The organism is Patulibacter ginsengiterrae, from assembly GCF_056269115.1.
This window is the reverse complement of the sequence record NZ_JBWDOG010000018.1, coordinates 1-91,914: the sequence shown is the minus strand read 5'-3', so window position 1 is coordinate 91,914 and position 91,914 is coordinate 1. Positions and strand designations below refer to the sequence as shown.

Here is a 91,914-nt window from a genome sequence, read left to right as displayed (position 1 = left end):
GCGGTGACCGACGTACTCATCGAACTCGGCCGTGGGTCATGGCAGCGGTTACCGCTCGGTGGAAGATAAACAGGGACATGCGGGGGGACACTACCATGGGGTCGGAGGTGCAGCAAGCGACTGTTCCCCGACCTTACACATCCCTTAGGCGCCTGCGGATCGCGCGGCCCAATTCGTTTTGGTCCTTTGACACCGAAGCATCGAGGACGGCGTAAAACCCCCGTATCCAACCCGGGTTTACACCGATCGTCCGCCTGACACCCGGTCAGGCGTTCCCAAACGGGCGCCTTGCCGCTCGTCGGGAGCGATACACGTACGCGCCGATACCAGACGCACCAGCGTTCTGGCGGTGGCGCCCCGCGATGCCTACGGCGTCAAGCGGCTGCGTACGGGAGCATCGACCCCGCCCACAGGGCGCCGGGGGACGCGATCCGCGCCCACCGACCGCCCATCAAGCTGGCGTGTTGCCGCTCAGCGCGGATCGCGCTCGACGAGCAGCGTGATCGGCCCGTCGTTGACCGAGGCGACGGCCATGTCGGCGCCGAAGACGCCCTTGGCCGCGCCGAGCCGGGCGCAGAAGCGGTCGTAGAGCGGCTCCGCCTGGTCGCCCGGGGCCGCCCGTGACCACGACGGCCGCGTGCCCTTGCGGGTGTCCCCGTAGAGCGTGAACTGGCTGATGCAGAGGATCCCCCGCTCGCCGACCGGCTCGTCGATCCGCCCGTCCGGGCCGGCGAACAGCCGCAGCGCGGCGACCTTGTCGGCGACCCAGTCGCAGGTCGCCTCGTCGTCGCCACGGGCGACCCCGAGCAGGATCAGCAGTCCGGGGCCGATCGCCGCGACCTCCTGGCCGTCGACCTCGACCGCCGCCCGCGTGACCCGCTGCACCAGCGCGCGCACGCTCAGCCGACCGCCGTCACGATCACGACCCCGAGCGTCATCAGCCCCGTCGTCCAGACGATCGACGCGGCGATCGGGCGCAGGTCGAGGCCGAACCGATGCGCGACCAGCATCCCGTTGAGACCCGTCGGCGCGGCGGCCTGGAGCAGCATCCCCGACGGCAGGCCGAGGAAGGCCAGCGAGACGCCGACCACGATCAGCGGCGCGACGATCAGCCGCAGCCCGAGCACGAGCAGCAGCTCGGGGCCGAAGATCCGCCCGTCGGGCCCGCGCAGGACCGATTCCCCGTGCTCGCTCTCCGCCGCGAGCTGGACCCCGACCACCAGGAACCCGAGCGGCAGCAGCGCGACGACCACGTCCTGCGCGATCGCCGCCGCCCAGTCCGGGGCGTCCCACGGAACCGCCAGCCCCAGCACCGCCGCCCACAGCAGCGGGTTGCGCAGGAACGCGATCAGCCGACTCTCGCCCTCGTGCTCGCCCGCGCCGGGACCGCCTCCCGGGCCGAACGCCGCCCCGATCGCGAACGCGACCACGAAGAACATCGGCCCGGAGATCAGGCTGTCCCAGGCGACCGCTCCACCGAGCTCCTCCGGCCCGAGCACCGTGCGGGTCAGGGGCAGCCCGAAGTAGCCGGTGTTGGCCAGGACCACGGCGAGGATCAGCGCCCCGACCGTCGCCCGCGGCAGCCGCAGGACGCGGGTCGCGACCAGCCAGGCGAGGGTGCCGACGATCGCCAGCGCGAGATAGCCGGTGAGCAGCCCGCCGAGCAGCGTCGCGTCGACGTGCAGCCGCGAGACGAGGACCAGGTAGACCGGCGGCAGGACCCACAGCAACATCGCCTGCATCGCCGAGCGCGAGGCCCGCTCGGCCCGCTCGTGCCAGCGGCGTTCGGCGGCGATCCCGGCGGCCGCCGCCGCGACCATCACGGCGACGAGCAGCGGCAGGCTCACGCGGTCGGACGCCGGCGGCGCGGAGGCAGCGGCGGCACGACCTCCCGGACCATCCACACGTGCGGGATCCCGGCCTCTTCGAACGGCTCGCCGACCTGGCGGTAGCCGGCCTTCTCGTACAGCGCGACGGCGGCCTGCTGGGCGGCGAGCCGCAGCTCGCCGGCGCGCTGGTCCTGGGCGTACTCGTGGGCGCGCTCGAGCAGCCGCGAGGCGATCCCGCGGCCGCGCCACTCGGCGTCGATCGCGACCCGGCCGACCCGGACGACGTCGTCCCGGGTGACCAAGCGCATCGTCCCGATCACGGTCCCGTCGGCGGTCACGGCGACCGCGTGGCGAGCGATGTCGTCGAGATCGTCGACCTCGAGCTCACGGGGGACGCCCTGCTCGTCGCAGAAGACGCGGATCCGGAGCGCGATCGCGGCGCGCAGGGCGGCGGCGTCGCGGACCCACTGCAGGCTGACCGCCTCGGGATCGGCGGGGACGTCGGGATCGGCTGGCGTGCTCATCGTGCGGACCTGGGCTCGGTGGTCGGGTCGACGTCGGGTCTCGTGCCCTCGGAGGGCACCGGCCGGGCGGCGACCCCGGCGTAGCGGCGCAGGTCCTGCTCGAGCCGGGCGCGACTCGGATAGGCACCGACGAACACGTTCACGATGTCGCCCTTGCGGTCGAGGAAGATCGTCGACGGGAACGAGACGCCGGCCTGCATCGCGCGGGCGATCTGCTCGTTCGGGTCGCGCACGTGGGGATAGACGGTCGGCTGCTTCCGCAGGAAGGCGGTCGCCGGGGCCTGCTTGTCGCCCGCGTTGAGGCCGAGGAACGCCACCCGCGTGCCGTACTTGGCGGCGGCCTGGCGCAGGATCGGGAACTCGGCCCGGCAGGGGCCGCACCACGAGGCCCACTTGTTGATCACGACCGGGTAGCCACGCAGGCGCTCGACGGAGGCCACGAACTCGTCGCCGCTCTGCTGCAGCAACTGGTTGTCCATCGCGTAGAGCCGCCGCAGGGCGGGCGGCGCGGCCGCCACGTCGCGACGGGCCTGCTCGGCGGACGGGACCTTCGCCCGCTCCACCTCCGCGCCGCTCCCGCTCTGGAGCAGCCCGATGGCCAGCGCGGCCACGATCGCCAGGCCGACGACGATCGCCGCCACGCGGCGTCGGTGGAGCCAGAGCATGGACATCTGGACTAGGGTCGCACAGCTGCCGCGAGGGGCGGCGATCGGATCGCCGACACGTCCGGTAACCTAGGCCCAGCCTGCACGGACGAGACCAGTCGTCTCCTCCTTCTTTGTCCCCAGGTTCTCCTCGCTGTGGAACGGTCGCCCAACGCGACCGGCTCGACACGAGACCCTGCCGTTCCCACCATCCTGCCTGGTATGGCGCAACGACCGTCTGTCGTGGCCGCAGAGGCCACCTCTGTCCCCGAGCCCTCCGCGATCGCTCGGGTCGCGACCTTTGCCCGCGAACCGTTCGTCGGGGCGGACGAGGACGCCGCCGAGGTCCTCGCCCCAGGCTCGGTCCGGCGCCACGCCTTCGAGGCCGCCTGCGCCGAGCTCGACGCCGGAGCCACCGCGCCGTCCCAGAAGTGGCGTCGCCGCTGGTCGCTGCTGCTCGGGCTCGACCGCGCGCTCCACGCCGAGACCCCGGTCCTCGCCGACGGCACGACGCTCAACCCGCACCAGGTCGACGCGCTCTCCGGGACCTACGCCGCGCTGTTGGCCGACGCCCAGCGACGCGCCCGCGGCGGCAGCGGGAGCGACGGCGACGCGCTGCTGCTCTCGTTCGAGGACGACGAGCCGACCGAGGTCGAGGAGCCGCCGCCGGCCCCGAGCACGCCCGACCCCGTCGACGACGAGCCGGAGCCGCTCGACGACGAGGAGGATCCGGCCGAGGCCGAGTCGTTCGACGCCGACCCCGAGCTCGAGGGCGTCACCCCGCCCTCGCCCGAGGAGGACGAGGACGACGACGACCAGGTCGACACCACCGTCGAGCTGGAGGAGCTGCCCGAGCCCGGGGCGGGCGGGAGCGATTCGGACGGAGTCGACTTCGGATCGCTCTACGACGACGAGGCCGAGGAGGACGTCGACGAGGACGTCGACGTCGCCGCGCTCGACGATCCGAACGCCCACAAGCGGTTCTGGTTCGAGCACGCGACCGGCGCGGGCAAGACCGTCGCCGCGATGGGCTTCGTGGAGGCCTGCCGGACCGGCGGCGTCCTGATCCTCACCCACCGCCGCAACCTCGTCGACCAGTTCATCGCCGAGCTGGAGACGCGCGGCTACGGCGAGCGGCTCTCGAAGCCGCTGCTCGGGGACGCCGACGACCCCAACGGCCCGGTCACGATCGAGACGTACCAGTGGTTCGTCCGCAACGCCGGCCAGATCTCGGGCGCCTACACCGTCGTCATCTGCGACGAGGCCCACACCGCGCTCGGCGAGAAGACCTCGGCGACGATCCGCGCCTGGACCGGCCCGATCTTCATCGGCATGACGGCGACCGGCGCGCTGATCGCCCGCCACGTCACCGACCTCTTCCCGACCCAGACCTCGCGCTTCGACCTCGCGCAGGCCGCCCGCCGTGGCGTGATCGCTCCGCTCCGCTCGCTGCGGATCCCGCCGGGACCGGGCGTGCGCACGATCGCCAAGGTGCCGCTGCGCAAGGGCGAGGTCGACATGGAGTTCGACCAGGACGAGCTGGCCAAGCTGCTCGACCAGGCGCCCTTCAACCTGGCGATCGCCGACCTCTACAAGACCCGCTTCCGCAACACCCCGGGCGTCGTCTACACGGCCGGCGTCAAGCACGCCTACAACGTCGCCGAGAGCTTCCGCGCGCTCGACATGAAGGCCGAGGCCGTCAGCGGCGAGACGCCCAAGCGCGAGCTGGCGAAGATCCTCGCCGACTACGAGGCGGGCGAGATCGACGTGCTCGTCAACGCCCAGCTGCTGGCCGAGGGCTGGAACTCCCCGCGCGCGACGATCTGCATGCACCTGGCGCCGACGGCGTCGAAGCGGATCTACCAGCAGCGCGTCGGGCGGGTGACGCGCCGCCACCCGGGCAAGGAGGCGGGCGTCGTCATCGACTTCGTCCACCCGGCGACGACCAACGACGACCCGGTCGTCACCCTCCACTCGCTGCTCGATCGCGACGTCTACCGCGGCGGCGCGATCGTCGTCGGCCCCGTCCGCCGGGGTCGCGGTCGCCGGGTCAAGGTCGAGCGCCGGGTGCTCCCGGTCACCCCGGACATCGAGCGCCGCCGGCTGGTCTTCGAGCGCGAGCTGTGGCGGATCGCCGTCGAGCAGCTGGACTGGGGCGAGCAGCGCGTCTGGGCCGCTCTGGCCGGCGCGAAGGCGTCCCCCACCAACTGGCGTCGCGGTCGCGCGATGCTCAACTTCGACCGTTCGGGCGAGCTCCGGCGGCAGTTCCTGGTCACCGCCCTGGAGCGCAACCGCAACCCGCAGCTGCGGATGCGGGCGATCCAGGAGATCTCGCTGCTGCGCGAGGCCGAGCCGTTCGACACCGCGATCGACTTCATCGGCCAGTGGCCGCGCGACGAGCGCCGCGAGGCCTCGCGCGTGATGCTGCAGGCGATGGCCGACCGCCGGATGGGTCGGCGCGACCAGGCGACCGCCTGGATCTGGCGCCTGGCCGGCTACACCCGCGACGTCCACGAGGAGTACGCGGCCCAGCGCTGGCCGGCCACGAAGCACCTGCTCGGCCTGCTCGTCAACTCGTCGGGCGCGGCCCACGCCCGCAACGCCCGGCGGCTCGTCCACGCCGCCCGTCAGCACGACCGCCGGCTCCAGGCTGCGCTGCTGGCCGCCGCCGTCGCCCACTCGCCGGAGGCCGAGGAGGTCCTGCGCGAGGCGCGCACCCGCCTGGCCCGCAAGCCCGGGGCGCTCAGCCGCGACCTGCTGAAGGACTTCCCCAACGGCAAGCGCCGCAAGAAGCGCACGCGCAACAAGAAGAAGGCCGGCGGCGACGCCAACGCCCGCCCCGAGAACGCCGAGACGACCGGCGGCAGCGGCGAGGGCGTCGAGCCGAACGAGGGCGGCAACGGCCAGGGCAACGGCCAGAGCGGCCAGAACGGCAACGGCCAGGGTGGCAACGGCGGCCGGAGCCGGTCCCGGCGCAGCCGTTCGCGTGGCGGCCGTCGCCGCGGCTCGGGCAACGGCGGCCAGCAGGCCGATCCCAACGCCCCGCAGGCCACCGCCGAGCAGTCCGAGACGGGCAGCGCTGCCGTCACGCCCTCCCCCGACGGGACCGGCAGCGAGGACGGCACCCCGCCCCGCCGTCGGCGGATCCGCGGCGGCAAGGCCGCGGCCGAGGCGTCCGCCTCCGGCAACGACGAGCGCCCGGCTGCCGACGTCCCCTCCGGCGATGCCGGCAGCGACGACGCTCCGGCCCCCGCCCGCCGGCGGACGCGTCGTCGTTCGTCGGCGAACGTCGACGCGGGCGCTTCGTCGGGCGAGACCCGCCCGGCGCCGTCCGACGCGACCACCGATCCCACCGACCGACCGACCGTCGCCCCCCAACGTCCGGCCCGCAGCCGGCCCGTGGCCGCCGAGCGTCCGGCCGAGCCCGGCGCCGCACCGGACGCCGGTCCGGCCGCCTCGGTCCCCGCCGCCGACGCGGCCCCGAAGCGAGCTCCGCGACGGCGCACCCCTGCCGCCGCCGACACGGCCGGCGATGCGGCCCTGTCGAACGCCGCCGGCGCGCCCACCGCCCCGGCCGAGCCCGCGCCGAAGCCCGCTCCGCGACGCCGCACCACCAAGGCCACCGAGACCGCCGCCGAGACGACGCCCGCCGCCGCCAAGGCCCCCGCGACCCGCCGCCGTGCCGCCGCGGCTCCGGCCGGCACCGACGACGCCCCCGCGAAGGCGCCCGCCAAGCGCCGGGCTCCCGCGCGAGCGGCGGCCACCGCCGACGCGACCACGGCCGCACCGAAGACGCCCACCCGCACCCGGACCGCGGCGACCAAGACCGCGGCGACCACCGAGACCGGCACCGCCGCCGCCAAGAAGGCGGCCGCCGCGACCAAGACAGCCGCCCCGAAGGCCCCTGCCGCCAAGAAGGCCGCCGCCCCCAAGACGGCGGTCCCCAAGACGGCGACCCCCAAGACCACGACCGCGAAGGCGACGACCACCGCCGCCGCGAAGAAGGCCGCCGCCGCCAAGACCGCGGCGAGCACGTCCGCCGCGGCGACCAAGACGACGGCGACGAAGACCGCGGCCACCAAGACCGCACCGAAGCGCGCTGCCGCGACCAAGGCCCCGGCGACGAAGACCACGGCGGCGAAGACCACGGCGGCGAAAGCGGCCGCGACCAAGACCGCCACGGCGAAGGCGGCCCCGAAGGCCGCAGCCCCCAAGGCCGCGACCGCGAAGACGGCCGCTGCCAAGGCCGCCCCGAAGACCGCAGCGGCCAAGACCGCGACCGCGAAGACGACCGCGACCAAGACCGCGGCGGCCAAGACGACCGCCGCCGCGAAGGCCGCCGCGACCGGCACCGCCGCCAAGGCCACCGCCGCCAAGAAGACGACCGCGACCAAGACCGCCGCGGCGAAGGCCCCCGCCCGCAAGCCCGCCGCCAAGGCGACCACCACGACGGCGAAGGCGACCACGACGACGGCGAAGGCGACCACGACGGCCGCGGCCAAGAAGCCGGCGACCCGGCGCGCGTCGACCACGGCCAAGGCCGCCGCCGCACCCGCCGCGAAGAAGCCCGCCGTCCGGAGGGCCGCCACCAAGAAGGACGACGCGTGAGCCACAGCGCCCGGGAGATCCACCTCGTCGACCGCCCGGTCGGCTCCGCGACCACCGAGACCTTCCGGCTGATCGAGACCGATCTGCCCGACCCCGCGCCGGGGCAGATCCTCGTCCGCAACCACTGGATGAGCGTCGACCCCGCGATGCGCGGCCGGATGAGCGACGCCAAGTCCTACATCGCGCCGTTCGTGGTCGGTGCCCCGCTCGACGGCGGCGCCGTCGGCGAGGTGCTTGCGTCGGCCGACGACCGCTTCGCCGTCGGCGACACGGTCCTCCACGGTCTCGGCTGGCGCGACCTGGCCCTGCTCGAGGCCAAGCGCGCCGCGCCCGTCGACCCCCGGATCGCCCCCGAGCAGGCGTTCCTCGGGATCCTCGGGATGCCCGGCCTGACCGCCTACGCCGGCCTCGTCCGGCTCGCGCAGGTCAAGCCCGGCGACGTCGTCTTCGTCTCGGCCGCAGCCGGCGCCGTCGGCAGCGCGGTCGGCCAGATCGCCCGCCAGCTCGGCGCGTCACGCGTGATCGGGAGCGCCGGGGGGCCCGACAAGGTCCGCCACGTCGTCGAGGACCTCGGCTTCGACGCCGCGATCGACTACCGCGACGGCCGGGTCCGCAAGCAGCTCAAGCAGCTGGCGCCGGACGGGATCGACGTCTACTTCGACAACGTCGGCGGCGAGCACCTCGAGGTCGCGATCGGCGCGCTGCGCAACCACGGCCGGATCGTGATCTGCGGGATGATCTCGCAGTACGACGCGACCGAGCCGCCCGCCGGCCCGCGCAACCTGGTGCGGCTGATCCAGACCCGTGGCTCGATCCACGGCCTGCTGGTCCTCGACCACGCCGACCTCCGCGAGCAGTTCGTCCGCGACGTCGGCGGCTGGATCGCCGACGGCAGCCTCCGCTACCGCGAGACGGTCGTCGACGGCCTCGAGAACGCTCCGCAGGCGTTCCTCGACCTGATGGCCGGCAGGAACACGGGCAAGATGCTCGTGCGGGTCTGAGACAGGTTCCGCGCCACTCCCGAGGTCTTCGGCCCGGCCCTCAGGCCGCCGCTCCCGCGCCGATCGTCCCGCAGAGGGCGAACTCGACGCAGAGGTCGGCCAGCTGCTCGCGCTTGACCGGTCCGTTCGGGCGGTACCAACGGACGATCCCGGTCAGGACCGCGGAGACGGTGTCGGCCAGCACCTGCGCCTCGAAGTGCTCGGGCACCTCGCCGCGCCGCTGAGCCTCGGCGATCATGTCGACGACACGCTGCTCGCGTGCCCGCCGCCGCTGACGCAACGCCTTGCGCGGCCCCGGGCTCAGCTGGTTCGCGTCGCGGTCGTAGACCGTCACCCGAGCGACGTTGCGCGCGACGTAGAGCGCCTGCTCACGCACGTAGCGGGCGAGCTGGTCGAGCGGGGCCAGCGGATCGAGCTGCCCCTCGTCGCAGATGTCGTCGAGGATCTGGTCGAGATCCTCCTGGACGTCCTCCAACAGCCAGACGAGGAGGTCCTCCTTCGTCTTGATGTAGTGGTAGAGGCTGCCCTTCAGGATCCCGAGCTCGTCGGCGACGTCCTGGACCGACGAGTCGGCGTAGCTCCGCTCGTGAAACACCTTTGTCGCCGCCGCCAGAACCTCGGCGTCACGGCGGCGCGGACGGGCGCCGTCGCGCTCCGCTGGCCGCTCGGCCACGCGGACTCCTGAGGCCCCCCGGGTGGTGCCACGGGTGGGAACCTCGCGGGCTGATCGACGTGTCGGGACGGTACGCATACCGTGATTCTGTCACTGACGGCGTACGCATTGGATGTTCATACGTCCAGTCTGATTCAGACGAACGTTCGATCGACGCCGAACAAGGCTCCAAATCCCCCACGGAGACTGGAAACGACGCCTCCCGGAGATAGAGATACCGGCTGGTCGGTACCGCTCGGATTGGTCGTTTTCGTGCCCCACCAAGGCCCCCGAACCCCCACCAAACGGCCACGACCGGCGCGCCCGACCGACGGCGGGGACCACAAGGCGGCCGCTCCCGGCCGGTCCCGCGGGTCGTCCGACTCGCGGCGTCGCCGCCCGCCCGCTCAGGCGTCGCCGAAGCCGAGCGCGCGCCGGATCAGGGCGACCTCCCCGAACCCGTCCTCGGGCACCACGTAGCCCTCGCGATCGACGATCTCGTCGAGGTGCTCGCCGATCGCCTCGGGGGTCGTGACCGCCGGCCCCGAGTACCACCCCGGAGTCACGCCGACGAAGATCCGGGCGACGCGGCCACCGCCCGCCGACAGGATCGTGTGGGTCAACTCGCAGCGTTCGGCGGCCAGGTAGGCGACGACCGCCGCGACGTGGGCCGGATCGAAGTGGTCGGCGAGGTCGCCGAGCAAGCCCTCGGTCATCTGCGTCAACGCGGTCGGCGCGACCGCGTTGACCCGGATCCCGTGCCGCGCGCCCTCGACCGCGAGCACGTTCATCAGGCCGACGAGACCGGCCTTCGCCGCACCGTAGTTGGCCTGGCCGAAGGTCCCGAACAGCCCCGAGGCCGAGGTCGTCAACACGATCCGCCCGTAGCCGGCCTGCTGCATCACCCGGTACGCGGGGCCGACGACGTGGAACGCCCCGTCGAGGTGGACCGCCATCACGTCCTCGACCTCGTCGGCCGTGAGCCTGGCGAACGAGCGGTCGCGGAGGATCCCCGCGTTGTGGACGACGACGTCGAGCCGGCCGTAGGCCGCGAGCGCCGCATCGATGATCGCCTGGCCGCCGGCGGCGGTGACGATCGAGTCGGTCGAGGCGATCGCCCGGCCCCCGGCCGTCTCGATCTCGGACACGACCTCGGCCGCCGTGCTCCGGGACGTGCCGTCGTCGCCGACCCGCTGACCGACGTCGTTCACGACCACCGCCGCCCCGCGGGCCGCGAGCAGCAGCGCGTGCGCGCGACCGATCCCGCCGCCCGCGCCGGTGACGAGCGCCACCCGGTCGCGGAAGTCGACCGGCTGCTTGGCCCCGCTCATGCCGCCCGCCCCGTCTGCGGCTCGCCGGCATCGGCTCGGCGCGGTCCGTCGTACTCGGTGCCGACCACCGCGACGAACGCGACGCACGCGCCCGGCTGACCGCCGAGGTTCTGGGCCACGGCCAGCTTCGGGTCCTCCACCTGCCGCTCGCCGGCGACGCCCCGGAGCTGCTGGACGCACTCGAACAGCATCCGCAGGCCGGTCGCCCCGACCGGGTGGCCGAACGACTTGAGCCCGCCGTCGGGGTTGATCGCGACCTCGCCCTCGAGGTCGAAGGTCCCCGCGAGCACGTCGCGCCACGCCTCTCCGCGCGGGGAGAACCCGAGATCCTCCATCAGCACCAGCTCGGTCGGCGTGAAGCAGTCGTGGACCTCGGCCAGGGCGATCTCCCGCCGCGGGTCGGTCACGCCGGCCTGACGGTAGGCCTCCTCGGCGGCCGCGACGACCTCCGGGAACGAGGTGAAGTCGTAGCCCTCGGTCGCGATCCCCGACCCGGAGCCCGAGACCATCCCCATGCCCTTGAGGAAGATCGGCTGGTCACTGTAGCGGTGGGCGTCCTCGGCGCGCACGATCAGGACCGCGGCGGCCCCGTCGGCGACGCCCGAGCAGTCCATCACGCCGAGCGGTCCGGCCACCCGCATCGAGCCGCTGATCGCCTTCTTGGCGATCTCCTTGCGGAACTGCGCCCGCTCGTTGCGCGCCCCGTTGCGGTGGTTCTTCCAGGCGATGTGGGTCATCGTCTCGCGCAGCTCGTGCTCGGAGACGCCGTAGCGGGCGGCGTAGGCCGGGGCCAGCAGCGAGAAGGCGCCCGGGGCGGTCCACTCGACGTCGGTCCCGTCGGACGGCGGCCAGGTCGCGGTCAACCCGGAGTACGGCGAGTCCTTCAGCTTCTCGACGCCGGTCGCCATCACCACGTCGTAGGCCCCCGAGGCGACGGCGTAGCAAGCGTTGCGGAACGCCTCCGATCCGGTCGCGCAGAAGTTCTCGACCCGGGTCACGGGCTTGCCCTCGAGCCGCAGCGGCTTGGAGAGCGTCATCCCCGACATCCCCGAGCCCTGGGTCCCGACCCAGTAGGCGTCGATGTCGTCGAGGCCGACACCGGGCACGCCGGCGAGGCACTCGCCGACGGCGTCGACGAGCAGGTCGTCGGCCGACTTGTCCCAGTGGTCGCGGAACGGCGTGCAGCCGATCCCGATGATCGCGACGCGGTCGCGGAGTCCGTTGCTCGCCATGTCAAGCCGCCTCCGGGCGGACCTTCCAGAAGTAGTTGTGGATGCCGTCGGTCGACGACAGCCGCCGGAACGTCGGCCGCAGCACGTCGCCGACGGCGATCCCCTCGGCCGGGGCGTCGGTGACCTGGACGCTCCGGCGCCCGCCGCCCTCGATGTCGACGATCGCCACGATCAGCGGCGGGGCCGGGGTCGGGGTCAGGTGGTCGACGGTGAAGCTGACGACCCGGCACGGCTGCTCGCGCAGCGAGACCGGCTCCTGGCCGTCGGTCGCGCCGCAAGCAGCGCAGACGCGGCCGGGCGGTGTGGTGACCTGGCCGCAGGCTCCGCAGCGCCCCGCCACCAACCCGAACTTCCAGGCCCCGGTCCGGAGCATCGGCGGCGCCGCGGGCGCGGCCGGATCGGGACGGTGGGCCCCGCTGATCCGCAGCAGTCCGCGCCAGCGCAGGAAGCGGTCGTAGGGCACGAACGCCTGTCGTTCGAGCTGCGTCCGGATCGGCCGTCCGCGGTTGGCGTCGGCGATCCCGGCCTCGACCCGCAGCACCAGCGCGTCGGCGCCGTCGGCACCGGAGACCGCGAGGATCGTCTGCCCGGCCTGGGCCCGGTCGAGCGCGTCGGCCAGCAGCAGGCCGAGGTGGGCGGCGCCGGTGTGGCCGACGAACGCCTCCAGCGTCGCGTCCTCGCCGCTGCTGCCGAGCCGCTTGCGGACCGGGGCCGCAGCCCGCGGGTTGGCGCAGCTGACGACCACGTGGTCGGGGCGCTCGACCCCGGCCGCGGCCAGCGCCTCGCCCGCCGCGGTCAGCATCAGCTCGGCCAGGGGCCCGGCGGTGAACCGCTCGTCCCAGACCGTCGGGTGGGGCGCGCCGGGGGCCCGCCAGCGGTCGAGCAGCTCGGTCGTCGCCGACGCCTCGCCAAGCAGGGTCGCCGCGGGCGGCGCATCGCCGGCTCCGGTCGAGAACGCGACCGCCGCGTCGCCGTGGGCCAGCTCGTCGGCCGAGCCGGGAGCCGGAGTCCGCAGGTCGGCGGCGACGATCGTGCCGCCGGTCCGGAGCGCCAGCAGCAGGCCCGTCGCGCCCGAGCGCAGGCCGACGAGGTCGACCGCCGCGCTCGCCGCGCCCCTCCCGAGCGCGGCGTGCACGGTCGCCGCCGAGCCCTTGTCGAGGTACGGCGGCTCGCTCGTCGCCAGCAGCAGCGGACCGCCGGCGACCGGCAGCGGGCGACCAGCCTCGACCGCGAGCGTGACCGCGTCCTCGTCGTGGGCGGCGACCGCCCGGCTCCGACGGGCTCCGGCACCGTCAGCGCCGAAGCTGGTCGTCCCGAGCCGGTAGGACGGCAGGTACGCGGCGTAGGCGCCGATCGTGGCGGGCTGTTCGGGCATCGATGGGGCTCCCCCGGCCATCCCGCGGGACGGTCCAGTCGTCGGGTCGGTCATGCGTGGTCGGTGGCCGCGGCGGCCGCCGGGGTCTCGAGCGGGTGCAGGCAGCGGTGGCCGCCGTCCGCGTCGCGCGGGACGAAGGCGACGTCGCCTTCCCGGCACTCCGGCGTGACCCGCGCGCAGCGGTCGGCGAAGCGGCAGCCGACGACGTCGACCGTCACCCGCGGTGCCGAGCCCTCGATCCCCTGGATCGGTCCGTCCGCGCTCCAGCTCGGGACCGCCGCCAGCAGGCCGGCGGTGTAGGGGTGGCGCGGCTCGAGCAGGACCCGGCGGGTCGGCCCGATCTCGGCCGCCTGGCCGCCGTACATCACGACGATCCGGTCGCAGAGGTCGGCGGCCAGCAGCAGGTCGTGGGTGACGAAGATCAGGGCCACGCCGAGCTCGCCGACCAGTTCGCGGAAGAGCGCGACGACCTCGGCCTGGGTGGTCACGTCGAGCGCGGTCGTGCACTCGTCGGCGAGCACGATCTGGGGCTCGGTGACCACCGCCAGCGCGATCGCCACCCGCTGCCGGAGACCGCCGGAGAGCTGGTGCGGGTAGCTCTGGAGGACCCGCTCGGGATCCTCGATCCGCATCCGCCGGAGGACGGTCGCCATCTGCTCCTCGACCTCCGCCTTCGACAGCTCGGGGCGGTGGGTGCGGAGCACCTCGCGGAGCTGGGTGCGGACCCGGTAGAGCGGGTTCAGCGAGCGCGAGGCGTCCTGGAAGACCGTCCCGATCCGGCTGCCGCGGGCGGCGGCGGTCGTGTCGTGACCGGGCGCGACGACCAGCTCGTCGCCGATCCGGACCTCGCCGCCGACGATCTCGACGTTGCGATCGAGCAGGCCGATCAGCGTCTTCACGAGCGTGGTCTTGCCGCTCCCGGACTCGCCGACGACGCCGAGGATCTCGCCCCGGCGGAGCTCGACGTCGAGTCCGTTGACGAGCACCAGGTCGTCACCGGAGAGCCGCGCCTCGATCCGCAGGTCGCGGATGCTGAGGGCCGTCGCGTCGCTCATGAGTACCGCCGCTTCTTGGGGTCGTAGTGGCTGAGCAGCGCGTCGCCGAGCAGGTTGACCAGCAGCACGACGAGGGTGATCGCGATGCCCGCAAAGGCCGAGATCCACCAGGCCTGGGTCAGGACCTCCTTGCCGGAGGCGAGGATCGCGCCCCAGCTGATGCTCGGCGGCTGGATGCCGAGGTTGAGGAAGCTCAATCCGCTCTCGACGAGGATCGCGGTGCCGATCTCCAGGGTGGCGAGCACGAGGATCGTGCTGGTCAGATTCGGAAGGATGTGTCGCAGGACGATCCGTGGTCCGGAGGCGCCGGCCGCTCGCAGCCCGAGCACGAAGGGCCGCTCGCGCAGCGCCATCGTCTCCGCCCGCACCACGCGGGCACAGGGGGCCCAGCCGGTCAGCGCCAGCACCACCAGCAGGACGCCGAGCGAGGTGCCGCGGTTGGCGATGATCGCCAACGCGATCAGGACGAACGGCAGCGCCAGCTGAGCGTCGATCAGGCGCGAGATGACCATGTCGGTCGCACCGCGCCGGTAGCCCGCGAGCAGCCCGACCAACGTCCCGGGGATGATCGCCACGAGCATCCCGAGGATCCCGATCAGCAACGTCAGGCGACCGCCGTGCAGCAGCCGCGAGAGCATGTCGCGGCCGAGCTTGTCGGTGCCCAGCGGATGCGCCCAGTCACCGCCGGAGAGGAAGACCGGCGGACGCATCGTGGTGTCGAGGTGCTGCTTCTGCGGGTCCGGCAGGCCGAGCCAGGGAGCAACCACGACCAGCAGCGCGATCAGCAACAGCGGGATCGCCAGGGTCAGGATCGAGCGCGGCGGCAGCGAGAGCCGCCGCGCCGTACGCGCGGGGGCCGGAGCGACGGCGGGGCCGCCGGCCGGCTGCGGGATCGAGCCCATGACTACCTCAACCTCGGATCGACGGCGACGTACAACAGGTCGACGAGCAGGTTCAGCACGACGAACGCGACCGCACCGACGACCACGACCGACTGGGCGAGCGTGAAGTCGCGGAACTGGACGGCGTCCAGGGCGAGCGTGCCCAGGCCCGGCCAGGCGTACACGTACTCGATCGCGACCGCCCCCGAGAGCAGCGCGCCGGTCTGGAGCGCCGTGACCGTCATCACCGGCAGTGCCGCGTTGCGCAGCGCGTGGACGCCGATCACCCGCGCCCGCCCGAGTCCACGGGCACGCGCGGCGTCGATGTACGGCTCGTGCAGCACCTCGGTCATCGCTGCCCGGGTCAGGCGGGCGATGATCGCCAGCGGCAGCAGCGCCAGGGTCACCGCCGGAAGGATCAGGTGGTCGATCCCACCGGCCTGGCCGGACGGCAGCAGGCCGAGCTGGACCGCGAAGATCAGGATCAGCATCATCCCCAGCCAGAAGACGGGGACGGACTGGCCGAGCAGCGCCACCGTCGATGCCGCGCGGTCCCACAGGGTGCCCTCGCGGACCGCGGCGAGCACGCCGAGCGGCACCCCGATCAGCAGCGCGAGGAACATCGCCGCCGCCAGCAGCTCGATCGAACGCGGAAGCCGCGACGTGATCAGCTCGACGTTCGGCTTGTAGTACTGCAGCGAGTCGCCCAGGTCGCCCCGGAGCGTGTCGCCCATGTACGACAGGTACTGCGTGGGCAACGGCCGGTCGAGCCCGAGGTCGGCGCGCATCGCGTCGATCTGCTCGCGCTGGGCGGTCGGCCCGAGGATGTTCGCCACCGGGTCGCCCGACGCGTGCCCGAGCAGGAACGCGGCCGACAGCGCCAGCAGCAGGGTCACCAGCGCGGCGCCGATCTTGCGGCTCACGAACGTGGTCATGCGGCCACCTCTGCGGTCCGGAGGGTTCGACCCGGAACGGCCGCGATCAGCCGCCGGGTGTAGTCGTGTTGCGGCGCGTCGAGGACGGCCGCGGTGGCGCCTTCCTCGACGACCTTGCCGTGCAGCATCACGTAGACGCGGTCGGAGATCCGGCGGACGACGCTGAGGTCGTGACTGATGAAGAGGATCGCGACGCCGGTCTCCTCACGCAGCTCCAACAGGAGCCGCAGGACCTCGGCCTGCACGGAGACGTCGAGCCCCGAGGTCGGTTCGTCGGCGACGATCAGCCGCGGGCGCATGAGCAGCGCGCGCGCGATGCAGACGCGCTGCGCCTGGCCGCCGGAGAGCTGGTGCGGGTACCGATCCAGCAGGTCGGGCGAGAGCCGCACCTGCTGGAGCAGCCCGGCGTCGTCGGTCCAGGAGGTCCGTTCCGGCTGCAGCCGGCGCAGCTCACGGAAGCCCGCCCGCACGCTCTGGCGCGGGTCGAGCGACCCGTGCGGATCCTGGAAGACGACCTGGACCTCCGGCCTCAACGCGCGCAGCCGGCGCGCGCTGAGGGTCGAGAGGTCGGTGCCGAGCAGCGAGACGCGGCCCGACGTGTGGGCCCCGAGCGCGGTCAACGCCATCGCCAGGGTCGTCTTGCCGGAGCCCGATTCGCCGACGACGCTCACGATCTCGCCGGCATCGAGATGCACCGACACCCCGTCGACGGCCGTCAGTCGCTCGCCGCGCTTGCCGCCGCGCATCTGGTGCACGACGGTCAGGTCACGGACGTCGACGATCCGCTCCGTCATGCGGAGACGGCGGCGGCGCCGCTGGGGTCGAGGTTGAGAGCGTCGTCGACGAGCATGCTCAGCCGATCGACGCCTTGTTGAACAGCGCGACGTTCAGCGGCGTGTACTTCACGCCCGCGACCTTCTTCGAGGCCGCGATGTTGTAGGTCTGGCGGTAGACCGGGACGAAGCAGGCGAGCTTGACCACGGCGAGCGTGTTCAGCTCGTCGTAGATCTTGGCCGCCGACGCGTCGTCGGGCTGCGCCAGCGCCTTCGCGGTGAGGTCGTCGAGCCTCGGATCCGGGCAGTTGGCCGAGATCGAGTCCTTGGTCAGAAAGCCCCGGGCGAAGAAGTCCGGGTGCGCGACGTTCGGCACGGCCTCCATCAGGTAGATGCCCGACATGTTCCGCTTGACGATCTGCGTGACGAAGCTGCCGTAGTCCAGGGACTTCAGCTTGACCTTGAAGCCGATCTCCTCGAGCATTCCGGCGGTGGCCTCGGCGACGTCCGCGATGCTGACCTGGCTGGCCGCGTAGGTCAGCTGGATCGTCGGGGTCTTCCCCGCCAGCAGCTGCTTTGCCTCCTCGGCGTTCGGGGTGATCGACGCCTTCGGCTCCTCACCCGGGAGCAGGTTCAGGAGGCCGGTGTCCGCGGTCGCCTGACCCTGGAAGACGCTCTCCACGATCTGGTCGCGGTTGATCGCCTTCGCGACCGCCATCCGCGTGTCGACGTCGGTGAACGGCGCCTTGTCGGCCTGGACGAACACCTGGGTCTTGACCGCGGTCGGCGTCGAGTCGACCGCCAGGCCCGCGCTCTTCGCCGCGTCGGACTGCATCGGCGGCAGGTCGAACGCCACGTCGGCGGCCTTGCTCTGGACCAGCGACAGGCGCTGCTGCGGGTCGGTGGCCCAGGTGAACGTCACCCCGGCGAGCTTCGGCTTGTCGCCCCAGTAGTCGGGGTTCGCCGCGACCTCGATGCTGCGTCCGGAGATCTCCTTCTTCCAGACGAACGGGCCGCTGCCGATCGGGGCCTTGGTGAAGCCCTTGGTGCCCTGCTGCTCGTAGTACTTCGGCGGCAGCGCGAAGACGGTCGTGAGCAGGTTGACGAAGTTGACCTGCGGGGTGGCCGTCGTCACGACGACGGTGTCGGTCCCCTTGGCCGTGACCTTCTTGACGTTGGCGAAGTAGGACTTGAGGATGCCGCCGGGGTTCTTGACGTTCTCCTCGATCGAGAACGCGACCGCGGCGGCGTCGAGCGGCTCACCGTTGGTGAACTCGAGGCCCTCGCGGACCTTCAGCTCCCAGGTCGTCTTCGACGGCCGCGACCAGTCGGTGACGAGGCCGGTCTTGGTCGGCTGCTCGCGCTCGTCGACGTTGACCAGCGGCTCGAGCATGGTGCCCCAGACGTACTGCCCATCGCGGGCGGTGACGATCGGGTCGAGCCCCGACGGCGCCGCCGGTAGGACGACACGGAGGTTGCCGCTCGGGCCACCGCTGGCGGCCGACGTTCCGCTGTCGTCGTTGGCACCGGACTCGGAGTCGCTGCTGCCGCAGGCCGTGACCCCGAAGGCCAGGACGATGCCGGCCGCGGCGGCCAGAGCCCTACGGGACGAGAGGCCCCTTGTTGCTGTGTGACGCTGCATCTCTTCTCCCCTCAGAGGGCCGAAAGGCGGCCCGATCCATGCGCTTCCCCGGGTCCCTGATCCTCCGGAGAGGCCGACCATACCAACCAGACGGTATTTAGGGAGATCTCTTTCCCTGACCCCCATTCGCCGGCCCGATCGCCCTGCCAGAGGGCGAGCTGACGGCCAGCTTTCGCGCCGTTGCATAACGACTAGTTGGTATGTATGGTCCGATCATGGATATCGAAGTCAACGGCGATCGCATCCACTACACGACGATCGGCAGCGGCGATCCGCTGCTGATCGTGCACGGCGGCATGGGCCACGGGCACCGGTACCTGCGCCCGTGGTTGGACCCACTGGGCGCCTACCGCCAGCTGATCTTCGTCGACATCCCCGGCGACGGACAGAGCGAAGCCCCCGAAGGCCACGGCGAGTGGACCGACGCCGGGCCGATCGTCGCCGCCCTCCACGGCCTGCGCAAGGCGCTCGGCTTCGAGCGCTGGACCGTGCTCGGCCACTCGTTCGGCGGCTTCGTCGTCCAGACCTACGCGCTGACGCACCCCGAGGACTTCGACGGGCTGATCGTCTGCTGCTCCAGCCCCGTCGTGGATCACCTCGACGAGTCGTTCGCCGCCGCCGCGAAGTACGCCGACCCCGTCCAGTTCAAAGCGGTGACCGAGCGGCTGTTCCACCCGATGGCCGACGACGCCGAGTTCGACGCGGTCTGGAGCGACGTCGCTCCCGTCTACTTCGCCCACCCCGAGCGCTACGACGTCGCGCACATGGACGAGAAGGGCAACGCGGCCGCCTTCAACGCCTCGCTGCGGATCCTCCCGAACATCGACGTGCTCGAGCGGCTGCCGGAGCTGAAGATGCCGACGCTCGTGATCGGGGCGACCAAGGATTGGACCTTCCCTCCGCCCGTCGCCGCCCACCGCATCCGTGACCGGATCGCCGGCGCCGACTACATCGAGTTCGCCGACTCCGGGCACTACCCGTTCATCGAGGAGCCCGAGGCCTTCGAGGCCGAGGTCGGCGGCTGGCTCGCTGCCCAGACCGCCTGAGCGATCCCGCAGACGCAACGCTTGGCTCCCCACCGGGCGTTCTTGCGGCATCGCCCCCGCGGGTGGGAACGACGAACGGCGGGGGCCCGCCGGACGAACGCCCGCCGAGCCCCGCCGACCGCTCTACGGCTGGGGCTCGCCCTTCGGCTTCGAGGCGTAGGCCACGAACAGGTTCCCGTCGGGATCGGTGAAGCCGACGCGCAGCTCGTGCTCGGTCTCCTCGACCTCGCCCGTCAGCGCCACGCCTGCCCCCCGCAGCCGCTCCGCTGTCGCGCGCACGTCATCGACCTTGAGGCCGATCGCCGTCTTGCCGACCACCGGCTGCTCCTCCGGAGCGGCCAGCGCGATCGTCGTCCCGCCGCCGTCGAGCGCGGCGTAGCGGTCGCCGTCGCGGAAGCGCAACGGCAGGCCGAGGACCTCGCCGTAGAAGCGCAGTGCCGCGTCGAGGTCGTCGGTCGGCAGCAGCACGTGCCCGACCCGCCCCAGCGCGCTCACGCCAGCACCCCGTCGAACCGCGGCATGACCTCGCGCGAGAACCGCTCGATCGTCTGCCGCGCGATCTCGGGCGGCGCCCCCAGCCACTGGGTCCGGAAGACGAAGTGGTTGAAGCCACCGGCGGCGAAGTCCTCGATCCGCCCCGCGACCTCGTCCGGCGTGCCGAAGAAGAACGCCTTCTCCTTGATCTCGTCCCACATCGTCTCGAAGTAGTCCATCCCGTACTGGACGTACTCGCCGTAGGAGGCCTTGGCGTACTGCTCGGCCATCGCGAAGGCCTCCTCACGCGAGTCGGCGATGCAGAGGTCGCGGTGGATCGGGTACGTCCTCCCGGCGGGATCGATGCCGTTCGCCCGCAGCTCCTCGCGGTACAGGTCGAGGTTGCCGATCGCCCAGTTCCGCTTGACGTTGCCCGGCGCCAGCCAGGGGTGCCCCATCCGGGCCGCCCGCTTGATGCCGCCCGGCGAGTTCGCCCCGATCCAGACCGGCGGATGCGGCTGCTGGACCGGCAGCACGCTGCAGGTCTCGCCGTCGATCCGGAAGTGCTGGCCCTCGTAGCTGACCGACTCGCCGGTCCACAGCGCCTGCATCACCTCCAGCGACTCGGTCATCCGGCTCGTCCGCTTCTTGAGGTCGAGCCCGAAGGCCTGGAACTCGTTCTCGCGGTAGCCGGACCCGACCCCGAGCACGAACCGACCGCCCGAGAGCTGGTCGATCGTGGCGATCTCCTCCGCCCAGTGGACGGGGTGGCCGAGCGGCAGGATCAGGATCCCGGTGCCGATCTGCATGTCGCCGGTGTGGTCGATCAGCCGCGCCATCAGCGACAGCGGCTGCAGCGTCCGCAGGTTCGAGAGGTAGTGGTGGATCCCGTAGACCGAGTCGTAGCCCAGGTCACGAGCGGCCTGGACCAGATCGATCAGCTCGGCGATCCGCGACGGGACGTCGTCGTCCATCGCGTACTGCGGGTCGAGCAGGAGCCCGAACCGCAGCCGGTCGTCGTTCGTCGTCGCGTCGCGCACGCCGACCCGCTCAGTCCGCGGCGGCCGCGTCGCCGCGGCTGCGCTCGTTGCTCAGCCGGAAGAACGGCGCGACCATGTTGTCGCGGTCCTCCAGCGCCTGCCGGATCCCCTTCTCGCGCCGCTCGCGGAGGAAGTTCCAGTCGCCCTCCTCGAAGCTGACGTTGGTCGCCCAGCCGTGGCCGACCCAACTCGTCATCGCGCCGAGGCCCTTGCCCCGCGCCTCCATCACGATCTGCATCATCGACTTGCCCATCATCAACGAGTCGAGCGGCATCACGGCGATCGCGTCGACGTAGTCGTCGACCCACTGCTCCAGCTCCTCCGGCTCGACCACCTTGGTGACCAGACCGGCCTCCTCGCCCTCGGCTGCGCCGAGCGGGCGCATGGTGAGCATCAGGTCCTTCATCTTGGTCAGACCGAGCTTCTCGATCCAGTGGTACATGTCCTGCGGCGCCGGGCCGAGGTACCGGAAGGCCGGGTGGGTGAAGCGCGCGTCGGGCGTCGCGATCACGATGTCGGCCGAGAGCGCGATCTGGAAGTGGCCGCCGTAGCAGTAGCCCTGCACCTGGCAGACCGTCGCCTTCAGCGACTCGACGATCGGCCGGGTGAAGCCGGACGAGAGCACGTTGCGGTCGGGCAGGATCCGCTGCCGCTGGGCGGGGCGGCGACGCGAGGCCTTGTCGGTCCCGCTCTTGTAGCCGATGTAGTGGCCCAGCTCGGCGGCGTCGGCGCCGGTCCCGAAGTGCTCGCCCTCGCCCTTGAAGAGGATCACCTTGACGCGGTCGTCGGCCTCGGCCTCGCGAACGAGGTCCCCGACCCGCTCGAACGCGGCGACCGGAATCGCGTTCAGACGATCGGCCCGGTCGAAGGTGATCGTCGCGACCGCACGCTCGGCGTCGACGTCGTAGCGCACGTAGCGGGCCAGGACCTCGGGGTCGAGCTCCATGTTCTCGCTGTCCCACTGCTCGACGAGCAGGTCTGCTTCGGACTTCTTCACGCGTGTCTCCCTCGAACGATCCGGTCAAGCCATTCCATACCGGCTAGTCGGTACGTATACTTGCCTGCACCCATGACTGTCAAGCCCGAGCCGTCCGAGAGCATCCGCTACGAGCAGCGCGACGGGGTCGCGCGGATCACCATCGACCGGCCCGCGCGCCGCAACGCGTTCGACGATCCGACCGCCGCCGCGCTCCACGCCGCGCTCCGCCGCGCGGGCGACGACGGCGGCTGCCGGGTCATCGTGCTCGCCGCCAGCGGCCCGGTCTTCTGCGCCGGCTGGGACCTGCACGAGCTGGCCCGGATGCGCCAGCAGGCCGACCCCACCGCGACCCGGGCGAGCTTCGTCGCCAACCGCGAGCTGCTGGCCGACCTCGCGGCGCTGCCGCAGCCGACGATCGCCTGCGTCCAGGGGCCGGCGATGGGCTTCGGCCTCGGCCTGATCGCCCGCTGCGACCTGGCGATCGCCGGCCGCGGGGTCCCGTTCGCGCTGCCCGAGATCGTCCACGGCGTGGTCCCCGGGATCGTGATGCTCGACCTACTGCGGACGCTGCCGGCCAAGACCGCGCTCGACTGGCTCCTGAGCGGCGCGACGCAGACCGCCGAGGACGCACTCGCGGCCGGGCTCCTCAGCCGGGTCGTCGCCGACGACCGACTGACCGCGACCGTCGACGAGCTGGCGACGACGATCGCCGGCCACGGTCCCGAGACCGTCCGCGAGACCAAGCGCCTCTACCGGCAGCTGCGGGCCAACAGCGACGAGCACGCCGAGGCGACGACGATCGACGCGGCGGTTGCGGCACTGCTGGGCTGAGCGGCCTCGCCGGAGGCGAAGGTGGCGACGGCCCCCACGTGACCCGCCGCCGGTTGCGCTTTAGTTGCGATTGCGATTTGGTTGCGCTAGCCTCGGCGGATGCTCTCCGGGGTAGACGAGCAGTTCCTCTCGGTCCTCCAGGCCGGCGACGTACCCGCGGCCAAGCGCGCCTTGCGGAGCGCTCCGGCGGCGCTCGACGCCGGGACGGAGGTCGCGCGCGCGCTCGAGGATGCCCTCGCCGGACGGGCCGGCGGGGCTCGGCAGTACCTGGACGCGTGGAGCCATCTGACCGCGCACTTCGTGAGCGTCTGGGAGCAGGCCCCCCACCCCCCGCAGGCGACGGCACCCACCTCCCATCCGGAGGTGCGTCGCGGAGGCGCCGAACAGCTCTTCGCGGATCTGCTCAGGGAGGCCGCGCTGTTCGCGCCGTTCTCCGTCACGCTCGAGGAGCTCGGGCCCCGTGCCGGCCTCGTGCTCGCCGCCGCGAGTGCGGTCCGGGGCGGGATGGCCCGCCCCTGGCCCACCGTCTCCGGAAGCGGGATCGAGGTCCCCCCGGACGAGCCTGCGGTGCGTGCCGCCCGCCGGTTCCTCTTCCGGGTGCGACGGGAGCTGCTCAACGACCAGGACCCGCTCGAACGGATGGCCGAGGCCCTGACACTCTCGTCGACCGATCTCGGCCGGCTGTTCGGCGTCACCCGGCAGGCCGTCTCGCGTTGGCGCGACGGCGAGGTTCCAGCCGCACACCGGGCCAAGCTCGCGACCTTGGACGCCTTGATCGACCTGCTCGAACGCCACCTCAAGCCGGGACGCCTCTCCGGCGTCGCGCGCAAGCCCGCCGGGGCCTACGGCGGACGGACGATGCTCGAGATGATCGCCGACGGCGACGAAGCCGAACTGCTCCGCCTCGTTCGCGCCTCATTCGACCCGAGCACCACCGCGTGACCGCCGCGACGCGGCGAACGGTCCGCCGCTCCGGCCGGCACTACCGGGTCGCCGCCCCGCAGTGGATCAACCCGCTCGACGGCTCCCATGCAGGCCGCCGCGGCGGCCGCTGGAACGCCCCGGACGAGCGGGACGTCGTCTACCTCAACGCCGACGTCGAGACCGCCCGTCTCAACGTCCGGCGTCAGCTCGCCGGGCATCCCTACGGCCCCGAGGACCTCGACGACAGCGTCTTCTGCCTGGTCACGACCGACGTCCCCGGCGGGGACTACCTCGACCTCACCACGCCGCCCGCCTGCCAGGACGCCGGGCTTCCGCTCGAGTATCCGCGGGATGGCGCGGGCGAGACCGTGCCCCACGCAGCGTGCCAGGCCGTCGGCCGGAACGCCGAGCGCGATGGCCTGCAGGGCATCCTCTGCCCCTCCGCGGCCAACGGGGCGGCGTCCTCCAACCTCGAGCTCGCACACTTCTCACGGGACGCGCCCCTGACGCCGATCGACGTGCTGCCGCTCAGTCAGTGGTACTGATCTAGGCCTGGAAGCAGCCTCAGACCGCCCGGCGGTAGCCGCCGCCGAAGAAGACCAGCGGCTCCGGGTCGTCGGCGACCCCGCCGTGGAGCACCCGCCCGACGACCAGCACGTGGTCGCAGAGCGCTCGCTCCTCCATCAGGTCGCAGACGACGGTCGCGACGCAGCCCTCGATCACGGGGATCCCATGGCTGATCCGGTGGGGGACCTGGGCGAACCGGTCGGCCGGCGACAGCGAGGCGTCCGCGAACAGCGACGAGACGTGCTGCTGGTCGGCGGCCAGGACGTTGACGCAGAAGCGCCGGGTCTGCCGCAGCGCCGCCAGCGTCCGCGTCTCCTCGCCGAGGCAGACGACCAGCGACGGCGGGTCGAGCGAGAGCGACGTCAGCGCGTTGAGGGTGCAGCCGTAGGGCGCGCCGTCGGCGATCGTGGTGACCAGGCTGACCCCGGTCGTCCACGCCGCCATCAGCCGCCGGTGGCCGGCCCCGTCGACCGGGGCCATCGTCGTGGTCATGCGCCCGCCTCCGTCTCCGCCCGCAGTACGGGCATCACCTCTTCCGCGAACAGCCGCACCGACGCCCGCGCCATCTCCGGCGGCATCCCGAGCCACGACGGCCGGAAGATCAGGTGGTCGAACCCGTGGGCCCGGAAGCCCCGGATCCGCTCGATCAGCTCCTCCGGCGAGCCCAGCAGCAGCGTGTTGCTGACCAGCTCGTCGAAGCGATCGCGCTGCCAGCGCAGAGCCGGGTACTCGGCGTACGTGTGGTACTCCTGCCGCGCGTAGGGCAGGCCGTCGGCGACGGCCTGCTCGGTGGTCGGCGCGCAGTACAGCTCGACGCCGATCGGCCGATCGACGACCGCGTCGGTCCGCCCGTACTCGGCCAGCGCCTCGTCGTAGATCGCGACGTGCCGCTCGAGGTAGCTGCGGCTGGGGGCGTTGCCCGGGGCGTACCACGCGTCGCCGAGCCGGGCCGCGCGGCGGACCGCGTGGCGGCCTCCGGCCCCGACGTAGATCGGCGGCCCTCCGGGCTGCAGCGGCGGGACCCCGATCCGCTGGTCCTGGAGGCCGTAGAACTCGCCCTCGAAGTCGACGCGCTCACCACTCCAGAGCGCGCGGATCAGGCGGATCCCCTCGTCGAGCCGACGGAAGCGGGTGTCCATGTCGATCCCGAAGGCGTCGAACTCGTGCTCGCGGTAGCCGGCGGCGACGCCGAGCGCGACCCGTCCGCCCGAGAGCTGGTCGAGGGTCGCGAACTCCTCGGCGACGTGGACCGGGTGGAAGAACGGCAGCAGCAGGATCCCGGTCCCGAGCTGGATCCGCTCGGTCCGTTCGATCAACGTCGCCAGCATCGAGATCGGCTGCGGGGTGGCCAGGTTCGAGGCGAAGTGGTTGATCACCCAGGCCGAGTCGTAGCCCAGCTGCTCGCAGAGCTGGACGAGCTCAGCCAGCTCGGCGATCCGCTGCCGCAGGTCGTCGCCGAACGACCACTGGTGCGACGCGATGATCCCGAACCTCACGCCGCTGCCCCCGCGTCCCGGGCCCCGGCTGCCGCCAGCGCGTCGCGGCGGACCTTGCCGGCGGCGCTGCGGGGCAGCTCGTCGAGGAAGGCGACCAGCCGCGGCGCCTTGAAGTGCGCCAGCCGCCCACGGACGTGGGCGATCAGCACCGCCGCCAGCTCGTCGTCGGTCTCGTCTCCCGGCTCGCGGACGACGACCGCCTTGGGGATCTCGCCGAGCCGGTCGTCGGGCACGCCGACGACGCGCGCGTCGCGGACCAGCGGGTGCGCGCGCAGCTCCTCCTCGATCTCCTCGGGCCAGACCTGGAAGCCACCGCACTTGATCATGTCGCGCTTGCGGCCGACGAGGAAGAGCACGCCGTCGGGATCGACGTAGCCGATGTCGCCGGAGTGGACCCAGCCGTCGCGGACCAGCTCGGCGGTCGCATCGGGGTCGTCGACGTAGCCCTTCGGCATCGACGAGCGGACGCAGACCTCGCCCGACTCGCCCTGCGCGAGCGCCGCTCCGTCGTCGTCGCGGATCTCCAGCTCGACGCCCTCGTAGACCTTCCCGGCCGAGCCGGCCTTCCAGCGTCCCTCGCGCATGTCGCGCGCCGTCCAGCCGGCGATGTGGCCGGTCTCGGTCGAGCCGTAGTTCATGACGATCGGGACCCCGAAGCGCTCCTCGAACTGGCGCCGCAGGTGGATGCTGAGGGCCTGGCCGGCGATCAGCACCGAGCGGACCGAGGAGAGGTCGGGCGCGTCCTCCGCGTGGACGACGTCGTAGAGCATCGTCGGCAGCAGGAAGAGGTTGTCGAAGCGGTGCTCGGCGAGCATCGCCTCGAGCGTGGCGACCCGGAAGCGCCCCCAGAGCGCCGCGGCCCGACCGACGTGGAAGGCGAACAGCAGCGTGTGCTGGCCGCCGCTGTGGAAGAGCGGCAGCGCGATCAGGTTCGGCGGGACGCCGTCGGCGACCGCGCCGTAGGGGCCGGGCCGCCCGAGCGAGACCTGCGCCAGCCGCGCGAGCGAGGCCGAGACGCCGCCGTGGGTGACGCTGACCGCCTTCGGCCGGCCGGTGGTGCCGCCGGTGAAGAGGATCGCCGCCTCGTCGTCGGCGTCGCAGGCGACCGAGGCCAGCCGCTCACCGTCGGCCACCGCGAGCGCCGGGACGCCCGCGACCGGGGCCGCGCCGACGGTCAGCGCCGCGACGCCGGTCGCGGCCACCCCGGCCGCGAGCGCGGTCGGGTCGTGGGCGTCGGCCAGCAGCAGCGTCGGGCTCGTCTTCTCCAGCGACTCGGTCAGCTCGGCGCCGTTGTAGAGGCTGCTGATCGTGACCGGGACGGCCCCCAGCTTCCAGGCGCCGAAGAGCGCGAAGACCAGCTCCGGGCCGTTCTCGAGGTACATCGCGACCCGGTCGCCGTGGCCGATCCCCGCGGCGCGGAGGGCGTGGCCGACGGCGGAGGCGCGCCCGTCGAGCTCGGCGTAGGTCCAGCGACGGCCGTCGTCGAAGAACAGGCCGGGACGGTCCGGCAGCTCGGTGGCACGGCGCTCGAGGTCGGTGGCGAGGTTCACAGGGTGGCTCCGTCGGAGGCCGGCAACTTCATACCGGCTGGTCGGTACTAACTAGCGGGACAGTAGCGCGGGTGGCACCGCCACGTCAAGCGGGCGGCCACCGCCGGGCCCCACGCGCGGCGGGTCGGGGCCGCGCCCGGCCGCGCCAACGGCCACGCCGCCGGTCAGGCGGAGGCCGGCACGCGGACGACGAGGCCACCGAGGGCGAGGGCGGCCAGCTGGTCGGCGACCTGGTCGGCGGTGATCGAGCCCTCGTCGCGGAACCACTGGTGGACCCAGGCCGACATCCCGACCACGCCGAAGACCGCGATCCGCGGCACGATCGCCGGGTCGAAGAGGCCCCGCGCGACGCCGTCCTCGACGATCGCGCCGAGCATCCGGTCGAGGTCGTCGCGCTTGCGCTTGACCTCCTCGGCCCGCTCTCCCGTCAGGTAGCGGCGCTCCTGGAAGAAGACCGCCACCTGGAGGCGGTAGCGAGCGACGCTCAGGACCGACTCGCGGATGACCTCGCGGAGCTGATCGACCGGCGACTCGAACTCCTCGAGGATCCGCTCGGTCGACTGGCGCTGATCGTCGAGGAACTCGTCGTGGATCAGCCCGAGGATGTCCTCCTTGCTCTCGAAGTGGTGGTAGAACGCCCCCTTCGTGAGCTCCGCCCGCTCGACGATCTCCTGGACCGACGTCCCGTGGAAGCCCTGCTCCCCGAACAGCTCCAGCGCGCTGTCGAGCAGGAGCCGGCGCGTCTGCTCCGGGTCGTAGCTCCCCCGCTGACCCTTTGCGCCACCACGCGTGGTGGCGGTGCGAGCACGCCGTTTCTGGTCGACCATGCACGCAGCATGCCGTACAGACCGGGCGGAATGTAATCCGCCCCTCGCCGTACGGGTCAGCGCGCCAGCCGCGGCAGCACGTCCTCGCCGAAGCGGCGGATCTGATCGAGCGCCTGCTCGTGCGGCATTCCCATGAACTGCAGCCGCAGCGAGAGGTCGGTCACGCCGTGCTCGCGCTCGAGGTGCTGGATCCGCGCCACGACCGTGTCGGGGTCCCCGACCACGCAGGCGTCGCTGAGGTACGAGTCGACCTCGACCTGCTGGGCGGCATCCCACGACTTGTAGGCCGCGTACTGCTTCTCCAGGTGGGGCCGGATCAGCGCTCGCGCCTGCTCGGTCGTGTCGAACACGCATGCCTCGCGGCTCATCGGATAGTCGCGGTCGAGCGTGTGTCCGCGCTCGGTCAGGGTCGCGCGGTAGAGCGCCATCCGCTCCGCGATCGCCGGGTCGTCGCCCTCCGGGCTCATCAGCCACGAGCAGTCGAGTGCCGCCGCCCGCCGGATCGCGGGATCGGCGAACGCCCCGATCCAGATCGGCGGACCGCCCTCCTGCACGCAGCGCAGCGGCAGCCGCGCGTCACGCACGCTGCCCCAGCTGCCGGACGCGGTGACGGTCTCGCCGGCCCACAGCGCCCGCAGCAGCGGCACGTACTCGCGCAGGCGGACCAGCCGGTCCGGCCAGTCGACCCCGAACGCCTCGCACTCGCGCTTGCGGTAGCCCGCGCCGAGGCCGACGATCAGCCGACCGTTGCTGAGCACGTCGAGCGTGGCCAGCTCCTCCGCCAACGCCAGCGGGTTGAAGAGCGGCGCGAGCAGGATCCCGAAGCCGATCCGCACCCGCTCGGTCGCGTGGGCCAGGTGCGCCGCCAGGGTCAGGGGCTGGAGGAAGGCCGAGTGCGCGAGGTAGTGGTGCCCGAGGAACACGGCGTCGAACCCGAGCCGATCCGCGAGCTGGGCCTGGGAGACGATCGCCTCCAGGCCGACCCGCGGATCCTCGGCGGGATCGAACTGCGCGCTCAGGAAGACGCCGACGCGCATCAGGTCGCCGGGGCCGCCACCGCGGCCTTCTCGCTCGCCGCCGGGGTCGTGCGGAACTGCGGGATCACCTCGGTGGCGAACTGCTCCATCGAGCGCAGCGCCTCCTTGCGCGACATCGACGGGATCCGCAGCCAGCCGATGTAGTGGTTGATCCCGAGCTGCTCCTGGAGCTGGTGGATCGTGTCGGCGACGCGCGACGGATCGCCGAAGTTGCCGCCGTGGGTCAGCGTCTGCTCCAGCGTCAGCAGCCGGATGTTGTCGGCGACGCGCTCGTAGTACTCGCGCTCGGCCCCGATCGCCTCCTCGGAGCCGGGGATCACCTTGCCGACCGACTGGTAGTACTCGAGGGCGGCCTGGGCCGCGCCCTGCAGCCCGGCCTCGGTGTCGCCGCACCAGACCTGCTGCATGTACGGCAGCTCCTGGGCGTCCGGGTCGAACCCGTTCTCGTGCATCGACTCACGGTAGAGGTCGAAGTTGCGCTTCATCAGCCCGAGCGGGGTGAAGTTCGGCGAGGTGATGATCGGCTCGCCGAGCCGGCCGCGGTCGCGGAAGTTGTCCGGCGACACGGTCCCCTGGAGGATCGTCGGCCCGCCCGGCGTCAACGGACGCGGGTAGGTCGTCATGTCCTCGTACTGGAAGATCTCGCCGTCGTACGACCAGCTCTCCTCGCTGAGGGCCAGGCGCAGGACCTCGAGCGTCTCCTTGTAGCGCTGGCGCGACGTGTCGAGCGGGACCCGGAAGCCCTGGAACTCCTTCGGCTGGTACCCGCGACCGACGCCGATCTTGAGCCGGCCGCCGGAGAGCACGTCGAGGGTCGCGATGTCCTCGGCCAGCCGTACGGGGTCGTAGAACGGCAGCACCAGAACGGCGGTGCCGATCGTGATCCGCTTCGTCCGCTCGGCGATCGCCATCCCGAAGTTGATCGGGCTGCCGAGGACGCCATAGCGCGAGAAGTGATGCTCGGCCAGCCAGACGGAATCGAAGCCCAGCTCATCGGCCAGGGCGATCTCCTCCAGCGTCTCGTGCAAGACCTGCTGATCCGAGGCGCCGTCGCCCCCCGGGAACAGATTCATGATTCCGAACTTCACAGTTTCCTCCGGTGCTCCGAACAAGATTCCGACTAGCCGGTATGTTAGGTTCCGGCTCCACAGAAGTCAAACCGAACGGTATGAATATGTCTCCCGCCGTCGTCCTGGAACACCGCGGCCCGGCCCTCTGGGCCCGGCTCTCCCGCCCCGAGCAGGGCAACGCCTGCGGCCCCGAGACGATCGCCGGGCTGCACGCCTGGCTCGCGGCCGGGGCCGCCGATCCGGCCGTCCGCGTGCTCGTCCTGACCGGCTCCGGGAGCTCGTTCTGCGCCGGCGCCGACATGCGCGCCGGCGCGCCGCTGCTCGACGACCGCGCGGCGCTGCTCCGCCAGCTCCGGCATGGCCGCGACCTGGTCGACGCGATCGCCGCCGCCCCGCGGCCGGTGGTCGCCGCGGTCAACGGGGTCGCGGCCGCCGGCGGCTTCGAGCTGACGCTCGCCGCCGACCTCGAGCGCGAGTGGCAGGCGCTCAGCGCCCACGTCCAGGCCCCGGGCTTCGCCGACGCCGTCCGCCGCTTCCTCGGCGACTGACGTCGGCGTCAGCCGCGTCCGGGGCCGTCCAGCCGCAGCCGGCCGAGCCGCCGCCGGTGCCAGCGCGACGAGCCCAGCCAGGGGTCGGTCGCCAGCACTCGACGCACGTACAGGTGCGGGTCCGCCTCCATCGTGATCCCCATCCCACCGTGGACCTGGACCGTGCGCTCGGCGGCGAACAGCGCCGCCTCGCCGGCCCGGGCCTTCGCCGCGTGCACGCAGGCCGCGGCGTCCGGCTCGCCCTCCTCGACCGCCCAGGCGGCGTAGAGGGTCAGGTCCCAGGCCGCCTTGAGTCCGACGAAGGCGTCGGCGAGCTGGAAGGCCACGCCCTGGAAGGCGCCGATCGGGGTCCCGAACTGCTCGCGCTCGCGGGCGTAGTCGGCGCCGAGCCGGACCGCGCCGTTGCCGGCCCCGCAGAGGTCGGCGGCGGCGACCACCGTCGCCGCCAGCAGCCCGGACCCGACGGGCCCGCTCGCCTGCGGGGTGCGTCCGTCGAGGTCGACGTCCCAGACCGGCCGGCTCGGATCGAGCGAGGCGCGGGCCCGGAGGCCGTCCGCCGGCAGCAGCGCGACGGTCCCGCCGAGCACCGCGACCAGCGCGTCGGCACCCTCGGCGTGGGCGACGAGCGTCTTGCCGCCGCGGGTCACGGCGCCGTCGAGCCGGGCCGCGCCCTCCCAGCCGTCGCCGACCGCCTCGTCGGCGGCGATCGCCCAGCGCTGGCCGCCGTCGACGGCCGGCGTCACGTCGATCCCCGCCGCTGCCGCCAGCTGGACGGCCGCCGCGTGGGCCGGCAGCCGGCTCGGGGCGAGGGTCCGGCCGAGCGTCTCGACGGCGACGGCCAGGTCGACCAAGCTGCTGCCGAAGCCGCCGGCCGCCTCGGGCACGCCGAGCGCCCCGTAGTCGGCCAGCAGTGCGGCGTCGAAGTCGGGCGCGGCGTAGCCGTCCTCGAGACAGGCGCGGGCGGCGGGCAGGCCGTCGGCCGAGAGACCGGCGACCGCGCGCTCGATCTCGTGCTGCTCCGGAGTGAACGTTGCTCGCATGGGTCCTTCGGGGTCGGGGTCAGCGGGACCGGGGCAGCGCGAGGACGCGCTCGGACAGGATCGACTTCTGGACCTCGTCGGTCCCACCCTCGATCGTGTGACCACGGGCGCGCAGGTAGTGGTGGAGCAGCGCGATCGCCTGGGGCTCGTCGACCAGCGGCGCGACCGGGCCCTGCAGCCGCAGGCCGAGCCGGGTGCTGTCCTGGACGACCGCCGCCCAGAGCAGCTTCACGGCCGAGGTCTCCGGACCAGGGCGTCCGCCGCCGGCGGTCTCGGCCATCGTCCGCAGCGAGCCGATCCGGACGGCCTCGGCGTCGGCGTCGAGCGCCCCGATCGCGTCGGCGACCGCGTCGTCGTCGGCCAGGCCACGCGCACGGGCGACCTCGACCACCGCGTCGACCGCCTGCCGCGCCCAGACCCAGAGCGACAGCGCCATCCCGCCGCGCTCGTAGGCGAGCGTGGTCAGCGTCGCGGTCCAGCCGCTGCCGACCTCGCCGAGCACGTCCTCGTCGGCGACGAAGACGTCGTCGAGGAACATCTGGTTGAACTCGGAGTCGCCGTTGACCATCACCAGCGGGCGGACCTCGATCTCGGCCATGTCGGCGAGGAAGTAGCTGATCCCACGGTGCTTCGACGCCTCCGGATCGGTCCGCGCCAGCAGCAGGCAGCGGGTCGCGTTGTGGGCGTTCGAGGTCCAGACCTTCTCGCCGCTGATCCGCCAGCCGCCCTCGACCTTGCGCGCCCGCGTCTGGAGCCCCGCCAGGTCGGAGCCGGCGCCGGGCTCGCTGAAGCCCTGGCACCAGTACTCCTCGCTGCGCAGGATCGGCCCCAGGTAGCGCTGCTGCTGAGCCTCGTTGCCGTGGGCCATGATCGTCGGCCCCGCCAGCATGATCCCGACCCCGTTGAGGGCGTAGGGGGCGCCGCGACGCGCGCCCTCCTCGTTGAAGATCGCCTGCAGGACGACGTCCTGCTCCTGCCCACCGAAGGCCGCCGGCCAGGTCAGTCCGGTCCAGCCGCCGTCGGACAGCCGCTGCTGCCAGATCCGCGACCACGACTCGCGCTCGTCCTGGGGCAGGCCCTCCTGCTCGGGCACGTCGGCCAGCTGCTCGTCGAGCCAGGCAGCGGCACGGGCGCGGAAGGCCGCCTCTTCGGGGGTGTCACGAAAGTCCATCGGTGGCTTCCTCGGATCGGGAGGACAGGGATGCGACAAGCGGCTCGGCGATCATCTTCGCCTTGTAGAGCTTGCCGTTGGGGTCGCGCGGGAGCCGCTCGCGCAGGTGCACCCGACGCGGCAGCTTGTGGCGGGCGAGCCGCTGCTCGCAGTGGGCGGCGATGCTGCTGCGGAGCTCGTCCCCGGACGGCGCGTCGGCGGTCGCCTGGACGTAGGCCTCGGGCACCGCGCCCAGGTCCTCGTGCTCGACCCCGACGACGCCTGCGTCGGCGACCCACGGGTGGCCGAGCAGGACCGCCTCGATCTCCGCCGGGTAGGTGTTGACCCCGCCGACGTTGATCATCTCGCTCTCGCGACCGGTCAGGTACAGGAACCCGTCGGGATCGACGTAGCCGCGGTCGCCGACGGTCAGCAGCCGCCCGCGGCGGACGCCGGCGGTCTTCTCGGGATCGTTGTGGTACTCCATCACGTCGTCGCCCTGACGCATGTAGACGATCCCCTCGCTCCCGACCGGCAGCTCCTCGCCGTCGGCGTCGAGGATCTTCAGCTCCGAGATCGCCGAGGGACGGCCGACCGTGCCGGGGTGGGCGAGCCACTCGTCGGGGCGGGCGATCGTCGTCCCGACCTCGGTCGAGCCGTAGTACTCGTAGATCACCGGGCCGAGCCAGTCGAGCATCCGCTGCTTGACCGACAGCGGGCAGGGCGCCGCGCCGTGGAGCACGAACCGCAACGTCGCCAGGTCGAACCCGGCCCGGGTCTCCTCAGGCAGGCCGAGCAGGCGGTGGAACTGGGTCGGGACCATGTGGGTCCCGGTGACGCCGTGGGCCTCGACCGTGCGCAGGAACAGCTCCGGCGACCAGCCGTCCATCAGCACCAGGCTGCCGCCCATGTGCAGCGCGCCGGAGGCGGGCGTGATGTTGGCCGAGTGGTACATCGGCGAGGTCACGGCCCAGGCGGCGAAGGCGTCGCCCATCCCGTACTCGTCGAACAGCCACTCGTAGACCTTCGCGCCCTCGTCGGCCGTGCGGCCGGAGAGCGGGCGCTTGACGCCCTTGGGACGCCCGGTCGTGCCCGACGTGTACTGCATCAGGGAGCCGGCGGGACGGTCCTCGGGCAGCGTCTCCGGCTGGCCCTCGGTGAGCTCGGCGAGCGGACGCAGACCCGCCGCGGGGCCGTCGCCGAAGACCGCGGAGCGTGCCAGGCCGGCGACGTCCGCGGCCTCGCCCGCGACGTCGGCGACGCGCGCGGAGCAGACCAGCGCCTTGGCCCCGGAGTCCTCCAGCAGGTACCGGACCTCGGCCGCGGTCAGGTGGTAGTTGATCGTCACCAGGTAGAGGCCGCTCTGCATCGCGGCCAGGTACAGCCGCAGCATCGGGACGCCGTTGGCCATCAGGCAGGCGACCGTGTCCCCCGCCCGCAGACCGGCGACGTCCCGCAGACCGTGGGTCAGGCGATTGACGTCGGCCTGCAGCTCACCGTAGGTCCACGTCCGCCCGTCCGCGTCGACGACGGCGCGCCGCTCCGGCTCCGCCTCCGCCCACAACCGAAACCCCACGCGCCGCTCGCTCACCCTGCGCTCCATCCCGTCGCTGTCCGTCGTTCCCACTACGTTCCGACCATTCGGTATGTTCTCAACGTAGCCGCCTCCCGACCCGCCGTCAAGGCGGGTTCGGCGCGGCCCGCCACGGCCATGCCACGTTCGCCCTCCGTCTACCGCGACGCCTTCCACCGCCGCGAGGTGCCCGCCCCCGAGCCGGTCGCCGACGGCGTCTGGGCGCTCCCGCTGCCGCTCGTCGGCAGCCCCGTGCTCTCGGTGATGTCGTACGCCTTCGCCCACCGCGACGGGCTGATCGTGGTCGACTGCGGCTACGACGAGGACCACTGCTGGGCGACGATGGAACGGGGCCTGACCGCGATCGGCTACGCCCCCGGCGACGTGACCGGGATCGTCCTGACCCACAACCACCCCGACCACGTCGGCCTGACCGAGCGGCTGCGGGCGGCGTCCGGTGCGTGGGTGGCGATCCACCCGCGGGACGAGCTGGAGCGCCAGCTGCCGCTGCGGGGCACGTTCCTCGAGCAGCTCGACGACGACCTGCGCCTGGCCGGCGTGCCCGACCACGAGCGCGCCGAGATGATCGAGGCCTCGCGGCGGCTGGCCCGCCAGAGCGACGACCTGCGCGTCGACCGGCTGCTGGACGAGCACGAGCCGATCGTCGCCGACGGGCTCGAGCTGCACGTGCTGGAGACCCCCGGCCACACCCGCGGCCACGTCAGCCTCCACGACCGTCGACGGCGACTGCTGGTCGGCGGCGACCTGCTGCTGCCCGAGGGCGACGTCCAGCTCGGCCTGGTCTGCGACGAGCACGAGGACCCGGTCGCCGACCTCCAGCGCTCGCTCGCGCGGGTCGCCCGGCTCGATGCCGCCGAGGTCCTGCCCGGCCACCAGTACCGCTTCGCCGACCTGCCCGCCCACGCCGCACGGGCCTGGCGGGAACAGCGCGAGCGACTCGACGCCGTCGCGGTCGCCCGCCGGGAGCACCCGGGCGCCAGCCCCTGGGAGCTGACGCCGCGGCTGGAGTGGGGCCGCCCGTGGGCGACGATGGGCACCACCGCCCGCCGCTTCGCGGTGATGCAGGCCGCCGCCCGGGTCCGCTACCTGGAGCGGACGGGCGGCTGACCGCGTCGCCCGTCCCGTCGCTCAGGCGACGGGCGCGCCACCCCGGACATCTCCGGCTGCGGCCGTCCAGACCGGCTGCAGCCCGTCGACCTGCTCGCGCAGCTCGCGCTTGAGGACCTTGCCCGACGGGTTCCGGGGGAGCGACTCGACGACGTAGACAGCAGTCGGAACCTTGAACCGCCCCAACCGCGACCGGCAGTGCTCGATCAGCGCTTCCGGGTGCAGTGCCTCCGTCGCGGCGACGATCGCCACCGGGACCTCGACCCACTTGGGGTGCGGAACGCCGATCACCGCGGCCTCGAGCACGGCCGGGTCGGCATCGACGACGGCCTCGATCTCCGACGTGGCGATGTTCTCGCCGCCGCTGCGGATCATGTCCTTCAGCCGATCGAGGATGTACAGGTAGCCGTCCTCGTCGTAGCGGCCGACGTCACCGGTGTGGAACCAGCCGCCACGCCAGGCCTTCTCGGTCGCGACCGGGTCGTCGAGGTAGCCGTCGCAGACCTTCGGTCCACGCACGACGATCTCGCCCGACACGCCCGCCGGGACCGGCTCGTCCTGCTCGTCGACGACCCGCACGTCGACCCCATGGACCGGCCGACCGACCGAGCCCTGCTTGCTCAGCATGTGGTCGTCGTCGAGGTACGCCACCCCGCTGCAGGTCTCCGTCAGCCCGTAGCCCTCCATCAGCTGCGCGTTGGGGAAGACCTCGATCGTCTGATGGAAGAGGGTCGGCGTCGCCTGGCTGAAGATCATCCAGCGGACCGACGAGGTGTCCCACCGCTGGCGCTCGGGCAGGCGCCGGATCATCGTCAGCATCGTCGCGACCATCACCGTCCCGGTGATCCGCTCGCGCTCGACGATCTCGAGGATCGACGCGGCGTCGAACCGCCGCATCAGCACCATCGTCGCCCCGGCGTACCAGGTGGCGTAGCCCGGGATGTCGAGCCCGCCGACGTGGTAGAGCGGGGCGAACACGAGGATCCGATCGGCCTTCGTGAGCCCCAGCTCCGCCAGGTGCATGTGGATGTTGGCGTTGACGTTGCCGTGGGTCAGGCGCGCGCCCTTCGGCCGACTCGTCGTCCCCGACGTGTAGAGGACCCGCTGGAGGTCGCCGTCATCGACCTCCGCATCGGGCACCCGCGCCCCCGCGTGCTCCACGATCAACCCGGGGATCGACGTCCAGTCCGGGCCGAGGTCGCCCTCGAGCGCCAGCCGCACCCGCACCCGCGGCAGCCGTGCGGCCAGCGCGCGGGCGGTCTCGCCGTACTCCGGCTCCGAGGCGAGCGCCTCGACCTTGGCGTGATCGAGCAGGTAGTGCAGCTCCTCCTCGTGCAGCCGGTAGTTGAGCGGCACCAGGACCGCACCGACCTTGGCCAGCGCGAGGTTCAGCAGCAGCGACTCGGGCAGGTTCATCGCCAGCGTGCCGACCCGCACCCCGGGGCCGATCCCGGCCGCGAGCAGCCCCGCGGCCAGTGCGTTGACGTCGTGGTCGAGCTGGCTGTAGCTCCAGCGGCGGCCCTCGAAGACCAGCGCGTCACGGTTGCCGTGGCGGAGCCGGGCCCAGTCGAGCAGCCGGCTCAGGTTGGCGGTCGGCATCTCAGGCTCCGCCCCAGGTGTCCCACGAGACGGCCTCCGCGGCGGGCCGTCGCGGCGCCCGGCGGAAGTCGAGCCCGAGCGTGTAGGCGACCGGCAGCAGCGCGACCTGGACGAACGCGTCCGGCAGCTCCAGCGCTTCCGCGACCTCGTCGGCGTGGTGCAGGTGGATGCAGGTGATCGACGAGCCGAGCCCGCGCGAGCGCAACGCCAGCTGGAGCGACCAGACCGCCGGGTAGACCGAGCCGTAGAAGGCGCTCGCGTGGGCCCCCACGGGCTCCGGCGGGATCCGATCGACGGTCCCCGCCAGGACCAGCGCCGGGACCTCGTGGAGGTGGTCGACGAGGTGCTTCGCGCTCGACATCACGCGCTGGGTCCGCGCGTCGGGCGTCCGCGACGACTTGCCGGCTGCAGCCCGCCTCGCCGCACTCGCCCGCAGCGGGGCCATCACGAACTCCTCGATCGAGCGGCGGTAGGCGCCAGCCACGATCGCCCGCAGGTCGGGGCGCTGGACGACGACGAACCGCGCGACCTCCTGGTTCTCGGCGATCGGGGCCTGGCGAGCCAACTCGATGCAGTGCTCGAGCGTCGCACGCTCGACCGGCCGCTCGAGGTCGAGCCGACGGCGGACGGCGCGGGTCGTGGTCAGGACCTCGTCGACGTCGCGGATCACCGCGGCGGTGGCCGGGTCCGGATGCTCGCCGCGGTCGGTCTGCGTGCCGCTCATGCGACCACCTCCGTGCGCGTCGTGCCTTCGTACTCCGCGTCGCGCAGCATCCGCTTGAGGACCTTCCCGGAGTCATTGCGGGGCAGCCCGGGCACGAAGGCCACGTGCTTGGGCCGCTTGAAGCGGGCGAGCTGCGCCTCGCAGTGGGCGACGATCTCCTGCTCGTCGCAGACGGCGCCTTCGCGGAGGACGATGAACGCCTTCGGCGCCTCGTCCCAACGGGGATCGGGGACCGCCACGACCGCCACCTCGGCGACCGCCGGATGGTCCGCGATCGCCCGCTCGATCTCGGCACTGGCCACGTTCTCGCCGCCGGTCTTGATCATGTCGCCCTTGCGGTCGACGAACCAGAGGAAGCCGTCCTCATCGATCGAGCCGGCGTCACCGCTGCGGAACCAGCCGTCGCGCCAGGCCTTCGCGGTCGTCTCCGGATCACGCCAGTAGCCGGGCGAGACCTTCGGACCGCGAACCACGATCTCCCCGACCTCGCCGGCGGGCAACGGCTCGCCCTCGGGCCCGACCACCCGCACGTCCACCAGCGGGAACGCCGTCCCCTGCGACCCGAGCTTGCTGCGCGAATGCGCCTCGTCGAGATAGCAGGCGCCGTTGGTCAGCTCGGTCATCCCGAAGGTGTCGATCGAGCGGACACGGGGGAAGGCGTCCTGGAAGCGTCGCCGGACCGCCGGCGGAACGCCGCCGAAGATCGCGAACCGCAGCGGCGAGAGGTCGTGCTCGGCGAGGTCCGGCATCGCCAGGATGTCGTGCAGGATCTGGGCGGCGAGGACGACGCCGGTAACGCGCTCGGCGGCCGCCAGGCGCACGATCTCCGGGCCGGCGTAGGTCCGCGTGATCACCATCGTGCCGCCGGCGGCGAGCACCGTCAGGCCCGGTGCCTCGAGTCCGCTGACGTGGAACAGCGGCGCCGAGAGCATCGTCCGGTCGGCGGCCGACAGCTCCAGCTCCAGCAGCTGCCCGAGCAGGTTGTGGACGACGTTGCCGTGGGTCTGCACGACCCCCTTCGGCCGCGAGGTCGTACCCGAGGTGTAGAGGATCCGCTGGACGTCGTCGAGGCCGACCTCCGCGTCGGGGACCGGCGGACGGCCGACGGTGCCCGCCAGCAGCTCCGCGAGCCGCAGCGGCTCGTCGGGCGCGGGCGCGTCGGCCGTCGACGCGGGCTCCCCGCCGGCGCCCGGCAGGCCGCTCTCGTCGCCGACCGGGCCGTGGACGATCGTCCGCCGGAGGGCGGGGACCGCGGCCGCGACGGCGGTGGCCTTGGCCGCGAACTCGTCGTCGACGAGCAGGGTCGAGAGTCCCGAGTGCGCGACGATGTAGCCGAGCTCGCGCTCGTGCAGCCGCCAGTTGAGCGGCAGCAGGATCGCGCCGACCCGGGCGATCGCGTAGACCTCGATCAGGTAGGTGGCGTGGTTGCGGCCGAGGATCCCGACGATCTCCCCCGGGCGCACGCCGGCCTCGAGCAGGGCCTGGGCGTGATGGTCGACGGCGGCGTCCAGCGCGCGGTACGTCCAGCGGCGGTCGCCGTCGACGAGCGCCTCCTTGGCCGCCCGCCGGACGGCGTTGCGACGCAGCAGCCGGCTGAGGTTCGCGGTCGCCATCAGTCGCCCGCCCCCGCCGCCAGCTGCTCGCGGTAGGCCCGGATCTCCTCGCGCGTGGGCAGCGAGACGAACTCCAGCAGGTTGCCGTCGGGGTCGCGCGCGGCGAACGCGTGGATGTGGCCGTAGTTCTCGAGCAGGACCCGCTCCGGTCGACCGATGCAGTCGCCGCCGAGCCGGGCGAGCCGGTCGTGCAGCTCGTCGAGCTCGTCGACCGGGACCTGGAAGCTGAGCAGGAAGGTGCCGAGCTCGCGGTGGCCGGAGCGCGCCTGCGCCCCGGGATCGCCGGCCCACTCGATCAGCTCGAGCTGGCCGATCTGGGATGGGCCCTGGAGGTACTGGATCCGCCCGTGGGTGCCCTCCGGCAAGCCGAGCGAGCGGGACATCTCCGGCCCGCCGACCGCCGCTGAGAGCGTCTTGCGGTAGCCGAGACCCTCGGCGTAGAACGCCGTCGCGCGCTCCAGATCGGCAACGGTGACGGCGACATGATGGACTTCGCTCACGGGCACTGCGGCTCTCCCTCGGTACAACACCGACCAGTCGGTATGAAACCCTATCCGCGGGGCCACTCCGGCGTCAAGGCACACACGGAGCGGATTCCCCCGATCGACGGCGCCGACGCTCAGGATCGCCCGTCCACCACGGCCGCGACGCCCGCGCACGACGGCCCGGGCGGATGCTCAGGCGAGAGGGTAGAGCCGCCCCAGCGACTCCGCCACGCAGACCGGCTTCTCCGCCCCCTCGACCTCGAAGGTCTGGGTCATCGTCATCTGCACCCCGCCCGTGACGTCCTCGAGCGCGGAGAGCGTCGCCCGCATCCGGAGCCGTGACCCGACCGGCAGCGGCGCCGGGAAGCGGACCTTGCCGTAGCCGTAGTTGACCCCGAAGCCGATCCCCTCGATCACCAGGATCTGCCCGGTCAGCTGCGGGCCGAGGCTGAGCGTGAAGAGACCGTGGGCGATCGTCCCGCCGAACGCCGTACCCGCCGCCCGAGCCGGATCGACGTGGATCCACTGGTGATCCCCCGTCACGTCGGCGAACGCGTCGACCTGCTCCTGGGTCACGGTCAGCCAGGGACTGACGCCGACCTCGGTCCCGACGCACGACCGGAGCTCCGCGATGCTGTGGAATCTGCGCATGGCGAGACAGTACCGTCTGGTCGGAATGGCCATCGACTCCGGGCCCGCACGCAACGCGCCCGGGAACACCCCCGCCCTCCCGAGCCGATCACCGTACGCACGCCGGCACGGACACCGGTACACGAACAAACACATTATCCCGCGGCTCGAATAGGGTCCACACGTGTCCCGCCCCACCGAGCCCAGCACGACCACGCCCCTGCGCGACGCCCAACGCTCCCTGACCCGCGACCGTCTGATCGAGGCGGCGATCCGCGTCTTCGAGCGACGCGGCTTCGGCGACGCCACGATCGAGGAGATCGCGCGCCTCGCCGGCGCCAATCGGACCACCTTCTACCTGCACTTCACGAGCAAGGTCGAGATCGCCCAGCAGATCGGCGCGCTCGCCGTCCCCGACCTGCTCGACGCCTACGCCCCGTTGCTGGCGCTCGACCCGATCGACACCGCGACCGTGCTCCCCGAGATCCACCGGATCGCCGCGGTCTGGGAGCGCCACCGGGTCCACGCCGGCGTCGCGATCCAGGCCGACGCCGTCGACTTCGGCGTCAGTCAGGCGCTCAACGACACGATCCGGTCGCTGGCGGTCGCCGTCCTGGAGCGGGCCGGACTGCCGCCGGCCCCCCGCGCCGTCAGCCGCGTGGTGCTGCTGGCGATGCTGCTCGAGCGGTACATGTTCACCACGGTCGTCCAGGGGATCGAGCTGCCCGAGCCCGACGGCCGCGAGGTCCTGGCCGAGGAGATCTCCTCGCTCCTCCACCGCGTGCTCGCGGACACCCGCGGCTGAAGGCCGGCCCCCGGCGCGGCGACGACCGAACGGTCGGCGCCGCTCAGAGCACCAGGTGGACTTCGCCGGCCGCCAGCGAGACGATCTCGCCCGCCACCCGCACCCGCAGGTTTCCGCTGTCGTCTACGCCATCGACGACCCCGGTCGTCGGCGTCTCCGACGCAGCACCCGGCGTGGTCCAGCCGATAGTACGGCCGCGCAGCACGTCCCGCGCACGCCAGCGATCGAGCAGCTCCCAGGCCGGACGCGCGAGCGCCGCGGCCAACCGCTCCAGCAGCTCCTCGAGCACGCTCTCCAGCTCGTCGGGTCGGCAGCCCATGCTCGCGGCGCGGGCGCCGATCTCCTCCGGCAGCGCGTCGACGTCGACCGCGACGTTGAGGCCGATGCCGGCGACCGCCCAGCCCTCGCCCGGCCGCGCCTCGCAGAGGATCCCGGCGACCTTGCGCAGACGACCGTCGCGCTGGTCGACGAAGACGACGTCGTTCGGCCACTTGATCCGGGCCGTCGCTCCCGCCGTCTCCGCGACCGCGACCGCGACCGCGAGCGGCAGCAACGACAGCTGCGGCAGGTCCCGCAGCACGACCGAGACGGTCAGCGCCTGACCCTCCGGAGCGACCCACGTCCGCCCCTGCCGACCACGACCGGCCGTCTGGCGGCCCGCGGTCACCGTCGTGCCGTGCGGGGCGCCGTCACCGGCGAGTCGGCGGGCGACGTCGTTGGTCGAGCCCACCTCGTCGAGGTGGTGGCGGGGCTCGCCGAGCGGTCGCGCACCCCGCACGTCGTCCGCGTGGCCCCGACCGGGGGCCGGGCCGGGACTGCCGTCCGCCGCCATCATGCGCGGCGGATCCGGACGCGGTCGTCGCGGGCCAGCTCGAGGACCTCGCGGGCCGACGAGCGGTTGACCGCGACCGCCATCGCCCGGTTCGCGTCCTGGTAGAGCAGCAGCGTGCCCGCCTCGACGTCGGCGAAGGTCGACGCGTAGACGCCCGGGGTGCCGTTGATGTCGACCGGCTCGCCGAGCCGCAGCCCGAAGCCCGCCGTCAGCTCCTCGTGCTCGAGGTCCAGCATCACGTTGCCGAAGCCGTCGAACGCGACGACGTGGGCGACGAGGTCGTCCCCCTCCAGCTCGGCCATCGGCATCGGCATCGGCTGGACGGCGTCGGGATCGAACGGCTCGCCGACGTCGTGGAGGTCGAGGCCGGCGGCCAGGCGCGCGGCGATCGGCGCGAAGATGTCGCGGCCGTGGAAGGTCGCGGAGACCGGCTCGAGCCGGTACGGCGAGCGGGTCAGGTCGGCCGCCTGGACGATCCCGCCGAAGCGCTGCGCCGCGAGCCACAGCAGCCCGTTGTCCGGCCCGACCAGGATCCGGTCGTCCTCGGCGACCTGGATCGCGATCGGCCGGCGGCGACCGCCGACCTCCGGATCGACGACCGCGAGGTGGACGCCGGGAGCGGTGTAGGGCAACGACCGCTGGAGCGTGATCGCGCCCAGCCGGACGTCGTACGACGGGACGCCGTGGGTCAGGTCGATGACCCGTGCCCCGGGGGCGATCCGGGCGATGACGGCATGGCAGACCCCGACGAACTCGTCGTCGAGCCCGTAGTCCGAGAGGAAGGTGACGGTCGTGCGCTCGATCGGAAGATCCTAGACGGGGATCCTGCCGGAAGGGGATCCGACGCCGCTCAGCCGGCCGGGGAGCGCGGCACCACCCGTGCGCCGCTCCGTCGGCTCAGCCACCAGTAGAGCACCGCCGCCAGCGCCAGCACCGCGAAGGTGAAGGCCAGCATCATCGCCGCGACCGCGTAGACCGTCGGCGCGGTGCCGTAGTGGATCGTCCCGAAGAGGTAGACCGGCAGCGTGTTGACGGTCGGCGTGGTCAGGAACTGCGAGATCACGACGTTGTCGAACGAGAACGTGAAGGCGAGCACCGCGCTGGCCACGATCGCCGGTCGCAGCTGCGGCAGCAGCACGTCGCGGACGACCTGCCAGCCGCGGGCGCCGAGGTCGGTGGCCGACTCCTCGACGGTCCGGTCCAGGGCCACCGCCCGCGAGCGGACGACCAGCGCGACCACCGCGATCGTCGACGGCGTGTGGGCCGCGATCAGCGTGCCCGTCCCGAGCGTGCCGTGGAGCTTGGTGTAGAAGAGCAGCAGCGAGACGCCGAGCACGACCTCGGGCACGATCAGCAGCAGGTAGACCAGCGCCTGCAGCAGCGCCCGCACGCCGCGACGGTGGTGGCGGGCCATCGCCAGTCCCGTCGCCGTGCCGAGGATCGTCGCCACCACCATCACGCCGAGCGAGACCCGCACGCTGGCCGCCACCGCGCTGCGCAGCGTCTCGTCGCCCCAGGCGTCCGAGAACCACCGGGTGGTGAAGGCGGTGAAGTCGGCCGACTGCTTGTCGGCGACCCCCTCGTTGAAGGCGTAGACGACGGCGATCACGACCGGCGCGAACAGGAAGACCAACGCGATCAGGGTCCAGGCCCCGAGCGCGACGTCGGGCCCGCGACCGCGCAGCCGGCTCAACGGGGCACCTCGTCGAAGCTGCGCGTCAGCCGGGCGAGGATCGCCACGGCGATCGCGAGCACGAGCAGCACCAGCACCGCCATCGCCGAGCCGAGCGCGTAGTTCTGCGAGTTGAGGTACTGGCGGCTGATCAGCCCGCCCAGCAGCATCCCCTTGCCGCCGCCGAGCAGGTCGGGGACGATCACCTCGCCCGACATCGGCACGAAGACCAGCAGGATCGCGGTCGCCAGACCGGGCCGGGCGAGGGGCAAGCTGACGCTCCAGAAGGTGCGGAGCCGGCCCGCCCCGAGGTCCTTGCTCGCCTCCAGCGTGGTCGCCGGGATCCGCAGGAAGGCGACGTAGAGCGGCACCACCATCAGCGGCAGATAGGCGTAGACGATCCCGATGAAGACCGCCGTCTGGGTGTAGAGCACGTCGAGCTGGCCGTGGTGGAGGCCGACGGCGTTCAGCACCGCCTCGACCTGCCCTCCGGGCGAGAGCAGGATCTTCCAAGAGAGGATCCGGAGCAGGAAGCTGGTCAGGTACGGCACCAGCACGAGCAGCAGCAGCGGGGTCCGGAAGCGCCCGGCCTTGCGGGCGATGAAGTAGGCCACGGGGACCGCGGCGACCAGGCAGAGCGCGGTCCCGAGCGCGGCGAACCGCAGCGAGCGGAGGAAGACGTCGAGGTAGAAGCCCGAGAGCGCGGACCGGAAGTTGTCGAGCGTGAAGCCGACCTCGACCGCCCCGAAGACCGAGTGCCCGAAGGCGTAGATGACGGTGAACCCGAGCGGCACGACGAACAGCGCCAGCAGCCAGGCCAGCGGCAGTGCCGCGGTGAGGTTCGCTCCCCACCGCGGCCCGGTCGTGCTTCCCCCACGCCGCATCGCTCAGGCGGCGGCGGCCTGGATCTCGTTCTGGAGGTCCGCGTAGAGCTGCGCCGTCTTCGGGTTGACGACGTAGGTCTCGAGCACGTCGAGGTTCGCGTCCTTGCCCCCGAAGATCAGCTCGCGCTCCTTCGTGTCCTTCGGCAGCAGCTGCTCGAGGCCCTTGAGCGCCGCCGGGTAGCCGATGTACTTGGTGTCGATCACCTGACGCTTCGGCTCCAGCAGGAAGTTGAGGAACGAGTAGGCCTGGTCGACGTTCGGCGCGCCGGCCGGGATCGCGTAGGCGTCGACCCACAGCTCGCTGCTCGGCCCCGGGATCACGAACTGCAGCTTCGCGTTCTGGAGGATCGCGTTGCGGGCCTGGGCCTGGTTGCACTGGCTGAGCACGATCGTGCCCTGGACGAGCGCGTCGGCGTCGTAGGCCTCGAACGTCTTGACGTGCTTGGCGAAGCCCTTGAGCACGTCCGCGCCCTGCCGGATCACGTTCTCGTCGGTGGTGTTGATCTTCTGGCCGGCGGCCCAGATCGCCATCCCGATGCTCTCCCAGCCGGAGTCCGAGAGCCGGACCTTGCCGCTGACGCCCGGCTTCGCCCCGGCGTCGAGCACGTCCTGCCAGGTCTTGATCGTCCCGCCGACCGCGGCCGGGTCGTAGACCACGCCGAGCACGCCCCAGTCCTTGGGGATCGAGAACCGGTTGCCCGGGTCGTACTCCTTGTCGAGCAGCGACGGATCGAGCGTGTCGAACGGGATCCGCTCGTGGTCGAGCTCCTGCAGCTTGCCGCGCTCGGCAAGCTGCTGCACGTAGCCGGAGCTGGGGATCACGATGTCGTAGCCCGAGCCGTTGGCCGCGTTGAGCTTCGCGAACAGCGTGTCGTTGTCGGAGTAGGTCGAGATCCGCAGGTCGGTGCCGGTCGCCTTGCGGTACGCGGCCAGGTTCTGCTTGGAGAAGTAGTCCGGCCAGGTGTAGACGTTGAGCTCGCCGCCCTTGACCAGGCCCGTCCCGCCGCTGGTCGCCGTGGTCGACGCCGTGCTGCCGCTCTTCGTGTCCGAGCCGCAGGCCGCGAGGAAGGCGGCGGCGCCGGCGACGCCGGTCGCGGCAAGGAAGCTGCGACGGGTACCGGTCCGACCGAAGACCGGGTCCTGTGAACGCTCACGCGTCATGCTGGTGCTCCTGTTGCGTTATGGAAGATCGTCCCGGGCCGGGCGCCGCGGGGTAGGCGTGGGTGGCGGCGGGGTCCCACGAGAGCCAGACGTCCTGGCCGGTCGTCAGTGACGGCAGGCCACCGTCGTCGCGGGCCAGCCGTGCGGTCAGCCGCAGGCCGCCGGGCGTCGTCGCGACGAGCTTCAGCTGCGCGCCGACGGTCAGCAGCTCCTCGACCCGCGCCCGGACCCGGTTGGCGGCGTCCGGCGTGCCGTCGTCGGCGGGCGAGACCCGCACCCGCTCGGGACGGACGACCGCGACGGCACGCTCGCCCGCGGCCAACGGCCCGTGCACCTGGCCGACCCGCAGGCGGGCCACGTCGCTCTCGATCGCGACCCGCTCGCCGGCCACCGCGACCACGCCCGGGAGCTGGTTGCTCGATCCGACGAAGTCCGCCACCCACAGCGAGGCCGGGGCGTCGTAGACGTCGGCCGGGACCCCGACCTGCTCGATCCGCCCGTCCCGCATGACGACCAAACGGTCGGCCATCGCGAGCGCCTCCTCCTGGTCATGCGTGACGTGGACGAAGGTGATGCCGACGGCGTCCTGGATCTGCCGCAGCTCGATCTGCATCTCCTCGCGGAGCTTGCGGTCGAGGGCGCCGAGCGGCTCGTCGAGCAGCAGCACCCGCGGACGGTTGACGAGCGCGCGGGCGAGCGCGACCCGCTGCTGCATCCCGCCGGAGAGCGCCGCCGGACGACTGCGGGCGACCCCCTCGAGCCGGACCAGCGCCAGCGCCTCCGCGGCCTGGCGACGCCGGTCCTGCTTGCCGACGCCCTTCATCCGCAGCCCGTAGGCGACGTTGTCGCGCACGTCGAGGTGCGGGAACAGGCCGTAGTTCTGGAAGACGGTGTTGACGTCGCGGCGGTGGGCCGGCTGTGCGGTCACGTCGACCCCGTCGAGTGCGACCGTGCCGACGTCGGGCCGGTCGAAGCCGCCGATCATCCGCATCGTCGTCGTCTTGCCGCTCCCGCTCGGGCCGAGGATCGCCAGGAACTCGCCGGCCTCGACCTCCAGCGTGACGTCGTCGACGGCGACCAGCGCCCCGAACCGCTTGGTCACGTGGTCGAGGCGAACCGCGCCGCCGTTGGGACCGCCGCTCATGCTCGTCCCCCAACCGCTGCCGCGACCCGCGGGTGGCTGACGACCGGCGTTCCGGCCCGGAAGACGCCCGTCACGGCGCCCCGTTCGAGGAACAGCGAGAGGTCGCCCGGGTCGCGGTCGAGCAGCAGTGCGTCGAAGGCCTGGCCGGGGGCGATCCGGCCGTGGTGGTCGGCGACCCCGCAGAGCTCGGCGCCACGGACGGTCGCCGCCAGCAGCGCGTCCTCGACCGAGAGACCGGCGCGGTGGAGCAGCGTGATCTCCTCGAGGTTGCGGCCGTGGTCGGCCGCGGTCGCGAAGTCGCTCCCGAGCGCGATCGGGACCCCGTGCGCGTGGGCCAGCCGGACCGCCTCGCCGAGCCGCGGCTGGAGCGCGCCGGCGCTCGCGACCACGTGCGACGGGAACGCCTCGGGCGCCTCGCGGACGCGGCGGGCGACGTCCTCGTAGATCACCAGCGTCGGGACCAGGAACGTCCCGGTCGCGGCCATCCGGGCGGCCTGCCGCTCGTCGAGGAAGATCCCGTGCTCGATCGAGCGGACGCCGGCGTCGAGCGCCAGCTCGATCCCGCCCGCGCCGACCGCGTGGGCCATCACGTGCTTGCCGCGACGCGCCGCCTCGGCGACGGCGACCTCGACCTCGGCGACCGACAGCTCGGGGGCCTGCGCCGCCTCGATCCCGCCGAAGACCCCGCCGCTGACGCAGACCTTGATCCAGTCCGCTCCCGCCCGCAGCACCTGGCGGACCGTCCGCCGCATCCCGTCGACCCCGTCGACCAGGAACGGCGGCCGGTCGGGGCTGTCGGGCATGAAGTACTCGGTCGACAGCTCCAGCCCGGGGCCGCAGAGGTAGCCGTCGGCGTGGCCGCCGGTCTCGCTCAGCAGCACGATCGAGACCTGGAGTCCGGGCCCGCTGATCACGCCCCGCTCGATCGCGGTCCGGACCCCGGCGTCGACCCCGCCCGCGTCGCGGGTGAAGGTCACGCCCGCCTCCAGCGTCCGCCGCAGGTTGCGGGCGGTCTCGAGCGTCCGCAACGAGAACGGCGTCTGGAGGTTCTCCAACGTGTCGACCGAGGACATCCCGGCGTGGGTGTGGCAGTCGAAGACCCCGGGCATCAGCCAGAGCCCGGCCGCGTCGACCTCGAGCGCGTCGCGGCCGACGCGGGCGTTCGCCGCGACCGACCGGATCACGCCGTGCTCGACGACGACGTCGACGGGGTCGCTGAAGCCCCCGCGCTCGTCGAGCGCCCGGACCTGCCGCAGGACCAGCTCGCCCGGGCCGGCCCGCCGGGTGCTCGCCGCAGCGGTCATGCCGCCCCGAGGAAGCGGTTGGCGGTCCCGCCGAGGAACGCCTCGAGCTCGCGTCCGGCGAGGAACGGCGCGTGCTTGCGGAAGCAGTCGATGCTCTGCTTGTAGGTCATCTCGTGCTCGAACCAGGGCCAGTCGGTCGCCCACATCAGGCGGTCCGCGCCGACCCGCTCGTGGAGCCGGCGGACGCGGGCGAGCAGGTTCGCGAACGGGTACTCGCAGCCGTCGTCCCAGATCGCCCCCGGCATCGCGTTGGAGAGCACGACGTTGGGGTGGCGCTCCAGCAGCCGCACGACCCGGTCGGCGTCGGGCACCAGCGGGTCGATGCAGCCGGCGTGCAGCAGCGCGACCGGCAGGTTCGGGACCCGCACCAGCGCCTCGTCGAGCTCGTCGAGGAAGTCGACGACGGTCCGCCGCTCCCCCGGCAGCAGGTACTCGTACGAGAGCAGCAGCCGCGAGCCGCGAGCCTCCAGCTCCGCCAGCACGCTCGCCCACGGCTCGGCCCGCAGATCGGCCCCGAGGAACGGCGGGAACATCTTGAAGCCGACGGCGCCCTCGCCGATCTCCATCCGCACGCGGGCGAGCGGGTCGTAGAGCGGCGGGCCCTTGACGACCGAGAACCAGAGCAGGCGGTCGGGGTGCTTGCGGATCTGGCGCAGCGCGTGCTTCTTGCCGCCGGCGAAGTCCTCCATCCCGAAGCCGACCGACTCGGCCGCGACGCGGGTGTCCTCGCCGTCGTAGCTGATCAGGAAGGTCTTGTCGACGCCGGCGTGGTCCATCTCCGCGACGAGCAGATCGCCGTCGTGCTCGTGCCAGGTGTAGTGCTTGCGGAGCGTCTCCCGCTCGGGGTTGTCGCGCGCGCTGCGGGCGAAGTAGAAGACGTGGGTCTCGGTGTCGATGATCATGCGCGGAGCGGTTGGGGGGATGGGGATCCGGCCACCCGGCCACTGGGTCGCCGGGGTCTTCCGGGGTCGCCCGGGCGGGCGTCGGCGTGGACGGCGGGGGGAACCGGTTCGGGGCCGGACCGCTTCCCAGAGGATCGCGGGCCGGGCGAGCGAGGTCCACGGTGGCGGGCGTCGCGGGGGCCGTTCGGGGGTCCCGCGCCTGGTCACGGCCCGCCGTCGGGACTCGTCTTCAATATAGCCTAAAGCTGATCCGATTAGTCTAATCAAGACGACGCAGGTCGCCCCGATCGGACGGGCAGCGCGATCGGACAGCCACGCCGACGACGACGCCCGACCGGGCGGTCAGACGGCCACCCCGACCAGGCGGCCGAGCCCCTCGACGGTCGCGGCGACCCCCGCCCCGACGTCGGCCGTGCCGCCGAGGTCGCGGATCGCCCCGCCGAGCGCGGCGACCCCGGCGACCGCCACGGCCGGCGCCGCCCCCTGGCCCATGTGGTCGACCCGGACGACGCGGCCCCCGAGCGCCGCGGCACCGACCAGCAGCCGCACCCCGTAGGCCCGCTCCGCGTGCGCGACCAGCTCCCGCGGCTCGATCGGCGCCGGCACGCGGACCGTCGTCGACAGCGTGCTGGCGTCGCCGTCGTCCTCGACCCAGAGCGCGACGCCGAGCGCCCGGATCCCGGCCCGGACCGCCATCGCCACGCCGCGGTGGCGCTCGATCGCGGCCGGCACGCCCTCGGCCAGGACCCGCGCGCACGCCGCCTCGAGCCCGAGCATCTCGAGCACCGACGGCGTCCCCGGGATCGCCGTTCGCCCGGCGTCGACCCAGCGCTCCTTCCAGTCCAGCAGCGAGAAGGCCGAGCCACGCAGCAGGTGGGCCTCGTCGGCGTCGGCGTTCGTGGCGATCGTCGCCCACGCCCGCTCGCTGAGCGTGACGGCGGAGACGCCAGCCGGGCCGCCGAGGCCCTTCTGCGGCCCGATCACGCAGACGTCGAGGTCGAGCTCGTCGATCGGCAGCGGGTGACCCCCGACCGAGGCGACGGCGTCGACGATCGTCAGGACGTCGTGCTCGCGGGCGACCGCGGCGATCTCGGCCAGCGGGTTCGCGGTCCCCGTCGCGACCTCGGCGTGGACGATCGAGAGCACCGAGATCTCCGGCCGGGCGGCGAGCACGTCGCCGATCTCGGCCGCGGTCGCGGGCCGCTCGAAGGGGATCTCGAGGTCGACCACCGTCGCCCCGGCCGCCGCCAGCCACGCGCCGAAGTGCGCGCCGTAGGGGCCGGTGATCACGTTCAGGCAGGTGACGCCGGGCCGCGCCACGCCCCGCGCGACCGCCTCCAGGGTCAGGATCGCCTCGGCCTGGACGACGACCAGATCGCGCTCGCTGCCGAGCACCGCGGCGACCGACCGTTCGATCGCCGCGAAGCGCTCGGCGGTCAACGGGGCCGGATCGAGGATCGCCGTGTTCCAGGTCGCCATCCGGTGATGTTGGCAGCCCGGCGGCGGGGTCGGCTGGTGGCGGGACGAGGGGTGGGGCGGGCGGCGGGCGCGCGGGGTCGGGATCGCGGCGAGCGGCGGGATCGCAGCGAGCGGCGGGCGGCGGGCGGCGGGCGGCGGGCGGCGGGACCGAACTGATGCGGATTGTCCGCCATATAGGCCCTAGATCCGCATCAGTCGCATCCGTTGTTCGTTTTTCCGTACGAACGTACGTGATACCGTTCGTGCGGTGGACGTCTCGATCGAATCCCGGTACTGGCGGCGGAACCTCGTCGTCTGCCTCGCGGGGTCGTTCACGACGATCGTCGCGATGACGATGCTGCTGCCCTACCTGCCGCTCTACGTCGAGCAGCTGGGAGTCGAGGGCCACGCCTCGATCGTGCGGTGGTCCGGGGTCGCCTACGGTGCGGCCTTCCTGACCGCCGCGCTGACCGCCCCGCTCTGGGGGCGGCTGGGCGACCGCTACGGCCGCAAGTCGATGCTGATCCGGGCCAGCCTGGGGATGGCGATCTCGATGTCGTTGATCGGGCTGGCCCAGAACGTCGAGCAGCTCGTCGCGCTGCGGCTGCTGACCGGTCTGCTGGGCGGCTACGCCTCCGGCTCGGTGATCCTGGTCGCCGCGCAGACCCCGAAGCAACACAGCGCCTGGGCGCTCGGCGTGCTCTCGACCGGCGTGATGGCCGGGAGCGTGGTCGGCCCGCTGATCGGCGGCGTCGCCCCCGAGCTGGTCGGCGTGCGGACCTCGTTCCTCGTCTCCGGGGCGGTGATCTTCGTCGCCTTCCTGGCCACGAGCTTCGGGCTGCGGGAGGAACGTCCGGCCGCCGCCCGCGCCAGCGGCGATCGCTCCGGCCCCGGACGGCCCACGGGAGACCGGCCCGCGTCCTCCTGGAGGACCCTGCCCAGCGGCCCCCGGGTGATGATCCTGCTGGCGACCGCCAGCCTGCTGATGCTGGCGACGATGTCGCTCGAGCCGATCGTGACCGTCTTCGTCGGCGAGCTCGCACCCGGCGCCGCCCACCCCGCGACGCTCTCGGGGATCGTGATGGCCGTCGGTGCGCTGGGCGGGATCCTCTCCGCTCCGCGGCTCGGTCGCCTGGCCGACCGGGTCGGCTACGCGCGGGTGATCACCGGGTCGCTGCTGGCGGCGGCGGCACTGCTCGCGCTCCAGGGCCTGGCCCAGGGAGTCTGGGAGCTGACGCTGCTGCGGTTTGCGATGGGCCTCTGCCTCGGTGGGCTGCTGCCGGCGATCACCGCCTCGATCCGCCACGTCGTGCCCGACGCGGTCGTCGGCCGGGTGCTCGGGCTCTCGGTCTCCGCCCAGTACGTCGGCCAGGTCCTGGGACCGGTGCTCGGCGGCATCGTCGCCGGGGCGTTCGGGATGCGCGCGGTCTTCTTCGCGACCGGCGCGGTGCTGCTCGGCGGCGCGCTGCTGTCGCGGATCGGGCGAGCGCCCGAGGACCGGGCGAGCGCCGTCGAGCTCACCGGTTGAGCGGCTGGCGGTCAGGCAGACGCCGGGTGGCGATCATGCGCGACGTGCTCGAAGGCGAGAGCGGACAGGTCGGGGATCGACGTCCCCCGCTCCTCGGCCTCGCATTCGATCGCGAACCGCCCGGCGGACTCGGCCCGGCGCTGGGCGGCCGGGTAGCTCACGTCACCGCCGACGAGCCCCGGCAGGTCGGGACTCGTGAACGTCCAGCCGTAGCCGGGATCGTGCGTGTGGATGATCCGGATCGAACGCATCGAGCTCTTCCGTCAGAGTAGCCGCAGGGCATCGTCGATGTCCAAGCCGACCTGCTTGCAGAGCACGTCATGCACCACCCCCGGCGAGATCGTCTGGCGATCGTGGAACGCCCAGGTGATCGGTGGCCGTCCGGGGGCCTTCAGACGCTGGTGCGAGCCTCGCCCCTTGCGTACCCGCACGTATCCGAGGTCCCGGACGAGCACCCGGTGCAGCGCACGCGCCTTGAGCGCCGGGAACCGGGGGTCAACCACGACGACCGTGCCCGGTCCCCGTCGCGTTCTCCCCCGCCGAAGCCGTCATTCGCCGCGACGCTAGCCCCTCTCAGCGCCTCCCGGACGACCGTCACGCGATTGGCACGCTTCTGGGCGAGTACGACACGAACCGCGGCACGGGCACGGCTCCGCCGACCTCGTCGTCGTAGTCGTCGTCCCTTCCCTCAGCTGCCCGGCGACCTCAGCGGCCGGCGGCGTCCGCGAGCAGCGCGGTGACGAGGCCGTCGATCGTGGCCTCGTCGGCCTCGACCGCCGGGGTCGCGCCCAGCTCGGCGAGCGCCGCGGTGGTGACCGGGCCGATCGAGACGGCGCGCGTCGTCGGGCCGACCGGCAGACGGCCGTGGGGGGCGGCGCTCTCGGTCACGCCGCCGGCCGCGGCCAGGAAGCCCGCCGTCGACGCCGAGGTGAAGGTCACGTAGTCCGCGTCGCGCAGACGCGCCAGCGCCTCGTCGGGCAGCGGCTCGGCGACGGTCTCGTAGAGGGCGACGTCGTCGACCTCGATCCCGGCCGCCCGCAACCCCTCCGGCAGCGCCGACCCGGCCGTGGCCGCGCGGGCGAGCAGCACCCGCCGGATCGGACGCGCGCGGTCGGGCGCCGCAGCGGCCGCCTCGATCGCGGCCGCCAGCGCCTCGCCGGTGAAGGTCTCCGGCACCACGTCGGCGAGCAGGCCGTGCTCGCGCAGGACGCGGGCGGTGCCCGGGCCGACGGCGGCGACCAGGATCCCGTCGAGGTCGCGGAGGTCGCGGCCCGACCGCAGCAGCGCCGCGACCAGCTCCCGGACCCCGTTCGGCGACGTCACCGCGAGCACGTCGACCCCATCCAACGACGGCAGCTCCGCCTCGAGCGAGCGGGTCCGGATCGTCGGGGTCTCGACGACCTCCGCGCCGAGCCCCCGCAGCCGCCGGGCGAGCCCCGACGCCTGCGCCCGGGCGCGCGTGACCGCGACGGTCCGCCCGAACAGCGGCCGGTCCTCGAACCAGCGCAGCTCCTCGCGCAGCCCGGCGACGGCACCGACGATCGTGACCGCGGGCGCCTGGATCCCGGCCTCGGCGGCGATCGCGGCGATCGTCTCGAGGGTCCCGGTGACCGCGCGCTGGGCGCCGACGGTGCCCGACTGGACGACGGCGACCGGCTCGTCGGCGGCCCGACCGGCAGCGATCAGGGAGGCGGTGATCGCCGGCAGCCGGCGCACGCCCATGTAGAAGACCAGCGTGCCGGGGAAGGCCGCGAGCGCGTCCCAGTTGATCGTCGACTCGGGCTTGGACGGATCCTCGTGCCCGGTCACGAAGGCCACGCCCGGGGCGTGGTCGCGGTGGGTGACGGGGATCCCGGCGTAGGCGGGGCCGGCGATGCCCGCCGTCACGCCGGGGACGACCTCGAACGGGATCCCGTTGGCCCGCAGCCGCTGGGCCTCCTCCCCGCCGCGGCCGAAGACGAACGGATCGCCGCCCTTGACCCGGGCGACCGAGCGCCCGGCGAGCGCGTGGCGGAGCAGCAGCGCCTCGGTCGTCTCCTGCGGGACCTGCTCGCCGCCGCCGCGCTTGCCGACGTCGACCAGCTCGGCGTCCGGGCGGGCCCCGTCGAGCGCGGTGTCGGGGATCAGCTTGTCGTAGAGGACGACGTCGACCGCGGCGATCACCTCGAGCGAGCGCGCCGTCATCAGGCCCGGATCGCCGGGGCCGGCGCCGACGAGGTAGACCGTGCCGGGCGTGGCCGCGAGCGGCGTGGCGTCGGAATCGGACGCGGCGGACGCGGCGGGGGCCGGGGTCGTGCTCACGACGGGCGCTCCTGGGATCGGGAATCGGACGCGGAGTCCACGGGACCGGCGGGCTCGATCGGCTCGCCGCTGGTCACGGCCGTGCGGGCGGCGGCCAGCAGCTCGTCGGCGCCGGCCCGGCGGAGTCGCTCGGCGACGAGCGCGCCGAGTGCCTCGGGGTCGTCGCCGGTCCGCTCGTCGAGCGCCCAGCCGCTGCCGTCCGGCGTCCCGACGAAGCCGCGCAACGTCAGCGGGCCGTCGGCCGTGTCCGCCCGGCAGTAGGCGCCGAGGGCGCTGGTGCAGTCGGCGTCCAGCGTGACCGCGAGCGCTCGCTCGGCCCGCAGGCAGCGGCCGTTGCGCGGGTCGTGGAAGTCGGCGATCGCGGCCCGGATCGCGGCGTCGTCGGCGCGGGCCTCGATCGTGATCGTGCCCTGGCCCGGGGCAGGGACGAACGTCGGCCCGACCAGCGGCGAGAGCAGCTCAGGCTCGCGGCCGAGCCGGTGGAGGCCGGCCGCGGCGAGCACGATCGCGTCGATCGGATCGGCGTGGCCGCGGTCGAGCCGCGCCAGCCGGGTGTCGACGTTGCCGCGGACCTCGACGATCCGCAGGTCGGCGCGCGCGGCCCGCAGCTGGGCGGCCCGACGCAGGCTCGAGGTGCCGACCCGCGCCCCCTCGGGCAGCGCGTCGAGCGAGGCGGCACCGATCAGCACGTCCCGCGGGTCCTCCCGAACCGAGGCGGCGATCAGCGCCAGGCCCTCGGGCAGCTCGCCGGGAACGTCCTTCGCCGAGTGGACGGCGAGGTCGATCTCGCCCGCGACCAGTCCCCGCTCCAGCTCACTGACCCACTTCGTCTTGTCGGGCAGCGCCCGGTTGCGGTCGCCGGTGGTGACGACCTCGACGATCTCGACCTCGTGGCCCGCCCGTTCCAGCGCGGAGGCGACCTCGTGCGCCTGGGCCAGCGCCAACGGACTCCGGCGGCTGCCGAGCCGGATCACGAGTGCTGGGCGCGACGAGCGGCGAGCGGCCGCACGTTGTCCGGCACGCCGTCGGCTGCCGCGGCGGCGGGCGCTGCGTGGGCACGCACGGCGGCGGTGCCGTCGGCCGCGACCTCGGCGTCGTCAAGCCCGAACAGCTCCCGCAGGACCTCGATCTGGCCGTGCGCGTCGTCGCGGTCGCGGGCCGCCTTCAGCCGCACCGTCGGCTCGTGCAGCAGCCGCTGGACGACCGTCCGCGCCGCCCGCTCGATCCGCGCCAGATCGTCGGGGCTGACCGACTCCCAACGGCCGTCGTTCTCGGCCAGGACCATGTCGACGATCTCGCCCGCCCGGGTCCGCAGGTCGACGATCGTCGGGGTCACCTCGAGCTGGCCCATCCAGCGAGCGAAGCGGTGGATCTCCTGCTCGACGATCTGCTCCGCGACCTCGGTCTCGCCCTCGCGGCCGGCGAGGTTGCGGGCGACGACGGCCTGGAGGTCGTCGATGTCGAACAGCGTCACGCCCGCGACGCCGGCGCACTCGGGGTCGACGTCGCGGGGCACGGCGATGTCGATCAGGACCAGCGGCCGCTCATCGCCCCGCTCACGGCGCGCGTCCATCACCGCGCCGAGCGCCTCAGCGCCGAGCACGGGGTGCGGGGAGCCGGTCGAGGAGACGACGACGTCGGCCTCCTCCAGCTGCTCGGGAAGCTCGCTGAGGCTGCCGACCCGTCCGCCGAAGCGCTCGGCCAGCGAGCGCGCGCGGTCGGCGTGGCGGTTGGAGACGAACAGCGTCCGGACGCCCTGGGCCGCGAACGCCTGGGCGGTCAGCTCGGCCATGTCGCCCGCGCCGATCACCATCACGTTGCGGTCCTCGAGGTGCCCGACCTTCTGCGCCGCGAGGTCGACGGCGACCGAGGCGACGCTCGTCCGGCGCTCGGAGAGGCCGGTCTCGGTCCGGACCCGCTTGCCGGTCCGCAGCGCGGCCTTGAAGAGCCGGTTCAGCAGCGGCCCGGTGGTGCCGGCACGGAGCGCGATCTCGTAGGCCCGCTTGACCTGACCCTGGACCTCGTACTCGCCGAGCACCATCGAGTCGAGTCCGCTCGCCACGCGGTACAGGTGGCGGGCCGCCTCGCAGTTGCGCGGGGCGTAGACCAGCCCGGCCAGCTCGGTCGGGCGCATCCGCGAGGCGCGGGCGATCTGGCCGAGCAGCTCGGCCTCGGCCTGGACCGGGTCGCCCGCGACGACGTAGACCTCGGTGCGGTTGCAGGTCGAGAGCATCGCCGCCTCGTGGACCTGCTCCGACGCGCTCATCTCGGCGAGCATCCGCTCGAGCTGCCGGTCGCCGACCGACAGCCGCTCGCGCACGGCGACCGGGGCCGTCTTGTGCGAGATCCCGAGGACGAGCAGCTCGTTCATCCGCGGACCTCGACCGGCCCGGGGCGGGCACCGTTCGGGTCGGCGACCTCGCCGCCCGCGGGCGCCTTCGCCGCGTCCAGTCGCTGCTCGAGGACCTCGAGCCGGCGGGCCGCGTCCCGCACCCGGATCGCGACGATCAGCAGGTAGACGAGCAGCAGCGCGGCCGAGACGATCACGGCGGCGACGACGTAGCCGGGGCCGCCGGTGTCGACCTGGGCGAGGAGCGGGAGAGCGGTGGAGGGCACGTGCGGGACCGGGTCGTCGGGGACAGCGGGGCTACAGGACGACGGGCGACGAGGCGCGCGTCACGACCGGCACCGCGTCCTCGCCCTCGACGGCGCGCTGGAGCTGCCGAAGGCGGATGCGGGTGGTCTTGTGCAGCACCTCGAGGTGCCACAGCGTCACGAAGATCGCGCCGATCGCGAGGATCGACAGCAGGAAGGCGAGGCCGGCGCTCCCGGGCAGGTTCGCGCCCGGGTCGTTGAGCGGCTGGGGGTGCAGCAGGTTGGTGGTCATCCGCACGACCCCGAAGCAGACCGGGGCGAAGATCCCGGCGGAGACCGCGAAGACCGAGGCGGTACGCGCCTGGCGCTCCGGATCCTCGATCGCGAACCGCATCGGCTGGTAGGTCGCGAACAGCAGGAAGATGATCAGGAAGGTCACGAGCACGGGCTCGTTCCAGTCCCACCAGACGCCCCAGGCGACCTTGCCCCAGATCGAGCCGGTGATCAGCGAGATCACGCAGAAGATCTGGCCGAGGTGGATCGACACGTAGGCGCGCAGATCGTCCAGCGGACGGTCGTGCTTGAGGTGCTTCCAGCCGAAGAACGCGCCGGCCACGAACGCGACCAGGGTCAGGATCGCGAACGCCGGGTGCAGGTAGGTCAGGCGCTGGCGGACCCCCTCGGTCGCATCGGTCGGAGCGACCGCAACGGCCACGACGACCCAGGCCACGACCAGTACGGCGGTGACGAGCGTCAGGGGAAGAAGGCGACGGGCGTAGGGCATCGTCGGAGTCCGGTCAGTCCTCGACGATTCCGTCGGAGACCGCCCAGCAGACCAGCAGGAACACCCCATCGTACAGAGCGAGGGCCAGCCACCACCGGCCCTCCACCTGGGCGACCGGCGATTCGAGCAGCGGGGAGAGCGCCTGCGAGGCGAGCCCGATCAGCGGAATCAGCAGCGGGACGGCCAACAGCGGGACCAGCAGCTCGCGCGAACGGGCGGCCGCGGCGATCGCGCCGACCAGGGCTCCGGCGACCGCGATCCCGAGGTCGGCGAGCAGCAGCGTCGCCGCCAGCCGGGGCAGCGCCGAGCCCGAGAGGCCATCACCGAGCAGCAGGAACGCGAAGGCCGGAACGGCGATCAGGTGGAGCGCGACCAGGAAGGTCCAGAGCGCCAGGGCCTTGGCGGCGACCAGCGCCGAGGCCGAGGCCGGCGTCATCCGGAAGCCGTCGAGGCCGCCCTCGTCCTCCTCCGCCGCCCACAGCCGACCGATCCCCAGCAGCGCCGCGAGCAGGGTCGTGACGAGCAGGATCCCCGCCGCCATCGTCCCCTCGACCTGGCCGTCCTGGAGCCCGAAGCGGAACAGCACGAAGGTCCCGACGCTGAACAGCAGCATCGTCGGCAGCACCTGGGGCGCGCGGCGCTCGCGGCGCCACTCGAGCGCCAGCAGCGCGCGGACGTCGGCGATCCAGGCGCTCATCGGTACAGCTCCCCGATCTCGGCGTCGGTGATCCGGTCCGGCGGCCCGAGCAGGACCGGGCGGCCGTCGCGCAGGCCGAGCACGAGGTCGGCCTCGGCCAGCGCCGCGTCCGGGTCGTGCCCGGCGATCACGCGGGTCCGCCGGCGCGCCGGGTCGGCCGGATCGACAGCCGCGCCGGGATCGGCCGGCGGCCGCGTCGGCCCGAACAGCTCGTGCAAGCGGACCGAGGCCGTCGGATCGAGGTTGGCCAGCGCCTCGTCGAGCAGCAGCAGCTCCGGATCGCCGAGCAGGACCGACGCCGCGCTCGCGCGCTGGGTCAGCCCGCGGGAGAGCGCGCGGACGGGGAACGCGGCGCGCTTGCGGAGGTCGGTCGCGTCGAGCAGCTCGTCGACCCGGGCGAGCGGCACCCGCAGCAGCCGGGCGCGGTGAACGAGGTTCTCGCGCACGCTGAGGTCGCGGTAGAGCATCGGCTCGTGGGCGAGGTAGCCGACCCGCCCGCGCAGTTGGCGGCGCTCGCCGGGCAGCGCGACGCCGAGCACCCGGCAGGTCCCGCGCGAGGGCCGCATCAGGCCGGCGAGGACCCGCAGCAGCGTCGACTTGCCGGCCCCGTTGGGGCCGAGCAGGGCCAGGGTTCCCCCCACCGGCAGCGCCAGGTCGAGGTCGCGGAGGACGAGCCGCTCACCCCGACGGCGGACGAGCGCTTCCAGTTCGATCGCCAGCGGTGAGACCACGTCGGACATCGGCCGGCAAGCCTACGGGGCCGAAGACCTCGTACCCTGCGCGGTCTATGGCCCGTGACGATCGCCCCTCCGACGACGAGCCCCGCCGGCCGGGTCGCCTGTTCTGGATCTGCGCGCTGGTGCTGATCATGGCCGTGGTCTGGACCGCGCTCTCGGCCCTGCTCGACTCGGAGGGCATCAGGACGCTGATCGCGATCGTCGTCGGCGCCGGCTTCGTCTACCTCTGGCGCGACCGGATCTGGGGCGCGGACTGGCGCGATCGGGTCGCCGCCGAGCGCGAGCGCGCCAAGAAGCGCCGCTGAGCGGGACGCGCGCCGCTGAGGGACGCGCCCCCCGCGGAGGCTGAGCGGGCGCGCCCCCAGCAGCCCGGCGGCTACCCCCCGACCGCGATCGGGTGGTTGGCCTGGAACAGGCAGCCCGGATCGACGGCGGCCTTGATCGCCCGCAGGCGCGCGTACGTCTCCGGATCGAACGCCGCGGCGCTGTCGCTCGGCCGCTCCGCGAAGTTGGGGTAGGTGGTGTCGCTCGACCACGGCGCCACCGCTTCGACGACCAGGTCGAGCCGCTCCTGCACGGCGCGGGCGCTGTCCGGTCCCATCGGGATCCCGACGCCGTAGAGCAGGTACTCGCCGTCGATCGCGGCGAGCGCTCCGTGGCCGGGCGAACGACGACCGAGCGCCCCGCCGAGGTGCCGCAGCTCGACCCCGAGCAGCGGGCTCCCCGACGCCGCCCCCGCGACCTCGACCAGCGTCTCCACCCCCTCGGCGGTCAGCTCGCGCAGGACCGCGTGGTGCCCGAGCCCCGGGACGGGGTGCTCGGGGTCGCCGTGGAGCTTCGTCAGCAGCGGCGCCGGGATCATGCCGAGCGTGTCGATCATCGGCGTCGCCGCCTCCCGCAGCGGGCGCACCAGCTCGTCGCCCTCCGCCGCGTCGCCGACGAAGGCCAGGCCGACGTCGATCACGGGCACCCCGCGGAGCGGTTCGGGCACCTCCGGCAGCGGTGGGAGGCAGAGCAGACGGATCGTCGAGGTCAGCTCGTCCGGCACGGTCGAGGCCCACGCGCGGTAGGCGTGCAGGACCTCGGCCGCGGCCGCCCCCGGCCAGAACAGCGAGCCGGCGTAGACCTCGGCCAGCGGGAAGAGCTCGAACTCGAGCGCGGTCACGACCCCGAAGCCGTCGCCACCGCCCCGCAGCGCCCAGAACAGATCGTCGTCGCCGTCGACCCGGCGCTGCTCGCCGTCGGCCGTGACCAGCTCGATCGCGGTCACGTTGTTGGCCGCGAAGCCGTGCTGGCGGGCGAGCCAGCTGATCCCGCCGCCGAGCGTGTAGCCCGTGACCCCGACGTCGGCGGACGAGCCGTGGAGGGCCACCAGCCCGTGGGTTCCGGCCTGCTCCGCGACCGCGCCCCAGAGGGCGCCGGCTCCAACCCGCGCGCGGCGGGCCGACGGATCGATCGTGATCTCGTCGATCAGGCCGGTCTTCAGCAGCAGCGCCCCGGCCAGGTCGCCGAGTGGCCCCGCCCCGTGGCCGGTGCCCTGCGGGGCGACGCGCAGGCCGCAGCCGCGGGCGAAGGCGATCGCGGCAACGACGTCGGCCGCCCCGGTCGCCTGGGCGACGACCTCCGGTCGCTGGTCGGCAGCCAGGTTCCAGGCCTGCCGGGCCGCGTCCCAGTCGGCGTCGCCGGGGGCGGCGATCGGCCCCTCGAAGGTCGAACGCAGCGGGCGCAGGTCGTACGGGGTCGTCGACGTCATGTCGTGGGCTCCTCAGGAGGGCGTCCGGCCGCCGGGTCACGGCGGCCGCTCGGGGAGAAGCGTACAGCGTCTCCTCCCCTGCATCGCCCAGCTTCCACGCCGACCCAAACGTCACCTACGCCGGGTAGGAACTTGCCCAGGACCAACCGCGAGCTAGCCGGAGCTGGTCGTCCGGAACCGCCGCAGGGCCAACGGCACGCAGACGGCGATGATCAGCACGCACCAGAAGACCATCCCGATGATCGGGTGCTCCAGGGGCCACGAGCCGTGCGCCTCGACGCCCTGGGTGACGTAGCGGATCGCCGCGACGAAGGTCGAGATCGGATTCCACTCGCCGATCGCCCGCGGCACGTCGGCCATGCCCTCGATCGGCACGAACGTCCCGGCGAGGAAGGCGAGCGGGAAGACGACCGCGAAGCCGACGCCCTGCATCGCGTCGGAGCTGCGGACGATCATCCCCAGCAGGACCCCGAACCAGGTGAAGGCGAACAGCCCGAGCAGGACCAGGCCGATCAGCGCGAGCACCTCGAGCGCGTTCATGTGCGGCTCCCAGCCGAGCAGCAGGCCGAGCCCGATCACGATCGCCATCCCGAGGATCTGCTCGATCATCTGCCCGAGCACCTGGGCGGTGATCACCGACAGGCGGGTCACCGGCAGCGACCGGAAGCGGTCGATCACCCCGCTGCTGAAGTCGTTGGCCGTCGCGACGCCGGCGCCGATCACGCCGAACGCGAGGCTCTGCCCGATCAGGCCAGGCAGCAGGTAGTCCTGGTAGCGGACGCCGGGGATGTGGATCGCCGAGCCGAAGACGTAGAGGAACAGCAGCGTGAAGACGATCGGCTGGATCGTCACGTCGCTGAGCCGCTCGGGAACGGCGGGGATCGTGCGGAGCGCGCGGCCGACGAGCAGCCGGGTCTCACGGAGGTACCGCACGACCGGGGAGGGCCGGGACGGGAGCGGGATCGCCGGGCGTCCGGCGCTCGGGTTGCGGGGGTCGCTGGTCTCGATGGTGCTCATGCGGCGACCTCCTCGGCCACGTCGTCGTCGGTGGTACTGGGGTCGCCGGCCGGCGCGTGGCCGGTCAGGCTCAGGAAGGCGTCGTCGAGGGTCGGGCGCCGGAGGGCGATCTCGTCGATCGGCACCGCCGCGTCGCGGATCACCTCCGAGATCAGCGACAGCTCGACCGTCTCCCCCGGCGCCGGGACCGAGACGGTCCGCTTGCCGCGGTTGACGGAGATGTCGAAGCGCCCGTCGAGGGCCACGACGATCTGGTCGAGGCCGGCGCGGTCGACGGCGACCACGTCGACGCGCTGCTCCCCGATCCGGGCCTTCAACTCGGTCGGGGTCCCGGCGGCGGCCTCGCGGCCGTGGTCGATCAGCACGATCCGGTCGGCGAGGGCGTCGGCCTCCTCGAGGTACTGGGTGGTCAGGAGCAGGGTGACGCCCTCGGCGACGAGGTCGCGGACCGTCTCCCAGACGACCTGGCGGCTGCGGGGATCGAGGCCGGTGGTCGGCTCGTCGAGCACCAGCAGCTCGGGCTGGACGACGAGGCTGGCGGCGAGGTCGACCCGCCGGCGCTGGCCGCCGGAGAGGCCCTTGATCAGCTTGTCGCGGAACTCACCGATGTCGAAGCGGTCGATCAGGCTGTCGGCGATCTTGGCCGCGTGGCGGGTGGGGTAGCCGCGCAGCTGCGCCATCAGGAGCAGGTTGCGGTAGGCGGTGAGGTTGTCCTCGAGCGCCGCGAACTGGCCGGTCAGCGAGATCCGGCTGCGGACCGCGTCGCCCTCGCGGACGACGTCGTGACCGCAGACGGTCGCGGTCCCCGAGGTCGGGGCGACGAGCGTCGCGAGCATCTGGACGGTCGTCGTCTTGCCGGCCCCGTTGGGTCCGAGCAGCGCGACGACGCTGCCGGCGTCGACGCGCAGGTCGAGCGTGTCGACGGCGGTGAAGTCGCCGAAGCGCTTGGTGAGGCCGTCGGTCTCGACGGCGGGTGAAGGAGAGGTCATGCGATTCCTGGGATGGAAGGCGGGTCTGGCGAAGGCCGTCGCCCAGCGCCGCGAAGGAACATACAGTGACTAAAAGATTTCTGCAACTGGAGAATTGCTAGAGTGTGGTGGTGAGCGACTCGACCGTGCCCCTCCCGAGCGACGAGAGCCCCGACGCCGAGAGCGCCGCCGGGTCGGCGGGCGCCGAGCGCCGGGAGCTCGCGGGTTGGACGCGTGAGGACCTGACCGAGGCGATGCGGCAGCTGCGCCAGGCGTACGAGGCCGAGGTCCGCCCCGACGAGGGCCTGCGCGAGCGCAAGAAGCGGCTGATGCGCCAGCAGATCTCGGACACCGCGACCTGGATGTTCTGCGAGCGCGGCTTCGACGCCGTCCGGATCGCCGAGATCGCCGACGAGGTCGGCGTCTCCGAGAAGACCGTCTACAACTACTTCCCGACCAAGGAATCGCTGGTCTTCGACCGCGAGGACGAGCAGATCGAGCTGCTTCGGACCTGTCTGGCCGAGCGGGGGCCCGACGTCTCCCCGACCGAGGCCGTGCTCAGGATGATCGAGGACGAGATCTCGCGCTTCAGCGGCCTCGACCCGCGGATGATCCCGATGATGCTCGAGTTCAGCCGCTTGATCCGGGAGACGCCGGCGCTCCAGACCGCGATGCGCGAGATGACCGCGCGCCTGATCGACGTCGCGACCGAGGCGCTCGCCGACGGCGCCGAGGTCGACCCGCGCGACCCCGAGCCCCAGATCGCCGCCCACGCGCTCGTCGGCCTCTGGGACGTCCACGTCTCGTCGCGCCGACGGCACATCCTCGACGGCACCCCCCCGGACCGGATCCAGGAGCTGGTGATGTCCGACACCCGCCGCGCGGCCCGCCTGCTGGAGACCGGCCTCTGGTCGTTCAACTCGGTCGTCCAGGGAGCGAAGACCCGCAACCAGCTGGCCGACGCCGCCCGCACCGCGAACGAGGCCCGCAAGCAGGTGATCGAGGCGCTGCGCCAGGCCCGCGGCGCCTGGACCGACGTCCGCCGGGCCCACGACGAGGCCCACGCCGCCGCCGAGGGCGGCTGGCTCGAGCGCCACGCCGCCGGTGAGGCGGCCGAGCGCGAGCGCCGCAAGACGCTCAAGGCCGAGCGGCAGGCCCGGGCCGCGACCGCCAAGGTCGAGGCCAAGGCCCGCGCCAAGGCCAAGCAGGCCAGCGCCGACGCCCAGCGCGAGGCACAGCGGCTACGGGCCGAGGCTCAGGAGGTCCGCGCCGCGGCCCAGCGCGAGCGACAGGAGGCGCGGGCGGAGGCCCAACAGGCCCGAGCCGAGGCCCAGGAGGCGCGAGCCGCGGCCCAGCAGGCCCAGGAGCAGGCCCGCGCCGAGCAGCAGCGCGCACGGGCCGCCGCCGACGTACCGGCCGAGGACTAGCGCCCAGCGATCCGCCCGGGGGCCACCGCGCGCCCTGCGAGGCACAGCGAACCACTCACCGACGAACCCGTCGGGATCGGCCGAAGCGACCGGCGATGAACCCGGCCTAGACGAATCTTCGACCAGAACGGAACAGATCGACCCGATCTGTCCAGGCGCTCTAAGCTGCCCCGACGTTACCGCTGATCACCGCTCGTCTCGGAGTTCCTGTGCCCCATCCCCCCTTGCGCCGACTGATGACCGTCGCCGGCGCCACCGCCGTGCTCGCCGCCACCAGCGGCTTCTCCTTCATCGTCCCCGTGAACGACCCGTCGGCGACGCAGCAGACGCCGCTCTCGCCGATCCGCTTCGCGCAGCTCGGCTGCGTGCCCGGGGCCAAGTCGTTCACCGGCGAGCCCATCACCACGCCGTGCGGCCCGTTCTCCGCCTTCTTCGTCTCCGGGCCCGGAGCGACGGTGCAGTTCACCACCGCCGGCAAGTACCGGTTGCTGGTCGCCTACGCGCTCCCGGTCGGGTTCACGCCGCCGCCGATCCGAATGCAGGGCCACCCCGAGGTCAGCTTCGAGGTCGACCCCGACGTCGTCGACGACCAGCGGCTCGCCCCGCTCGGCGGCGTCGGCCAGTGGGTCGGCTACCGCTCCAGCGTGATCACGATGCCGGTGGGTGCCGAGAACGCCGGCGGCCTCTTCTACGCCGACGTGCCCGTCCCGCAGGTCGACGGGGCGCCCAGCGCGATGATGCGCGGCACCGCGGTCGCGATCGGCGCGCAGGTGGTCGCCGACGGCACCGGCGCCGACACCGACTATGCCGCCGACCGCGCCGTCGACTGCGATGAAGACCTCGGCGACGCCCCGTACTTCGAGTCGACCCACTGCCCCGAGGGCAGCGGCCAGTGGACCGAGACCGTCCCGACCGACGCCGACGTCGTCGCGCCGGAGACGACCGCCACGGTCGACGCCGGCGCCAGCACCACGCTGCGGTTCGACGTCCGCCAGGCCGGGGCGGTCGGGTACGGCGACGACGCCTCGCCGATCGCGCTCGACGCCACCGCCTCGATCGCCGGCGCCAGCGCCACGCCCGCGCGCGCCACGCTGGCCTGGGACCTCGCCCCGCAGCCGCCACGGCCGTCCGCGGGCGCGCAGCGCTCGTCCAGCGAGCGACGCCCGGACCCGGTCGCGCGCACCACCGAGGTGCCCGTCACCGTCAGCGTGCCCGCCACGACCGCGACCGGCGACTACGACGTCACCCTCCGCGGCTCCGACGCCGGCGGCGAGCGCACGGCGACCGCCCGGATCCACGTCGTCGGCGCACCTGTCGTCCCGGCGGAGCGGCCGGCCCCGGCCCCGGCCCCGGCCCCGCCGATCGTCGCCGCGCCGACCGGCCGGACGCCCGCGCCCACGGGCCGGGCCGCGCGAGTCCAGCTCCTGCACCGGATCACGGTCGGCTCGAGCCGGCTGCTCCACGCCGGTCGCGTCAGCTGCCGCACGAGCGGGCCGTGCCGCGTCGCGTCGATCGTCGAGATCGGCGGCCGCCGTGTGACCACCGGCTCGGTGACCGTCGCTCCCGGCGCGACCGGGCGCGTGCGGCTGCGCCTCTCCTCCTCCGCCTACCGCCAGTTGCGGCAGCGGGCCGGCACGATCCGGGTCACGGCCACCTCACCGAACGCCCCGACGGTGACCCGCACGCTGCGGTTCCGGGCGCGCTGAGCCAGCACGCCGCGGGGCCGACTCGCCCGCGGCCCCGGCCGCTCAGGCCGAGGCGAGCCCCGCCTCGGCGTGCTGCTGCGCCGCGGCGATGATCTCCAGCACCTGCGGCTCGTCGCCGTCGCGCAGCAGCTGGAGCGGATCCGGATCGTGGCCGACGATCCCCTCGAAGAACGCCTTGCGGTCCTGGTAGGTCGGCAGCGTGCCCTTCGCCCAACCCCGGACGTCGTTGAGCAGCACCGCCATCCGGGCGTACTCGGGGCCGAACAGCGAGGAGACCTCGTCCTTCATCCGCTTGGCCAGCGCCGGCGAGGCACCGGCGGTCGAGATCGCGATCGCGAGCGGGCCGGTCCGGACGATCGCCGGCAGGATGAAGTTGCACAGCGGCGGCACGTCGACGATGTTCGCGAGCATCGCCCGCTCCTCGGCGTCGTTGTAGATGCCGATGTTGGTGTCGGTGTCGTCGGTGCAGGCGATCACGAGGAACTTGCCCTCGAGGTCGCCCTTGCGGTAGTCCCGCTGCTCCCAGACGATCGACCCCTCGGCGGCGAGCGCCTCGACCTCGGGCTTGACCTCCGGCGAGATCACCACGACCTCGCCGTCGCACGCGAGCAGGCCCTCGGTCTTCTCCAGCCCGAGCTCGCCACCCCCGACGACCAGGCACTTGCGCCCTCGCAGGCGCAGGCAGGCGATGTAGAAGGGCGTGTCGAGCATGTCCCGGACGCAGGTCTGATCACAGATCCCGCGCTTGAACTGGCAGACGCACTCCTTACCGGCGTAGGCGGCAGCAGGCATTCCTACAGCCTAGCCATCGGTCCTGTCCGGCCGAGTGCCCCGCCAGCCGGGTGGCTCCGCCACCGCCGGGGCGTACCCCGTCCCACCCCGCAGCGCTACCGTAGGCGACGTGAGCACCGTCGCAGCCCAGACGGTCGGCGCCAACGTACGCCGGCTCCGGCGCACCCGTGGGCTCTCGCTCGTCGACCTCGGCCACCACGCGGGACTCGCCAAGGGCACCCTGACCCAACTCGAGGCGGGCCGCGGCAACCCCACGATCGACACCCTCCACGCGCTCAGCCGGGCGCTCGGCGTGACGCTCGGCGACCTCGTCGCCGAGCCGCCGGAGACGGCTCCGCGGGTCGTCCGCGCCGACGACGGCCCGCTCGTGCCGGACTGGGAGCTGGAGGCCCGCCTGATCCAGCGGACCCACATCGGCAGCGCGATCCTCGAGCTGTACGGCATGCGCCTCCAGGCCGACGGCGCCCAGCACTCGCCCGGCCACGCCCCGGGCGTGCTCGAGCAGCTCTACATCCTCGACGGGACCCTCGAGGCGGGCCCGGAGGACGCCGCCGTGACCCTCCGGCCGAACGACTTCGCCCGCTACGCCGCCGACGAGCCGCACCGCTACGTCGCCGTCGACGGCCCGGTCCGGGCGCTGCTGCTGATGGTCTTCCCCGCCCTTCCCGCGGGTAGTCCGCTGCCCGCCGCGGCCGCCCCCGCGCGGCGGCTCGTCAAGCCGGCGACGCCCCGCCCCGCGGCCCCGCGGCCGACGCTGCCGCAGGTCCCCGCCCGCGGCGTCCGGCCGGCGAGCCGGAAGCCGCCCGGCGGCCGCCGGCCGCCGGGGTCCGGGTCGGGGTCGGGGTCGGGGTCGGGGTCGGGGTCGGGGTCGGGGTCGGGGTCCTAGCCGTCACGGCCGGCCGCCGCCCGCCCTGGTCTAGGGCGTTCGGCCGCGCGCGACCCGGGCCGCGGCGAGCCGGTCCCGGAGCACCTGCTCGTGGGGCGCCGGTTGCAGGAACCGGCGGTCCTCCAGGCCCTCCGGCAGCAGCTCCTGGGGACTGACGCCCCCGGGACGGTCGTGCGGGTAGTCGTAGACCCCGGGGACGAAGCCCTCGCTGATCTTGCCGCGCAGGTACGGCGGCGGGGCGCTGACGCCGTGCTCCTCGATCTCGGCCAGGGCGTCGTTGATCGCGCGGTAGGCGGCGCTGCTCTTGCCGGCGAGCGCAAGCCGGATCGTCACGTGCGAGAGCGCGATCCGGCACTCAGGCATCCCGATCCGGTCGACGACCGCCGCTGCGGCGATCGCCAGCGGCAGCGCCTGTGGGTCGGCCAGGCCGATGTCCTCGCTGGCGGAGACGACCAGCCGCCGGGCGATCGTCCGCGGATCCTCGCCGGCCGCCAGCATCCCCGCGAGGTAGTAGACGGCCGCGTCGGGGTCGCTGCCGCGGATGCTCTTTATGTAGGCCGATAGAAGGTCGTGCGGCTGGTCGGGACCCGCCGTGATGACCGCGCGGTCGAGCGCCGCGCCGGCCTGACGGCTGGTCACCCGGACGCTCTGCGTCCCCCCCTCGGCGAGCCCGTCGGTCATCGTCGCGGCCGCCGCGCGGGCCAGCGCGGTGGCCGCCTCGAGCGCGCCGAGCGCCGTGCGCGCGTCGCCGGCGCTGCGCCCCGCCAGCAGCTCGAGCGCGTCGTCGTCGGCCCGGACCGTCACCGCCGGCGCGCCGTTCTCGCCCGCCGGACGGTCGAGGACCCCACGCTCGAACACGCGGCGCAGCAGCACCAGCACGTCGTCGACCTCGAGCGCCCGCAGCCGGTAGACCCGCAGCCGTGAGCGCAGCGCTGGGCTGACCGCCGCCCAGGCCGGCTCGGTGGTCGCCGCGATCAGGGTCACGAGCCCTTCCTCGACGGCCGGCAGCAGCGCGTCCTGCTGGGTCCGGTTGAAGCGGTGGATCTCGTCGATGAAGAGGACCGTCGGCCGGCCCGCGGCGTCGCGTCGCTCCTGGGCCCGGGCAAGCGCCGCGCGGACCTCGGCCTTGCCCGAGTCGACGGCCTGGAGCTGCTCGACGGCCGCGCCCGCCGCGCCCGCGATGATCCGCGAGAGCGTCGTCTTGCCCGAGCCGGGCGGCCCGTGCAGCAGCATCGCGTGCGGCATCTGGGCGTCGATCGCGGCCCGCAGTGGCCGCCCCTCGCCCAGCAGCTCGTCCTGGCCGACGACGTCCTCGACCGTCTGCGGACGCATCCGCGCCGCGAGCGGCGCGTCGGCCGCGACCGGGTCGGCACGCACGGAGCCGTCGTCCGGGTCGGGGGTGAAGAGCCGATCCACCGTTCGAGGATGGCACGGCGACCGGCCACGAGCGCCCCGGGGCCGTCCCGCTGGCCGTTCGGTCGGGCCGGCTTGGCGAGGCGGCTACGATCGATGGAGCGCGTCCGCTTCCCGAGACGGCCGCCACGAGGTCCACCCGTGACCAGCGACCACTCCACCGCCACTGCCGTTCCCCCGTCACCCCGCCTGGTGATGGAGCGGCCGCACGCCAGCGGCGACGGCCTCTTCGACGATCACTCGATGATCCGCCGGGTCCACCGGGAGCGCGCGGTGATGCTGCACGGCCCCCGCTCGCTGCTGTTGCAGGCCTCGCATCCGCTGGCCTTCCGCGGCTTCTGGGGTGCGACCGCCGCCCAGGAGCCGGAGAAGGCGTATCCGCGCCTCCAGCGGACCGCCGAGGCGATGGCGACCGCCGTCTTCGGACCGGCCGACGCCGCCGAGGCGATGGGCGAGCGGGTCCGGGCGATCCACGGCGCTGTCTCCGGCCGCCTCGACCGCGACGCCGGATCCTGGCCGGCCGGGACCCGCTGGCGGGCCGACGATCCCGAGCTGCTGCTGTGGATCCTGGCCTCGCTCGTCGACTCGGCCATGGTCGTCCACTCGCGCTTCGTGCGGCCGCTGCGGCCGGAGGAACGGAACGCGTTCTGGCGCGACTACCGCGTCGTCGGCGAGCTCTTCGGGCTGCGCCAGGAGGACATGCCCCAGACGATCACCGGCTTCGACGCGTACGTCGCCGAGACCCTCGCGTCGGACCGCACGATGGTGATCGACGACGCGCGCGAGGCCGCCCGCCGGATCGTGCTCAACCCGCCGGCGCCGCTCCCGTTGCGTCCGCTGCTGCGGATGGTCAACGAGGTCACCGCCTCGCTGCTGCCGGCCAAGATCCGCCGCGGCTTCGGGCTGCGCTGGGACCCGTTGCGGGACATCGGCGTCAACGCCGTCGGCAGCTGGACCCGCCACGTCCTGCAGCCGGTCCTGCCGCCGACGCTCGCGTGGACCCCGCACGGGCGTCCGGCCCCGCTCGACTGATCCCGCCGGGACCCGCCGCAGAGCCCGGCGTTCCGTGGGCGCTTGCGGTCCGTGCCCGTCTATAGTCGAGCGATGGCGTTCGAAGCCGTAGAGCGCCGGCCCGTCTACGAGCAGGTCGCCGAGCAGCTGCGCGAGGCGATCCTCCGGGGCGAGCTCTCCGGGGGCGAGGCCCTTCCCGCGGAGCGCGAGCTCTGCGATCGGTTCGGCGTCGGCCGGACCACCGTCCGCGAGGCGCTGCGGGTGCTCCAGGCCCAGGGCCTCGTCGTCAGCGACGGAGCGACCGCCCCGCTGCGGGTCGTGCGGCCGGAGGCGCTCTCGGTCGGCCCCGCCCGCGACGCGTTCGTGCACCTGATGCGGCTCGGGCACGTGCCGCTCTCGGATCTGGTCGAGCTGCGGCGGGTGCTGGAGGGCTCGGCCGTCGCCTCCGTCGCCCGCCGTCGCCCCGCCGAGGAGCTGCGCGAGATCGGCCACTGGGTCGAGGTCATGCGCCGGTCGGAAGAGGACGTCGAGGCGTTCGAGGAGGCCGACGTGCGCTTCCACCTCGCGCTCGCGGCCGCCTCCGGCAACGAGGCGGTCCACCTGGTGATGCTGGCCGTCCGTGACTCGATCGGCGTCCACCTGCTCGACGCGCTGCGCTCGGAGCCCCAGCCGCGCGACACCCTGCGGCTGCTGCTGGCCGAGCACGAGCAGATCTTCGCCGCGATCGAGCAGGGCGATGCCGACCGCGCCCGCGAGCTGGTCGAGGCCCACGTCGTGGGCTTCTACGAACGGGTGCTGGGCCCCTCCTAGCCACCCCAGCCGCCCACGCTCGCCGTGGGCGCCCACGCCCACGGTAGGGTCGGGCGGCGACCAACGGATGCCAATGGTCTCGGAGCGGGTCGCGCAGGAGCAGGACGACGCCGGGATCCCACAGGGACAGGCGTTGGTCCGGCGACGGCAACCCGCACCTCTCCGCACGCACCGGAGGACCGCAGATGTCACGCTCACCCCAGAGGCTCGGCCGCGGAGGCAGATCCCACCTCCTGCGGCTGGCCGTCGGGAGTCCGGTACTCGCCCTGACGATCGCCGCGGGGGCGTCCGCAGCGACCGTCGTGAAGTCGACCCCGACCCCATGGATCGAGCCGCAGGACCAGGCGATCTACGACCTCGCCTACAGCAACGACTCCGAGGCCCCCGTCGCGGCGCTCGACCTGATCGACGTGCTGCCGCGCGCCGGCGACGTACGCGGCGCAGGCTCGGCGTTCCACGGCACCGCCACGCTGCGGTCGGTCGTCCCAGCCGCGCCGGCCGACGTCGTGTCCTACACCTCGACCCCGCCGGCCGACGTGAGCAGCAACCCGGGAGACCCCAGCAACGTGGCCGGGACGGGCAGCACCATCTGGTGCACCAGCGTCGAGCTGGGCACCGCGGGCTGCCCGGCGGACGTCGCCGCCGCGACCGCGGTCCGGATCGTCCGCGCCGGTCCGGTCGCCAGCGGCGAGGGCGGCACCGCCCGGATCGTGCTCGACACGGCCGGGAACCAGTCCGGCGACCGCTACGTCAACGACGCCGGCCTCTGCGCCTTCCCGGGCGGCGGAGGCGGGAACAACCGCGTCGCCACGCGGGATGCCGACGGCGGCGTCTGCGGAGGCAGCCAGATCCCCGCCGTCTACGCCGATCCGGTCACCGTCCAGGTCGTCGCCTCGAACCTGGGCGACTTCGTCTGGAGCGACAGCAACCGCAACGGCATCCAGGACGCTGGCGAACCCGGGATCCCTGACGTGCTGGTCCGGTTGACGGGCACCGACAAGGACGGGAACGCCGTCGACCGGACCGTCACGACCGACGCCAACGGGCGGTACACGTTCGCCGCAGCGGACGGGCACTTCACGCTGCGCTCGGGCAGCTACCAGCTGACCTTCTCCGCCAAGCCCGGCTACGACTTCACCGTGCAGGGGGCAGGGAGCGACCGCGGGCTCGACTCCGACGCCGACCCGCTCACCGGCCGGACCCAGACGATCACGATCCCGTCGCCGATCGCGAACGGGGTCGACGGCGAGGACCTGACCTGGGACGCGGGCCTCGTGCTGCCGCTGGCCGCCGTCGTGCCGGCTCCCGTGCCGGCGGCCCCCACCCAGCACGCGCTGTCGATCCGCAAGCGCGCCAGCCGCACGACGGTCCGCGCCGGCCACCGAGTGGCCTACACCCTGACCGTCCGCGCCAGCCGCCGGGGCACCGAAGACGCCGTCGGCGAACGGGTCTGCGACTCGCTGCCGAAGCACCTCAGCCTGGTCTCCAAGGGCGGGGGCAGCCTCCGCAACGGCCGGCTCTGCTGGAGGATCGCGCGCCTGGCTCCGGGCCGGACGGTCGTCCACCGGTTCGTCGCTCGGGTCGACCGCGACACCCGGGCCGGCCGGATCACCAACACCGCGACGGTCACCGACCAGGGGCGGTCCCGTACCGCCCGGCGCAGCATCCGCGTGCTCCCCGCCAGGCCCCGGCAGGCGGCCGCCGGTGCGGTGACCGGCTAGACGGCACGGTCGTCGGCCCTCGCTCGGGACCGACGACCGCCCGCCTGCCTCGGCGCCTGCGCCGGGCGCTAGCCGGCGCTCGGGCTGGCCGCGCTCGAATCCCGCTCCTTCGTCTCCTCCATCAGGACCCGGCCGATCCGGTCGTAGTCGCTGGGCCGGGCCGAGCGGAGGTAGAGCGCGAACGCCAGCCCGGCCGCGAAGACCCCGAAGACGATGAACGGGATCGCCTGGAACAGGAAGCTGCCCGAGGCCGCACCACCGACCGCGTCGCGGTTGCTGAGCAGCAGGTAGATCACGCAGACCTGGGCGATCCCGCCGATCAGCGGAGCGAGGAAGGTCCGGAACGGATGGGCCGTCTCCGGGTGCTTCTTCTGCACGTGGAAGTAGCCGATCACCGCGAACGAGGTCAGCGCCTGGACGACCAGGATCGCGAGCGTCCCGAGCACCGCCAGCAGCACGTACTGCTGGAGGTACGGGAAGTCGTTGGTCCCCTGGTCGACGCCGCTGTTGGCGAGCCAGAAGCCGAGCGTGATCAGCAGCGTGATCACGCTCTGCGTGCACGAGGCGACGTGCGGCGAGCCGTGGCGCTTGTGGGTCCGGCCGAGCCGCGGGCTGAGGAAGCCCTCGCGACCGAGCGCGTACATGTAGCGCGACGCGCACTGGTGGAACGCCATCCCGCAGGCCAGCGAGCCGGTCACCAGCAGCAGCTTGAAGACGTCGACCGCCCAGTCCCCGAGCCCCGACTGCAGCGAGGCGGTGAAGAGCGAGATCCCGTCGAGGCTGACGCCGGTCTCGAGCGCCCCCTGCTTGCCGACCTGGACGACCGCCATCCACGAGACGAAGACGTAGAAGAGCCCGATCCCGAGCACCGCGACCAGCGTCGCGCGGGGGATGATCTTGCGCGGGTTGCGCGACTCCTCGCCGTACATCGCCGTCGACTCGAAGCCGACCCACGACCAGAAGGCGAAGAACAGCGCGAAGCCGATGTTGCCGCCGACCGAGGCCGTCGCGTCGCCGGCCGAGACCGACGTGCTGGAGCTGAAGAGGCCGGTCGGGTCGAGCGGGGCGGCGAAGATCCCGTCCGGGCCGCCACCGCTGAAGAGCGTGATCAGGGCGCCGGCGAGCAGGACCACGACCTCGGTGATCAGGAAGAACCCGAGCACCTTCGCCGCGACGTTGGCGTCGAACCAGCCGAGGCTGCCGACGACGGCGATCATCACCGCCGCCCAGACCCACCACGGCAGGTCGATCCCGAGCACGTCGCGGAAGGTCGTATGCGCGAACGAGCTGAAGATCCCGACCAGCGCCGCCTCGAAGACGACGTAGGCGAGGACCGCCAGCAGACCGGCGGGCATCCCCGCCAGCCGTCCGAGCCCGTGCGAGATGAAGCCGTAGAAGGCCCCGGTCGCGGTCAGGTGACGGGCCATCGCGACGTAGCCGATCGAGAAGATCGTCAGCACGATCGTGGCCACGATGTAGGCCGATGGTCCGGCGATCCCGCCGCCGGCGATCGTCGCCGGGACGTTGCCGGTCATCGCCGTGATCGGGGCGGCCGTCGCGACCGCCATGAAGACGACCCCGAGCAGCCCGACCGCGTTCGGCTTCAGCCGTTGGACGCCGGGTTGTTGGGGCCCGGCGTCCGCCGGGGGTGTGAGGACTTCGTTGGACATGCCCTGCTCCGCTTCTGCTGTTGTCGGCCGGGCAGCGGCCGGCACGGCGGGGCGACGCTCGTCGCTCCCGCCGCGCCGGTACGCGCCCGGTGTGGTCCCTGAGGAGGTGCCGCCGGTCTGTCGCCCGGGGCCGGATCAGTCCGCGCTCGCGCCGCCCTGGGCGTGTCCCTGGGCGTGGCTGTCGTGGTTCTTGTGCCGGCAGTGCCCGCCCGAGGGGGGCGGGACGTCGAGCGCCGGGTTGGCGGTGAAGAAGCCGAACGGCTTGAGCACGAAGCCCATCCGCTCGACCGGCATCACCGGCCAGTCCTCCGGCCGCGGGAAGTGGGTGGCGCCGAACGAGTACCAGAGCACGACGTCCTCGTTCTCGAGCGAACGGTCGGCCTGCTGGAAGCGCGGGATCCCGTGCGGGGCGGCCTGCGGGTCGGACTGGTTGGGGTAGTCGCCGGCGGCGTAGCGCTCGTCGGCGGCGTGCTGCGTCACCCAGACGTGGTGCTTGGCGAAGCCGGCGCGCTTGGTCACCGGCGCGTCCGGGTGCGTCAGCAGGGTGCTGTTGTGGCCCGGCATCAGCTTGTAGGCGGTCGGCCGGCCGAGCGCGTTCTCGACGTTCGGGTTGACGATCTTCCAGTAGCGGTTGGTCGCCGGGTTGACGTCGCGGGCGGCCTCCGACTCGCGCGCCAGCAGGGTCGCCTCCGGCCGCATCGCCACCCCGTGCGGGTTCTCGTCAGACAGCGGCAGGAACTCCGAGTTGATCTCGTAGACCGTGTTCCTCGGCCCGTCGACGGTCATGTCGAGCCGGAAGTTGAAGAAGTGCTGGTGGTGCATCGCCCCCAGCCGCGGCGCGACCAGCTCGCCCCACTCCGGGTCCTCGCCCTCGGGGACCGTCTCGGTCTGCATGATCCCGGTGGCCTTGGTCTCCAGCTCGATCGTGCCGTCCTGGTACAGGTACCAGTAGAAGCCGTAGTCGTAGTTGCCGACCGTGCAGATGTAGGAGACGACGAAGCGGCGGTTGCGGCGGACCTCGGTCTCGTCGGAGCGCGCGTCGAAGTGCTTCCAGAGGATCCCGTAGTCCTCCTCGTGGAGGCAGATCGCGTTGGTGATCGTCATCGGCTCGCCGTGCTGGTCGCAGAAGGTCGCGTCCAGGTAGCGGATCTCGCCGAGGCAGTCGCAGCCGAGCTCGAGCGAGTTGGCCATCTGCCCGAGCCCGTACTCGCCCGCGTCGAAGACCGCCTTGAAGAAGTGCTCGTCGGTCGGATCGCCGTACGGCACGACCATCTCCGAGAGCGCCGCGCGGTGCATGATCGGGCGGCCGTCGTAGGCGACCTGGTGCAGGACGAGGCCCTCGCGCGGGTGCATGCTCGCCCGCAGCGACCACTTCTGCCAACGGATCTCGCTGCCGTCGACGCTGAACGAGACCCCGTCGGGCTGGACGATCTGGAGGTCCTTCAGGTCCTCGCGGAGCCCGTCGGCCTGGGACTCGACGTCGAACCGGCCGTGGGTCGGGGGCAGCGGCACCTCCGGCCCCTCGTGGATCTTGATCACGCGCTCGTCGTAGAGATCGACGACCGGCACGACCCCGATCGGGTAGGCGTAGCCGTTGTCACGGCCGTCGCGACGCCAGTAGGAGACGGCTCGTACGAGCCGCCGCCCGTCCTCGTCGGGCTCGTTGAAGTTGCCGGCCGAGACCGGGTCGAGGAAGACGTGCTCGAGGTCGGTCACCCCGCGCTTGCGACAGGCCTCGATGAATCCGGGATCGGCCTTGGCGATCCCCTCGGCGAGGTCCCACTCCTCGGGCAGGACCGCGGGCTGCGAGCCGTCGGCGGCCTGGTTCCAGGAGGCGACGCCGCCGGTGGTGACGGAGACGACGACTTCGTAGACGGCGCGGGCGCCCTTGTCGAGCACGATCAGCTCGACCCGGCGGTCGATCGCGTCGCCGGGGGCGAAGGCGGCGATCGCGTCCTTCGCGGGCTCGACGAGCGAGACGGTCGCGAAGCGGGCGCGGTCGGTCAGGCGGCCGTCGGCGCGAGCGATCGCGACGGCGGCGCGGATCTCCTCGCCGGTCAGGGGATCGAGCGGGTGACGGATGTCGGTGGCGGTGCTGGTCGGGTTCATCGGAGGAGTCCTTGGTCGGGGGAGCAGTGGTTCGGCGGGGTCGGCGGGCGCTGGTCGGTGGTCATCGGCGACGCCCGCGCGGCGGCCGGCCGGGCGTTGCGGGACGTCGCGGCGGGTGCGGCAGGCACGGTCTGGGTGGCCCCGAGCCGCCGCGGTCGCAGGCGGCGCAGGCGGTCACGGGCCTGGAGGCCGACGAGGCCGCCCCAGACCAGCAGCGCCGGACCAGCAGCGAGCAGCGTCTCCTCGAGCGGGAGGCCGGCGACATGGGCGGTCGGGAGCGGCACGGTCGGCCGGTCCTAGGCGCCCGGGGTTGGGTCCTGGGGCGTCGGGAAGCTCGCGCCCTCGATCAGCTCCCAGCGGTAGCCGTCGGGGTCGGCGACGAACGCGATCCGGGGCAGGTCGTCGCGGCCGCCCGGACGGTAGGCCGGCTGCTCCGGCGCGATCCCGGCCGCGGCGAGCCGCTCGAGCAGCCCGTCGAGGTCGGCCACGGTCAGGGCCAGGTGGTTGAAGCCGCTGCCGAGGTCGTAGGGCGCGGTCCGCCCGGCGTTGACCGTCAGCTCGAGCTGATCGCCGTGCCCGGGGAGGCCCAGATAGACGTTGTAGGCGGTCGCGAAGTTGAGTCGGCCGCGGCGCTCGAAGCCGAGCAGTTCGTAGAACCGGACCGCCGCGTCGACGTCGACGACACGCAGGCAGGTGTGGACGAGGGTGCTTGACATGGGGGCATACTGCCACTGGTCAGACAAGCAGGCAAGGTTTCTTTTTCCGGCGCCCCCGATCGCCGCAGGGAGCCGGGCGATTCGCTGGACAGACAAACAGACAAGAGCCCGCGTTCGTCGTATAGTGGGCGCCATGAGCCCCGTCGCCGATCCGCGTTCGACCGACGACCTCGTCCGCGACCTCCAGGCCGAGGGCGAGGTCCTCACCGACGCCGAGATCGTCGAGACCTACCGTCGCGACCAGGCCGCTCCCGGCCTGCTCATCCCCGGCACCCCGCTCGCCGTGGTCCGCCCGACGACCACGGCGCAGGTCCAGGCGGTGGTCCGGATCGCCGCCCGTCACGGGGCGCCGATCGTGCCCCGCGGCGCGGGCTCCGGCCTCAGCGGCGGCGCCAACGCGATCGACGGCGGGATCGTCCTCAGCCTCGAGCGGATGAACGCCAGCCCCCGGATCGACGCCGACGCGATGACCGCGACCGTCGAGCCCGGCGTGATCAACGCGACGCTCGGCGCCGCGGCCGCCGAAGCCGGGCTCTGGTACGCCCCCGACCCCGGCTCGTGGGAGTTCTCGACGATCGGCGGCAACGTCGCCACCAACGCCGGGGGACTCTGCTGCGTGAAGTACGGCGTGACCCGCGACGCCCTGCTCGACCTCGAGGTCGTGCTCGCCGACGGCAGCGCCGTCCGACTCGGCAGCCGCACCCGCAAGGGCGTCGTCGGCTACGACCTCGCCGGGCTGGTCTGCGGCTCGGAGGGGACCCTCGGTGTGATCACCGAGGCGACCGTCCGCCTGCTGCTGCCCCCGCCGCCGGCCTCGACGCTCGCGGCGACCTTCCCCGACATGGCCTCGGCCGGCGACGCGATCGTGCGGATCGTGCGCCGGACGCGACCGGCGATGCTGGAGCTGATGGACCGGACCACGGTCGCGGCGGTCCAGGAGCTGCGGCCGATGGGGTTCGACCCCGACGTCAGCGCGCTGCTGTTCGCGCGGTCCGACGCGGGCGGCGCCGTCGGCCACGAGGAGATCGCGCTGATGGAGCGGCTCTGCAACGAGGCCGGCGCGACCCTCGCCGTCACCTCCGACGATCCCGACGAGGGCCGGATGCTGACCGAGGCCCGGCGGGTCGCCTTCACTGCGATGGAGCACCGTGGCAGCACCCTGCTCGACGACGTCACCGTGCCGGTGCCCGCGATCCCGGCGCTGCTCGCCGCGATCGAGCGGATCGCCGCCAAGCACGACGTCCTGATCGGCACCTTCGGCCACGCCGGCGACGGCAACATGCACCCGACGGTCGTCTACGACCACCGCGACGCCGACCAGGTGCGACGAGCGCGGGCCGCCTTCGACGAGATCATCCGCGTGACCCTCGAGCTCGGCGGCACGATCAGCGGCGAGCACGGGATCGGCGCGCTCAAGCTGCCCTACCTCGACGACGAGCTCGGCGACGCCCGCCGGCTCGGCCGCGCGATCAAGCTCGCGCTCGACCCGGACCAGCTCTTCAACCCCGGCAAGGCGATCTGACCGGCGACGCCGCACGCGGGCCGCGGGCCGGTTCCCGGTGTCCCGCGCTCAGGTCGCCGAGGCGACGCCTTCGCCGCTGCCCTCGCGGCGTCGCAGCCAGTCGGCGAAGTTCGGGCCGTCGGTCGCGTGCTCGCGGGCGCAGAGCGCGCCGTCGCGCAGCGCTCGTCCCGCACCGCCGACCAACGGGATCGGCAGCGGCAGCCGCCGGCGCCCGGTCGCCCGCAGCCAGGTCGCGGCCAGGTCGGCGGCGCTCTCGATCCGCGGACCGGCGAGGTCGGGCAGGCGTCCGCCCGGCCCGGCGTGGACCGCGGCCGCCAGCCGGACCGCCACCAGCAGCGGGTCGATCGGCTGGACCGGGACCCGTGCCCGCGGGCTGACCCCGAACCGCGCCGACGCGGCGAACAGGTCGTCGAGCAGCGGATGGAACTGGGTCGCGCGCAGCAGCGACCACGGCACCGTCCCCTCGCCGAGCGCCTGCTCCTGGGCCACCTTCGCCCGGTAGTAGCCGATCGGGACCCGATCGCAGCCGACGATCGAGATCAGGACGTGGTGCCCGACCCCGGCCGCACGGCCGGCCTCGAGGACCCGTCGCGTCCCGGCCACCAGCACGTCCTGGGCCTTGGACGTCGCGTTGGCCGCGTCGACCACCGCATCGACCCCGTCGAGCGCCGCCGCGAGCCCGTCGCCGGTCCGCAGGTCGATCGGGTGGTGCCCGACGCCGGCCGGCAGCCTCCCCGCCGAGCGCGAGAGCACCCGGACCTCGTCGCCGCCCGCCGCCAGCTCGGCGACCACCAGCCGCCCGAGCGTTCCCGTCCCGCCGATCACCGCTACTCGCATCGCCTGCCTCCGTCCGTGGTCCCGGCCCGACGGCGCGCGCCCGTCGTCGGGAACACGCTAGGGCCGGCGCGGACCCCCGACCAGGACCAGTTGCCCGTCCGTCTACCGGACCGGTCCCGTAGCCGCCCAGGACGTGCACCACCCCGCGACGTCGTGGAATCAATCATCTAGCCTCCCCACATGGCGTCCGTCCCGTCCGACTCCCCGTCTCCCGGCTCCGCCACCGAGCTGCTGCAGCGGCTGATCCGCTTCGACACCGTCAACCCACCGGGCAACGAGCGCGAGGCGATCGAGTTCCTGGCCGGGCTGTTGGCCGACGCCGGGTTCACCGTCACGCTCGAGGGCCGTACGGAGCCGCGACCGAACCTGGTCGCCGAGCTGCGGGCGAGCGACCCCGAGGCCGCGGCGGCGGGGCCGATCCTCGGCTTGCTCTCGCACGTCGACACGGTCCTCGCCGAGCCCGGCGACTGGCAGCACGACCCGTGGTCCGGCGACCTGGTCGACGGCGAGATCTGGGGTCGCGGCGCGATCGACATGAAGTCCCAGACCGCGGCCGAGGTGACCGCCGCGATCGACCTCGCCCGGACCGGCTGGCGGCCGGCGCGCGGGGCGCTGAAGCTGATCGTCGTGGTCGACGAGGAGACCGGCGGCGAGGAGGGGGCCGTCTGGCTGTGCGCGAACCACCCCGACCTCGCCCGCTGCGACCTCTTGCTCAACGAGGGCGGCGGGGCCCCGCTGCAGTTCCGCGGCAAGCGCTACTACGGGGTCTGCGTCGGGGAGAAGGGGCCGCTGCGGTTCGCGCTCCACGCCCGCGGGCGGGCGGCGCACGCCGCGACCCCGGGCCTGGGCGACAACGCGCTCGTGCGGCTGGCCCCGCTGATCGGCCGGCTGGCCGAGGCCGAGCTGCCGTTCGACCTCCAGCCCGCCGTCACGGCGATGCTCGACGGGCTCGGCCTCGACGGCAGCGACCCGGCCGGGTCCTACGCCGCCCTCCGGACCGAGGATCCGGCGCTGGCCGCCGCGATCGAGCCGATGGCGCGGATCACCTTCTCACCCAACATCGTCTCCGCCGGCGACAAGATCAACGTGATCCCGGACCGCGCCGAGCTGCGGGTCGACTGCCGGGTCCCGCCCGGGCTGACCGAGGACGAGGCCCGCGGCCGGATCGAGGACGCGCTCGCCCCGCTGCCCGAGGGCATCACGATCGAGTGGGGCACGACCGTCCCGGGCAACGCCTCGCCCGCCGAGGGACCGCTGTTCGACGCGCTCGAGAGCTGGATCGACGAGCAGGTCCCGGACGCCGCGATCGTGCCGACGTTCCTGCCCGGCTTCACCGACTCGCGGACCTGGCGAGCCGCGTTCCCCACGTGCGTCGCGTACGGCTTCTTCCCCCACCGCAACCTCGAGCTGCGCGAGCAGGCGGGGCGGATGCACGCCAAGGACGAGCGGATCGACGTCGAGGATCTCGAGTTCGCGACCGCCTGCTTCCGCGACGTGACCGTTTGGTTGCTTGGCTGAGCGGGTCGCCAGCGCGTACGCGCCCTCACGTATGGGGCGCGACTGCGAGGATGACGACGTGAGCGATTCTCGGATGCTGCTGCTGTGGGACTCGCCGAACATCGACATGGTGCTCGGCCAGCTGATCCTGCGGCGCAAGCCGACGGGCCGTGAGCGGCCACGGATCGACGCGCTGGCCGACTGGCTACGCGACCGGGCCGCCGTCGCCGAGGAGCGGACGGGCTCGCGTCCGGCGATCGAGGCGGCGGTCTTCGCCAACGTCACCGAGCGCACGTTCAACGGGGTCGTGGGCTGGGCCGAGGTCGTCCGCCAGGCCGGCTTCCGGATGTTCCTCAAGCCGAAGCTGCGCGACGACAGCGACGTCGACGACGACATCCTCGCCCTGCTCGCCCAGCGCCGCGCCGAGGGCGGGCTGCGCGAGGCGATCCTCATGTCGCACGACGGGATGGCGTTCGTCGACGCCGCCCGCAGCCTCGTCGCCGAGGGCATCGCGGTCACCGCGCTGGTCTTCCCGGAGCACGCGCACCAGCTCTGCCAGGTCGAGGGCGTCGAGGTCTTCGACCTCGAGGACATCCCCGGACTGTTCGAGACGCCGCTCCCGCGGCTCACCTTCTCGGGTCTGCCGGCCGACGGTCGCTGGCTCGAGCCGATCGGCGAGATCTAGGAGCCCGTCAAAGCGGCCCGCCGGGTTCCGGCGGGCACCGGCGCGGTGCCGATCCGGCTCGCGCCGGCCGCGGCCCTACTCGCCGTCGCCCACCCGCTCCCGCTCGGCGGCGTCGGCCAGCGCCCGCCGCTTGCCGCCCGGCAGGCGGCCGGCCATCCGCCCGATCGGGACGACCGCCTGGCTGAGCGTCTCCGCCGCCTCGCGCATCCCGCCGACGGTCGCCTCGATCCCCTCCAGCGCGGGCTCCAGCCGTCCGAGCTGCATCCCGATCGCGTGGACCTGCTGCTCGACCGCCTGGACCCGCTCGGGCAGGTCCGGCAGGGTCTCGACCGCGCGCGCCAGGTCGGGCAGCGCCTGGGTCGAGGTCGCCAGGTCCTCAAGCGCGTGCGCGACCTGGGCGACCGCCTCCAACGACTCGCCCAGCGTCCCCAGCGGCTCCAGCGTGTCGCCGAGCGTGGCCAGCGGGCGCAGGCTCTGCTCCAGCGACGCGAGCGGCCGCAGCGCCTCCTCGAGCGCCCCGAGCCGCTGGAGCGTGTCGTTGAGCGCCCCGAGCTGCGCCAACGCGACCGACAGGTCGGCGAGCTGGTCGAGCGGCCCGTCCTCGGCCAGCAGCCGCTCGACGCCACCGTCCTCCGCCAGCAGCCGGTCGAGCGTCCCCCCGTGCTGGATCAGCCGGTTGACGGTGCTGTCCGGGGCCAGCAGCAGCTCGATCGTGCCGCCCGACTGGAGCATCCGCTCGACCAGGCCGTCCTCGACGAACAGCCGCTCGAGGATCCCGTCCTCCAGCAGCGCCCGCTCCAGGGTCCCGCCCTCGACGGTCAGCCGGTCGAGCGGCCCGCCGACCGCGAGCAGCCGGTCGAGCGGCCCGTCCTGGATCAGCAGCCGCTCCAGCGGGCCGTCCTCGCCGACCAGCCGGTCGACGGCGCCGCCCTCGGTCAGGACCCGGTCGAGCGGTCCGTTCTCCGCGAACACGCGGTCGAGCGGCCCGCCGACGGCGAGCGCCCGCCCCAGCGGCCGGTCGTCCGCGGTCAGCTTCGCCAGCTGCTCGATCCGGGCCAACGGACCACGCGGATCGGCGAGCCGCGCGAGCTGGTCGACGACGCCGCCCTCGGCGATCAGGACCTGGACCCGCTCGCCGAGCCCACCCGGCCGGCGGAGTGGTCCCGTCGGCGCGGTCAGGTCGCGGGCGGCGAGCACCAGCTCGGCCGAGGCCACCGCCGCGCGGGCGGGCAACAGAGCGAGCGAGAGCAACCCCATGGAGACGACGCTATCCGCTCCGCTCGCCCGCGGCGCGCCGGATCGCCTCCGTCAGAGCTCGACGTGGCCCACCACCAGGCTCCGGCAGTCGCCACCGACCCAGATCTGCTCGCCGTCGTCCTCGACGTGGATCCGGCCCGCCCGGCCGATCGCCCCACCCTGCGTCGCCCGGTAGCGGGCCGGCGCGAGCCCCGTCGCCCGCAGCCACTGGGCGAGGCCGACGTTGAGGCTGCCGGTGACGGGGTCCTCCGGGCCGCCATCCCCCCGATTCTGCCGACATCCGACGGACCGGCGGAGGCGGACGGATAAGCTCCGCCCGATGTTCGACCGGATCGACCACATCGGCATCGCCGTGGCCCCCGAGGACCTCGAGGACCAGATCGCCTACCACCGCGACGTGCTCGGCCTCGAGCTCGTCCACCGCGAGACGGTCGAATCACAGGGCGTCGAGGCGGTCCTGTTCGACGTCGGCGAGAACCATGTCGAGCTGATCTCCCCGCTCGGCGGGGTGGAGACCGGCAATGGCGTCGCGAGGTTCCTGGCCAAGAACGGGCCCGGCATTCACCACATCGCTTACCAGACGACCGACATCGTCGCCGCGCTCGCGACGCTCAAGGAGCGTGGCGTGCAGCTGATCGACGAGTCGCCGCGCGTCGGCATCCGCGAGAGCCGCGTGGCCTTCCTGCACCCCAAGTCGACCGGCAAGGTGCTCACCGAGCTCACCGAGCCGGCGCACCACTAGATGCTCGATTCCACGGAGATCGTGGATGCGGGGTGCGTGTCGGGCGGTTGCCTGGGACCGGTCGGTGTCGAGAGCAATGCCGGTGGCATTGTCGAGATACTGGCCGGCATCAGGCCCCGTCCGGCGCGTGCACCGCGCCGCGAGATCCTGGCATCGACCATCTAACCCCCTTCCGCCCGACTACCCCCTCCAAGGAGAGCCCGTGTCCGACGACAAGCAGCTCCGCGTCAGCATCGGCCTGGACAGCGCCCCGCCGCTGGCCGTCCGCGTCACCGAGTCCCAGCTGAAGGCCCTGCGCAAGGTCCTCGACGGTGGCGGCTGGGCCTACGTCGAGACCGAGGACGCCGAGATCCAGCTCAACCTCGACAAGGTCGTCTTCGTCCGCGTCGACAAGGACGAGCCGCGGATCGGCTTCGGGTTGTAGGCCCCTACCGCAGGGTGCAGCGGTAGCCGGCTCCCGGCAGGCAACGGTCGAGCTCGCCGCGCGCATAGCGGGCGGCGTTGCTCTTCTGGGTCTGGAGCACGCGCCACTCCGTCTGCTCCAGGCACTGCCGGTAGTCGGCGTCGTCCTTGGCGGTGTAGATGCAGTAGCGGGTGACCTCGTTGAGGTGGTCCGAGGCACCGCCCCCGCGCTCGCCGGGGGTCGGCGGTCCGGTGCTCAGCGAGTTGAGCACGACGAAGACGACCACCATCATCGGGATCAGGCCGAACAGCAGCAGGACGATCAGCCGTCCCTGCGAGCGGCCCTGGTCCTTCGGCCCGTCCGGCCGGTTGCGGAGGTGGTCGGGCAGCGGCGCGTCTGGCGTCGGCACGTCGTCCGGGCGGTCAGACGGCATCGGCGGTTCCCTTCGCGGTGCTCGAGACGAACAGGTCGACGGGGCCCAGGGGCTCGACCGTCACGTCGCTGAGCTCGACCACCTCGCCGTCGACGTTCCAGCGCAGGTCGGGGTCGACGTCGACGCTGATCCGGTGGCCCTGGAAGGTCGCGACGCCGCCGCGGTCGCCACCGCTGCGCATCCCCCAGACCCGGCGCAGCAGCGCGATCCGGGAACCGGCCGTGACCACGAAGGCCTCGATCTCGGGCGTCTCCGGATCGGAGACCGGGAGCTGCACGACACCGCCGAACGAGCCGGACGCGGCGACCAGCACCTGCCAGACCCGGCCGCTGAAGACCTGCTCGCCGTCGACGGTCACGGTCGCGGTCACCACCCGTCCGCGGAACGCCGCGATCCCCGCCCCGATCGCGTAGGCGACCGGGCCGAGCAGCGACTTGAACGGCGCGGCCTCCTCGGCCGCGTGCACCGCGAGCCCGATCGAGGCGACGTTGACGTACGGCCGCCCGTCGAGTCGGGCACCCCAGACCGGACGGCGCTCGGCCTCGGGGTCGGTCGCCAGCGCCGCCGCGGTCGGCATGTCGGCCGGGATCCCGATCGCGCGGGCGAAGTCGTTCGCCGTCCCTGCCGGCAGCACCGCCATCGGCAGTCCCTCGCGGGCGCAGGCGGCGAAGACGGTGCCCAGCGACCCGTCCCCGCCGGCGACCACGACGCGGTCGGCGCCGGACGCCACGGCCTCGTCGACCTGGTCGAGCGAGAAGCAGCTGACGTGGTGACCGTCGCCGCGCAGCAGCTGCTCGATCTCCTCGCTCTGGCGACCGGCTCCGGACTTCGGGTTGACGACCAACGCCAGGTTCACCAACCGTATGTTGCCCGTTCGCGCGAGGAATCGCGCCCGCCACCCTCCCGGCGCCCCGCCACCCCGTGACGCCTTCGGCGCCAGCGGACGCCTACCCTGGACGGGTGGTCCGTCGCCTCGCAACCCCGATGTCCGATCCGCGCCTGCGGGTCGAGGCGATCGACGCCCGACGCAGCCTGCTGGCCCGCGCCCTCCGCGGACGCACCGGCCGGGCCTTCGCCCGAGCCGATCTCGCCGGCATGCGCGCGATCCGCTCGACCGCCCGCTCCCGCCGCGCGACCCGCGCGATCGTCGTCTTCTCCCGGGCCGGCGAGCACGGAGCGCTGTGGCTCGGGATCGGCGCGATCGGGGCCGCCGTCGACCGCGGCCGGCGCGAGCAGTGGGCGATCGGGCTGACCGGCGTCGCCGCCGCCTACCTGACCAACAACGCGGTCAAGCGCGTCGCGCGTCGCCCGCGCCCACAGCTGATCGACCTGCCGCCGCTGGTGCCGACGCCGACCCAGCTCAGCTTCCCCAGCTCGCACGCGGCCTCGTCGTTCGCCGCCGCGACGGTCTACGCCGGGCTGCTGCCGCGCGGCCCGCTGTTCGTCACCGCCGGAGCGATGGCGCTCTCGCGGGTGCACCTCGGCGTCCACTACCCGACCGACATCGTGATCGGGGCGACGCTCGGCTGCACCGTCGGCCGCGCCGTCCGGCTGGTCGGCGACGGCGTCCGCGCCCGTCGCGCACCGTCGGCCTGCGGTTCCCCGGGCTGCTGCACGGGCGGCGACGGCGCGCCGTCCAACGACTTCTCGGACGCCACGGGACCGGGCTCGTCCCCGGATCCCGGCTCCGACCCCACCACCACCGAAGGACCCTCGCGATGAAGATCGGGATCGTCGGCATGCCCAACGCGGGCAAGTCGTCGCTGTTCAACGCCCTGACCAAGTCGGGCGCCGAAGCGGCGAACTACCCCTTCACCACGATCGAGCCGAACGTCGCCGTCGTGCCGGTCGAGGACGACCGGATGAAGCAGATCGCGGAGCAGATGGGGGCGTCGGAGATCGTCTACGACCACATCGACTTCCACGACATCGCCGGGCTCGTCGCCGGTGCCCACAAGGGCGAGGGCCTGGGCAACAAGTTCCTGGCCAACATCCGCGAGACCGACGCGATCGTCCACGTCGTCCGCGCCCACGGCGACGCCAACATCATCCACCCCGACGGCTCGGTCAATCCCCTGCGGGACATCGAGACGATCGAGACCGAGCTGCTGATGGCCGACCTCGAACAGGCCGAGCGCCGGCTCGACCGGGTCGCGAAGATGGCCCGCGGCGGCGACGCCGAGGCCAAGGCCGAGCTGGCCTGGCTCGAGCAGCTGATCCCCGCCCTGAACGACGGCAAGCCCGCCCGGATGGTGCCGGCGCCCGAGGACCACCCGAACGTGGTCAAGACGCTCTCGCCGCTGACCGCCAAGCCGGTCCTGTTCGTGGCCAACGTCGACGAGAACGACGCCTCGGGCGAGGTCCCGGCCGCGATCGCCGAGCACGCCGCCGCGATGGGCGCGGTCGCCGTCGCCGTCTCCTCGCGACTCGAGGCCGAGCTCGTCGAGATGGACGACGAGGAGGCCGCCGCGATGCGCGAGGACATGGGCTTCGCCGAGTCCGGGCTCCAGCGGATCGCCCACGGCGCCTTCCAGCTGCTCGACCTGATCACCTTCTTCACCGTCGGATCGGGCGTCCGCGGCCAGTCGTGGCACCTCCGCCGCGGGCTGACCGTGTGGCACGCCGCGGGCGAGATCCACACCGACATCCAGAAGGGCTTCGTCCGCGCCGACGTCGTCGGCTGGAAGGAGCTGCTCGACGCTGGCGGCTACAGCCAGGCGCGCGACAAGGGCACGCTGCGGACCGAGGGGCGCGACTACGTGATGCAGGACGGCGACGTGATCACCGTCAAGCACACGAACTGAGGCTCAGCCGCCGCCGGCCGCGATCTCGTCGCGCCGGCGGCGCGCCTCGGCGAACAGCGCCATCACCTCGGCCTGCCGCTCCAGTGGGACCGCGATCCGGGTGCCGCCGACGACCGAGCCGCTGACCTCGAAGCCGACGCGCAGGTGCAGCGTGCCGCGCTTCTCCTTCGCCTCGACGGCAACGTGGGAGACGTGGAAGCGGTAGCCCGTCGCGGCGTGATGCAGCGTCTCGACGACCGTGCCGTCCAGCCGCAGCACGTCGTCGCCGAGCACGATCTCGATCGTCGGTCGTGGCTCGGGCATCAGCGGCGGCGGGACGGGGCGGGCAACATCGGGGGAGTCTCCCACGCCCGGCCGCTACCGGCGGGCGTTCGCAGCCGGGGTCGCGAAGGCCCCCGAGCGCACCCGCCAGCTGCCACGCGGCACCGTCAGGTCGAACCGACCGGCCCGGTCGAGGTCGACCGACCGCACGCGGACCCAGTCGCCGCCACGACGCCGCTCGAGGCTGGCGCTCGCGGCCGGGGCCGGCGTCAGCCCGCCGAGCAGGCGGCAGCTCCCCGCCGGAACGGCCTTGCGCTCGCGCTCGGGCGGTTGCTCCAGCGCCCGCAGCGGCGACGCGCGGAGCAGCATCGCCGCGATCGCCTCGGGACGGCCCGCCGCGACCCAACCGCCGTCGCGCGGTTCGGCGTTCCCGCTCGCCGTCGCCGCGACCTGCTCGCCGGTCGCGTCGGAGGCCGGCGAGTCACCCGGCGTCCCCGAGGCCGCGGTCGGGACCGCCGGCAGGCAGTCGGAGATCGAGACCACCGCGAACGTCGCCCACCGCTCCGGCAGCTCGAACGCCCGCTGGATCTCGCCACCGTCGACCGTCCGCGAGCCCGTGGTCCCCGCGACCCGCGCCCGCACGATCCGCGGCGACTCGCCGCGCTCCTCGACCTCGATCTGCTCCAGCGAGCCGACCCCGAAGCGGGCCACCCGAGCGTCCGCGTCGGCGATCGAGAACCGGCGCGTCCAGCGGTGCAGCGGTGCGTCGCGGTCGTCGGGGTCGGCGACGCTGCGCAGCCACGAGCGGGCGGGACCGCCGAAGACGTTGCGGGAGTCCTCCGTCTGGCCCCCGCTGGCGGAGAAGAAGAAGGTGGTGACCGGGCGACGGTCGACGGTCACGACCTGCCTGGCGGTCGCGCGGATCGCGGCGTCACCGGCCGCACTCTCGCCGCTGACCCCGGTGTAGACCTGCGACCGCGTGTCCGGCCACTGGTCGAACGGCCGGCCGGAGACCGGCGTCGTGATCGCGTAGGTCCGGGCGGCGATCGCCTGGGCCTCCAGCGCGGCCGCGGGCCAGCTCGCCGGCGACTCCTCGGTGACCACCCCGCGCAGGTAGTCCTCGAGGTCGAGCTCGTTGACCACGAGCACGCCGTCGGCGTCCGGGAGGACGTCGATCCGTCCCCGGAAGCTGCCGTCCTGGACCCCGTCGGCGGAACGCCCGCCGACCCGCAGGGGACCGCCGCTCGAGAGCACCCGGACACCGGCCGGGGCGGTCCCGATCCGGCGCGCACCGGCGCCGAGCAGCTCGATCGCGACCCCGCCACCGTCGCGGACCAGCTCGTAGGAGCGATCGGGACGAACGGCGAGCCCGCCGATCTGCGAGGCGCCGGAGACGGTCGCCGCGCGCTGGCCCCACTGGAGCGCGACGCGGACCGGTCGTGGCCCCCCGAGCCGGGCGAGGCTGGTGCCGCGGTAGTAGTGGGCGAGGATCGCGCGAGCGTCGCTGCCGCGCCGGGCCATCCCGTAGGCGCCCCACTGGCTCATCCCGACGCCGTGGCCGAAGCCGGCGCCCTCGACCACCAGCTGCGTGCCGGCGGCCGTCGCGGCGGGAGAACCGGCGCCGAGCAGGCCGACGCCGACGGCGGCGATCGCTCCGCCCCGCGCCAGTCGTCCCCTCGCTCGCCGTCCGATCCGCACGCCCCAGACCGTAGCGATTCGGGGCCCGGTCCCGAGGCGGTCGCCGCGGACGGTGGTTGCCGCCGCCGGCCACGACCGGAGCGGCCGATCCCGGCCGCGACCGCGACGCCTCGGCGTGCGGCTACGAGCGGTCCTCCAGCACCCACAGCTCGGTCGCGCTGCCGACCGGCACCGGCTCGCCCGGAACCAGGCCGGGAACGCCGGTCAGCTCGATCGAGACCGGGCCGGGCACCGCCGGCTGGTCGGTCGGGAACCACGGCCGCCACTCGCGGACGCAGATCAGCAGCCCGGCCTCGTCGCCGACGGCCGCGAAGCCGGTGTCCGGATCGCCGAACCAGCGCGACGCGCCGAGCGCCTCGAGCCGGTCGACCAGCGCCCCGACGTCGGGCGTGCAGACGCCGACCTCGCTGATCCCGCGGACGAGGTCCGGCCCGTCGGCGCCCGCGACGCTCGGCGTCCAGGGGCGACGGTGGCGGGCGATCAACTCGACGATATGGCCCGACGGCGTCCGCACGTAGACGCTGTGGGCGACCCAGTTCGGGAAGTCGACGATCGTCTCGCCGTCGGCCAGCGGAATCAGCGGCGCGGCCCGTTCGAGCCACCGCGACGCCTCGATCAGCCGGTGCTCGGCGACCTCCAGCGCGACGTGGTGCGAGGGGGCGGGAGCCTCGGCGTCGGCGGGCGCGAAGGCCAGCACGCCGTCACCGACCTCGACCGCGAAGCCGCCCGACGGCGCACCCGCGGCCGGGCGCAGTCCGAGGCGACCGAGCCACCAGCCGCGCTCGTCGTCGAGCTTCGACGTCGAGAGCGTCACCCGGCGGATCCGTGGCGGCGCGTCGGTTCCGGGGGGAAGCTCGATCGGCACCCGCCCAGCGTAGTGCGGCGGTCGTCACGGCGTTCCCGAGCGCGGCCCGGCAGACGGCTCAGGTCGGGATCCGCCGGTCATCGCCGCGACGCGACTCCGGACCGGTGGAGCCCGGCTCAGCCGTCGACGACGCCGGCCTCGACCGCCACCGCGCGGTAGGCGGCGGCCAGCGTCTCGACCGTCTCGTGGGCGTTGAGGCCGCTCGGATTCGGGACCACCCAGAGCGACGCTCCGCCGAAGCGGGCCGCCGACTCGAGGCTCTCCGGCTGCCGTCCGGGCACCGCCTTGCGTTCCCCGAAGGCGTCGCGGTAGGCGGTCACGCCGGCGATCGCGACGACCCGCGGGCGCCGCTCGACGACGAGCCGTTGCAGCCGCTCGCCGCCCTCCCGCAGCTCCTCGCGCGAGAGCTCGGAGGCGCGCACCGTGGCCCGCCGGACGAGGTTCGTGATCCCGACCCCACGCCCGATCAGATGGGCACGGTCGGCGTCGGACATCCCGGCCGCCCGGTCGATCTCGTAGCCGCTGATCCCCGCCCGCGCGATCGCCGGGTAGAAGCGATTGGCCGGGTGGGCGAAGTGGGTCTGGACCGCGGCGGTCCAGAGCCCCGGGTTGATCCCGACGAAGAGCAGCTTGAGCTCGGCCCCACCCACCCCGAGCAGGTCCGGCACCTCCTCGTCGCGGAACGACTCCAGCTCGGCGCGCGTGAACCCCATCGGCTGCCGATCATGCCGGGCCGTGACGATCGCCGACGGCTCGTGCGGCGGCCGGCGCGGCCTCGCCGTTCGTCCGCCGCGTCCTGACACCGTCGTCGGCTGCTCTAGCCTGCTTGCCCGATGGTCTTCGCCAACGCGCTGAGCTGGGGTGCCGACAACTTCTTCCCGATCGTGAAGGGGTTCGCGATCGTCTGCGCCGGGATCGCCGGGCTCGGCAAGCTCTACGACTCGTCGCAACGCCGCCGTCGGCAGGCCGAAGCGGTCCGGATCGGGCGCCCCGAGCTGCTGCGGCAGCTGACGGTGGCCCTGACCGCGCTGCACGAGCGGGAGCTCCACAACGAGGCCGGGGACGACGGCGCCGAGGAGGTCGGCGACGCCGGCGATCGGCCCGCCTTCGACCCGAGCGCGTGGCCACCTCCGCGCGATGAGGAGCAGCCGAGGCCCGAACCGACCCGTTGACGTTGAGCACCTGAGCGGTGCTTCAACGTCAACGGGTCACCGGGGGGGGAGGCCAGGGCGGGCGGCTGCCCGCGGCGGGCGGCTGCCCGCGGCGGGCGGCTGCCCGCGGCGGGCGGCTGCCC

90 protein-coding genes and 1 pseudogene are annotated in these 91,914 nt (G+C 73.3%); 25 read left to right on the top strand and 66 right to left on the bottom strand.

Features of this window, described 5'->3' with window-relative positions; all coding sequences use genetic code 11:
* Window positions 1-471 precede the first annotated feature (471 nt).
* From dtd to ACVUH9_RS19005, 4 genes are read right to left on the bottom strand one after another with little or no spacing between them, the layout of a single operon-like run.
* A complete protein-coding gene (dtd, locus tag ACVUH9_RS19020; protein ID WP_475759787.1) occupies window positions 472-897 on the bottom strand; it encodes a D-aminoacyl-tRNA deacylase in 426 nt (141 codons plus the stop codon).
* 2 nt (window positions 898-899) lie between these two features.
* Window positions 900-1,847, bottom strand: a complete 948-nt coding sequence (locus ACVUH9_RS19015) for an AEC family transporter (RefSeq protein ID WP_475759785.1) — start codon at window positions 1,845-1,847, stop codon at window positions 900-902.
* Entirely contained in the window at window positions 1,844-2,353 is a 510-nt protein-coding gene (locus ACVUH9_RS19010; protein WP_475759783.1) for a GNAT family N-acetyltransferase, read from the bottom strand. The genes ACVUH9_RS19015 and ACVUH9_RS19010 overlap by 4 nt, the downstream gene beginning before the upstream one ends.
* Window positions 2,350-3,024, bottom strand: a complete 675-nt coding sequence (locus tag ACVUH9_RS19005; RefSeq protein ID WP_475759781.1) for a TlpA family protein disulfide reductase — start codon at window positions 3,022-3,024, stop codon at window positions 2,350-2,352. Before ACVUH9_RS19005 ends, ACVUH9_RS19010 begins: the two co-directional genes overlap by 4 nt.
* A 216-nt stretch (window positions 3,025-3,240) precedes the next feature.
* Here ACVUH9_RS19005 and ACVUH9_RS19000 point away from each other — a divergent pair, with 216 nt between their 5' ends.
* Window positions 3,241-7,605, top strand: a complete 4,365-nt coding sequence (locus tag ACVUH9_RS19000; RefSeq protein ID WP_475759779.1) for a DEAD/DEAH box helicase — start codon at window positions 3,241-3,243, stop codon at window positions 7,603-7,605.
* The gene (locus ACVUH9_RS18995) at window positions 7,602-8,606 is read left to right on the top strand and encodes an NADP-dependent oxidoreductase (RefSeq protein ID WP_475759777.1); all 1,005 of its coding nucleotides are present in this window, start codon (window positions 7,602-7,604) and stop codon (window positions 8,604-8,606) included. Before ACVUH9_RS19000 ends, ACVUH9_RS18995 begins: the two co-directional genes overlap by 4 nt.
* Window positions 8,607-8,646: 40 nt before the next feature.
* Here the strand turns inward: ACVUH9_RS18995 and ACVUH9_RS18990 are convergent, their stop codons facing one another.
* From ACVUH9_RS18990 to ACVUH9_RS18950, 9 genes are all read right to left on the bottom strand, one after another.
* On the bottom strand, window positions 8,647-9,357 hold the full coding sequence (locus ACVUH9_RS18990) for a TetR/AcrR family transcriptional regulator (RefSeq protein WP_475759775.1): 711 nt from the start codon (window positions 9,355-9,357) through the stop codon (window positions 8,647-8,649).
* 308 nt (window positions 9,358-9,665) lie between these two features.
* Window positions 9,666-10,589, bottom strand: coding sequence for an SDR family NAD(P)-dependent oxidoreductase (locus ACVUH9_RS18985; protein WP_475759772.1), 924 nt, complete (start codon window positions 10,587-10,589; stop codon window positions 9,666-9,668).
* Window positions 10,586-11,821 carry an acetyl-CoA acetyltransferase gene (locus ACVUH9_RS18980; protein ID WP_475759770.1) on the bottom strand — a complete coding sequence of 412 codons (1,236 nt, stop codon included), beginning with the start codon at window positions 11,819-11,821 and terminating at the stop codon, window positions 10,586-10,588. Before ACVUH9_RS18980 ends, ACVUH9_RS18985 begins: the two co-directional genes overlap by 4 nt.
* Before the next feature lies 1 nt (window position 11,822).
* Entirely contained in the window at window positions 11,823-13,196 is a 1,374-nt protein-coding gene (locus tag ACVUH9_RS18975) for a hydroxymethylglutaryl-CoA synthase (protein ID WP_475759768.1), read from the bottom strand.
* Window positions 13,197-13,246: 50 nt separating this feature from the next.
* Complete coding sequence (locus ACVUH9_RS18970; protein WP_475759766.1) at window positions 13,247-14,251, bottom strand: ABC transporter ATP-binding protein; 1,005 nt, start codon at window positions 14,249-14,251, stop codon at window positions 13,247-13,249.
* On the bottom strand, window positions 14,248-15,153 hold the full coding sequence (locus ACVUH9_RS18965) for an ABC transporter permease (protein WP_475759764.1): 906 nt from the start codon (window positions 15,151-15,153) through the stop codon (window positions 14,248-14,250). Before ACVUH9_RS18965 ends, ACVUH9_RS18970 begins: the two co-directional genes overlap by 4 nt.
* Before the next feature lie 2 nt (window positions 15,154-15,155).
* The gene (locus ACVUH9_RS18960) at window positions 15,156-16,067 is read right to left on the bottom strand and encodes an ABC transporter permease (RefSeq protein ID WP_475759762.1); all 912 of its coding nucleotides are present in this window, start codon (window positions 16,065-16,067) and stop codon (window positions 15,156-15,158) included.
* Window positions 16,064-16,861 (bottom strand): ABC transporter ATP-binding protein, encoded by a 798-nt coding sequence (locus tag ACVUH9_RS18955; protein WP_475759760.1) that lies wholly within the window; start codon window positions 16,859-16,861, stop codon window positions 16,064-16,066. Before ACVUH9_RS18955 ends, ACVUH9_RS18960 begins: the two co-directional genes overlap by 4 nt.
* Window positions 16,862-16,919: 58 nt before the next feature.
* On the bottom strand, window positions 16,920-18,482 hold the full coding sequence (locus ACVUH9_RS18950) for an ABC transporter substrate-binding protein (protein ID WP_475759757.1): 1,563 nt from the start codon (window positions 18,480-18,482) through the stop codon (window positions 16,920-16,922).
* A 215-nt stretch (window positions 18,483-18,697) separates the two neighbouring features.
* Here ACVUH9_RS18950 and ACVUH9_RS18945 point away from each other — a divergent pair, with 215 nt between their 5' ends.
* Entirely contained in the window at window positions 18,698-19,528 is an 831-nt protein-coding gene (locus ACVUH9_RS18945) for an alpha/beta fold hydrolase (protein WP_475759755.1), read from the top strand.
* Window positions 19,529-19,651: 123 nt separating this feature from the next.
* Here the strand turns inward: ACVUH9_RS18945 and ACVUH9_RS18940 are convergent, their stop codons facing one another.
* Genes ACVUH9_RS18940 through ACVUH9_RS18930 form a run of 3 tightly spaced genes read right to left on the bottom strand, consistent with a single transcriptional unit; the run spans window position 19,652 to window position 22,039 of the window.
* A complete protein-coding gene (locus ACVUH9_RS18940) occupies window positions 19,652-20,023 on the bottom strand; it encodes a VOC family protein (protein ID WP_475759753.1) in 372 nt (123 codons plus the stop codon).
* Window positions 20,020-21,042: an LLM class flavin-dependent oxidoreductase gene (locus ACVUH9_RS18935; RefSeq protein ID WP_475759751.1), complete on the bottom strand. Its 1,023-nt coding sequence runs from the start codon at window positions 21,040-21,042 to the stop codon at window positions 20,020-20,022. Before ACVUH9_RS18935 ends, ACVUH9_RS18940 begins: the two co-directional genes overlap by 4 nt.
* 10 nt (window positions 21,043-21,052) lie before the next feature.
* Window positions 21,053-22,039, bottom strand: a complete 987-nt coding sequence (locus ACVUH9_RS18930; RefSeq protein ID WP_475759749.1) for an enoyl-CoA hydratase-related protein — start codon at window positions 22,037-22,039, stop codon at window positions 21,053-21,055.
* A 72-nt stretch (window positions 22,040-22,111) separates the two neighbouring features.
* Here ACVUH9_RS18930 and ACVUH9_RS18925 point away from each other — a divergent pair, with 72 nt between their 5' ends.
* From ACVUH9_RS18925 to ACVUH9_RS18915, 3 genes are all read left to right on the top strand, one after another.
* Window positions 22,112-22,852, top strand: coding sequence for an enoyl-CoA hydratase/isomerase family protein (locus ACVUH9_RS18925; protein WP_475759747.1), 741 nt, complete (start codon window positions 22,112-22,114; stop codon window positions 22,850-22,852).
* A 99-nt stretch (window positions 22,853-22,951) separates the two neighbouring features.
* Entirely contained in the window at window positions 22,952-23,794 is an 843-nt protein-coding gene (locus ACVUH9_RS18920) for a hypothetical protein (RefSeq protein ID WP_475759745.1), read from the top strand.
* Window positions 23,791-24,321: an RES family NAD+ phosphorylase gene (locus tag ACVUH9_RS18915; RefSeq protein WP_475759743.1), complete on the top strand. Its 531-nt coding sequence runs from the start codon at window positions 23,791-23,793 to the stop codon at window positions 24,319-24,321. The genes ACVUH9_RS18920 and ACVUH9_RS18915 overlap by 4 nt, the downstream gene beginning before the upstream one ends.
* A 19-nt stretch (window positions 24,322-24,340) precedes the next feature.
* On the opposite strand, the gene ACVUH9_RS18910 is transcribed toward ACVUH9_RS18915, so the two are convergent.
* The 6 genes from ACVUH9_RS18910 to ACVUH9_RS18885 form a co-directional block, all read right to left on the bottom strand.
* Window positions 24,341-24,835, bottom strand: a complete 495-nt coding sequence (locus ACVUH9_RS18910) for a flavin reductase family protein (RefSeq protein ID WP_475759741.1) — start codon at window positions 24,833-24,835, stop codon at window positions 24,341-24,343.
* Window positions 24,832-25,839, bottom strand: a complete 1,008-nt coding sequence (locus tag ACVUH9_RS18905) for an LLM class flavin-dependent oxidoreductase (protein WP_475759739.1) — start codon at window positions 25,837-25,839, stop codon at window positions 24,832-24,834. Before ACVUH9_RS18905 ends, ACVUH9_RS18910 begins: the two co-directional genes overlap by 4 nt.
* On the bottom strand, window positions 25,836-27,389 hold the full coding sequence (locus ACVUH9_RS18900) for a class I adenylate-forming enzyme family protein (RefSeq protein ID WP_475759737.1): 1,554 nt from the start codon (window positions 27,387-27,389) through the stop codon (window positions 25,836-25,838). The genes ACVUH9_RS18905 and ACVUH9_RS18900 overlap by 4 nt, the downstream gene beginning before the upstream one ends.
* A gap of 164 nt (window positions 27,390-27,553) precedes the next feature.
* On the bottom strand, window positions 27,554-28,216 hold the full coding sequence (locus ACVUH9_RS18895; protein ID WP_475759735.1) for a TetR/AcrR family transcriptional regulator: 663 nt from the start codon (window positions 28,214-28,216) through the stop codon (window positions 27,554-27,556).
* Window positions 28,217-28,272: 56 nt separating this feature from the next.
* A complete protein-coding gene (locus ACVUH9_RS18890) occupies window positions 28,273-29,253 on the bottom strand; it encodes an LLM class flavin-dependent oxidoreductase (protein WP_475759733.1) in 981 nt (326 codons plus the stop codon).
* Complete coding sequence (locus ACVUH9_RS18885; protein ID WP_475759731.1) at window positions 29,253-30,326, bottom strand: LLM class flavin-dependent oxidoreductase; 1,074 nt, start codon at window positions 30,324-30,326, stop codon at window positions 29,253-29,255. Before ACVUH9_RS18885 ends, ACVUH9_RS18890 begins: the two co-directional genes overlap by 1 nt.
* A gap of 101 nt (window positions 30,327-30,427) precedes the next feature.
* Here ACVUH9_RS18885 and ACVUH9_RS18880 point away from each other — a divergent pair, with 101 nt between their 5' ends.
* Window positions 30,428-30,871 carry an enoyl-CoA hydratase/isomerase family protein gene (locus tag ACVUH9_RS18880; protein ID WP_475759729.1) on the top strand — a complete coding sequence of 148 codons (444 nt, stop codon included), beginning with the start codon at window positions 30,428-30,430 and terminating at the stop codon, window positions 30,869-30,871.
* An 8-nt stretch (window positions 30,872-30,879) separates the two neighbouring features.
* On the opposite strand, the gene ACVUH9_RS18875 is transcribed toward ACVUH9_RS18880, so the two are convergent.
* Genes ACVUH9_RS18875 through ACVUH9_RS18865 form a run of 3 tightly spaced genes read right to left on the bottom strand, consistent with a single transcriptional unit; the run spans window position 30,880 to window position 34,637 of the window.
* Complete coding sequence (locus ACVUH9_RS18875; protein ID WP_475759727.1) at window positions 30,880-31,911, bottom strand: acyl-CoA dehydrogenase family protein; 1,032 nt, start codon at window positions 31,909-31,911, stop codon at window positions 30,880-30,882.
* Window positions 31,912-31,930: 19 nt separating this feature from the next.
* The gene (locus tag ACVUH9_RS18870) at window positions 31,931-33,082 is read right to left on the bottom strand and encodes an acyl-CoA dehydrogenase family protein (protein WP_475759725.1); all 1,152 of its coding nucleotides are present in this window, start codon (window positions 33,080-33,082) and stop codon (window positions 31,931-31,933) included.
* Entirely contained in the window at window positions 33,069-34,637 is a 1,569-nt protein-coding gene (locus ACVUH9_RS18865; protein ID WP_475759723.1) for an AMP-binding protein, read from the bottom strand. Before ACVUH9_RS18865 ends, ACVUH9_RS18870 begins: the two co-directional genes overlap by 14 nt.
* 135 nt (window positions 34,638-34,772) lie before the next feature.
* On the opposite strand from ACVUH9_RS18865, the gene ACVUH9_RS18860 reads away from it, so the two are divergent.
* A complete protein-coding gene (locus ACVUH9_RS18860) occupies window positions 34,773-35,762 on the top strand; it encodes an MBL fold metallo-hydrolase (protein WP_475759722.1) in 990 nt (329 codons plus the stop codon).
* Between the two features lie 21 nt (window positions 35,763-35,783).
* Here ACVUH9_RS18860 and ACVUH9_RS18855 read toward each other — a convergent pair whose 3' ends face one another.
* The 5 genes from ACVUH9_RS18855 to ACVUH9_RS18835 all read right to left on the bottom strand — a co-directional run bounded on the left by ACVUH9_RS18855 (window position 35,784) and on the right by ACVUH9_RS18835 (window position 40,834).
* Window positions 35,784-37,361, bottom strand: coding sequence for a class I adenylate-forming enzyme family protein (locus ACVUH9_RS18855; RefSeq protein WP_475759720.1), 1,578 nt, complete (start codon window positions 37,359-37,361; stop codon window positions 35,784-35,786).
* A gap of 1 nt (window position 37,362) precedes the next feature.
* Window positions 37,363-38,085, bottom strand: a complete 723-nt coding sequence (locus ACVUH9_RS18850; RefSeq protein ID WP_475759718.1) for a nitroreductase family protein — start codon at window positions 38,083-38,085, stop codon at window positions 37,363-37,365.
* Window positions 38,082-39,698 carry a class I adenylate-forming enzyme family protein gene (locus tag ACVUH9_RS18845; protein WP_475759716.1) on the bottom strand — a complete coding sequence of 539 codons (1,617 nt, stop codon included), beginning with the start codon at window positions 39,696-39,698 and terminating at the stop codon, window positions 38,082-38,084. Before ACVUH9_RS18845 ends, ACVUH9_RS18850 begins: the two co-directional genes overlap by 4 nt.
* Window positions 39,698-40,198, bottom strand: a complete 501-nt coding sequence (locus ACVUH9_RS18840; protein ID WP_475759715.1) for a VOC family protein — start codon at window positions 40,196-40,198, stop codon at window positions 39,698-39,700. The genes ACVUH9_RS18845 and ACVUH9_RS18840 overlap by 1 nt, the downstream gene beginning before the upstream one ends.
* Window positions 40,199-40,375: 177 nt before the next feature.
* Complete coding sequence (locus ACVUH9_RS18835; protein ID WP_475759713.1) at window positions 40,376-40,834, bottom strand: MaoC family dehydratase; 459 nt, start codon at window positions 40,832-40,834, stop codon at window positions 40,376-40,378.
* A gap of 163 nt (window positions 40,835-40,997) precedes the next feature.
* On the opposite strand from ACVUH9_RS18835, the gene ACVUH9_RS18830 reads away from it, so the two are divergent.
* On the top strand, window positions 40,998-41,618 hold the full coding sequence (locus ACVUH9_RS18830) for a TetR/AcrR family transcriptional regulator (protein WP_475759711.1): 621 nt from the start codon (window positions 40,998-41,000) through the stop codon (window positions 41,616-41,618).
* A gap of 43 nt (window positions 41,619-41,661) precedes the next feature.
* Here ACVUH9_RS18830 and ACVUH9_RS18825 read toward each other — a convergent pair whose 3' ends face one another.
* From ACVUH9_RS18825 to ACVUH9_RS18785, 9 genes are all read right to left on the bottom strand, one after another.
* Window positions 41,662-42,396 carry a biotin--[acetyl-CoA-carboxylase] ligase gene (locus ACVUH9_RS18825; RefSeq protein WP_475759709.1) on the bottom strand — a complete coding sequence of 245 codons (735 nt, stop codon included), beginning with the start codon at window positions 42,394-42,396 and terminating at the stop codon, window positions 41,662-41,664.
* A gap of 53 nt (window positions 42,397-42,449) precedes the next feature.
* Window positions 42,450-43,253, bottom strand: a complete 804-nt coding sequence (locus ACVUH9_RS18820; protein WP_475759789.1) for an SAM hydrolase/SAM-dependent halogenase family protein — start codon at window positions 43,251-43,253, stop codon at window positions 42,450-42,452.
* 47 nt (window positions 43,254-43,300) lie between these two features.
* The gene (locus ACVUH9_RS18815) at window positions 43,301-44,143 is read right to left on the bottom strand and encodes an ABC transporter permease (protein WP_475759707.1); all 843 of its coding nucleotides are present in this window, start codon (window positions 44,141-44,143) and stop codon (window positions 43,301-43,303) included.
* Window positions 44,140-45,006, bottom strand: a complete 867-nt coding sequence (locus ACVUH9_RS18810) for an ABC transporter permease (RefSeq protein WP_475759705.1) — start codon at window positions 45,004-45,006, stop codon at window positions 44,140-44,142. The genes ACVUH9_RS18815 and ACVUH9_RS18810 overlap by 4 nt, the downstream gene beginning before the upstream one ends.
* A gap of 3 nt (window positions 45,007-45,009) precedes the next feature.
* Entirely contained in the window at window positions 45,010-46,167 is a 1,158-nt protein-coding gene (locus tag ACVUH9_RS18805; protein ID WP_475759703.1) for a polyamine ABC transporter substrate-binding protein, read from the bottom strand.
* Window positions 46,157-47,311 (bottom strand): ABC transporter ATP-binding protein, encoded by a 1,155-nt coding sequence (locus ACVUH9_RS18800; protein WP_475759701.1) that lies wholly within the window; start codon window positions 47,309-47,311, stop codon window positions 46,157-46,159. The genes ACVUH9_RS18805 and ACVUH9_RS18800 overlap by 11 nt, the downstream gene beginning before the upstream one ends.
* Window positions 47,308-48,615, bottom strand: coding sequence for a metal-dependent hydrolase family protein (locus ACVUH9_RS18795; protein ID WP_475759699.1), 1,308 nt, complete (start codon window positions 48,613-48,615; stop codon window positions 47,308-47,310). The genes ACVUH9_RS18800 and ACVUH9_RS18795 overlap by 4 nt, the downstream gene beginning before the upstream one ends.
* Window positions 48,612-49,517 (bottom strand): amidohydrolase family protein, encoded by a 906-nt coding sequence (locus ACVUH9_RS18790; RefSeq protein ID WP_475759697.1) that lies wholly within the window; start codon window positions 49,515-49,517, stop codon window positions 48,612-48,614. The genes ACVUH9_RS18795 and ACVUH9_RS18790 overlap by 4 nt, the downstream gene beginning before the upstream one ends.
* A gap of 342 nt (window positions 49,518-49,859) precedes the next feature.
* A complete protein-coding gene (locus tag ACVUH9_RS18785; RefSeq protein WP_475759695.1) occupies window positions 49,860-50,996 on the bottom strand; it encodes a pyridoxal-phosphate-dependent aminotransferase family protein in 1,137 nt (378 codons plus the stop codon).
* 247 nt (window positions 50,997-51,243) lie between these two features.
* Between ACVUH9_RS18785 and ACVUH9_RS18780 the strand changes: the two genes are divergently transcribed.
* Complete coding sequence (locus ACVUH9_RS18780; protein WP_475759693.1) at window positions 51,244-52,503, top strand: MFS transporter; 1,260 nt, start codon at window positions 51,244-51,246, stop codon at window positions 52,501-52,503.
* A gap of 11 nt (window positions 52,504-52,514) precedes the next feature.
* Here the strand turns inward: ACVUH9_RS18780 and ACVUH9_RS18775 are convergent, their stop codons facing one another.
* The 9 genes from ACVUH9_RS18775 to ACVUH9_RS18735 form a co-directional block, all read right to left on the bottom strand.
* Window positions 52,515-52,754 (bottom strand): hypothetical protein, encoded by a 240-nt coding sequence (locus tag ACVUH9_RS18775; protein ID WP_475759691.1) that lies wholly within the window; start codon window positions 52,752-52,754, stop codon window positions 52,515-52,517.
* A gap of 12 nt (window positions 52,755-52,766) precedes the next feature.
* Complete coding sequence (locus ACVUH9_RS18770) at window positions 52,767-53,006, bottom strand: type II toxin-antitoxin system HicA family toxin (RefSeq protein WP_475759689.1); 240 nt, start codon at window positions 53,004-53,006, stop codon at window positions 52,767-52,769.
* 202 nt (window positions 53,007-53,208) lie between these two features.
* Window positions 53,209-54,804 (bottom strand): uroporphyrinogen-III C-methyltransferase, encoded by a 1,596-nt coding sequence (gene cobA, locus ACVUH9_RS18765; RefSeq protein WP_475759687.1) that lies wholly within the window; start codon window positions 54,802-54,804, stop codon window positions 53,209-53,211.
* Window positions 54,801-55,778, bottom strand: coding sequence for a hydroxymethylbilane synthase (hemC, locus tag ACVUH9_RS18760; RefSeq protein WP_475759685.1), 978 nt, complete (start codon window positions 55,776-55,778; stop codon window positions 54,801-54,803). Before hemC ends, cobA begins: the two co-directional genes overlap by 4 nt.
* On the bottom strand, window positions 55,775-57,175 hold the full coding sequence (hemA, locus tag ACVUH9_RS18755; RefSeq protein WP_475759683.1) for a glutamyl-tRNA reductase: 1,401 nt from the start codon (window positions 57,173-57,175) through the stop codon (window positions 55,775-55,777). The genes hemC and hemA overlap by 4 nt, the downstream gene beginning before the upstream one ends.
* Entirely contained in the window at window positions 57,172-57,420 is a 249-nt protein-coding gene (locus ACVUH9_RS18750; protein ID WP_475759681.1) for a hypothetical protein, read from the bottom strand. Before ACVUH9_RS18750 ends, hemA begins: the two co-directional genes overlap by 4 nt.
* Window positions 57,421-57,451: 31 nt before the next feature.
* Window positions 57,452-58,183, bottom strand: coding sequence for a cytochrome c biogenesis protein CcsA (gene ccsA / locus ACVUH9_RS18745; RefSeq protein WP_475759679.1), 732 nt, complete (start codon window positions 58,181-58,183; stop codon window positions 57,452-57,454).
* 13 nt (window positions 58,184-58,196) lie between these two features.
* Window positions 58,197-58,880, bottom strand: a complete 684-nt coding sequence (locus ACVUH9_RS18740; RefSeq protein ID WP_475759676.1) for a heme exporter protein CcmB — start codon at window positions 58,878-58,880, stop codon at window positions 58,197-58,199.
* Window positions 58,877-59,620, bottom strand: coding sequence for an ATP-binding cassette domain-containing protein (locus ACVUH9_RS18735; protein ID WP_475759674.1), 744 nt, complete (start codon window positions 59,618-59,620; stop codon window positions 58,877-58,879). The genes ACVUH9_RS18740 and ACVUH9_RS18735 overlap by 4 nt, the downstream gene beginning before the upstream one ends.
* Window positions 59,621-59,667: 47 nt before the next feature.
* On the opposite strand from ACVUH9_RS18735, the gene ACVUH9_RS18730 reads away from it, so the two are divergent.
* Window positions 59,668-59,922, top strand: a complete 255-nt coding sequence (locus tag ACVUH9_RS18730) for a hypothetical protein (RefSeq protein WP_475759672.1) — start codon at window positions 59,668-59,670, stop codon at window positions 59,920-59,922.
* A gap of 71 nt (window positions 59,923-59,993) precedes the next feature.
* On the opposite strand, the gene ACVUH9_RS18725 is transcribed toward ACVUH9_RS18730, so the two are convergent.
* The 3 genes from ACVUH9_RS18725 to ACVUH9_RS18715 all read right to left on the bottom strand — a co-directional run bounded on the left by ACVUH9_RS18725 (window position 59,994) and on the right by ACVUH9_RS18715 (window position 63,376).
* Window positions 59,994-61,370, bottom strand: a complete 1,377-nt coding sequence (locus ACVUH9_RS18725; RefSeq protein WP_475759670.1) for an FAD-binding oxidoreductase — start codon at window positions 61,368-61,370, stop codon at window positions 59,994-59,996.
* Between the two features lie 153 nt (window positions 61,371-61,523).
* Window positions 61,524-62,387 carry an ABC transporter permease gene (locus ACVUH9_RS18720; protein ID WP_475759668.1) on the bottom strand — a complete coding sequence of 288 codons (864 nt, stop codon included), beginning with the start codon at window positions 62,385-62,387 and terminating at the stop codon, window positions 61,524-61,526.
* Window positions 62,384-63,376: an ATP-binding cassette domain-containing protein gene (locus ACVUH9_RS18715; RefSeq protein WP_475759666.1), complete on the bottom strand. Its 993-nt coding sequence runs from the start codon at window positions 63,374-63,376 to the stop codon at window positions 62,384-62,386. Before ACVUH9_RS18715 ends, ACVUH9_RS18720 begins: the two co-directional genes overlap by 4 nt.
* Before the next feature lie 110 nt (window positions 63,377-63,486).
* Between ACVUH9_RS18715 and ACVUH9_RS18710 the strand changes: the two genes are divergently transcribed.
* Both ACVUH9_RS18710 and ACVUH9_RS18705 read left to right on the top strand, forming a co-directional pair.
* Complete coding sequence (locus ACVUH9_RS18710; protein WP_475759664.1) at window positions 63,487-64,782, top strand: TetR/AcrR family transcriptional regulator; 1,296 nt, start codon at window positions 63,487-63,489, stop codon at window positions 64,780-64,782.
* Window positions 64,783-64,991: 209 nt separating this feature from the next.
* Window positions 64,992-66,488: a hypothetical protein gene (locus ACVUH9_RS18705; RefSeq protein WP_475759662.1), complete on the top strand. Its 1,497-nt coding sequence runs from the start codon at window positions 64,992-64,994 to the stop codon at window positions 66,486-66,488.
* A 42-nt stretch (window positions 66,489-66,530) separates the two neighbouring features.
* On the opposite strand, the gene ACVUH9_RS18700 is transcribed toward ACVUH9_RS18705, so the two are convergent.
* Entirely contained in the window at window positions 66,531-67,280 is a 750-nt protein-coding gene (locus tag ACVUH9_RS18700; protein WP_475759660.1) for a precorrin-2 dehydrogenase/sirohydrochlorin ferrochelatase family protein, read from the bottom strand.
* Between the two features lie 109 nt (window positions 67,281-67,389).
* On the opposite strand from ACVUH9_RS18700, the gene ACVUH9_RS18695 reads away from it, so the two are divergent.
* On the top strand, window positions 67,390-68,166 hold the full coding sequence (locus tag ACVUH9_RS18695) for a helix-turn-helix domain-containing protein (protein WP_475759658.1): 777 nt from the start codon (window positions 67,390-67,392) through the stop codon (window positions 68,164-68,166).
* A 30-nt stretch (window positions 68,167-68,196) separates the two neighbouring features.
* On the opposite strand, the gene ACVUH9_RS18690 is transcribed toward ACVUH9_RS18695, so the two are convergent.
* Entirely contained in the window at window positions 68,197-69,582 is a 1,386-nt protein-coding gene (locus ACVUH9_RS18690; RefSeq protein ID WP_475759656.1) for an AAA family ATPase, read from the bottom strand.
* A gap of 138 nt (window positions 69,583-69,720) precedes the next feature.
* Here ACVUH9_RS18690 and ACVUH9_RS18685 point away from each other — a divergent pair, with 138 nt between their 5' ends.
* The 3 genes from ACVUH9_RS18685 to ACVUH9_RS18675 all read left to right on the top strand — a co-directional run bounded on the left by ACVUH9_RS18685 (window position 69,721) and on the right by ACVUH9_RS18675 (window position 73,121).
* Window positions 69,721-70,611 carry an oxygenase MpaB family protein gene (locus ACVUH9_RS18685; RefSeq protein WP_475759654.1) on the top strand — a complete coding sequence of 297 codons (891 nt, stop codon included), beginning with the start codon at window positions 69,721-69,723 and terminating at the stop codon, window positions 70,609-70,611.
* Between the two features lie 72 nt (window positions 70,612-70,683).
* Window positions 70,684-71,400, top strand: coding sequence for a FadR/GntR family transcriptional regulator (locus ACVUH9_RS18680; RefSeq protein WP_475759652.1), 717 nt, complete (start codon window positions 70,684-70,686; stop codon window positions 71,398-71,400).
* Between the two features lie 185 nt (window positions 71,401-71,585).
* Window positions 71,586-73,121 carry an SdrD B-like domain-containing protein gene (locus tag ACVUH9_RS18675; RefSeq protein ID WP_475759650.1) on the top strand — a complete coding sequence of 512 codons (1,536 nt, stop codon included), beginning with the start codon at window positions 71,586-71,588 and terminating at the stop codon, window positions 73,119-73,121.
* A gap of 68 nt (window positions 73,122-73,189) precedes the next feature.
* On the opposite strand, the gene ACVUH9_RS18670 is transcribed toward ACVUH9_RS18675, so the two are convergent.
* The 4 genes from ACVUH9_RS18670 to ACVUH9_RS18655 all read right to left on the bottom strand — a co-directional run bounded on the left by ACVUH9_RS18670 (window position 73,190) and on the right by ACVUH9_RS18655 (window position 77,616).
* A complete protein-coding gene (locus tag ACVUH9_RS18670; RefSeq protein WP_475759648.1) occupies window positions 73,190-74,791 on the bottom strand; it encodes an APC family permease in 1,602 nt (533 codons plus the stop codon).
* A 135-nt stretch (window positions 74,792-74,926) separates the two neighbouring features.
* On the bottom strand, window positions 74,927-76,900 hold the full coding sequence (locus ACVUH9_RS18665) for a primary-amine oxidase (RefSeq protein WP_475759646.1): 1,974 nt from the start codon (window positions 76,898-76,900) through the stop codon (window positions 74,927-74,929).
* Window positions 76,897-77,184 (bottom strand): hypothetical protein, encoded by a 288-nt coding sequence (locus tag ACVUH9_RS18660; RefSeq protein ID WP_475759644.1) that lies wholly within the window; start codon window positions 77,182-77,184, stop codon window positions 76,897-76,899. The genes ACVUH9_RS18665 and ACVUH9_RS18660 overlap by 4 nt, the downstream gene beginning before the upstream one ends.
* A gap of 12 nt (window positions 77,185-77,196) precedes the next feature.
* Window positions 77,197-77,616 carry a VOC family protein gene (locus ACVUH9_RS18655; RefSeq protein ID WP_475759642.1) on the bottom strand — a complete coding sequence of 140 codons (420 nt, stop codon included), beginning with the start codon at window positions 77,614-77,616 and terminating at the stop codon, window positions 77,197-77,199.
* 133 nt (window positions 77,617-77,749) lie between these two features.
* Here ACVUH9_RS18655 and ACVUH9_RS18650 point away from each other — a divergent pair, with 133 nt between their 5' ends.
* Window positions 77,750-79,138 (top strand): FAD-binding oxidoreductase, encoded by a 1,389-nt coding sequence (locus tag ACVUH9_RS18650; RefSeq protein ID WP_475759640.1) that lies wholly within the window; start codon window positions 77,750-77,752, stop codon window positions 79,136-79,138.
* Between the two features lie 48 nt (window positions 79,139-79,186).
* On the opposite strand, the gene ACVUH9_RS18645 is transcribed toward ACVUH9_RS18650, so the two are convergent.
* The gene (locus ACVUH9_RS18645) at window positions 79,187-79,975 is read right to left on the bottom strand and encodes an SDR family oxidoreductase (RefSeq protein ID WP_475759638.1); all 789 of its coding nucleotides are present in this window, start codon (window positions 79,973-79,975) and stop codon (window positions 79,187-79,189) included.
* A gap of 180 nt (window positions 79,976-80,155) precedes the next feature.
* On the opposite strand from ACVUH9_RS18645, the gene ACVUH9_RS18640 reads away from it, so the two are divergent.
* Window positions 80,156-81,493 (top strand): M20/M25/M40 family metallo-hydrolase, encoded by a 1,338-nt coding sequence (locus ACVUH9_RS18640; RefSeq protein WP_475759636.1) that lies wholly within the window; start codon window positions 80,156-80,158, stop codon window positions 81,491-81,493.
* Window positions 81,494-81,551: 58 nt separating this feature from the next.
* Window positions 81,552-82,157 (top strand): NYN domain-containing protein, encoded by a 606-nt coding sequence (locus tag ACVUH9_RS18635; protein WP_475759634.1) that lies wholly within the window; start codon window positions 81,552-81,554, stop codon window positions 82,155-82,157.
* Window positions 82,158-82,232: 75 nt separating this feature from the next.
* Here the strand turns inward: ACVUH9_RS18635 and ACVUH9_RS18630 are convergent, their stop codons facing one another.
* Both ACVUH9_RS18630 and ACVUH9_RS18625 read right to left on the bottom strand, forming a co-directional pair.
* Window positions 82,233-83,414, bottom strand: coding sequence for a hypothetical protein (locus tag ACVUH9_RS18630; RefSeq protein ID WP_475759632.1), 1,182 nt, complete (start codon window positions 83,412-83,414; stop codon window positions 82,233-82,235).
* 51 nt (window positions 83,415-83,465) lie between these two features.
* Window positions 83,466-83,678, bottom strand: a pseudogene (locus ACVUH9_RS18625) (PhzF family phenazine biosynthesis protein); the annotation flags it as partial.
* Between the two features lie 55 nt (window positions 83,679-83,733).
* Between ACVUH9_RS18625 and mce the strand changes: the two are divergent.
* Together mce and ACVUH9_RS18615 are read left to right on the top strand one after the other, a co-directional pair.
* Window positions 83,734-84,156 (top strand): methylmalonyl-CoA epimerase, encoded by a 423-nt coding sequence (gene mce, locus ACVUH9_RS18620; RefSeq protein ID WP_475759630.1) that lies wholly within the window; start codon window positions 83,734-83,736, stop codon window positions 84,154-84,156.
* 202 nt (window positions 84,157-84,358) lie between these two features.
* A complete protein-coding gene (locus ACVUH9_RS18615; RefSeq protein WP_475759628.1) occupies window positions 84,359-84,580 on the top strand; it encodes a hypothetical protein in 222 nt (73 codons plus the stop codon).
* 4 nt (window positions 84,581-84,584) lie between these two features.
* Here the strand turns inward: ACVUH9_RS18615 and ACVUH9_RS18610 are convergent, their stop codons facing one another.
* Window positions 84,585-84,992, bottom strand: a complete 408-nt coding sequence (locus tag ACVUH9_RS18610; protein ID WP_475759626.1) for a hypothetical protein — start codon at window positions 84,990-84,992, stop codon at window positions 84,585-84,587.
* Window positions 84,982-85,848 carry a diacylglycerol/lipid kinase family protein gene (locus ACVUH9_RS18605; RefSeq protein ID WP_475759624.1) on the bottom strand — a complete coding sequence of 289 codons (867 nt, stop codon included), beginning with the start codon at window positions 85,846-85,848 and terminating at the stop codon, window positions 84,982-84,984. Before ACVUH9_RS18605 ends, ACVUH9_RS18610 begins: the two co-directional genes overlap by 11 nt.
* A gap of 128 nt (window positions 85,849-85,976) precedes the next feature.
* Here ACVUH9_RS18605 and ACVUH9_RS18600 point away from each other — a divergent pair, with 128 nt between their 5' ends.
* Together ACVUH9_RS18600 and ychF are read left to right on the top strand one after the other, a co-directional pair.
* The gene (locus tag ACVUH9_RS18600) at window positions 85,977-86,714 is read left to right on the top strand and encodes a phosphatase PAP2 family protein (protein ID WP_475759622.1); all 738 of its coding nucleotides are present in this window, start codon (window positions 85,977-85,979) and stop codon (window positions 86,712-86,714) included.
* A complete protein-coding gene (gene ychF, locus ACVUH9_RS18595; RefSeq protein WP_475759620.1) occupies window positions 86,711-87,796 on the top strand; it encodes a redox-regulated ATPase YchF in 1,086 nt (361 codons plus the stop codon). The genes ACVUH9_RS18600 and ychF overlap by 4 nt, the downstream gene beginning before the upstream one ends.
* A gap of 3 nt (window positions 87,797-87,799) precedes the next feature.
* On the opposite strand, the gene ACVUH9_RS18590 is transcribed toward ychF, so the two are convergent.
* The 4 genes from ACVUH9_RS18590 to ACVUH9_RS18575 all read right to left on the bottom strand — a co-directional run bounded on the left by ACVUH9_RS18590 (window position 87,800) and on the right by ACVUH9_RS18575 (window position 91,333).
* Window positions 87,800-88,099 carry a hypothetical protein gene (locus tag ACVUH9_RS18590; RefSeq protein WP_475759618.1) on the bottom strand — a complete coding sequence of 100 codons (300 nt, stop codon included), beginning with the start codon at window positions 88,097-88,099 and terminating at the stop codon, window positions 87,800-87,802.
* Window positions 88,100-88,153: 54 nt separating this feature from the next.
* Window positions 88,154-89,755 carry a SpoIID/LytB domain-containing protein gene (locus ACVUH9_RS18585; protein WP_475759616.1) on the bottom strand — a complete coding sequence of 534 codons (1,602 nt, stop codon included), beginning with the start codon at window positions 89,753-89,755 and terminating at the stop codon, window positions 88,154-88,156.
* A gap of 121 nt (window positions 89,756-89,876) precedes the next feature.
* The gene (locus ACVUH9_RS18580) at window positions 89,877-90,620 is read right to left on the bottom strand and encodes a VOC family protein (RefSeq protein ID WP_475759614.1); all 744 of its coding nucleotides are present in this window, start codon (window positions 90,618-90,620) and stop codon (window positions 89,877-89,879) included.
* A 116-nt stretch (window positions 90,621-90,736) separates the two neighbouring features.
* Window positions 90,737-91,333 carry a mismatch-specific DNA-glycosylase gene (locus ACVUH9_RS18575; RefSeq protein WP_475759612.1) on the bottom strand — a complete coding sequence of 199 codons (597 nt, stop codon included), beginning with the start codon at window positions 91,331-91,333 and terminating at the stop codon, window positions 90,737-90,739.
* Window positions 91,334-91,453: 120 nt separating this feature from the next.
* Between ACVUH9_RS18575 and ACVUH9_RS18570 the strand changes: the two genes are divergently transcribed.
* Window positions 91,454-91,792, top strand: a complete 339-nt coding sequence (locus tag ACVUH9_RS18570; RefSeq protein ID WP_475759610.1) for a hypothetical protein — start codon at window positions 91,454-91,456, stop codon at window positions 91,790-91,792.
* The last annotated feature ends 122 nt before the right edge of the window (window positions 91,793-91,914 follow it).

What these genes read in the sequence shown, in the direction of transcription:
- ACVUH9_RS19010 (WP_475759783.1), bottom strand. Translation starts at nt 2,353, where the DNA reads ATGAGCACGCCAGCCGATCCCGACGTCCCCGCCGATCCCGAGGCGGTC.
- ACVUH9_RS19005 (WP_475759781.1), bottom strand. Translation starts at nt 3,024, where the DNA reads ATGTCCATGCTCTGGCTCCACCGACGCCGCGTGGCGGCGATCGTCGTC.
- ACVUH9_RS18990 (WP_475759775.1), bottom strand. Translation starts at nt 9,357, where the DNA reads ATGCGTACCGTCCCGACACGTCGATCAGCCCGCGAGGTTCCCACCCGT.
- ACVUH9_RS18985 (WP_475759772.1), bottom strand. Translation starts at nt 10,589, where the DNA reads ATGAGCGGGGCCAAGCAGCCGGTCGACTTCCGCGACCGGGTGGCGCTC.
- ACVUH9_RS18980 (WP_475759770.1), bottom strand. Translation starts at nt 11,821, where the DNA reads ATGGCGAGCAACGGACTCCGCGACCGCGTCGCGATCATCGGGATCGGC.
- ACVUH9_RS18975 (WP_475759768.1), bottom strand. Translation starts at nt 13,196, where the DNA reads ATGCCCGAACAGCCCGCCACGATCGGCGCCTACGCCGCGTACCTGCCG.
- ACVUH9_RS18970 (WP_475759766.1), bottom strand. Translation starts at nt 14,251, where the DNA reads ATGAGCGACGCGACGGCCCTCAGCATCCGCGACCTGCGGATCGAGGCG.
- ACVUH9_RS18965 (WP_475759764.1), bottom strand. Translation starts at nt 15,153, where the DNA reads ATGGGCTCGATCCCGCAGCCGGCCGGCGGCCCCGCCGTCGCTCCGGCC.
- ACVUH9_RS18960 (WP_475759762.1), bottom strand. Translation starts at nt 16,067, where the DNA reads ATGACCACGTTCGTGAGCCGCAAGATCGGCGCCGCGCTGGTGACCCTG.
- ACVUH9_RS18955 (WP_475759760.1), bottom strand. Translation starts at nt 16,861, where the DNA reads ATGACGGAGCGGATCGTCGACGTCCGTGACCTGACCGTCGTGCACCAG.
- ACVUH9_RS18950 (WP_475759757.1), bottom strand. Translation starts at nt 18,482, where the DNA reads ATGCAGCGTCACACAGCAACAAGGGGCCTCTCGTCCCGTAGGGCTCTG.
- ACVUH9_RS18945 (WP_475759755.1), top strand. Translation starts at nt 18,698, where the DNA reads ATGGATATCGAAGTCAACGGCGATCGCATCCACTACACGACGATCGGC.
- ACVUH9_RS18925 (WP_475759747.1), top strand. Translation starts at nt 22,112, where the DNA reads ATGACTGTCAAGCCCGAGCCGTCCGAGAGCATCCGCTACGAGCAGCGC.
- ACVUH9_RS18920 (WP_475759745.1), top strand. Translation starts at nt 22,952, where the DNA reads ATGCTCTCCGGGGTAGACGAGCAGTTCCTCTCGGTCCTCCAGGCCGGC.
- ACVUH9_RS18910 (WP_475759741.1), bottom strand. Translation starts at nt 24,835, where the DNA reads ATGACCACGACGATGGCCCCGGTCGACGGGGCCGGCCACCGGCGGCTG.
- ACVUH9_RS18895 (WP_475759735.1), bottom strand. Translation starts at nt 28,216, where the DNA reads ATGGTCGACCAGAAACGGCGTGCTCGCACCGCCACCACGCGTGGTGGC.
- ACVUH9_RS18890 (WP_475759733.1), bottom strand. Translation starts at nt 29,253, where the DNA reads ATGCGCGTCGGCGTCTTCCTGAGCGCGCAGTTCGATCCCGCCGAGGAT.
- ACVUH9_RS18885 (WP_475759731.1), bottom strand. Translation starts at nt 30,326, where the DNA reads ATGAATCTGTTCCCGGGGGGCGACGGCGCCTCGGATCAGCAGGTCTTG.
- ACVUH9_RS18880 (WP_475759729.1), top strand. Translation starts at nt 30,428, where the DNA reads ATGTCTCCCGCCGTCGTCCTGGAACACCGCGGCCCGGCCCTCTGGGCC.
- ACVUH9_RS18875 (WP_475759727.1), bottom strand. Translation starts at nt 31,911, where the DNA reads ATGCGAGCAACGTTCACTCCGGAGCAGCACGAGATCGAGCGCGCGGTC.
- ACVUH9_RS18870 (WP_475759725.1), bottom strand. Translation starts at nt 33,082, where the DNA reads ATGGACTTTCGTGACACCCCCGAAGAGGCGGCCTTCCGCGCCCGTGCC.
- ACVUH9_RS18860 (WP_475759722.1), top strand. Translation starts at nt 34,773, where the DNA reads ATGCCACGTTCGCCCTCCGTCTACCGCGACGCCTTCCACCGCCGCGAG.
- ACVUH9_RS18855 (WP_475759720.1), bottom strand. Translation starts at nt 37,361, where the DNA reads ATGCCGACCGCCAACCTGAGCCGGCTGCTCGACTGGGCCCGGCTCCGC.
- ACVUH9_RS18850 (WP_475759718.1), bottom strand. Translation starts at nt 38,085, where the DNA reads ATGAGCGGCACGCAGACCGACCGCGGCGAGCATCCGGACCCGGCCACC.
- ACVUH9_RS18845 (WP_475759716.1), bottom strand. Translation starts at nt 39,698, where the DNA reads ATGGCGACCGCGAACCTCAGCCGGCTGCTGCGTCGCAACGCCGTCCGG.
- ACVUH9_RS18835 (WP_475759713.1), bottom strand. Translation starts at nt 40,834, where the DNA reads ATGCGCAGATTCCACAGCATCGCGGAGCTCCGGTCGTGCGTCGGGACC.
- ACVUH9_RS18810 (WP_475759705.1), bottom strand. Translation starts at nt 45,006, where the DNA reads ATGCGGCGTGGGGGAAGCACGACCGGGCCGCGGTGGGGAGCGAACCTC.
- ACVUH9_RS18805 (WP_475759703.1), bottom strand. Translation starts at nt 46,167, where the DNA reads ATGACGCGTGAGCGTTCACAGGACCCGGTCTTCGGTCGGACCGGTACC.
- ACVUH9_RS18800 (WP_475759701.1), bottom strand. Translation starts at nt 47,311, where the DNA reads ATGAGCGGCGGTCCCAACGGCGGCGCGGTTCGCCTCGACCACGTGACC.
- ACVUH9_RS18795 (WP_475759699.1), bottom strand. Translation starts at nt 48,615, where the DNA reads ATGACCGCTGCGGCGAGCACCCGGCGGGCCGGCCCGGGCGAGCTGGTC.
- ACVUH9_RS18790 (WP_475759697.1), bottom strand. Translation starts at nt 49,517, where the DNA reads ATGATCATCGACACCGAGACCCACGTCTTCTACTTCGCCCGCAGCGCG.
- ACVUH9_RS18785 (WP_475759695.1), bottom strand. Translation starts at nt 50,996, where the DNA reads ATGGCGACCTGGAACACGGCGATCCTCGATCCGGCCCCGTTGACCGCC.
- ACVUH9_RS18775 (WP_475759691.1), bottom strand. Translation starts at nt 52,754, where the DNA reads ATGCGTTCGATCCGGATCATCCACACGCACGATCCCGGCTACGGCTGG.
- hemA (WP_475759683.1), bottom strand. Translation starts at nt 57,175, where the DNA reads ATGAACGAGCTGCTCGTCCTCGGGATCTCGCACAAGACGGCCCCGGTC.
- ccsA (WP_475759679.1), bottom strand. Translation starts at nt 58,183, where the DNA reads ATGCCCTACGCCCGTCGCCTTCTTCCCCTGACGCTCGTCACCGCCGTA.
- ACVUH9_RS18740 (WP_475759676.1), bottom strand. Translation starts at nt 58,880, where the DNA reads ATGAGCGCCTGGATCGCCGACGTCCGCGCGCTGCTGGCGCTCGAGTGG.
- ACVUH9_RS18735 (WP_475759674.1), bottom strand. Translation starts at nt 59,620, where the DNA reads ATGTCCGACGTGGTCTCACCGCTGGCGATCGAACTGGAAGCGCTCGTC.
- ACVUH9_RS18730 (WP_475759672.1), top strand. Translation starts at nt 59,668, where the DNA reads ATGGCCCGTGACGATCGCCCCTCCGACGACGAGCCCCGCCGGCCGGGT.
- ACVUH9_RS18725 (WP_475759670.1), bottom strand. Translation starts at nt 61,370, where the DNA reads ATGACGTCGACGACCCCGTACGACCTGCGCCCGCTGCGTTCGACCTTC.
- ACVUH9_RS18720 (WP_475759668.1), bottom strand. Translation starts at nt 62,387, where the DNA reads ATGAGCACCATCGAGACCAGCGACCCCCGCAACCCGAGCGCCGGACGC.
- ACVUH9_RS18715 (WP_475759666.1), bottom strand. Translation starts at nt 63,376, where the DNA reads ATGACCTCTCCTTCACCCGCCGTCGAGACCGACGGCCTCACCAAGCGC.
- ACVUH9_RS18700 (WP_475759660.1), bottom strand. Translation starts at nt 67,280, where the DNA reads ATGCCTGCTGCCGCCTACGCCGGTAAGGAGTGCGTCTGCCAGTTCAAG.
- ACVUH9_RS18680 (WP_475759652.1), top strand. Translation starts at nt 70,684, where the DNA reads ATGGCGTTCGAAGCCGTAGAGCGCCGGCCCGTCTACGAGCAGGTCGCC.
- ACVUH9_RS18675 (WP_475759650.1), top strand. Translation starts at nt 71,586, where the DNA reads ATGTCACGCTCACCCCAGAGGCTCGGCCGCGGAGGCAGATCCCACCTC.
- ACVUH9_RS18670 (WP_475759648.1), bottom strand. Translation starts at nt 74,791, where the DNA reads ATGTCCAACGAAGTCCTCACACCCCCGGCGGACGCCGGGCCCCAACAA.
- ACVUH9_RS18665 (WP_475759646.1), bottom strand. Translation starts at nt 76,900, where the DNA reads ATGAACCCGACCAGCACCGCCACCGACATCCGTCACCCGCTCGATCCC.
- ACVUH9_RS18655 (WP_475759642.1), bottom strand. Translation starts at nt 77,616, where the DNA reads ATGTCAAGCACCCTCGTCCACACCTGCCTGCGTGTCGTCGACGTCGAC.
- ACVUH9_RS18650 (WP_475759640.1), top strand. Translation starts at nt 77,750, where the DNA reads ATGAGCCCCGTCGCCGATCCGCGTTCGACCGACGACCTCGTCCGCGAC.
- ACVUH9_RS18645 (WP_475759638.1), bottom strand. Translation starts at nt 79,975, where the DNA reads ATGCGAGTAGCGGTGATCGGCGGGACGGGAACGCTCGGGCGGCTGGTG.
- ACVUH9_RS18640 (WP_475759636.1), top strand. Translation starts at nt 80,156, where the DNA reads ATGGCGTCCGTCCCGTCCGACTCCCCGTCTCCCGGCTCCGCCACCGAG.
- ACVUH9_RS18630 (WP_475759632.1), bottom strand. Translation starts at nt 83,414, where the DNA reads ATGGGGTTGCTCTCGCTCGCTCTGTTGCCCGCCCGCGCGGCGGTGGCC.
- mce (WP_475759630.1), top strand. Translation starts at nt 83,734, where the DNA reads ATGTTCGACCGGATCGACCACATCGGCATCGCCGTGGCCCCCGAGGAC.
- ACVUH9_RS18610 (WP_475759626.1), bottom strand. Translation starts at nt 84,992, where the DNA reads ATGCCGTCTGACCGCCCGGACGACGTGCCGACGCCAGACGCGCCGCTG.
- ACVUH9_RS18600 (WP_475759622.1), top strand. Translation starts at nt 85,977, where the DNA reads ATGTCCGATCCGCGCCTGCGGGTCGAGGCGATCGACGCCCGACGCAGC.
- ychF (WP_475759620.1), top strand. Translation starts at nt 86,711, where the DNA reads ATGAAGATCGGGATCGTCGGCATGCCCAACGCGGGCAAGTCGTCGCTG.
- ACVUH9_RS18590 (WP_475759618.1), bottom strand. Translation starts at nt 88,099, where the DNA reads ATGCCCGAGCCACGACCGACGATCGAGATCGTGCTCGGCGACGACGTG.
- ACVUH9_RS18575 (WP_475759612.1), bottom strand. Translation starts at nt 91,333, where the DNA reads ATGGGGTTCACGCGCGCCGAGCTGGAGTCGTTCCGCGACGAGGAGGTG.
- ACVUH9_RS18570 (WP_475759610.1), top strand. Translation starts at nt 91,454, where the DNA reads ATGGTCTTCGCCAACGCGCTGAGCTGGGGTGCCGACAACTTCTTCCCG.